This window comes from Pelovirga terrestris, assembly GCF_014773365.1.
Taxonomy (GTDB): Bacteria; Desulfobacterota; Desulfuromonadia; order Desulfuromonadales; family Geopsychrobacteraceae; genus Pelovirga; species Pelovirga terrestris.
Map to the genome: position 1 here is coordinate 1 of NZ_JACWUN010000016.1, position 84342 is coordinate 84342.

At 54.1% G+C, this 84342-nt stretch carries 76 protein-coding genes; 51 read left to right on the top strand and 25 right to left on the bottom strand.

The features are described 5' to 3' along the window. Positions 1–200 precede the first annotated feature (200 nt). The 4 genes from ICT70_RS12465 to ICT70_RS12480 form a co-directional block, all read right to left on the bottom strand. Positions 201–683 (bottom strand): single-stranded DNA-binding protein, encoded by a 483-nt coding sequence (locus tag ICT70_RS12465; RefSeq protein ID WP_191157129.1) that lies wholly within the window; start codon positions 681–683, stop codon positions 201–203. A 129-nt stretch (positions 684–812) separates the two neighbouring features. Further along, a complete protein-coding gene (locus tag ICT70_RS12470) occupies positions 813–2402 on the bottom strand; it encodes a radical SAM protein (RefSeq protein ID WP_191157131.1) in 1590 nt (529 codons plus the stop codon). Between the two features lie 90 nt (positions 2403–2492). Continuing rightward, complete coding sequence (locus ICT70_RS12475) at positions 2493–3497, bottom strand: DUF3187 family protein (RefSeq protein ID WP_191157133.1); 1005 nt, start codon at positions 3495–3497, stop codon at positions 2493–2495. Between the two features lie 90 nt (positions 3498–3587). Then, complete coding sequence (locus tag ICT70_RS12480) at positions 3588–4229, bottom strand: HAD family hydrolase (RefSeq protein WP_191157135.1); 642 nt, start codon at positions 4227–4229, stop codon at positions 3588–3590. A gap of 199 nt (positions 4230–4428) precedes the next feature. On the opposite strand from ICT70_RS12480, the gene ICT70_RS12485 reads away from it, so the two are divergent. Beyond that, positions 4429–5106: a class I SAM-dependent methyltransferase gene (locus tag ICT70_RS12485; protein WP_191157137.1), complete on the top strand. Its 678-nt coding sequence runs from the start codon at positions 4429–4431 to the stop codon at positions 5104–5106. A 132-nt stretch (positions 5107–5238) separates the two neighbouring features. On the opposite strand, the gene ICT70_RS12495 is transcribed toward ICT70_RS12485, so the two are convergent. Genes ICT70_RS12495 through ccsA form a run of 3 tightly spaced genes read right to left on the bottom strand, consistent with a single transcriptional unit; the run spans position 5239 to position 7451 of the window. Then, the gene (locus ICT70_RS12495; protein WP_191157139.1) at positions 5239–5796 is read right to left on the bottom strand and encodes a bifunctional nuclease family protein; all 558 of its coding nucleotides are present in this window, start codon (positions 5794–5796) and stop codon (positions 5239–5241) included. A gap of 57 nt (positions 5797–5853) precedes the next feature. Beyond that, on the bottom strand, positions 5854–6639 hold the full coding sequence (locus ICT70_RS12500; RefSeq protein ID WP_191157141.1) for a hypothetical protein: 786 nt from the start codon (positions 6637–6639) through the stop codon (positions 5854–5856). A gap of 11 nt (positions 6640–6650) precedes the next feature. Further along, a complete protein-coding gene (ccsA, locus tag ICT70_RS12505; RefSeq protein ID WP_191157143.1) occupies positions 6651–7451 on the bottom strand; it encodes a cytochrome c biogenesis protein CcsA in 801 nt (266 codons plus the stop codon). Between the two features lie 201 nt (positions 7452–7652). On the opposite strand from ccsA, the gene ICT70_RS12510 reads away from it, so the two are divergent. From ICT70_RS12510 to phoU (ICT70_RS12520), 3 genes are read left to right on the top strand one after another with little or no spacing between them, the layout of a single operon-like run. After that, entirely contained in the window at positions 7653–8351 is a 699-nt protein-coding gene (locus ICT70_RS12510) for a response regulator (protein WP_191157145.1), read from the top strand. Next, the gene (locus ICT70_RS12515; protein WP_224747031.1) at positions 8351–10195 is read left to right on the top strand and encodes a sensor histidine kinase; all 1845 of its coding nucleotides are present in this window, start codon (positions 8351–8353) and stop codon (positions 10193–10195) included. Before ICT70_RS12510 ends, ICT70_RS12515 begins: the two co-directional genes overlap by 1 nt. Before the next feature lie 5 nt (positions 10196–10200). Further along, positions 10201–10854, top strand: a complete 654-nt coding sequence (phoU, locus tag ICT70_RS12520; RefSeq protein ID WP_191157149.1) for a phosphate signaling complex protein PhoU — start codon at positions 10201–10203, stop codon at positions 10852–10854. Between the two features lie 181 nt (positions 10855–11035). Here the strand turns inward: phoU (ICT70_RS12520) and phoU (ICT70_RS12525) are convergent, their stop codons facing one another. From phoU (ICT70_RS12525) to ICT70_RS12550, 6 genes are all read right to left on the bottom strand, one after another. After that, positions 11036–11698 carry a phosphate signaling complex protein PhoU gene (gene phoU / locus ICT70_RS12525; RefSeq protein ID WP_191157151.1) on the bottom strand — a complete coding sequence of 221 codons (663 nt, stop codon included), beginning with the start codon at positions 11696–11698 and terminating at the stop codon, positions 11036–11038. A 38-nt stretch (positions 11699–11736) separates the two neighbouring features. After that, on the bottom strand, positions 11737–12240 hold the full coding sequence (locus ICT70_RS14950; RefSeq protein ID WP_224747032.1) for a hypothetical protein: 504 nt from the start codon (positions 12238–12240) through the stop codon (positions 11737–11739). Between the two features lie 81 nt (positions 12241–12321). Continuing rightward, on the bottom strand, positions 12322–13227 hold the full coding sequence (gene pstB, locus ICT70_RS12535; protein WP_191157153.1) for a phosphate ABC transporter ATP-binding protein PstB: 906 nt from the start codon (positions 13225–13227) through the stop codon (positions 12322–12324). A 31-nt stretch (positions 13228–13258) separates the two neighbouring features. Then, positions 13259–15055: a phosphate ABC transporter permease PstA gene (gene pstA / locus ICT70_RS12540; protein ID WP_191157155.1), complete on the bottom strand. Its 1797-nt coding sequence runs from the start codon at positions 15053–15055 to the stop codon at positions 13259–13261. A gap of 58 nt (positions 15056–15113) precedes the next feature. Beyond that, positions 15114–17729 carry an ABC transporter permease gene (locus ICT70_RS12545; RefSeq protein WP_191157157.1) on the bottom strand — a complete coding sequence of 872 codons (2616 nt, stop codon included), beginning with the start codon at positions 17727–17729 and terminating at the stop codon, positions 15114–15116. Between the two features lie 194 nt (positions 17730–17923). After that, positions 17924–18898: a PstS family phosphate ABC transporter substrate-binding protein gene (locus ICT70_RS12550; RefSeq protein WP_224747033.1), complete on the bottom strand. Its 975-nt coding sequence runs from the start codon at positions 18896–18898 to the stop codon at positions 17924–17926. Between the two features lie 276 nt (positions 18899–19174). On the opposite strand from ICT70_RS12550, the gene ICT70_RS12555 reads away from it, so the two are divergent. The 6 genes from ICT70_RS12555 (at position 19175) to lhgO (ending at position 26722) form a co-directional block, all read left to right on the top strand. Continuing rightward, positions 19175–19885: a 1-acylglycerol-3-phosphate O-acyltransferase gene (locus ICT70_RS12555; RefSeq protein WP_191157159.1), complete on the top strand. Its 711-nt coding sequence runs from the start codon at positions 19175–19177 to the stop codon at positions 19883–19885. Then, a complete protein-coding gene (locus tag ICT70_RS12560; RefSeq protein ID WP_191157161.1) occupies positions 19869–21557 on the top strand; it encodes a ribonuclease J in 1689 nt (562 codons plus the stop codon). Before ICT70_RS12555 ends, ICT70_RS12560 begins: the two co-directional genes overlap by 17 nt. 1 nt (position 21558) lies before the next feature. After that, positions 21559–23838: a DNA translocase FtsK gene (locus ICT70_RS12565; protein ID WP_191157164.1), complete on the top strand. Its 2280-nt coding sequence runs from the start codon at positions 21559–21561 to the stop codon at positions 23836–23838. 117 nt (positions 23839–23955) lie between these two features. After that, positions 23956–25020 (top strand): type IV toxin-antitoxin system AbiEi family antitoxin, encoded by a 1065-nt coding sequence (locus ICT70_RS12570; protein WP_191157166.1) that lies wholly within the window; start codon positions 23956–23958, stop codon positions 25018–25020. Positions 25021–25034: 14 nt separating this feature from the next. Next, positions 25035–25520, top strand: coding sequence for a RuvC family protein (locus tag ICT70_RS12575; RefSeq protein WP_224747034.1), 486 nt, complete (start codon positions 25035–25037; stop codon positions 25518–25520). Positions 25521–25525: 5 nt separating this feature from the next. Beyond that, positions 25526–26722, top strand: coding sequence for an L-2-hydroxyglutarate oxidase (gene lhgO, locus ICT70_RS12580; protein ID WP_191157170.1), 1197 nt, complete (start codon positions 25526–25528; stop codon positions 26720–26722). 54 nt (positions 26723–26776) lie between these two features. On the opposite strand, the gene ICT70_RS12585 is transcribed toward lhgO, so the two are convergent. Further along, the gene (locus ICT70_RS12585) at positions 26777–29215 is read right to left on the bottom strand and encodes an AAA family ATPase (protein ID WP_191157172.1); all 2439 of its coding nucleotides are present in this window, start codon (positions 29213–29215) and stop codon (positions 26777–26779) included. Beyond that, the gene (locus tag ICT70_RS12590) at positions 29215–30462 is read right to left on the bottom strand and encodes a metallophosphoesterase family protein (protein ID WP_191157174.1); all 1248 of its coding nucleotides are present in this window, start codon (positions 30460–30462) and stop codon (positions 29215–29217) included. Before ICT70_RS12590 ends, ICT70_RS12585 begins: the two co-directional genes overlap by 1 nt. Positions 30463–30722: 260 nt before the next feature. Here ICT70_RS12590 and ICT70_RS12595 point away from each other — a divergent pair, with 260 nt between their 5' ends. Next, positions 30723–31214 (top strand): cytochrome C, encoded by a 492-nt coding sequence (locus ICT70_RS12595; protein ID WP_191157176.1) that lies wholly within the window; start codon positions 30723–30725, stop codon positions 31212–31214. A 134-nt stretch (positions 31215–31348) separates the two neighbouring features. On the opposite strand, the gene yjgA is transcribed toward ICT70_RS12595, so the two are convergent. After that, entirely contained in the window at positions 31349–31846 is a 498-nt protein-coding gene (yjgA, locus tag ICT70_RS12600; RefSeq protein ID WP_191157178.1) for a ribosome biogenesis factor YjgA, read from the bottom strand. A 155-nt stretch (positions 31847–32001) separates the two neighbouring features. Here yjgA and ICT70_RS12605 point away from each other — a divergent pair, with 155 nt between their 5' ends. From ICT70_RS12605 to ICT70_RS12745, 29 genes are all read left to right on the top strand, one after another. Beyond that, a complete protein-coding gene (locus tag ICT70_RS12605; RefSeq protein ID WP_191157180.1) occupies positions 32002–32568 on the top strand; it encodes an HDIG domain-containing metalloprotein in 567 nt (188 codons plus the stop codon). Between the two features lie 21 nt (positions 32569–32589). Further along, complete coding sequence (gene larB / locus ICT70_RS12610; protein ID WP_191157182.1) at positions 32590–33345, top strand: nickel pincer cofactor biosynthesis protein LarB; 756 nt, start codon at positions 32590–32592, stop codon at positions 33343–33345. 192 nt (positions 33346–33537) lie between these two features. After that, entirely contained in the window at positions 33538–35088 is a 1551-nt protein-coding gene (locus ICT70_RS12615; RefSeq protein ID WP_191157185.1) for a type I restriction-modification system subunit M, read from the top strand. Between the two features lie 85 nt (positions 35089–35173). Then, positions 35174–35458 (top strand): KilA-N domain-containing protein, encoded by a 285-nt coding sequence (locus ICT70_RS12620; protein WP_224747035.1) that lies wholly within the window; start codon positions 35174–35176, stop codon positions 35456–35458. A gap of 1 nt (position 35459) precedes the next feature. After that, positions 35460–36500 carry a PDDEXK nuclease domain-containing protein gene (locus ICT70_RS12625; protein WP_191157187.1) on the top strand — a complete coding sequence of 347 codons (1041 nt, stop codon included), beginning with the start codon at positions 35460–35462 and terminating at the stop codon, positions 36498–36500. Beyond that, complete coding sequence (locus ICT70_RS12630) at positions 36497–37699, top strand: restriction endonuclease subunit S (RefSeq protein ID WP_191157188.1); 1203 nt, start codon at positions 36497–36499, stop codon at positions 37697–37699. The genes ICT70_RS12625 and ICT70_RS12630 overlap by 4 nt, the downstream gene beginning before the upstream one ends. Positions 37700–38345: 646 nt before the next feature. Continuing rightward, a complete protein-coding gene (locus ICT70_RS14955; RefSeq protein WP_224747036.1) occupies positions 38346–38657 on the top strand; it encodes a transposase in 312 nt (103 codons plus the stop codon). 2 nt (positions 38658–38659) lie between these two features. Then, the gene (locus ICT70_RS12640) at positions 38660–41758 is read left to right on the top strand and encodes a type I restriction endonuclease subunit R (protein WP_191157190.1); all 3099 of its coding nucleotides are present in this window, start codon (positions 38660–38662) and stop codon (positions 41756–41758) included. A gap of 43 nt (positions 41759–41801) precedes the next feature. Further along, entirely contained in the window at positions 41802–43001 is a 1200-nt protein-coding gene (gene larC, locus ICT70_RS12645) for a nickel pincer cofactor biosynthesis protein LarC (RefSeq protein ID WP_191157192.1), read from the top strand. Next, on the top strand, positions 42994–43473 hold the full coding sequence (locus ICT70_RS12650) for a phosphatidylglycerophosphatase A family protein (RefSeq protein WP_191157194.1): 480 nt from the start codon (positions 42994–42996) through the stop codon (positions 43471–43473). The genes larC and ICT70_RS12650 overlap by 8 nt, the downstream gene beginning before the upstream one ends. Positions 43474–43659: 186 nt before the next feature. Further along, the gene (locus tag ICT70_RS12655; protein WP_191157196.1) at positions 43660–44907 is read left to right on the top strand and encodes a CinA family nicotinamide mononucleotide deamidase-related protein; all 1248 of its coding nucleotides are present in this window, start codon (positions 43660–43662) and stop codon (positions 44905–44907) included. A 296-nt stretch (positions 44908–45203) separates the two neighbouring features. Next, positions 45204–46232, top strand: coding sequence for a recombinase RecA (recA, locus tag ICT70_RS12660; protein WP_191157198.1), 1029 nt, complete (start codon positions 45204–45206; stop codon positions 46230–46232). 27 nt (positions 46233–46259) lie between these two features. Further along, complete coding sequence (locus tag ICT70_RS12665; protein WP_191157200.1) at positions 46260–47447, top strand: type IV pilus twitching motility protein PilT; 1188 nt, start codon at positions 46260–46262, stop codon at positions 47445–47447. Beyond that, positions 47419–47904, top strand: coding sequence for a regulatory protein RecX (locus tag ICT70_RS12670; protein ID WP_191157202.1), 486 nt, complete (start codon positions 47419–47421; stop codon positions 47902–47904). Before ICT70_RS12665 ends, ICT70_RS12670 begins: the two co-directional genes overlap by 29 nt. 152 nt (positions 47905–48056) lie before the next feature. Then, positions 48057–50705: an alanine--tRNA ligase gene (gene alaS, locus ICT70_RS12675; protein WP_191157204.1), complete on the top strand. Its 2649-nt coding sequence runs from the start codon at positions 48057–48059 to the stop codon at positions 50703–50705. Between the two features lies 1 nt (position 50706). After that, complete coding sequence (locus tag ICT70_RS12680; RefSeq protein ID WP_191157206.1) at positions 50707–51822, top strand: hybrid sensor histidine kinase/response regulator; 1116 nt, start codon at positions 50707–50709, stop codon at positions 51820–51822. A gap of 203 nt (positions 51823–52025) precedes the next feature. Beyond that, complete coding sequence (hslV, locus tag ICT70_RS12685; RefSeq protein WP_191157208.1) at positions 52026–52556, top strand: ATP-dependent protease subunit HslV; 531 nt, start codon at positions 52026–52028, stop codon at positions 52554–52556. Continuing rightward, on the top strand, positions 52553–53881 hold the full coding sequence (hslU, locus tag ICT70_RS12690; RefSeq protein ID WP_191157211.1) for an ATP-dependent protease ATPase subunit HslU: 1329 nt from the start codon (positions 52553–52555) through the stop codon (positions 53879–53881). Before hslV ends, hslU begins: the two co-directional genes overlap by 4 nt. A 12-nt stretch (positions 53882–53893) precedes the next feature. After that, complete coding sequence (gene argB / locus ICT70_RS12695; protein WP_191157213.1) at positions 53894–54781, top strand: acetylglutamate kinase; 888 nt, start codon at positions 53894–53896, stop codon at positions 54779–54781. After that, the gene (locus ICT70_RS12700; protein ID WP_191157215.1) at positions 54781–55995 is read left to right on the top strand and encodes an acetylornithine transaminase; all 1215 of its coding nucleotides are present in this window, start codon (positions 54781–54783) and stop codon (positions 55993–55995) included. Before argB ends, ICT70_RS12700 begins: the two co-directional genes overlap by 1 nt. Next, complete coding sequence (argF, locus tag ICT70_RS12705; RefSeq protein WP_191157217.1) at positions 55992–56903, top strand: ornithine carbamoyltransferase; 912 nt, start codon at positions 55992–55994, stop codon at positions 56901–56903. The genes ICT70_RS12700 and argF overlap by 4 nt, the downstream gene beginning before the upstream one ends. A 4-nt stretch (positions 56904–56907) precedes the next feature. Next, a complete protein-coding gene (locus ICT70_RS12710; RefSeq protein ID WP_191157219.1) occupies positions 56908–57645 on the top strand; it encodes an RDD family protein in 738 nt (245 codons plus the stop codon). A gap of 43 nt (positions 57646–57688) precedes the next feature. Further along, positions 57689–58909, top strand: a complete 1221-nt coding sequence (locus ICT70_RS12715) for an argininosuccinate synthase (RefSeq protein WP_191157221.1) — start codon at positions 57689–57691, stop codon at positions 58907–58909. Between the two features lie 115 nt (positions 58910–59024). Next, positions 59025–60401 carry an argininosuccinate lyase gene (gene argH, locus ICT70_RS12720; RefSeq protein WP_191157223.1) on the top strand — a complete coding sequence of 459 codons (1377 nt, stop codon included), beginning with the start codon at positions 59025–59027 and terminating at the stop codon, positions 60399–60401. Further along, positions 60401–60559 carry an LPS translocon maturation chaperone LptM gene (lptM, locus tag ICT70_RS12725; RefSeq protein WP_191157226.1) on the top strand — a complete coding sequence of 53 codons (159 nt, stop codon included), beginning with the start codon at positions 60401–60403 and terminating at the stop codon, positions 60557–60559. Before argH ends, lptM begins: the two co-directional genes overlap by 1 nt. Positions 60560–60665: 106 nt before the next feature. After that, positions 60666–61541 carry a 4-hydroxy-tetrahydrodipicolinate synthase gene (gene dapA / locus ICT70_RS12730; protein WP_191157228.1) on the top strand — a complete coding sequence of 292 codons (876 nt, stop codon included), beginning with the start codon at positions 60666–60668 and terminating at the stop codon, positions 61539–61541. A gap of 25 nt (positions 61542–61566) precedes the next feature. Further along, entirely contained in the window at positions 61567–62370 is an 804-nt protein-coding gene (gene dapB / locus ICT70_RS12735; RefSeq protein ID WP_191157278.1) for a 4-hydroxy-tetrahydrodipicolinate reductase, read from the top strand. Between the two features lie 50 nt (positions 62371–62420). Then, complete coding sequence (locus ICT70_RS12740) at positions 62421–63656, top strand: LL-diaminopimelate aminotransferase (protein ID WP_191157230.1); 1236 nt, start codon at positions 62421–62423, stop codon at positions 63654–63656. Positions 63657–63692: 36 nt separating this feature from the next. Continuing rightward, positions 63693–64193: a ferritin-like domain-containing protein gene (locus tag ICT70_RS12745; RefSeq protein WP_191157232.1), complete on the top strand. Its 501-nt coding sequence runs from the start codon at positions 63693–63695 to the stop codon at positions 64191–64193. Positions 64194–64274: 81 nt separating this feature from the next. On the opposite strand, the gene ICT70_RS12750 is transcribed toward ICT70_RS12745, so the two are convergent. After that, positions 64275–65654 carry an alpha/beta fold hydrolase gene (locus tag ICT70_RS12750; protein WP_191157234.1) on the bottom strand — a complete coding sequence of 460 codons (1380 nt, stop codon included), beginning with the start codon at positions 65652–65654 and terminating at the stop codon, positions 64275–64277. Between the two features lie 233 nt (positions 65655–65887). Between ICT70_RS12750 and ICT70_RS12755 the strand changes: the two genes are divergently transcribed. Beyond that, a complete protein-coding gene (locus ICT70_RS12755) occupies positions 65888–66397 on the top strand; it encodes a GNAT family N-acetyltransferase (protein WP_191157236.1) in 510 nt (169 codons plus the stop codon). Further along, the gene (locus ICT70_RS12760) at positions 66394–67518 is read left to right on the top strand and encodes a M20 family metallopeptidase (protein ID WP_191157238.1); all 1125 of its coding nucleotides are present in this window, start codon (positions 66394–66396) and stop codon (positions 67516–67518) included. Before ICT70_RS12755 ends, ICT70_RS12760 begins: the two co-directional genes overlap by 4 nt. Before the next feature lie 14 nt (positions 67519–67532). On the opposite strand, the gene ICT70_RS12765 is transcribed toward ICT70_RS12760, so the two are convergent. The 4 genes from ICT70_RS12765 to ICT70_RS12780 all read right to left on the bottom strand — a co-directional run bounded on the left by ICT70_RS12765 (position 67533) and on the right by ICT70_RS12780 (position 71644). Next, positions 67533–67943, bottom strand: coding sequence for an NINE protein (locus tag ICT70_RS12765; protein ID WP_191157240.1), 411 nt, complete (start codon positions 67941–67943; stop codon positions 67533–67535). Between the two features lie 159 nt (positions 67944–68102). Next, positions 68103–70412 (bottom strand): Tex family protein, encoded by a 2310-nt coding sequence (locus ICT70_RS12770; RefSeq protein ID WP_191157242.1) that lies wholly within the window; start codon positions 70410–70412, stop codon positions 68103–68105. Between the two features lie 203 nt (positions 70413–70615). Continuing rightward, the gene (locus ICT70_RS12775; RefSeq protein WP_191157244.1) at positions 70616–71110 is read right to left on the bottom strand and encodes a hypothetical protein; all 495 of its coding nucleotides are present in this window, start codon (positions 71108–71110) and stop codon (positions 70616–70618) included. 87 nt (positions 71111–71197) lie between these two features. Beyond that, positions 71198–71644, bottom strand: coding sequence for a hypothetical protein (locus ICT70_RS12780; protein WP_191157246.1), 447 nt, complete (start codon positions 71642–71644; stop codon positions 71198–71200). A gap of 108 nt (positions 71645–71752) precedes the next feature. Between ICT70_RS12780 and ICT70_RS12785 the strand changes: the two genes are divergently transcribed. Both ICT70_RS12785 and ICT70_RS12790 read left to right on the top strand, forming a co-directional pair. After that, complete coding sequence (locus ICT70_RS12785; RefSeq protein ID WP_191157248.1) at positions 71753–72949, top strand: YbfB/YjiJ family MFS transporter; 1197 nt, start codon at positions 71753–71755, stop codon at positions 72947–72949. 2 nt (positions 72950–72951) lie between these two features. Continuing rightward, positions 72952–73152 carry a tautomerase family protein gene (locus tag ICT70_RS12790; protein ID WP_191157250.1) on the top strand — a complete coding sequence of 67 codons (201 nt, stop codon included), beginning with the start codon at positions 72952–72954 and terminating at the stop codon, positions 73150–73152. A 17-nt stretch (positions 73153–73169) separates the two neighbouring features. Here ICT70_RS12790 and queF read toward each other — a convergent pair whose 3' ends face one another. Continuing rightward, positions 73170–74000: an NADPH-dependent 7-cyano-7-deazaguanine reductase QueF gene (queF, locus tag ICT70_RS12795; RefSeq protein ID WP_191157252.1), complete on the bottom strand. Its 831-nt coding sequence runs from the start codon at positions 73998–74000 to the stop codon at positions 73170–73172. Between the two features lie 142 nt (positions 74001–74142). Between queF and asd the strand changes: the two genes are divergently transcribed. Then, the gene (gene asd / locus ICT70_RS12800) at positions 74143–75252 is read left to right on the top strand and encodes an aspartate-semialdehyde dehydrogenase (RefSeq protein WP_191157254.1); all 1110 of its coding nucleotides are present in this window, start codon (positions 74143–74145) and stop codon (positions 75250–75252) included. Positions 75253–75344: 92 nt separating this feature from the next. Then, positions 75345–75485, top strand: coding sequence for a hypothetical protein (locus ICT70_RS12805; protein WP_191157256.1), 141 nt, complete (start codon positions 75345–75347; stop codon positions 75483–75485). A gap of 10 nt (positions 75486–75495) precedes the next feature. On the opposite strand, the gene ICT70_RS12810 is transcribed toward ICT70_RS12805, so the two are convergent. Next, positions 75496–76743: a sensor domain-containing diguanylate cyclase gene (locus ICT70_RS12810; RefSeq protein ID WP_191157258.1), complete on the bottom strand. Its 1248-nt coding sequence runs from the start codon at positions 76741–76743 to the stop codon at positions 75496–75498. A 124-nt stretch (positions 76744–76867) separates the two neighbouring features. Further along, positions 76868–77503: a 1-acyl-sn-glycerol-3-phosphate acyltransferase gene (locus ICT70_RS12815; RefSeq protein WP_191157261.1), complete on the bottom strand. Its 636-nt coding sequence runs from the start codon at positions 77501–77503 to the stop codon at positions 76868–76870. A 173-nt stretch (positions 77504–77676) separates the two neighbouring features. On the opposite strand from ICT70_RS12815, the gene pgi reads away from it, so the two are divergent. After that, positions 77677–79311, top strand: a complete 1635-nt coding sequence (gene pgi / locus ICT70_RS12820; protein WP_191157263.1) for a glucose-6-phosphate isomerase — start codon at positions 77677–77679, stop codon at positions 79309–79311. 67 nt (positions 79312–79378) lie between these two features. Here the strand turns inward: pgi and rnr are convergent, their stop codons facing one another. Next, the gene (gene rnr / locus ICT70_RS12825; protein ID WP_191157265.1) at positions 79379–81550 is read right to left on the bottom strand and encodes a ribonuclease R; all 2172 of its coding nucleotides are present in this window, start codon (positions 81548–81550) and stop codon (positions 79379–79381) included. A gap of 119 nt (positions 81551–81669) precedes the next feature. Between rnr and ICT70_RS12830 the strand changes: the two genes are divergently transcribed. The 4 genes from ICT70_RS12830 to ICT70_RS12845 all read left to right on the top strand — a co-directional run. Continuing rightward, entirely contained in the window at positions 81670–82815 is a 1146-nt protein-coding gene (locus tag ICT70_RS12830; protein ID WP_191157267.1) for a glycosyltransferase family 2 protein, read from the top strand. A gap of 20 nt (positions 82816–82835) precedes the next feature. Continuing rightward, positions 82836–83549 carry a sulfite exporter TauE/SafE family protein gene (locus ICT70_RS12835; RefSeq protein ID WP_191157269.1) on the top strand — a complete coding sequence of 238 codons (714 nt, stop codon included), beginning with the start codon at positions 82836–82838 and terminating at the stop codon, positions 83547–83549. A 245-nt stretch (positions 83550–83794) separates the two neighbouring features. After that, positions 83795–84088, top strand: coding sequence for a GIY-YIG nuclease family protein (locus tag ICT70_RS12840; RefSeq protein WP_191157271.1), 294 nt, complete (start codon positions 83795–83797; stop codon positions 84086–84088). A gap of 138 nt (positions 84089–84226) precedes the next feature. Further along, positions 84227–84342: GIY-YIG nuclease family protein (locus ICT70_RS12845; RefSeq protein ID WP_191157273.1), on the top strand; the 116-nt coding region annotated here is incomplete at its 3' end.

An 84342-nucleotide genomic window follows, 5' to 3' on the forward strand; every position in this document is an offset into this window, starting at 1 on the left:
GTTCGGCTAGCGGTTCCCGTCATCAGGGTCCGCAGAGGACTTTCACCTCCAAGTCACCATTTGGTCACCACAGCCAAATGGATGGTGCTTGAGCACCACGCGCCCTGCCGGGCGCACATAAAAAAAGCTCAATCCCTTATCGGCAAAGGGATTGAGCCTGCTATGTCAACATTTTTTTAAAAGGGTCGTCTAAAATCTGTCTAAAATGGAATTTCATCATCCGGGTTAAACGCCGGCTCTTCAAAATCATCCCTGCTTGTACTGCCTCCTGAAGACTGTTGCCCGCTGCGCTGGGCGGGAGCATTACCCCGGTCCTGCTGCGCAGCGTAACCGCCACCGCCCTGCTGCCCGTCATCCTTGCTGCCGAGCATCTGCATCTGATCAACGACAATCTCGGTGATATAACGCTTGTTGCCGTCACGATCATCGTAGGAGCGCGTCTGGATTTTTCCCTCAATGTAAACCTGCTTCCCCTTATGCAGGAATTTGCCACAGATTTCTGCCAGTTGCCGCCAGGCGACAATATTGTGCCACTCGGTTTTTTCCTGCCGTTGACCGTCACGATCCTTGTAACGTTCTGTGGTTGCCAACGAAAAAGTCGCCACCGCTGTACCGGACGGGGTATAGCGAAGTTCCGGATCTTTACCGAGATTACCTACCAGAATAACCTTATTAACCGACATAAAAACCTCCTTATGTTGTACATGATAATCACCCACCTACAATGTCATGAATCCGGCATACTACACTGTTGGGAAGCAGACTCAAAGTTCTATTCTAAAAACCACCTCCTGAGACGAAAAAGTCTTCTCCTATGCATTCCAAAATTCCCGCAATAAAATGTCCTTGTTAGCCTCGGTAAAGTGACAATTAAATCGCATCGTATTGCTGCTGGCCTGATCAATTTCATCAGTGAACATACCGATATGAACCCCCATTGGCTTTAACCCTTCCAGGAGACGGTAGATCTGGGCATTGACTTCATCGCAGGTCAGGTGGCGGTTATCGACTTGGGATTGCATCTTTCTTTGGTAGAATGACGACTCGGAAGGGTTAATCGAGAGCAGGGTCAGATATTTAATGTCCATATTGTGCAACAGTTTCTGGGTTCCCTCAATATGCTGTTGCGAAAACTTCAGACCACCCACCCCCGGCATCAACATCGCAGACACCTCGATGCCCACTGCGGCCAATTTTTTCGACGCTTCAATCATGTCATCGCGGGTGCAATCCTTGTGGATATAATGCAGAATCTCATCAGAACCGCTTTCCAGCCCCCAGTAAATAAGGGACAACCCGGCTTGCTTGAGTCGGTTCAACTGGTCAGCGGACTTTTCCAGGATTGACGTTGTCCGGCCATACAGGGAAATTTTCTCGGGCTTAAAAACGTCGGTTGCGTAACCCAGGCATCGCACCAGCAACCCGGTATCCACCCCCAGGGAATTGCCGCTGCCGATGAACAGCCGCTGGATCCGAGATTTTTCTGAACCAATAATATCAGCCACCCGGTCGACATGGTCTTTGAATTGATCGAAAGATTTAGTCACTGCGGGCAGGTCAGTATATTCAGAACAAAAGGTGCAGCGATTATAATCACAGCCGGTGGTTAACTCCAAACGCAAGACGTGGGCTTTGCGCTCGGATGGCGGACAGGACAAGGTTGGAGAACTGAACAGGCTCGGATCCTGGTAGGCTCGATCGAAGCCGGGAGCAAGCACGGGGAAAATTCGGTCTGGAACACCGACAAGTTCGTCACCATCAACCTTCAGGAAACCCGCATCAAGCAGGAATTGAACAGCGAGGTTGGAGCTAAAAGAATAGACGGCGGAATCAAGACGGGATTTCATCGACCTTAAAAAGGAATCGTTATAGAAATACAGCGCCACGCCCGGAACATCGCCGTGCCGCGCAATAAGTTTTTCAACCGTCAACAGCTGAAGATCGTGATCAGCAATCTCGGTTGTAAAGGTGTCAGTGCCATAGGGCCCGGCCGTAAAGTAAAAGCGGATTCTCGAGGAGCCATTGCATTTTTCGGTGATAAAACCTTCGCTGCCGGGTCTGACATAACGACTGTCACTATCCGGCCGCACGCTGACCCGCGCCCCTTTTTCCAAGGCAGAAGAATCCTCATCCTCGATAGAACGGATAAGGGTCGGCAGCAATTGATCTTGCAAATCAGCAAAGGCTATTGTGGTTGGAAAAAGGTCAGAATCAATCTCCCGGTTGATCCTGGCGGCTAAAGCACGAACCGCTTTGTTTAGAACGTCCGTCTTGTCATCATGATGATTGTAGAGTGATTCGATTCCAGCAGCATATGGCAATAAACTGGACATGCCACGGTTGCTGAATTTACGGATCAGTTCTTCCTGTCTGAATCTTCGACCGTAGACTTGTCTTAACATCCACAGTAGATCATCATGACTTACAAACATTGATTCACGGCCTGACAGAAGGTGCAGATTTCTCCCATAGCGATCGCCTTATCATAACCCTCAGAATCGCCAATTCAAGGCGCTGTGGAACACTACGTCAGCGGCGCTACCAACGACAACATCCTCGATGACCGCCAGATCCAGGCTGACTTGCTCGGAAAAATGCAATGAACCACCGATCCCCAGCTGCAACGAAGATGTGTTGATCTCGGTTAAATTGCTGTTGTCGTAAAAGGAGGTGTGACCATCAAGCTGCAGCTTGAAATCGACCCAGGATAACGGCATCCAGCCGACACCAATCGAGCCAAAGCCGACCCAGCGGCGCTGCTGATCTTCCAGCACATCCCCCTTGCCCAGCCACAAGACCCCGCCACTGGCGAACAGGGTGGTGTTCCACTCACCCAAGGTCTCGGCATCACTGGCGGTTAACCGCACATGGGCATCCATTGCGCCGCTACTACGTAGACGGCTGCTGTTGCCGGTCGGTAATTTGATGCCGGTGCGCAGGGCGACACCGCGGCGCGCAGCCGGTTCAGCAGCGAGCAACTGGTAGGAAGCAAACAGGGCGAGATCACCAACACCGCCGTTACTGCCCGAATAATCGAGGGCGGCCGAATCGTTGCGCTGGTAATAGTACCGCAATTGATCGCGACTGGCACGGTCTCGTCCCCCTTGCGGCAGACCGAAGAAGTCGTGCCAACCTTCAATGAAACTGTCGAGCATACCACCATCATGGGAGATCATCGGCACATCAACGCCCACCTCCCACCTCTGGGCTAAACCATAACGCATGGAGACAATGGCGCGGCTGGTTTCGCCATCGAAAAGAACCGATTCGGCGCCCTTATCATCTTTCGTGTAATGGCTCGCCACTTCAGCAACAACCCGTAATGACAGTTCCCCCACGGCAGTGAGATCGCCGGCTTCAGCCGCCGGCAGTCCATAAATCTGGATAATCGGTGACATGTTCGTGGTGTACAAGGGTTTAACCTGAATCAACTCCTGCGCTGAAGCCGACACCGTGCCTGCAAGCAACAGGAACAACATGATCAGAAATATCCGCATGGGCTCTCCATTTTAACCGTTAAACGTTGTGTGTCGTGATTCTCACAAACAGGTCCATTGGGCACCGCTTCAGCCTGCTTAGCCGCCCCGTTATATAAGTGCCTTCATCATCACCGGCAACTCACGAATATCGGCAATTTTCAGCGTTGCGGCAGAAAGATCGTGGCTGGCGGTGAACTCATTATGTACAACAATACAGTCAACCCCCGCCGCCACGGCGGACTTGAGCCCACGAGCGGAATCCTCGACCACGATCGCCTGATCTGCGGTTACCTGGAACCGCCGCAAAGCACTCAGATAGGGGTCCGGATAGGGTTTGGCGCGGGGGTAATCTTCAACCGTCAGGATAAAATCCATATAGTCGATTAGCTGTCGGTGGCGGTGAATCAACTCAAAATCTACCCGGCGGGACGTGGTGACAATCGCCATCCGACAGACAGCGGAAAGCTCTTTGAGGGTTTCGGTGACCCCATCGATCTCGATATCTTCGGTGATCAGGTACTGTTGATAATAGTTGTCACGCCGGGCTCGGGCGGTAGCGATTTGCTGATCGTCAATTCCGACCGCCTGGGCCAGGGTCCAGACCTTGGTGCCGTCCGCCATTAACTCCAGATAGACCGGCAGGGGCAGGTCAATATCCAACTCTGCCAGTGCCCTTTTGTTGGCCAGGTAGTACCAGTGTTCGGTATTGACCAACACCCCGTCGTGATCAAAAAGGATGATTTTTTTCATGGTCGTCATTGTAGCAGCTTGCGTTATTGGATAAACATTATTTGTAACTATTCAGCAGCTTATCCATCTAAATTGATGCTTTTGCGAAAGCATCACTCCTTGATGTCCTGCCGATTCTGCCACAGGCTTGTCCCGCCGCAAAAATAGTGTTAGAAAAAGCCGCTGGAACCACCTGATACCTTTAAACCGACAGAGCTCAATGACTCCTAGACTGCACCAGACATCAATAATTCCACAAGTCTGTCCGCTGTGCCAATCTGATGGCAACAAATATCTGATCTTCGAGACCCGCAAAAAACGTCGTTACTGGCACTGCCGCTTTTGTGACCTGGTTTTCGTCGATCGGGATGCCTTACCCACGCTAGAGCAGGAAAGAGAGATCTACGTACATCATCAGAACAGCCCTGATCATCCAGGCTATGTTGCCTTTTTACAGCGGATCATTCAACCGGCGCAGGCCTATCTGACCCCGACCATGCGTGGGCTCGACTACGGCTGTGGCCCCGGTCCAACCTTGAGCGTGCTGCTCGGGCGGGAAGGGATTCACTGCCATAACTACGATCCCATTTTTTTCCCAGAGCGCCCACAAGGGCCGTTTGATTTTATTTTTGCCACCGAGTGTTTCGAGCATTTTCACTCTCCGGCCACCGAATTGTCACGTCTGATAGCGCTATTGCCGCCGGGGGGATACCTTTTTGTCATGACCGAACGGTGGCATGAACAGATCGATTTTCGCACCTGGTATTATAAAGCCGACCCCACCCACGTCAGTTTCTATCACCTGCACTCCTTCGATTATATCTGTCGACAATACGGCTTCTCGATTCTCGCCTGCCATGGTTCGCGCATTCTGCTACTGCAGAAAAATAAGCCGTAGGGTTTATTTCTGCCCCGTCAGCTTGCGCAGACAATAGCCGGAATAGATAGCCCCGAGGGGATTATGGGCAAGGACGCGGTCTTTGACCGCGAAGCTGGTAACCAATACAGCCCAGTTCATAGGCTTTTTCCTTCAAATCCACTCCGTGGGTGGAATCTCTTCTGCCGCCGGCGGGTGGGTTGGCGGCACCAATTCGTTGCCATCATGACGATAGCCAAGGGCTTCAAGCACCTTGCGTTCGACAACAATCGGCACACCCTGCTTCAATGCCACAGCAATGGCATCGCTGGGGCGGGCATCAACCCGAATCACCTTGTCGTCGAGGCGGATGACCAGCAGGGCAAAATAGGTGCTGTCACGAAAGTCGCTGACAACAACCCGTTCAAGCTGGCCGGCAAACACATCCAACAGATTGCTGATCAGGTCATGGGTCATCGGCCGCGGGGTGTACACTCCATCCAGATAGCGGCTTATGGCCCCGGCCTCGGCACTGCCGATAAAAATCGGCAAGACCCTATTCTCTGCTTGTGCATAAAGCAACACCGCCGCTGACCGGGTCACTGGATTGGTCCCTACTCCACCGACCTCAACCGCAATCGGATCGGATTCCTGCGCCGCAAGCAGCCCAGCGTTCATAGAAATACCGAACACAACCAGAATGGACAGGATCAGGCTATTGTGTCTCTGCATCGTGCTTCTCCTACGCTAAAACGACAATAATCGCCGAAAAGAGGTGCCCGACCAAGGTTACTCAATGTCGGGATGATCGCCGCTGGAGCGCTTGCGATAGAAAGAAAACATTGCGAACAGTACTCCGCACCCCATGGCGACAGACCCCGCCAGGGCTAGATTGGCACCGGGATCGTAGTTGACGGTCATCAGACTGTAGGTGCGCAACCGCCCCCCCATCATGACCTGCCCGGCATTCGCCGGAATCACCACCAGCCCACCCCAGGTCAGGGGATGATTGGCGCGGGTCTCCACGCGCTTGAGCAGTTCATCACCGCGATAGAGGGCCAGGGTGTTGGCCATCTCCATGATGCGCCCTCCAGGGCCTTCTAACGGTTGCACTTCCTCGAGCTTAAGCACAAGCCCGTGAGGTGGCACTTCAACACTCTGACCGACAAAGATCGGTTGTCCACCGGCGCGATAGCCAGTCAGATTTCCCCATAAAAAAGCGCAGACAATCAGAAAAAATCCGAAATGGATAAGATATTCGCCACTTTTGCGCCAGCGCACGCGAATGTGCAGCAACCAGTCAATCACGCAGCACAGGGTGTTTAACCCAAGCAGCAACACCAACACTGCGGCCGTCGGCACCCACCAGGTCAGAAACGGGGATTGGGGGGCAATGTCAACCAGCCAGTCCTTGAGGATCATCTCATCCAGGGGAGTAAATACCTGCGGGTTTGCCGGCATCAATAATGATCCACCCACAGCTATCAGGGTAGCACAACTGGCCAGAACAATCGCCAGCTTCAACGAACAGAGCAACGACCACAAGCTCCCAACCCATGAAGGATTTTTTGACATTGTCACCTCCGTCAGGTCAGGGGATGGTTACTGCTGAGCAGCACACCAATCCCGATATAGGTAAACAGAACCAGAGCAAAACCGGCAATCGACAGGATAGCATAACCAGTGCCCTGCCAGCGCCGCACGAACTTGGCGTGACACATACCGCCGTAAAACAACCACACCAGACTTGACCAGACCCCCTTGATATTCCAGGAAAAGTAATACCCCCAGGCGACGTAAGCCCAGATCCCGCCAAAGATCAGGCACAGGGTAAACAGGCAGAAGCCGAGAAAAACCGCCTCCTCGTTAATTTTTCGCAGTAATTTCAGTTCCGGCAGTAACGAACTACCCACCCAGCGTTGCACCAGGTAGAGGACCCCCATGGAAAAGGCCATGGTAAAAAAAGCGTAACCGGCAAAGGAGGTGGTCACATGCAGGGTAAACAGGGGGGTATCCAGCGCTGGAATCAACACGGGAATAGCCGGGTCGCGGGTCAGCACACTGGCAAACAGCAGCAGACAGCAGAACATGACAAACAGGCCGGCACCGTGGATCCGGTAACGCAATTCGACATAGAGATAGGTCGCTGCCAGGCACCAGCTGAAAAAGAGCTGGGTATTGAACAGATTGGTGATCGGCAGGTAGCCGGCGATGATCCAGCGCAAGGCCAGGCATAAGGTCTGTAGCGCAAAACCGAGCAGTACCATGGCAAAAGCGCTGCGCCACAACCAGCTCAGACGCCAGCGAAAGTGACACAGATAAAGAAACACTGCGGCGACATAGGCGAAAAAAGCCCCATAGATCAGCCCGTGTTGTAGTTCAGACATAATAAAACCTCTTTCGTTGCCGTCTTAAAAGAACCGTATCCGGACCATTTTTAGCGTTACCTGCTGACCCTTGGCAAGCCCTATCGGCCCAGGCAGGAAGGAAAAGGTGTCTCACACTTTTTCATTAATTCTCATCAAATCCTAACAGTACGATAGTAATTATTGAAAAATTAAGAGAAAATGACAGGTCATGGAGGTGCTATGGGGAAAGAACATATTCTGGTTATTGAAGATGAAGAGGATATCCTCGCGCTATTGCACTACAACCTGATCAAAGAGGGGTTCAAGGTTAGCTGTGCGCAGACCGGCGAAGAGGGCTTGAATGCCGCCCGCGCCGAGAGCCCCGACCTGATCGTCCTCGACCTGATGTTACCGGGAATTGATGGGCTGGAAGTCTGCCGTGCGTTAAAAAGCGCCAAAGCAACCGCCGCTATTCCCATCGTCATGCTCACCGCCAAGGGGGAAGAACACGACATCGTCACCGGGCTCGAACTGGGTGCTGACGACTACGTGACCAAGCCCTTCAGTCCACGGGTGCTGTCATCTCGGTTAAAGGCGGTGCTGCGGCGCCGCGAGCGCGACCATGACAGCGCCACCGATGAGGGGGAATCGTTGCACATCGGCCCGATCAGCATCCATCCCGGCCGCAATGAGGTGCTGGTTAATAATCAGGCAGTCGATCTTACCTTTACCGAGTTCCGCGTTCTTTATCTGCTCGCCCGCCGCCCCGGCTGGGTCTTCACCCGCTATCAGATTGTCAATGCGGTGCGTGGGGACGATTATTCGGTCACCGATCGTGCTGTCGATGTCCAGATTGTTGGCCTGCGCAAAAAACTTGGCCCTTCCGGCAAAATCATCGAGACCGTTCGCGGTGTCGGCTATCGTTTCAAGGATCAATGATGCGCCTGCGTTTTGTATGGCAGATTCTGCCGGCATTTTTTTCCCTTATCCTGCTCACCCTGTTGCTGCTGACCTGGCTTTTTGCGCGCAACTTAAGCACCTTTTACCTGGAAGAAACGGCAGCCGGACTGGAAGCCCGCGCCAGACTCGCGGCTTTCCAGATTGCCGATTCCTTCGCCCTTGACCACAGCGACCGCCTCGACGAATTAAGCATCCATCTGAGTAGAGAAACAGGAACCCGCTTTACCTTCGTTCTGCCATCCGGAGCCGTCCTCGCCGACTCACTGGAGAGCCCAGAGCTCATGGAGAACCATGCCCTGCGGCCGGAAGTTGCGATCGCCCTGACCGGCACAATCGGACAGGCCACCCGCTACAGCAACACCGTCCATAAAAATATGATGTATGTCGCGATTCCGGTCCATCATCAGGACCAGCTGGTTGGCGTTGTTCGCGCCGCGTTGCCGGTCACCACCATTGATCAGACGCTTGGCATTGTTTATCGGCAGATTATCGTCAGTGGCATTGTTGTTATGCTGATTGCAACCCTGATCGGGACCTATATCAGTCGTCGCATCAGTCGTCCCTTAGAAGAGATGCGCCGGGGCGCGGAGCGCTTTGCCCGCGGCGAACTGACCGAGCGGCTGCGCATAAAAGGTTCTATTGAGATTACCGCCCTGGCGACGGCCATGAACACCACCGCCTACGAGCTTGACCAGCGCATGCGCACCGTCGTGCGTCAGCACAACGAGCAGGAAGCGGTGCTGGCGAGCATGGTCGAAGGAGTCCTGGCCGTCGACACCAGCGAGCGCATCATTCGTATTAACCGCGCTGCCGCCACCCTGCTCGGGGTCTCAGCGGAAGAGGTCAAGGGACGCAGTATTCAGGAATCCATCCGCAAAGCCGATCTGCAGCGTTTTGTCCGGCGGGCGTTGTCAGCTCGTGATCCGGTTGAGGGCGATATCGTCCTGCACGGCAACGAAGACCTCTATCTCCAGGCCCACGGCTCCCTGTTACGCGGGGAATCAGGACAGGAACTTGGCGCCCTGATCGTTCTTAACGATGTCACCCGCCTGCGGCGCCTGGAAAATGTCCGCCGTGACTTTGTCGCCAACGTATCCCATGAGCTGAAAACACCCATCACCGCCATCAAGGGCTTCGTCGAAACCCTGCAGGAAGGTGCCATTGCCGATCCGGACAGCGCCTCGCAATTTCTTGAGATTATGATGCGTCAGGCAGATCGCCTTAATGACATCATTGACGATCTACTGATTCTTGCCCGCATCGAGCAGGATAGCGACCAGCAGGAACTCCCCTTGGTCGAAATGTCCCTCGCCCCGGTCATTACCGCTGCCGTCCAAGCCAGTGCTAACCTGGCGGCAGAGAAACAGCTACAGATCGAGTCCTTCTGCCCCGCCGCCCTTAGGGCCCCGATCAATGCCCCGCTGCTGGAGCAGGCGTTGATCAACCTGCTGACCAACGCCATCAAATACAGCCCGGAGCAAGGCCGGGTACTGATTGAAACTGCCCAGTCTGACAGATTTGTCACCATCAGCGTCCGCGACTGGGGCTGTGGCATCGACAAGGTTCATTTACCACGGTTGTTTGAACGCTTTTATCGTGCCGACAAGGCCCGCAGTCGCAAGCTTGGCGGAACCGGCCTTGGTCTGGCCATTGTTAAACATATTGCCCAGGCTCACGGCGGTGAGGTTAGCGTTACCAGCACCCCGGGAGAAGGAAGCACTTTCTCCCTGCAGATCCCCCTTAAGGCCCAGCACCATAACAGCTTGTCGCCGGCGACCACTGTGCAGGCATCACCAAAAACCCCTCCAGACCAAGAGGATTGATCCGCATGCCTTTGTATCTCGAACGCCAGATTGATGATTTGAAAAAACGTATTCTTACCCTTTCAGCGGTAGTGGAAGAGGGCTTTCATCAGGCGATTCACTCCCTCGAAGAAATGGACACCAGCCTCGCTGAGGCCGTTATTGAACGGGATGTCGAAGTCAACGAGATGGAGGTTGATCTTGAAGAGGAGTGTTTGAAGATCCTGGCGCTGCACCAACCGGTGGCCATTGATCTGCGTTTTATCGTCTCGGTACTGAAAATCAACAACGATCTTGAGCGCATCTCCGACCTGTCGGTCAATATTGCGCAGCGTACCCGCGGCCTGGCAGCCTTAAAACCGGCTCCCATACCATTTGCCCTGTTTGCCATGGCCGACAAGGTTGAAAGTATGCTGAAAAAAAGTCTCGACTCCCTGGTCAATCTGGACATGGAACTGGCCCACGAGGTCTGCCGGCTCGATGATGAAGTCGACGCCATGCACAAAGACAATTACGGCCTGGTCAAAGATCAGATCCGCCGGCAGCCGGAACAGCTCGATGCCCTGATCGAGTACCTCTCCCTCTCCCGCCACCTCGAACGCATCGCCGATTTAACCACCAACATTGCCGAAGATGTCCTCTATATGATCGACGGGGAGATTATTCGTCATACCTACTAAAAGCCGATCTTCTTCGCCTGCCATCGAGCTGCTGACACCCTTAAGAAACCACAAAAAAGGGACAGTCTCTATGATCCTAGAGAAACTGTCCCGGTTGGGTCCTGCTATTCTGGTAGCGACACCCGCTACCTCTGCGCCATCAACGCCTTAACACGCATTGACGCAGATCCTCTGAAAAAATCTAAAGGGGCGACTCACTGTGGCGGACAATTTCGCCACGGGCGACATAGATCACCTCTTCGGCCAGATTGGTCGCCAGATCCCCAATTCTCTCCATGTTTCTGGAGATCACCAATTGATGAACCAATGACTCTGCTCGTTCAGGGTTTTTCTTCAGCGCCTGGCGAATGGTATTGGAGTTGGTTTTGTGCAGACGATTAAGGTTCTTTTCCAGACTGAACACATCAGCGGTTGCTTCGGCGTCAATATCGACCAGGGCCGCCATAGCCTGATGGAGCATCTGCCGGGCAATGGCCGCCATTTCAGCAAAGTCGTACACCAGTTCGGTATCATTCAGCTCTTTCAATTTGACGGTCCGCTTGGCAACATTAGCCGCCAGATCAGCGATGCGCTCCAGATCATTATTAAACTTAAGCACAGCAACCAAAAAACGTAAATCAACAGCAACCGGCTGATGCAGCGCCAGAATCTTGAAACATTCCTCCTGTAGATCAACCTCGCGCTGATCGATGGCATCATCGGCGGCAAGCACCTTTTTGGCCAGGGTTACGTCCATGCTGAGCAGGGCCTGTTTAGCCAACCTGACCTGCTCTTCCACCGCTTCACCCTGCTCTAAGAGCAGGGTTTTTAAGCGTTTTATTTCGCGGAAAAAAATCTGAGTCATAATTCTCTCATCGGCTGATGCAGCTAGGTCTAGCTAAATTACTTGGTCACCAGATAGGCATCGATAGTATCGAATTCGGGGGCACGGATGGTTATACCATTGGGACCGGCACCCGGGCGCACCACATGTTTAGCAGGCTTGCTTTTAGAGGCAATATAGGCATCAGCCTCTTTGGTTCCTTCCTTGAATACCCACAGGCGGCCATCTTCAATGCCGGTGACAAATCCGGGTTTTGCCATTAGATAAGCGTCAATAACGTCAAATTCAGGCGCCCGAATCGTCATGCCGTTGGGTCCGGCGCCGGGGCGGACTACATGTTTAGCCGGTTTGCTCTTGGTGGCGGCATAGGCTTGTCCTTCCTTACTGCCGGCAAGGAAAACCCATAAACGTCCGTCTTCAACACCGGTAATAAAACCGGGACGATCATAATTCGACGTTGCTCCATGGTTGGCAGCACTGAGATCTTTTGCAGCACAACCGATGGTGACAACAGCCACCAGAACGAGCATTACGAGGGGCACGATATTTTTGAACCTGATCATTGTCTGTTTCTCCTTTGTTTTTTTGGTGTTTGAATATCCCGACATCGGGGTCTTATCCGCTTTCACACGTGCAGACAGCCATCAACCAAAGCGGCCGGAAATATAGTCTTCCGTCTCTTTGAGCTGGGGCTTTTTAAACAGGGATGCTGTGGCACCATATTCCACCAACTGTCCCAGATACATAAAGGCGGTGTAATCACTGACTCGCGCCGCCTGTTGCATGTTGTGGGTAACAATCAGAATGGTGTATTCGCCGCGCAACTGATCGATCAAATCTTCGATTTTGCCGGTGGCGATGGGGTCAAGAGCGGAGCAGGGTTCATCCATCAGCAACATTTCCGGCTCGGAAGCAATGGCGCGGGCGACACACAGGCGCTGCTGCTGACCGCCGGACAGACCAAGGGCACTCTGATGCAGACGATCTTTGGCTTCATCCCACAGGGCCGCACCACGCAGGGAGGTTTCACAGACCTCATCAAGAATCCGACGATCACGGACGCCATCGATCCGCAAGGGATAGATGACATTTTCATAGATCGACATAGGGAAGGGGTTGGGCTTCTGAGCCACCATGCCCATGCGCTTGCGCAGTTCGATGACATCGACACCTTTGGCATAGATGGAATCTTCGTAGAGGTTCATCTCACCACTGATGCGCACTGAATCGACCAGGTCGTTCAGACGATTGACACTGCGCAGCAAGGTTGATTTGCCACAGCCGGAAGGGCCGATCAGGGCGGTGACCTTGGATTTTGGCACCTTCATCGACACATCAAACAGGGCCTGCGCCTTGCCGTACCAGAGGCAGAAATTCTTTACCGTCAGAACCGGCTCTTCGCGCTCCAACTGGTGATCGACAACCGGCGGAAACCATTTGCCGGCAGCAATCTCCTGCAGGCGCCCACGATTTTTGCGTTCGGCGTAGCCGGGATCGGCAGCCGTGCCATTACTACCGTTGGTTACTCGCGTTGTATCTGTTGTTACCATTAATCCAGCCTCTTCTTTGGAATAGTTAAACTTAAACCGCACTGACCACAAATTTGCGCCGCAACCGGTTACGCAACCAGATCGCCCCGACATTAAGCAAGGTGATGATCAGAATCAGCAGTAAGGTTGTGGTAAAGACCATGGGGATTGCCGCTTCACTGTTCTGGCTCTGGAACCCCAGATCATAGATATGGAAGCCCAGATGCATAAAGCTGCGTTCCAGGTGGACAAAAGGGGCAATACTGTCGATGGGCAGCTCGGGAGCGAGCTTGACCGCACCGACCAGCATCAGCGGAGCGACCTCACCGGCACCCCGCGCCATGGCCAGAATCATCCCGGTCATAATCCCCGGCATCGCTCTTGGCAGCACAATGCGTTGGATCGTCTGCCACTTGCTCGCACCCGAGGCATAGGAGCCTTCGCGCATGGAACCGGGAACCGCCGCCAGGGCTTCTTCGGTGGCAACAATCACCACCGGCAAGGTCAACAGGGCCAGGGTCAGACTGGCCCACAAAATACCGCCGGTACCAAAGGTCGGATTCGGCAGCTTTTCACTGAAAAACAGCTGATCAATGGACCCGCCCACCAGATAGCAGAAGAATCCCAGACCAAAGACCCCGTAAACGATACTGGGCACACCGGCCAGATTGTTCACCGCGATGCGAATGACACTGACCAACGGTCCGGCTTTGGCATATTCGCGCAGATAGAGGGCCGCCAGCACGCCGAAAGGCACGACAAATACCACCATGATCAGGGTCATTACGACAGTTCCGAAGATGGCCGGGAAAACACCCCCTTCACTGTTAGCCTCACGCGGATCATCCAGCAGAAACTCTTGCCAGCGATCCAGGTAAACACCTATGCGCCCGAGCAGGGAAAGCTGATTGGCAGGATAAGCGCGCACTACTTCCGCCATCCCCATGGATTTTTCCTGACCATTCACCGTCATCAGGCGGATCTGATAGCGCTCATTCTCCTGATTAAGGGCGACGATCTCTTCGCGAATGTCTGCGTAACGGCGTTCAAACTCGGCTTCAACCTGATTAAAACGTTGCTGCTGTCGTTCAAATACAGCCTGCGCCTGGAGGTATTGTTCTGATCGCACCCCATGATTTAGCCGTGCCTGCTGGGCTGCAATCTCAGCGCCCCGCAGTTCCAGTCGGGCACTTTCCTGCTGATGGTTGATGCGGCCGATGGCTTTGCTTTCCAGCGTCCGGCGTTGCTGCCAGCGCTTGCGAATATCGCCATGATGGCGCTCAAACTCACGCCAGACGTCGGCAGGAGTATCGGCAACCAATTCCCCATCGACGTAAAAAGCTGTCGGCACACCGTAGAACCGACCCCAGGTTAAACGCTCCATCACGACAAACCATTCCGGCTTCTCCATGCGTTCAATGGTGTAGTTACTCACCCAGGCAAAATGACTGTTATCAAGTTCATAGTTACCGGTACGCACCAGCACCCGCTCAGCCAGCCCGTCATTGGCAGCAAGCAGTTGGCGCGCTCGCTCCTGGGCCTCCGGCGGTAAAGTGTCGATCAGTTCCGGCCTGGGCTCATAGGTGCTGGAACGCGTCACTTCTCCAGTCACTATCTGACCGTCAACCGTGTGATAACTGGCAATGGCGCCAGGCCAAAAGGTCGCCATGCCGCGTACTACTACCAGCAAAATCAATGCGATAATCATGACGCTGCACAAGGCCAGCATGCCACCAGCCAACCACACCATCGGTTGTCCCAACGACGCCACTGAAGTGCCGGTTCCCTGGCGTCGCCACAGCCGTGTAGTGGCCTTGCTATTGTTATTGTTAGTTGCTTTGTTATCCATCGATAGATGCCGTGCCTTCAATGTATGTTACTTCGACGCCACACTTTTAGCGCTGTGATTACAGCTGAAAAGCCCGTTTGCGGAACCTCTGCCGGATCACTTCGGCAATGGTATTGATAGTAAATGTCAACAAAAACAGGGTCAGAGCCGCCAGAAACAGAATGCGAAAATGGGTGCCATAGATGATGGCCTCAGGCAGTTCAACGGCGATGTTGGCCGACAGGGTTCGAAAACCGTTAAAAATATTCATTTCCATCACCGGCGTGTTGCCCGTCGCCATCAGCACGATCATAGTTTCCCCAACCGCTCGGCCAAGACCGAGCATCACTGCCGAAAACAAGCCACTGGCGGCGGTTGGAATAATGATACGGATGGCCGTCTGCCAAGGGCTGGCACCCGCTGACAGGGAACCGGAACGCAGATGCTCCGGGACACTCGACAAAGCATCTTCGGCAATCGTGTAAACTGCCGGAATAATGGCAAACCCCATAACAAAGCCAACCACCAGGGCATTGCGCTGAACATAGGTGCCCATAATCTGACCGGTGAAGGGGAAGTCACCGCGAATATCGATGCCGGCCGCCGTCAACAAGGAGGCGGCGATCCAGGACATGACAACAACAATGACGATGCCACAAATAAACTTGACAATTTCCGCCATGCCGGTTCCAAAGCGCGTCATACCCGACGTTCTGTTGCGCAACCAGGGATTGACCTTCAGTCCATAGAACAGGATCACGACAAAACTGCTTAACGGAAGCAACAACAAAAACCAGCCACCGATGCCCGTACCAATTTGACCGTCGAGCCAGGCCTTGATATCACCGGCAAAGAGCAGGGCTTCAAGAACCGGTCCGAGTTGGCGCGCTAACAGAATGCCGATGGGCAGGGCCAACAGGGCAATGATGTAAAAACGGAAGCGGGAAAAGCGGACAAATTTATCGATGGGCAGCAGCAGAAACAGATATGCCGCCACAACAAAGGCCAAGGGCACCGTGATAAAGGCCGCCAGGACACTGGCTGTCTGCCCCTCAACGAAAACCGCAAAGACCAGAGCCGCCAAAAACCCGAGAACAACCGTCGGTAGGCTTTCCATCAACTCCACCAGCGGTTTCACCTGGGCTTTGACGCGCTTGTCTTCAAGAAATTCGCTGGTATAAACAGCCGCCAGCAGCGCCAGCGGGACGCCGAAAAACATGGAAAAAAAGGTGGCCTTAAGGGTGCCGTAAATCAAAGGGATGAGACTGTATTTCGGCTCAAAATCGTCGGTTCCCCCGGTTGATTGCCAAACATAGCCCGGCTCATTCATCCCCTCATAATGGACCTTGCCGAACAGGGTGTGCCAGGTTGCGGTTGGGTGTTTGTTGTCCAGATACCAGCCCATCAGTCCGCTCGGCACCAGGGCGGCGAGCAGATTGTCGCGTGGCGCCAGGGCCACAGCAGCAACCGCTCCCTGGCCTGCTCTTTCTTCAACCAGCAGCTGGTCACTGGTGACATGATAGGTGCGCACCGTGCCATCGGCAAAGCCGGCAGCGAGCAGGCGACTGCGCGTTGACGGGGCAAGGGCGGTAACTGCCGCCGGACCTTGACCCAGATCATGCACCAGGGTCAGCCTGCTACCGTCGCTGGTCGCTGTTCCTTCAGGCCGGGTACGGAACCAGGCATTCAGGCGGCCTTGCGAATCACCGGCTACCAGGGTGGTACGACCAATCAGAAACGACAGGGACGTCAGGGTCGCCTTGCCGTCAGGGATCAGACTGAGTTCTTCAGCGACCGCCAGGGCATTGAAATTGCGACTATCGATACGCAACAGATGGCCATCGCTCCAGGCCAGAAACGCCGTATCACCACGACCGGACAGCTCAAGCCACTGCGGCAACCCGCGCCGGTCGAGGTCGAGCTGCAGTGAGCCGCCGGTGACGGTAGTGGTCACTTGCCCCGTGAGCAGGTTGCGACGCGACACCATCCGCTGGATCCGCAGCACGCCATCTTGCGTCAGATAGGTCAAGACCGGACCGCTGTTGGTATTGATCATGGAAATCAGCCGGATACCGTCATGCTCTGTCGCAACATGAGCCTCGCTTTCCAGCTCCAGTTTCAACTGCCGCAATTGGCCAATGGGAGTGCGCTGGACAATGCCTTCATCCCAGGGCAGTGCTGAGCCGACTTCCATCTCCTGTAAAAATCCAGGCAATACCTGCTCATCAAGCAGAAATCGGGTTCTGAAACCGATGTTTTTCAACTCGATGCGGCCATCGGCAAAGGCGGCGATCAAGGTTTCCGACAAGGAGTCATAGGCCCAGGCCTGGGGCGTTTCTTCGGCAAAGACAGGTGTCCGCAGCAGGGTTTCACCATCATTGAGAACAAATGCCCGGGCACTGGCACCGGCGTCTTCCAGGGTCCAGGCGCTGAGCTGAAATTCGTCGACAATCAATAGCGGTGCCTGTTTGGTCTTATCCTCGATGTTGGAGATCTTCTGGGCCGGGGTCATTTCGGCGGGAGCAAACAGGGGGACAACCACGGATGCCAGAAAAATAAACACCCCGGCGACCGCAATAATGGTTCCCAGGCCACCGAGGGAAATCATCACCTTTGCTGCTACATCCATAAACTTGATGCTTTTTTTGGTGGTGTAGCGACGTTGAGTGCCGGTAATTTTTTTCTTCTCTGACATTTATTTGACCATCATTTATAAGTTTGGCGACTATTTCACCCTTATTGTTTTTCTCATCTGCCAGTCTTGATTTCCGCGGTCCCTTCTAGTCCCGACATCAGCATCAAGAGCCAGAAGGGATCGCGGAAATCTGCCCGGAAGCGCGACACTAATGTCTACGGTTCCGGGCAGCAGGTGTTACCCGTCAAATTGTTCTATTTGACTCCCAGTTTCTGCAGTTGCTCCTGAGCAATCACATTGGATACCGGGAAATAGCCATCGCGCACGACATCTTCCTGGCCGTTACGGCTGAAGATGTAGCGGGTAAATTCACGACGCAGCGGATCAATAGTGCTGCCCGGCTTGTAGTTGGTATAGACCATGAGGAAGCGGGCCAGGGGATAATTACCGGTATAGGCGTTCTCTGCTGCTGCCGCATAGCACTGCTCGCCCGGGCCGCCGGCCAGAGGGACGGCGCGCACATCGGCCGTCATATAGCCGATACCGGAGTAGCCGATACCGGCCAGCTCGCTGGCAACACCCTGTACGACAGAGGAACTACCCGGCTGTTCTTTCACTTCATCTTTATAGTCACCACCAAAAAGGGCGTTATCCTTGAAGAAACCATAGGTACCGGAAGCGGAGTTACGTCCGTAAAGACTGATGGGCAGGTTGGCAAACTGACCGGTCAGGCCAACATCACCCCAGGTGCGAATATTGTCAGCGTTACCACCGCGACGGGTTTTTGAGAAAATAGCGTCGACCTGCTGCAGGGTCAGACATTGGATCGGGTTGTCCTTGTGGACATAGACGGCCAGCATGTCGATACTGGTGTTGAGCTCGGTCGGCTTGTAACCATAGCGCTTCTCAAAATCATCGAGCTCTTTACCTTTCATCGGACGGCTCATGGGGCCAAAGTGGGCAGTGCCACTGACCAGGGCGGTCGGCGCCGTACCTGAGCCTTTGCCTTCGATTTCAATCTGGACATTGGGGTAGAAACTCAAGAATCCTTCGGCCCACAGGGTCATTTCGTTGTTCATGGAGTCGGAACCGATACTCTTCAAGGTCCCGGAAATCCCGGACACCGGGGTGTAAGGCTTTAAAGCAGGGTCAAGGGCCAGACCAACTGTCGGCAAGCCGACAACCAGCAGGCAGGTTGCAAGAAGTTTGGCTACTTTTTTTCTCATCATGATTCATCTCTCCTTTTGTTGGTGAAAATGACGTTCTGCAAATGACGTCTTGGTTGCTCATGTAGACGGCGCCATGATCGCGCTTTTTTTGTTAGGGCAGTGTTAGGGTTTGACGATTTTTTGATGAGACTGGTGACTTCACGCTATAACGCGCCGGCGCGTCGGTTGACCGGTTTATCGCTGGTAACCGGCTGCATGAGAAAAGTTTGACGCTGATACAGCTGTGACAGTAGAATGATCTGCTTTTGTTTTTATACAGGAAGGGGTTATTAACAGGTGCTACGCACACTATTTTTTTATCTGGTTTTCTACCCCTGGACAGTGATTGCCCTGAGCATTGGCGTCTGCCTGTCCCTGTTCGGCCAGAATGTTGTTCACCGCTGGGGGATCCTGTGGGGACGCAGCTGTCTGTGGCTGGCGGGATTAAAGCTCAAGGTAACAGGAAGCGAAAACCTCACAGGTGATGGGCCGGCAATTTACGTCAGCAATCACCAGAGCAATTTTGACATCCCCTTGCTCTACGCCGGCCTGCCGATCCAGTTCCGCTGGATGGCCAAACAGGAACTATTCAACATCCCGCTCTTTGGACTGGCAATGAAAAGTAGTGGTTATATCCCGATTGACCGTTCCAATCGTAAAGAGGCGATGCGCAGCCTGACAGCGGCGGCCAGGCGGATTCGCGACGGGGTCTCCGTCATCATCTTTCCGGAAGGAACCCGCAGCGCTGACGGCACCCTGCAACCGTTCAAAAAAGGCGCACTGCTGTTGGCCGCCAAAGCCGGGGTACCGATTGTGCCCATGGCCATCCACGGCAGCCATCAGGTGCAGCCAAAGGGAAGTCTGCGTATCAACCCGACCCCACTGCTGCTGACCATTATGCCCCCGATTACTACTACCGGATTGAAGATGTCACACATCGATGAACTGACCGATCAGGTCCACGAGCGGATCGCCCGCTGTCTGGAAAGCCATGACCAACCCTGTTGAACGTACCAGTGAAGACGTCCGCCTGCTCCCCTTTGGCGGTTTTGGCGAAATCGGCATGAATCTGCTTGGCATCGAAACGCAGGGTAAAATTCTGCTGATCGATTGCGGATTGATGTTTCCTGAAGCGTACATGTTCGGCATCGACCTGGTGTTGCCGGACATCAGCGCCCTGGAGGAACGCAGTGCCGACATCATCGCCCTGATCCTGACCCATGGCCACGAAGACCACATCGGCGCCCTGCCCTTTTTATGGCAACGCCTCGGCTCTCCGGCGGTGTATGGCACCGGTCTGACCCTGGGATTGCTGCAGCGCAAGCTAAAAGAGCATGACCTCGACCAACGGGTTGAGCTGATTGAAATGATCCCACGCCGGCAGATTGATCTTTCACCCTTTGTGGTTGAACCTTACCGGGCCGCTCACTCCATCGTTGATGGCGTTGGGCTGGCGATCAGAACTCCGGCGGGGTTGATTGTCCACAGCGGCGACTTCAAGGTTGATCCAACCCCGGTCGACGGCAAAAACACCGATCTTGCCCGTCTGGCGGAATTTGGCGAGGAGGGCGTTCTGCTGCTGCTGGCTGATTCCACCAATGTCGAGAACGAAGGCTATACCCTGTCGGAAGGCACCGTCGGTAAGGTGCTGGAAGAAATCATCCCCCGTTGTCCGCAACGGGTTATCCTCTCGACCTTTTCCTCTAACATCCACCGGATCCAGCAGGTCGCCGATGCGGCCAGGCTGGCCGGGCGCAAACTGCTGATCAACGGGCGCAGCATGGTTGGCAATATCGCCGTTGCCCGCCAGCTCGGCTACCTCACGATCCCCAATGAGCAATTTGTCGAGCTGCGCGATCTGCCCCATCTGCCGCCGGAAGAGGTGCTGATTATCACCACCGGCAGCCAGGGGGAGCCATTAAGTGCCTTGATGCGCATGGCCCTGGGGGATCACAAACAGATCCACATCGAACCGGGGGATACGGTCATCCTCTCCTCTAAATTTATCCCCGGCAATGAGAAGGCCATCAGCGACCTGATCAATCATCTCTACCGCCGTGGGGCTGAAGTCATTTACGAAAAAACCAGTGAAATCCATGTCTCCGGACACGCCAGTCGGGAAGAATTGAAGCTCTTGCAAAGCCTGGTCAAGCCGCGCTATTTCGTTCCGCTGCACGGCGAATACCGCCACCTGGTCAAGCACCGCCAACTAGCTATGGAGATGGGGGTGGCAGCGGAAAACACCCTGGTCCTCGAAAACGGTCACGAGTTGATCATCAACGCCAGCGAACTCCGCCGTGGCAAACGGTTTGAAAGCGGCCGGGTGTTTGTCGACGGCAAGGGGGTCGGCGACGTCGGGGTCATGGAACTGCGCGATCGCCGCCATCTGGCCAACCATGGCCTGGTGATCCTGATGCTGGCGATTAACCAGTCAACCGGTACAATCATCCAGGGTCCGGACATTTTTTCCAAAGGTTTTATCCCCGAAGAGTCTAACGATGGTGAAGCCTTGCTGGCAGAGGCCCGACAACGCGTCTGCGATCTGCTTAATGAACACAGCCTGGCCATGGTCGGTGACTGGGAGGAACTGCGGGTCGAAGTCCGCAAGGTACTGCGCCGTTTTTTCAACCGCACCATCGCCCGGCGTCCACTGATTCTGCCGGTCATTCTGGAACTCTGATATGAACGATAGAGAAACAACCGCTTTGACCGAGAACCGAATGCGTAAGGAGATCCTCGGCCTGGTGTGGCTGGCCTTAGGGATTTTTCTGTTGATCTGCCTGCTCAGTTACAGCAATGACGATCCTTCGTTCAATAACAACCTGCATCCGGAGCAGGTACAGAATCTGATCGGCGTCTTTGGTGCCCACCTGGCCGACCTGATGTACCAGACCTTTGGCCTGACCGCTTTGTTATGGCCGCTGGGCTGTCTGCATCTGGCGTGGCGCTGGCTCAAATTGAATGATATCCATTTTCGTATCACTCGCCTGATCGCTTTTCTGCTGATGCAGATCACCTTAGGGGCCTTGCTCGCCCTGCGTTTCAACAGTGTCCCGCTGTTTGGCCAGCGAATCGATGAAGCCGGCGGCACCCTGGGGCGGATACTGGTGCAGATATTGACCCACTATCTCAATGTCGGTGGTGCGGCAATTGTGCTGATTGTTTTTTTCCTGGTGGCGCTGATCCTCTCGACCCGTTTTTCCTTTGTGCTGTTTATTGACGGCTTTCTCGATCGCTGGGGACGTCGGCTGGAGATGCGCCGGGAAGCACGGCGCGCACGCAGGGAACTGACAAATAAAAACCGCCAACAACGTGAGGAGAAAGGGCCGGCCATCATCACCAATGAGCCGAAAAACCTGACCCCATTGGCGCCGGGCAAAAAATCCAAAAAAAGAGTAGACGATAAAGAAGACCCTCAGGTCGCTTTTTCTTTTTTGGAAGCCAGTGGCGACTACCGCATGCCATCGGCCTCCCTGCTTGAGCACGATGGTGCTCCGGCCAAACCGATTGATCGCAACAGCCTGACCATGGCCGCGCGGATGCTGGAGAAAAAACTTCTCGATTTCGGGGTCGAAGGGGATGTGGTTGAGGTCAAACCGGGACCGGTGGTCACCATGTACGAATTCTCCCCGGCGCCCGGCGTCAAGGTCAACAAGATCTCCAACCTCCAGGACGACCTGGCGATGGCGCTTCAGGCGGTCTCCATCCGGATCGTCGCCCCGATTCCGGGCCGGGGCGTCGTCGGGATCGAAATCCCCAACAAGGACCGCGAAACCGTTTATCTTAAGGAAATCATCGACTCTGAAGCCTTCAACAAGCACGGTGGCAAGCTCCCCATGGCGCTGGGTAAGGATATCTTCGGCCAGGTGGTGGTATCCGATCTGTCACGCATGCCCCACCTGCTGGTCGCCGGTTCCACCGGTAGCGGCAAGTCGGTTTCCATCAATACCATGATCCTGTCCCTGCTCTACCGTGCCGCCCCTGAGGATGTCCGGCTGATTATGATCGACCCGAAAATGCTGGAATTGTCGATCTATGAAGGCATCCCCCATCTGCTCCTGCCGGTGGTGACCAACCCGAAAAAAGCCGCCTTGGCCCTGAACTGGGCGGTGCGCGAGATGGAACGTCGGTACCAGCTGATGGCGGCCAAAGGGGTCCGCAATATCGATGGCTACAACCGTAAGCTCATCAAGGAGGCCAAGGATGCGGAAAGCCGCGGTCCCGAGCCGGAGCCGCAACTGGACCCCAACGAGCTGATGGACGAGCTGCCCCCCATCACCGCAGAAATCCCGCCGGAGGAGCTGGAACACGGCCACCTCCCCTATATCGTCGTGATTGTTGATGAGCTGGCCGATTTGATGATGGTCGCCGGGCGCGACATCGAAGAATCCATCGCCCGTCTGGCGCAGATGGCGCGCGCAGCCGGGATCCATCTGATTCTCGCCACCCAGCGCCCGAGCGTCGATGTTATCACCGGTCTGATCAAGGCCAACTTTCCAACCCGGATTTCGTTCAAGGTGTTTTCCCGTATCGACTCGCGCACCATCCTCGATTCCATGGGCGCTGAAGCCCTCCTCGGTATGGGCGATATGCTCTTTCTCCCCCCCGGGGTCGGTTACCTGCAACGGGTCCACGGCGCCTTTGTTTCCGAACTGGAGGTGCAGCGCGTGGTAGAATTTCTCTCGCGCCAGGGCAAGCCCGAATATGACAAATCGATCCTCACCACCCCGCCGGCTGCCAGCGAGCAGGCCGGCGAAGAGGACTACGACGACCTCTGGGATGATGCCCTTAAAATCGTCAGCGACACGCGTCAGGCTTCCATCTCCATGATTCAACGGCGTTTACGCGTCGGCTATAACCGCGCCGCCCGCATGATTGAAAAAATGGAGCAGGAAGGCATCGTCGGCCCCTCCGACGGCAGCGGCAAGCCCCGCGAGGTTCTCATCAGCAAGATCGAGTAGGGGCACGGCGCGCCCTGCCCCAGGTGCTCCGCCTTGACAGGGCAACGCATTTCTGCCAACTTCACAGACAATGAACAAAAGACTATAGTGAACGGCATTCATCAGTATGAGGTTTCTATGCCACGCAAACCCCGCCTGGAAGACGATCAAATCATCTATAACAGCATGCAGGCCATCCGCGGTATCCCCCAGGCCAAAATCGAATTCATGATGCAGAAAATCGGTGGGCCCTTCGCTGGAGCGTTCCGTCTGTCCGGCCCCTGGGGTGAGCGCTACTACTATATCAAGGTGGTACCACGCTTGACCGCCGATATCGCTGATCTGGTCATCCATCAACTCAAAACCTCGCCGGCGCCACAGAATGCCGCACCGCTACTGGTCAGCAATTACATTTCCGCCAACCTGGCGGCAAAACTGCGCAAGAGCAAGATCGAGCACGCCGATTGTGCCGGCAATGTCTATCTTGACCAGATGCCATTATACATCGATATCAGTGGCCGCAAGCATACGCCCAAACCGCCGACCGTCGATCGCCTGTTTCGTGCCAGCGGCTTGAAGCTGATCTATCTGTTACTGCGCAACCGCAAAGCAGTCAACGCTACCTACCGGGCCCTGGCCGATGATGCCGGCATCGCTCTGGGAGCCATCGGCAGCCTGTTTGGCGAATTGGAAAAACGCGGCAACTTAATCCTGGACGAACAGGGTAAACGGCAACTGACTGCCGTCGAGGAGTTGTTACAACGCTGGCAGCTGGGTTACATCGAAACCCTGCGCCCGCGCCTGTTCCTGCAACGCTGCCGACTGGCTGCCGGTGACACGCCGGTCAGTCTGGCCCAACGGCTGAAACAGCTGAACGTCAGTTCGCAGATATTCATTGGCGGCGAGTTAGGTGCCGCTCTGATGACCCGGGGGTTTCAACCGCAATCGGCGGTGCTCTATCTGGAACCGGAGCAACAGCTCAAAACCATGCTGCAACTGCATCTGTCCGCCGACCCAGAGGGCGAAGTTACCCTGCTACAGACCTTTGGGCGCCAGTGCCGTTGGACCGGATTGCAACCGGAGGGACTGACCCTGGCCGACCCCTTGTTGACCTTTGCTGAACTCAATGATTGGTGCGATGATCAGCTGGCCATCCGGCTCTATCAGCAATATCTGACCCCGCGCTTTAACGATGACAAATGATCGAGAAGCGACCTGTGTCCTCTACCGATCGGCCGGCCCCGCATCTACTGGCCGTTGATGTCGGCCTGCACACTGGGCTTGCGCTATACCGTCACGACAGCCGGCTGCTGTGGTATCGTTCCCACCATCTGGCGGACCAGCAGAAACTGAAACGCCTGATCGCCACATTATTGCGCAGCACCCCCCTGCCTACCCATATTTATCTGGAAGGCGGCGGCCCTCTGGCCGAACTCTGGCAACGCGAAGCCCTCAAACTGGAGTGCGTTTTTGTCCAATTGGATGCCGGCCAATGGCGCAAACAACTCTTTTATGACCGGCAGCATCCAAGCGGTCGCGTCGCCAAACAGCAGGCACTGAAAATGGCGATTGAGGTTATCAACCGGTTAAGTCACAAAAAACCAACGGCACTGCGGCACGATACCGCTGAGGCGATTCTGATCGGGCTCTATGGATTACTTGATCTGGGCTGGCTTACCCACTGGCCCCCGAAAAAGGAGTAACATTGATGGCACAATATGATTTTATTGTTATTGGTGGTGGCATTATCGGTCTGGCCACCGCCCGCCAGTTGCAGCAGGATCATCCTGGGAGCACAATCGCGGTTCTGGAAAAAGAATCCCGGCTGGCCCTCCATCAGACCGGGCGCAACAGCGGCGTTATCCATGCCGGGGTCTATTACACGCCGGGCAGCCTCAAAGCAAAGTTCTGTCGTGAAGGAAACCTGGCCACCAAGGAATTCTGCCGCGAACATAAGATCCCTTTTCGTGAAACCGGCAAGCTCTTGGTGGCGACGACGCATGCCGAACTGGGGCGGATGCAGGACCTGCTCGAACGCTGCCGCCAGAACGATATTCCCACTGAGGTGCTCAATCAGCAGCAGTTGCAGGAGAAGGAACCCAATGTCGTCGGCCTGGGGGCAACCTGGGTGCCGTCAACCGGGATCGTCGACTATGCCCGGATCACTCACCAGCTGGCAGCACTGTTTACCTCGGCCGGGGGGGAGATTCACACCAACTGCCAGGTGATCGGCATCAGGGAGAATCAAGGTGTGGAGATCACATCCAGCATCGGTCGTTTTTCCGCCCAATTTGTCGTGGGTTGCGCTGGTCTGCACTCCGACCGTCTGATCCGCATGCTGGGCAAGGAGCCGGAGTTTCGGATTTTGCCGTTTCGTGGCGAATACTTCCAACTGCCGGTCGATAAACGCCGGATCGTCAGCCATCCGATCTACCCGATCCCCAATCCGGAATTGCCCTTCTTAGGCATTCACCTAACCCCGATGAGCGACGGCTCCCTCACTGTCGGCCCTAACGCCACCCTGGCGTTGGCCCGCGAAGGCTACAGCCGCTGGTCAATGAACCTGCGCGACCTGATCGACATGTTCAGCTACGCTGGGCTCTACCGCCTGATTGGGACATATCCCGGGCCAACCCTGAGCGAGCTGAAAAATTCCCTCTATCGCCCCGGCTACCTCAAACTGGCTCAGCGCTACTGTCCGCAGATTGAGCTCAAAGATCTCTGCCCCTACCCGTCGGGGGTTCGCGCCCAGGCGGTTCGCGCCGACGGCAAAACCCTCGATGATTTTCTCTTTGTCAAAGGAGAGCACAGTCTGATTGTCGGCAACGCTCCGTCCCCCGCGGCGACCTCGGCCCTGCCCATCGCTCGTCACATCTGCGAGCAGGTTAAAGAACTGCTTGGCTGACAGTGACACGCCCCGGACAACAGCAGGCGGGAGGAGAAGAACGATCTGGAAGGATTAGGTCAGGGGAATAATCTGATCGGTAATTTCGGTAAAAGCGACATCATGGCTGATCAAAAACAACTGATCGTACCAGTGTTCGGTGACCTCTTCCTTACCGACATCAATAGCCCTGAAGGCGTGGGCCAGGTTTTCCCGGCGGGTGACATCGAGGTTGGACGTTGGTTCGTCAAAGAAAGCAATACGGGCGCCGATCGTCTGCAACATGGCCAAACGCAGAGCCACCACGGCACTCATGATCTGACCGCCCGAGAGCTGATCATCGGCTCGTTCACGCAGATCATCATCGACCATATCGCGTAGCACAATCTGATAGTTGTCACCCCAGGCCAGCTCCTCATCGACTTCGGAGATGATTCGATAGATTCGATTGGCGCGCTGGCTGATTTCCTCCCGGAAGCGTTCAGAGAGGTGCCCGGAGACATTCCGAAACACCCGGTTACGCAGGAATTTGACCAGTTCATCCTTCTCCTTATAGGTTGTAATCTGACCCCGTTTGGCGGTGATTTCCCCTTCAATGTTCCTGAGCTTGTCGACCTCAACGGCAAGACGAGCGACATCTACGACCAGTCCCTTTATCTTCTGGCCGAGGGCGCTGACCCCACCCCAGAGGGTCTCTTTCTGCCGGCGCAGCCTTTCATGTTCGGCGGCATCATACTCCCTAACCGCCTCACTGAAGGCCGTTTCTTTTGCCGCCAGATCATCCTGCAACTGCTTGAGATGCTTGGTGAATTTTTCCAGATCAGTCCGGCGATGAGCCAGCTCATGCGCCTGCTGCTGATTGGCCAGATAACGATCACGATCTTCCTGGTAGTGTGCCTTGTTTTTCTCGGCCTCTTCAATATCTGATTGTAACCGGCGGTAGGTATCCAACACCTTTTGTTTTTCATCGAGTTGCTGCTGCGCGGCGGTTTGTTCCTGTTGCCATCCCGCCAGACTTGCAGCCTTGAGCTCGTTTACTGTGCGACGTTCCGCCAGCTTGACCAGCTGCGAATCCAGCCCTTCCAGTCTGACCGCAACCGCCTTGAGCTGATCGTTGGCATCACTGGCCGTCTTCTCTTCCCGTTCGAGCCTGAGAACGTCGTCCTGAAGACTTTGGCGCTCCTGGTCAAGTCGAGAGAACTTGGCTGAGAACAGATCGGCTGGAGGGCTTGTGGCGATATTGAGACAGGGCTCCTGGAAGAAAGGGCATACCCCCTCAGCAAGTTTTTCGCTCCCCTCCTCCAGTGCCACCCGGCGTCCTTCGAGTAGCCCAAGCTGCTTGCGCACCCCTTCGAGGTTCACCTGGATGGCAGGCAGTCGCTGCGCCAGGGCCTTTTGCTGATCATCGAGGGACAGCGCCTTCCGGCTTGCGGTCAGCGCCTGTTCTTCGGCAGCCAGTTCTTCGCGAGTTCGTTGGGTCGTAAGGGTCTCAATCTTTAACCGTTCGGTTAACCTGGCAAGCTGGTTTTTGAGATCAGCGGCTTCGTGTTCCTGTTGCCGCTGAATCTTGACCTTCTCCCGCAGTTCATTCAGCTGCTTCTCGACCTGTTCGTAGGCTTTTTTGCCGGGGGTGGTCTCTGCGATGATCTTGTGAGCTTTTTCCGCCTCGTCGACCAACAGCTTCTGCTTGCCGATCATCTCGTTACCGTTACTGATCCGTTCCTTGAGGTTTTCGACCTCTTTTTCAAGCCCCTTGATATCCTTTTCACGCTGATCCACCGTAAGGAGAACCCCTTCAAGGTCGTTGAGCTGTTGCTGCTGCAACGCCAGTTCCTGCTCGGCCTGCACCAGATCCTGCTGCGCCGCTTGATGTTCCTCCCTTTTTGCCGGCAGCTCAGCCACCTGGCTTTGAAGCGGGGCGATAGCGCTTTCCAGGGCCTCCACCCTGGCGTTGATGGCACTGGTCAAGGCCTTGGTCTCGTTGAAGGTCTTACGCCAGGTATCAATGCCGAGAATCTCGTCAAACTTGTCACGCCGCCGGGAGGGCTGTTTGATGACAAAAGGACCAAGGAAGTCGTGCTGGAATGGGCCGATCACCAGTTCAAACTGTTCTGCCAGCGACCGGACCGATCTCAGCTCCAACAACTCCTTGAGGCGCCCTTCAGTCTCTTTACTGTCTTTGTGTTCCTCCACTTCAAAAACGCCTCCGACCTCTTTGGCCAGGAGCCACTTAGACGGCGCACCGACGGTGCGGCTGACACGATAGCGTTCGGCAGCCGCGCTTTGAAAGACAACGGCAATTTCTCCCCGCCTGGCCCCGATGGTCACAAAGCGCTCGACATTGCCGACAAAGCTTTGCGCATCGACCCCGAAAAGGGTATAACCGATCGCTTCAAAGATGGTGCTTTTGCCCACCCCATTGGGACCGGAAAGGACGTTGATACCGGAGGAGAAGGTCAGCTCGGTGTCGCGGTGCGACTTGATATTTTTAAGATGGATGGAGAGAATCTGCATCAGTTGCCCTCCGGATCAAGCAGGGCCAGCAATTCATCACCGTCGACATCACCTTTCTGCACCGCATTCTTCAGGGCGATGGCGAGCCTAATCAGCTCTTCCTCACGCCCCTGGTATTCGCTGCCGGACGTGATCAGACCATGCAGAACCTCCTGTTCGATCTCTTCCAAGCTTTTATTGACTCCGTTCACCTCGTCGGAGCTGCTGACGAGGGAGAGATGGTTCTTGATCTCGACATGCAATGGGGCGACCAATTCTTCCAGCACCAATTTTAACCGTTCACGCCCCAACTCAAAGGGATGAAACCCGACGCGACCCACCAGCTTTAACTCGAGCAGCGGTTGACGTTCATCACCGGAATGGTTAACCCTGGCGACAATCTGTTCGCAGACCCCGGCGAGGGCCTGATTAACATTCTCCGCTCCGCCCAGATCAATCGTTTCAACCAGCATCGGGCGCGGCGAGGTGTTTCTGAAGGTGGGGATAAACTCGCCGTTCTCGAACGAGACATGGTAGTACCCCTTAGGGTACTTCTCTTCACCAAAATTGACACGTTCAGGAGATCCGGGATTAAAGGCGTATGGCTTGCCCCCTGCAGTTTCGATGACATAGGGCTTGTGACCGTGACCGAGGGCGACATAGCCGAACCTTTCGGCCAGAGGAAGAGCCTCTTCCAGTTTCATGTTACCGATCTCGACCGGGGAATATTTCCAGATGCCGACATGGAAAAGCAGCAGGTTGTTCACGGTAGTAACCGCAGTGCAGATCCGCTCCACATGATGACCGGCCTGGGCACCGATATAGCCAAGACCATAAATATTGACCCCGTCAATCTCGATATGCCCGCCCATACCGGTCGTTTCATCGAAGGGATCGAAACGGTAGGCGCCATCAGCGGTGCGCGCAGGCCGCAGCAGCTTGATGTAGCCCATCTGCGACAAGGCTTCCATCCACGAAATATTATCGCGGCGGTGAATCCAGTCGTGGTTACCTTCGATGGCGATACAGGGGATGCCGGCATCCTTAAGGGGCTGAAGGGTTTCAATGGTGCGGGCAAAGGTTTTCGGCAGAATCTGACCGACATGGAACAGATCGCCACCAATCACCAGCGCATCGACCTGCTCGGTGATGGTGTCGGCACAAATACCCGCCAAACAGGCAAAGAAGTCGTCGTAACGTACACTCTCAGCGGGAGAATTTCGGTAACTTTTCCCCAGGTGAATATCGGATGTGTGGATAAATTTCATGGTACCTGCAGCGTGGTAAGAGGGGATCCTCATCAGAAAGGCAGGGTATCATCTGCCCGCTACTGGTGCAATTCATTGCTGAACGCGCACACTTGAAAGTCCTTTCTAACCAAACAACGATTTAATACAAGGACTGCGGTTAGATCTTGCGATCGTGAAAGGATTTTTCATTAAAACTTGATCTTGCGTAAAAAACCCGTTATTCTACGTACAATTATTTTATTGAAGTTCATTTTTATCAACTGAAAAGGAGAGAATGCATGTTGAAAAGAAAAATTTTGCTGTTGGCTACCGTTGCGAGTTTTATCACCCTGGGCTTTTCCGGTCTTGTTATCGCCGCCGGTCACGGCTCAGCCCCCACCTGGAGAAACGCCATTGCGCCCATGGTAGAGGCAAAATGTGCCATGTGCCATGGGGACCATGCTCCCGAGGTCAACGAATGGAACCTGCTCGGTGAGGAACGCAAAACCACTGCCCCGCGCATGAACACCTACCCCCATTTCATGAGCTTTGTCGTCTGGCCGGAAACCGGCGCCATGATGAGACGCCTTGACGATGGCAGCGCATCCGGCGGCAAACCCGGCAATATGTATCAATACTTAGGCAGCAATGATGAGGAACGCGCCAAAAACCTGCAGACCATCAAAACATGGATGGGTGAAGGTGCCTGGAATCTGAATCGCTTTAATGCCAGGGGCGACACTCCGGGAATCAGCAAGGAACAACTGGCCAAGATTAAAGCTCCCTACTAACCAACAAAGCAATTGCCTGACCTGCGTCAGACCGACCTAGATCAACATTAATACATAAACAACAGCCACCCTGATGTTAACGGTGGCTGTTGTTTATAGGCAAAAAAACCATATAGCCGGCAATTAAATACTGATCAGGCCATCCCTTCCCGCAGCCGCTTGAAAATGTCGCGATAAGCGCGCTTGTCACCATGCTGATGAACGGAGTGTGCCAGGCGCCTGATGGTTTTCACATCAAGATGCGGTGCTCGATCCTGCAGCTCCAAAAAAGCCTGATCAAACTGCTGTGGATCACAAAGACGATCACGCATCTGTTCTAAAGAATGAAACTGCTTTTTGTCGCTGCGATCAACCTGATCCATCCCCTCCAGCTGTACCCTTAGGGATTCAACGGCATCGGGATCTTCCCGCAACAACCCCGCCAGATATTTCAATTGCCGTTTGTGTGATCCGCGGCCGCCGGTCTGGCGCACCGTCTGGGCTTCGGCAACAATCTCAGTGGGCAGGTCAATGCGTCCGAAGCGATTATCCGACAACTCACACAGCTGCCCGGCCAGCTCGGCAATCTGCTGTGCCTGCTGTTTCTTCTTGGTTCTGCTCAAGGGCAGATCGTCGTTAACAGCCATCATCATTTAATTTCCCGTTCACAGTAAAAGGCATTTCCGGCAAACTACTGCGCGTCCCAAGCACAAGTCAACGCTTGTTGCGAGCATGCTGGTTGTTTTGGCAACACTGAAGAGTTTTTGCTATGATGTCCTGCCGATATCACTAATATGGAGCCCAAAAAATGGATTATGGTATTTCCCGCGCACGCGCTCTTGACCTGCTGAAGCAATATGTCAACCAACCCAACCTGCGCAACCACAGCCTGGCCTCTGAGGCGGTGATGGGCAAACTGGCTCGCCATCTGGGCGCTGATGAAACCCTGTGGCGCCTGACCGGTCTGCTGCACGACCTGGACGCCGAACTGACCAAGGACGACATGCACCGTCATACCCATGAAACAGCCCGCATCCTGCGCGAAGAAGGGGTTACCGAAGAGATCATCGAGGCCATCTGCCTGCACAATGAACATGCTCATGAGCAACGGCGCAGCCAGCCGCTCCACCACGCCCTTGCTGCCGCAGAAACCATCACCGGCCTGATCACCGCTACCGCCCTGGTCTATCCTGACAAAAAACTGGCCGGCGTCAAACCCAAATCGGTCCGCAAACGCTTCAAGGAAAAACTCTTTGCTGCGGGAGCTAACCGGGACATCATCAGCGAGTGTGAAAAAATCGGCGTCAGCATCCCGGATTTTTGTGACTTAAGTCTCGAAGCCATGCAGGACATAGCCCCTGAGCTGGGATTGTAACCCCCGGCAGAAACTATTTCTATGAATCAGAACCAATTGACCACCCTGCTGGAGCAACTTGTTTCCGGCAATCTCAGTGTCAGCGATGCGGTCAACCAGCTTAAGCATCTGCCGTACGAAGATCTGGGCGTTGCCCGCATTGATCATCACCGCGAGTTACGCCAGGGCGTGGCCGAAATCATCCTCGGTCAGAGCAAAACCCTCGATCAGTTGAGCACTATCATCACCGCCCTGGATGATAGACAACGCAATGTTCTGGTCACCCGCCTTGATCAGCATAAAGGAGAAACCCTGACCCGGCAGTTTCCTGGCGGAGAATACGATGAACTGGCCCGCACCTTCTGCCTGGTCCATCAGCCTGCCGTCAACCAGGGGCGAGGCAAGATTCTGGTCATCTGTGCCGGCACTTCAGACCTGCCGGTAGCCCGGGAGGCGGTCATCACCGCACGCATGCTTGGTAACGACGTGGAAGAACTGGTTGATGTCGGGGTGGCCGGTATCCACCGGTTGCTGAGCTGTCAGGAACAGCTGCATCAGGCCGCAGTAGTGATTGTCGTTGCCGGAATGGAAGGGGCGCTGCCTTCGGTGGTCGGCGGCCTGGTGGCAGTACCAGTCATTGCGGTGCCGACATCGGTCGGTTACGGTGCCGCCTTTGGCGGCGTTGCCGCCCTGCTCGGCATGCTCAACTCCTGTGCCTCCGGCGTCACCGTGGTCAACATCGACAACGGCTTTGGCGCCGCCTTTGCTGCCAACCGTATTAATCGGACAAAGAGCTGATGCTTATCTCCCAGTAACTGTTGGGTATCTCTGCAGGAGCCGCTTTAACGACGATCATCGTGCCTGAAGACGACTCCTGCAGCGGTCTGATTTTTCGCCGTTAAACGTCGTAGATCCCCGACGAGATCATTCGGGGATGACGTTTTTTGGACGACAGATGAATAGTTACTGTTCAAATCAAGGAACAACACCATGACAAGCACCCAACAACGCGCCGCCCTGCAACGCCAGATCTGGTCAATCGCCAATGATGTCCGTGGCTCAGTCGATGGCTGGGATTTTAAACAATACGTGCTTGGCACCCTCTTTTACCGCTTTATCAGCGAAAATTTTGCTGACTACATCGAAGCCGATGACGACAGTATCAACTACGCCCAGCTCCCCGACAACGTCATCACCCCTGAGATCAAGGACGACGCCATCAAAACCAAGGGTTATTTCATCTACCCGAGCCAGTTGTTTGTCAATATCGTCAAACATGCTAACAACAACGACAGCTTGAACACCGATCTGGCCGCCATTTTTGCCGCCATTCAAGCTTCCGCCAACGGCTACCCGTCGGAAGGGGACATCAAAGGCCTGTTTGCCGATTTCGACACCACCAGCAACCGCCTCGGCAATACCGTAAAGGATAAAAACACCCGCCTGGCCGCCGTGCTTAAAGGCGTAGCCGGGCTGAACTTCGGTGATTTTCATGGCAGCCAGATCGACCTGTTCGGCGATGCCTACGAATTCCTCATTTCCAATTACGCCGCCAATGCCGGCAAATCCGGTGGCGAGTTTTTCACCCCGCAACATGTCTCCAGACTGATCGCCCAGCTGGCCATGCACAAGCAAACCAACGTCAACAAGATTTACGACCCCGCCTGCGGTTCCGGGTCACTGCTGCTGCAAGCGAAAAAACATTTCGACGCCCACATCATCGAAGAGGGCTTCTACGGCCAGGAGATCAACCACACCACCTACAACCTGGCGCGGATGAACATGTTTTTGCACAACATCAACTACGACAAGTTCAACATCCAGCTGGGCAACACCCTGATCGACCCGCATTTTAGTGATGAAAAACCCTTTGACGCCATCGTCTCCAATCCGCCCTACTCGGTGAAATGGATCGGCTCGGATGACCCGACCCTGATCAACGACGACCGTTTTGCCCCGGCTGGTGTCCTGGCGCCCAAATCCAAGGCCGATTTTGCCTTTGTGCTGCATGCGCTCAGCTACCTGTCCAGCAAGGGGCGCGCCGCCATCGTCTGCTTCCCCGGCATTTTCTATCGTGGCGGCGCCGAGCAGAAAATCCGCCAGTACCTGGTGGATAACAACTATGTGGAAACCGTCATCTCGCTGGCCCCCAACCTGTTTTACGGCACCACCATCGCCGTGAATATCCTGGTGCTCGCCAAACACAAAACCGACACCACCACCCAGTTCATCGACGCCAGCGGTCTGTTCAAAAAGGAAACCAACAACAATCTCCTCACCGACACCCACATCGAGCAGATCATACAGGCCTTCGACAGCAAGGCAGATACTGACCACTTTGCTCGCGCTGTGCCCTTTGAAGAGATCGCCGCCAACGACTACAACCTGTCGGTCAGCAGCTATGTCGACGCCAAAGACACCCGCGAACAGGTCAACATCACCCAGCTCAATGCCGAACTGAAAACCACCGTCGCCAGAATCGAGCAACTGCGCTCAGAAATTGACTTGATCGTGGCAGAAATCGAAGGTGAATCTGTGTGAAAACACCTAAGCGCTTATCTTTTTCTTCGGCAATTATGGCGATTTCGCCACAATTAAAATCGTGGCAACACCAAGGAGCGTGCTGATGGCCAAAAACAAAAAAATACAGGTGCAGGGCAGCGAAATATCCTTCTTTCAAATGGATCAGCAGGATTATATTTCGCTGACTGATATCGCCAAGCATAAGACGGATGACAGCAGTGCAACCATTGGCAATTGGATGCGCAACCGCAACACCATCGAGTTTCTTGGTATTTGGGAAACCTTGTACAACCCGAATTTCAAACCCCTCGAATTCGAGGGGTTTAGAAAACAGGCTGGACTGAATGCCTTTACACTGTCGCCCCAGAAAAAACTGAGAAGGACTTGAAATGGCCGATCAACCCATCGCCTTAACCCCGCGACCGGAAGGCTACAGCACCTGGCTGGCGGATCTCAAAACCCGCATTCACCAGGCTCAGCAACGTGCCACGCTGGCGGTGAATCGTGAGTTGCTGCTGCTTTACTGGCAAATTGGCAGGGATATTTTAGAGCGACAAGCTCAACAGGGCTGGGGGGCGAAAGTCATCGAACAGTTGGCACAGGATCTGCGTCAGCATTTCCCTGAGATGAAAGGCTTTTCGGCGCGTAACCTGAAATACATGCGAGCCTTTGCCGAAGCCTGGCCGGATGCTAAATTTGTGCAAGAGGTGCTTGCACAATTGCCCTGGTATCACCAACTGGCTTTGCTCGATAAGTTGAAGAGCAAGGAAATGCGCACTTGGTATGCCCAAAAAACCATAGAAAACCACTGGTCGCGCAATGTGCTGGTGATGCAGATCGAAAGCCGCCTGCATCAACGCCAAGGCAGTGCCGTCACCAACTTTGAACAACGCCTGCCCAAGGTTCAGTCTGATCTGGCGCGTGAATCCCTCAAAGATCCCTATCGCTTCGATTTTTTAAACCTGGGGCAAGAAGCCCAGGAGCGGGATATTGAAGCGGCACTGATGCGCCATGTCACTGATTTTTTACTGGAACTGGGCGCGGGTTTTGCCTTGGTGGGCAGGCAGGTGCCTTTGGAAGTGGGTGGCGATGATTTTTATCTGGATCTGCTGTTTTATCACCTGAAACTGCGCTGTTATGTAGTGATTGAACTGAAAGCAGGCGACTTTAAGCCCGAACACCTGGGGCAACTGGGCTTTTACCTTACCGCAGTGGATCGCCAGATCAAAAGCGAACACGACCATCCGACCCTGGGCCTCTTGTTGTGCAAGAGCAAAAACAAGATCGTCGCTGAATACGCCCTCAGCGACAAAAGCCAACCCATGGGCATCGCCGAATACAAACTACAGCAAGCCCTGCCTGAACAGCTGGAAACCAACTTACCCAGCATTGAACAAATCGAGCGGGAATTGCAGGGGAACGACGAATGAATGAACTGAGTTTTATGGACAAGCTGCTGGATGGCGTTGAGGTGGAGTGGAAGGCGTTAGGGGAAGTGGCAACATTGCGGCGCGGTCGTGTCATGTCAAAAGGCTATTTCATTGATAATGCAGGAGACTATCCTGTTTATAGCTCCCAAACCGCAAATAACGGAATGATTGGCAGAATTGATACGTTTGATTTTGACGGGGAGTTTATTAGCTGGACAACTGATGGTGCCAATGCCGGCACGGTCTTTTATCGAACTGGGAAATTCTCGATTACGAATGTCTGTGGATTGATAAACATCAACAATCAATCAAACTTGAATTATAAATATTTATTTTACTGGTTATCGATCGTAGCAAAAAATCACGTTTATTCTGGCATGGGTAATCCTAAACTGATGAGTCATCAGGTTGAAAAAATCCCTATCCCCATCCCCTGCCCGGATAACCCCGAAAAATCGCTGGCGATTCAGGCCGAAATCGTCCGTATTCTGGACGCATTCACCGCCATGACCACCGAGCTGACCACCGAGCTGACCACCGAGTTTAACCTGCGTAAAAAGCAATACAACCACTACCGTGACCAGTTGTTGCGTTTTGAAGAAGGGGAAGTGGAGTGGAAGACGCTGGGGGAGGTTGCCGAGTATTCAAAGACACGCATTAGTCATACTAAACTATTCGGGAGCAATTATGTTGGTGTTGAAAGTTTGTTACAGAATCGCGCCGGCAAAATAGACTCTACACGTACTCCAGATAGTGGAAATCTTACACAATACAACGTAGGTGATACCTTGATAGGGAATATACGGCCTTATCTAAAGAAAATTTGGCATGCAGATCGAATTGGCGGCACTAATGGCGATGTTCTTGTAGTTCATCCTACTGACAGTGCTCTTAATCCACGATACCTATATCAAGTTTTAGCGGATGACAAGTTCTTCGAATACAATATGCAGCATGCCAAGGGCGCCAAAATGCCGCGCGGCAATAAAGATAAAATTATGGAATATAAAATCCCTGTTCCATTCTCGGATAACCCTGAAAAGTCGCTTTCCGAACAAGCCTGCATCGTCGCCATCCTCGACAAATTCGACGCCCTAACCAACTCCATTAGCGAAGGCTTGCCCCGCGAAATTGCGTTGCGCCGGAAGCAGTACGAATTTTATCGGGATCAATTGTTGAATTTCCCCAGACCATCGTAGGGGCAGACCTATGTGTCTGCCCGAATGGGATCTGCCCGAATGGGATCTGCCCGAATGGGATCTGCCCGAATGGGGTTTGTCCGGATGGTGACGGCAATTCAAACATGGGCGAACACGCAGGTTCGCCCCTACGAAACGAAAAACGGAACATTGGGCGGGGAATCGGACGCGTGCCCACCCGAATGGTTGATTCACGAAAACGGATGAAACGGGACGACCATCGTAGGGGCAGACCTATGTGTCTGCCCGAATGGGGTTTGCCCGAATGATGAGGACAATACAAACCAGGGCGAACACGCAGGTTCGCCCCTACGATACACGATGAATAAAATGTCATTTAATCCTGAAATTCATCATCGTCGATCAATACGATTGCGTGGATATGACTATGCCCAATGTGGGGCGTATTTTGTGACCATCTCCACCCAAAATGGTGAATGTCTGTTTGGCGATATCGTCGATGGGATCATGGGTTTAAATGATGCCGGTCACATGATTGAACGATGGTATTGGGAATTGGAACAGAAATTCCCGGATATACAATGTGGCAATTTTATCTGTATGCCCAACCATGTCCATTTTATCGTAATCAACGTAGGCGCTGTAGGGGCAGACCTATGTGTCTGCCCCTACAATGTCTGCCCGAATGGTGACGGCAATTCAAACATGGGCGAACACACAGGTTCGCCCCTACGAAACGAAAAAACGGGTGAACCAGGGCGAACACGCAGGTTCGCCCCTACCACGGGTTGTGCAATGGTTTAAAACCATGACCACCAATGCGTATATTGATGGTGTCAAACATCATCATTGGCAACCCTTTCATAAACGCTTATGGCAACGCAATTATTACGAGCATATTGTGCGTAATGAGGATGACTTAAACCGCATTCAACACTACATTAACGACAATCCTCTTCGCTGGCAGCAGGTTCAATTGCACCCTGAACAAGGATGAAAATGACTGACTACAAACCCATCGCCGAAACCAACCGTTTTATCGTGCTCGAAAGGTACACGAGGGAATGGCAGGTTGCTGAAAGCTATCAGAGCGAATACGATCTGGAGCGGGAGTTTATCGCTGATCTGGAACATCAGGGTTATGAATACCTGCGCAATTTAAGCACCCCGGAAGCCCTGCTGGCCAATGTGCGCAGCCAACTGCAAACCTTGAACAAGGTGCAGTTTTCTGACGGCGAATGGCTGCGCTTTGGGGAAATCTTTCTGGACAGACCCAGTGAAGGCATCGTCGATAAAGCCCGCAAGATTCACGATGACTATATCCACGATTTCGTCTTTGACGATGGCCGTATTCAGAACATCTACCTGCTGGACAAAAAGAACCTGGCCCGCAACAAGGTACAGGTGATCAAGCAGTTCGAGCAACCCGGCAGCCAAGCCAACCGCTACGACGTCACCATCCTCGTCAACGGCCTGCCGCTGGTCCAGGTGGAACTGAAAAGGCGCGGCGTGGCCATTCGTGAGGCCTTTAATCAGGTGCATCGTTACAGTAAGGAGAGCTTCAACAGCGAGCACTCCCTGTTCAAATACCTGCAGCTGTTTGTTATCTCCAACGGCACTGATACCCGTTATTTTGCTAATACCACCCGGCGCGACAAGAACAGCTTTGACTTCACCATGCACTGGGCGCAGGCCGATAACGGCCTGATCAGGGATTTGAAGGACTTTACCGCCACCTTCTTTCAGAAAAACACCCTGCTGGAAGTGCTGCTCAAGTATTCGGTGTTTGACGTCAGCAACACCCTGCTGGTGATGCGCCCCTATCAGATTGCCGCCACCGAGCGCATTTTGTGGAAGATCAACAGCTCCCATACCGCCAAAAACTGGAGCAATCCGGAAAGCGGTGGCTATGTGTGGCACACCACCGGTTCCGGTAAAACCCTGACCAGTTTCAAGGCGGCGCGCCTGGCCACTGAGTTGGACTTTATCGACAAGGTTTTTTTTGTGGTGGATCGCAAGGATCTGGACTACCAGACCATGAAGGAGTACCAGCGCTTTTCACCTGAGAGTGTCAACGGCTCAGACTCTACCTCCGGCCTCAAACGTAATCTGGATAAGGACGACAACAAGATCCTTGTCACCACGATCCAGAAGCTTAACAACCTGATGAAGAGCGAAGGGGAGCTGCCAATTTATGCCAGACAGGTGGTGTTTATCTTTGACGAATGCCACCGCAGCCAGTTTGGTGAGGCACAGAAGAATCTGAAGAAGAAGTTCAAAAGGTTCTATCAGTTCGGTTTTACCGGCACGCCGATCTTTCCGCAGAACGCCCTGGGCGCGGAAACCACCGCCAGCGTGTTTGGCCGTGAACTGCATTCCTATGTGATCACCGATGCCATTCGCGATGAGAAGGTGCTCAAATTCAAGGTCGACTACAACGCTGTGCGCCCTCAGTTCAAGGCACTTGAAACCGAGCAGGATGTACAGAAACTGACCGCTGCGGAGAATCGCCAGGCCCTGCTGCATCCCGAACGTATCCGCGAAATATCCCAATACATTCTGAATCACTACCGGCAGAAAACCCACCGTTTGCAGCCAGGCGGCAAGGGATTTAACGCCATGTTCGCGGTCAGCAACGTGGATGCGGCAAAATGCTATTACGAAGCGCTGAACAGGCTGCAGGCTGATTGCGACAAACCGCTGAACATTGCCACCATCTTTTCCTTTGCCGCCAACGAGGAGCAGGATGCGGTTGGCGACATTGCCGATGAGAGCTTTGATGTGGCTGCCATGAACAGCAGTGCCAAGGAGTTTTTGAGCGCGGCGATTGCTGATTACAACGCCCTTTTTAAGACCAGTTTCAGCGTTGACAGCAAGGGGTTTCAAAACTACTACCGCGACCTGGCCAAACAGGTTAAAGCCAAGGAGATCGACCTGCTGATCGTGGTGGGAATGTTTTTGACAGGCTTTGACGCACCGACACTCAACACGCTGTTTGTGGACAAGAACCTGCGCTACCACGGACTGATACAAGCCTATTCACGCACCAACCGAATTTATGATGCCACCAAAACTTTTGGCAATATCATCACCTTTCGCGATCTGGAGCAGGCCACCATCGACGCCATCACCTTGTTTGGTGATAAGAACACCAAGAACGTGGTGCTGGAGAAGAGTTATAAGGAGTATCTGGAAGGCTTTACCGACATTGTCACCGGCGAAGCGCGGCGTGGTTTTATGGAGGTAGTAAGCGAGCTGGAGCAGCGTTTTCCCGACCCCTCGGTTATCGAAAAGGAGTCGGGCAAAAAAGACTTTGCAAAGCTTTTTGGCGAATACCTGCGGATTGAGAACATCCTGCAAAACTACGATGAATTTGCCGCGTTAAAAGCCCTGCAATCCGTTGACCGCAATGACCCGGAGGCGATCGAGGTCTTCAAAACGCAACATCACCTAAGCGATGATGATCTTGCCATACTGCAGGCAACCCGGATACCATCTGAGCGCAAGGTTCAGGATTACCGCTCTACCTATAACGATATCCGTGACTGGCTACGGCGTGAAAAATCAGCCAACGAGCAAGACCAGTCCACCCTCGACTGGGATGACGTGGTGTTTGAGGTGGACCTGCTCAAGTCACAGGAGATCAATCTGGATTACATCCTGGAGCTGATTTTTGAGCACAACAAGAAAAACAAGGGCAAGGCCGAATTGATTGATGAAGTACGGCGCCTGATTCGTGGCAGCCTTGGCAATCGCGCCAAGGAAAGCCTGGTAGTGGATTTTATCAACCAGGCGAATCTTGATGAGATCCCTGACAAGGCAAGCGTGATTGATGCCTTTTTCACTTTTGCCCGAGGGGAGCAACAACGTGATGCAGAGGAGCTCATTCATAGCGAACAGCTCAATGCCGATGCGGCCAGACGCTATATCGCCATCTCGTTAAAGCGGGAATTCGCCAGCGACAACGGCACCGAGCTGAACACCATTCTGCCGAAGATGAGTCCGCTCAATCCACAGTATCTGACGATGAAACAAAGCGTCTTCCAGAAAATTGCCGCCTTTGTTGAGAAGTTTAAAGGCGTAGGGGGGCAGATATGATTCCTGATGTTATGGCAGCCCTCAATTTTTAAGGATCAACTGAATGAAAACCCTTTATCTTGATACCTTCTCCGGCATCTCCGGCGACATGTTTTTGGGTCTGCTCTGTGACCTGGGTCTTGATGTGGAGCAACTTAAAGCCGAACTGGCCAAACTGCCGGTCAGCGATTACCAGGTCAACATCAAACGTGAGCGACGGCACGGGATTGAAGGGTGCCGCTTTAGCGTTAACCACCAGGAAGATCACCACCATCGCAGCTGGAGCCACATTGATCAGATGCTGGCCGAGAGCCACCTAAGTGAGCGCAGCAAGGAACTGGCTCGGCGCTTTTTCCGCCGCCTCGGGGAAGCCGAAGCCAAAGTTCATGGTATCAGTATTGATGAGGTTCACTTTCATGAAGTCGGCGCCGTCGACGCCATCGTGGATCTCACCGGAGCGGCCATCGGCATCGATCTGCTTGGCATCAACAAAGTCTTCTGCTCACCACTGCCCCTGTCGCGCGGCATCGGTCAATGTGCCCACGGCGCTCTTCCCTTACCGGCACCGGCAACAGTGGAGATCCTGCAAGGGCGGCCGGTCTACGACAGTGGCTGTGACAAGGAACTGGTCACCCCCACCGGCGCCACCCTTGTCAGGGAGTTGGCAGAGTTCACACCCTTGCCCGACCGGGCCGTGGGGCGGGTCGGCTACGGGGTCGGCGGCTGGGAGCTTGCCGATCGCCCCAACCTGCTGCGTGGCATTCTTTATGCGCAGGAGCACCAGCCGACAACGTCCGACGCGGTGGAGTTGCTTGAATCCCATATCGATGACAGCACCCCGGAACAGCTCGGCGACCTGCTCGAACGACTCTTTGAAGCTGGTGCTCTGGATGCTGCTTACGTTCCCCTGCAGATGAAAAAAAACCGCCCGGGACAACTTCTCAAGGTGGTCTGTCAACCGGCGCACAGCCAGACGCTGGCGACCCTGATCATGCACCACAGCAGCGCCATCGGCGTTCGCTCTCAGCCGTGCCACCGCTATCGATTGCAGCGCCACGAGGTCACCATTGCAACCACCCTCGGTACAGCGGGCGTTAAGCTGCTGTTCGACCATGACCAATTTCTGCGCCTGAGTGCCGAGTACGACGATTGCCGGCGGCTGGCCCGGCAGCACAATCTACCCTTGCAACAGGTCTATCGCCTGGTTGAAAATAGCGCTTACGACCAGCTGCCACAGCTCCTTAAGGAGACGAACCATGACTGATTCAGCACCCCAACGTCGCAAAAACTGCGCAACCATCTTTTTTGCGACCAATGGTGGGCTAGGCTACGCCCCGCTTGCCCCCGGCACCTTCGGCACCCTGGCGGGGATTCCAGCCTTCTATTACCTGTCGTTATTGCCCGGCTTGCTCCAGCTTGTTGTTCTCGTCGTGGTCATCGCTTTTTGTGTCTACATATGCCAACACGCCGGCACGTATTTCGGTGAAGCCGACGACGGGCGCATCGTGATTGACGAACTCACCGGTTATCTGGTTACCGTCGCCTTCCTGCCCTTTACCTGGGGAACGGCGCTACTGGCCTTTTTCTGGTTTCGCCTGTTTGATATTTTAAAGCCACCGCCCATCGGCCACATTGATCGCAATTTTAAAAACGGTTTTGGTGTCACCTTTGATGATGTCCTGGCCGGAGTTTACGCTGCCATTGCGGTGCGCCTGTGCCTCGCCCTGTTCAGCTGATTTTTTCGTAACTATTCACCACTGTCATTGCGCAGGGTCGGGATTCCTGTGGCAAGGGTGTTTGTCGCCATGGACGGCGACAACAAGCGATCATGGATGACCCAACGGGAAACCATCGCGTCCCTTGACATAGGATTCCCGATCCAGTGCTGAACAGATACACTTTTTCTTTGCTGGAAACTATCTATGCCCAGTTTTGATATTGCTATCCTGACCACCGCAGAAGATCTGCTCAGCGGCGACTCCACCAATTCCATCAGTGCTGTCGTCGTTGATCTGCTCACCCGACATGGCTACCGCCCACGTTGCTCTCTGGCAGTTTCGGACAATGAAAAGGAGATCTTTGCGGCGCTCAACTACCTTTCCCGGCAGGCGCGTTTTGTCATTACCAGTGGCGGCCTGGGACCCGGCAGCAACGCCCTGACCGCCCGCGCAGCGGCCCGCGCCCTCGGCTTGCCCCTGGTTATTCATGAGGAAGCTCTGGAAATGGTCCGCACCTGGTGTCACAACCACCACCAGTCGTTTAACCCTGCCAATGAACGCGTGGCGCTGCTACCCCAAACGGCGCAACTGCTGGTAAATCCCCACGGGATGACGCCGGGCTTTTCCCTTCACCACAACCAGTGCCGGATGTTTTTCCTGCCCGCTGAAGCGATGGAACTGCGTACCATGCTGGAACAGTCCGTTCTGCCTCAACTCAAACAGGACTATCCGGAGGAGCAACGCTTGCATCGCCGCACCCTGAAGCTGTTCGGTCTGTCCGAGGTACGTATTCGTACCATGATTCCCGGCGGACGCCTGCCGGAAGGGGTCAGTATCAATTACAGCCACGACTTTCCCCTGGTGCTGGTGCACCTGAAGGCCCACGGAGAAGAGGCCGACGAACGTCTGGATCAAGCCGAAGCACTGCTGCTCCAGGTTCTCGGTGATCACCTGATGGCGCGGGAGGGTCAAACCGCCGAAGGCAACGTCGGGCAACTGTTGACCCAGGCTGGACTGACCTTATCCCTGGCAGAATCCTGTACCGGTGGACTCCTCAGCAGCATGCTGACCCGAGATCCCGGCGCCTCAGCCTTTCTCAATCGTGCCGGGGTCACCTATGCTGATGCTGCCAAGCAGCACTGGCTGAAAGTACCGCAGGCAATCCTGCTGCAGCATGGGGCGGTCAGTGAACCCTGTGCCCGGGCCATGGCCGGCGGTCTGCGCCATGAAAGTGGCACCGATCTGGCCCTGGCGATTACCGGCATTGCCGGCCCGAATGGCGGCACCCCGGACAAACCGGTGGGCACGGTCTACCTCGCCCTGGCCAGTGACGCCGGGGTTCACGCCCAACGTTATCTGTTTGCTGGTGATCGGTCCCGGGTTCAGCGCATGAGTGCTTTTATGGCGCTGGAGTGGCTTCGACGCTTTGCCTTGCAACGGTTAGCTGATTAAGCTCTCGACAGCGGCGGGCCAATCGTTTTACTCTTGCTCGGCAGAGGTCAGAATATAGAAATCAGTAGTCGGAAAAGAATTACCATTTCAGCAGTTTTCATTCTGTATTCATTATTCTGTCTGCTGTTTTTTTTGCAACGAACGCAGCAAACGACAAAGATCAGGGTTTGCTTATGACTAAAAAATCACCTCCGCTACCATAACGACTTATTATGTCACACGGAGAGGGGAAGATTGGATGAACACCAATCTTGATAGCTGACATTAACGTTTTTTTGCATTTAAGGAGTCCTCACATGTCTGATCAAAACCGCAACCGCGCCCTCGAACTGGCCATGGGGCAGATAGAAAAACAATTTGGTAAAGGGAGCATCATGCGCCTTGGCTCTGATTACCAGATGCCCGCCATCGCTACCATTCCCACCGGCTCCTTGAGTCTTGATCTGGCCCTCGGCGTTGGCGGTATCCCCAAGGGTCGCATTATCGAAATTTTCGGGCCGGAATCATCGGGCAAAACCACCCTGGCCCTGCATATTCTGGCTGAAGTCCAGAAGCAGGGGGGCGTGGCAGCTTTTATCGACGCCGAACATGCCCTCGATATCCAGTATGCCCAGAACCTTGGGGTTAAAGCTGATGACCTGCTGGTCAGCCAGCCGGACACCGGTGAACAGGCGTTGGAGATCACCGAAATGCTGGTACGCAGCGGCGCCATCGACCTGCTCGTTGTCGATTCCGTTGCCGCCCTGACGCCACGCGCCGAAATTGAAGGAGAAATGGGGGATTCCCACATGGGGCTGCAGGCCCGTCTCATGTCTCAGGCCCTGCGCAAACTAACCGGTATCGTCAGCAAATCCAACTGCAGCATCATCTTTATCAATCAGATCAGGATGAAGATTGGTGTCATGTTCGGCAACCCGGAAACCACCACCGGTGGTAACGCCCTGAAATTCTATTGCTCGATCCGCCTGGACATCCGTCGAATCGCCGCACTGAAGCAGGGACAGGACGTCATCGGCGGCAGAACCCGGGTCAAGGTGGTCAAAAACAAGGTAGCGCCACCGTTCAAACAGGCTGAATTCGACATCATGTATGGCCTCGGCATCTCACGTGAGGGAGATATCCTTGATCTCGGGGTCGATAACGACATTGTCGAAAAAAGTGGCTCCTGGTTTTCCTACAAAGGGGAGCGGGTAGGTCAGGGACGCGAGAACGCCAAACAATACCTGCAGGAACATCCCGAAATGACCAACGAGATTGAAGCGACCCTGCGCGAACTCTACGGGGTTGGTGGGGCCAAGTTGAAGAGTGCCGCTGACGACGAATAAATGCCAACGGAAAAGTGAGGAAATACGATGGAACTGAACCAGATTCTCGGCCTGGCATTAAAAGCCAATACCTCGGATATTCACCTCAAAGCCGGCCTGCCCCCGGTATTCCGGGTTGACGGCAGCCTGCGTCCCCTGCCCAAAGCGCCACGGCTGACCGCTGATGATCTGCGCATGATGTGCGAAGGGATCATGAATGAAAAGCAACGGGTGCGCTTTGAGGAAAACAACGAAGTTGACCTGGCCTATGGCGTCCCCGGTCTCGGGCGCTTTCGCGTCAATGTCTTTATGCAGCGCAATTCCGTCTCAGCTGTTTTTCGCGCAATTCCCTACAAAGTGGCAACCCTCGATGAACTGTTGATGCCCAAGGTGCTGAAAAAAATTGCTGAAGAACAGCGTGGTCTGGTGCTGGTCACCGGGGCCACCGGGTCGGGAAAATCGACCACTCTGGCAGCGTTGATCGACCATATCAACTGCAACCGTACCGCCCATATTGTTACCGTTGAAGATCCGATTGAATACCTCCACCGCGATCGCAAATGTATCATCAACCAGCGTGAAGTGGGTTTCGATACCATCGGTTTCGCTCCAGCGTTGAAAAGCGCCCTGCGTCAGGATCCTGATGTCATTCTGGTGGGCGAGATGCGCGACCTGGTAACCACAGAAACGGCGCTGGCGGCCGCTGAAACCGGCCACCTGGTCCTCTCGACCCTGCATACCATCGACGCCACTGAAACCATCGCCCGGATTGTTTCCATGTTCCCCCCACACCAGCAGCGTCATGTTCGCCTGCAACTTTCCAATGTCTTGCGGGCAGTCGTTTCCCAGCGCCTGATTCCACGGGCAGAAGGCAAGGGACGGGTTGCTGCGGTTGAAGTCATGCTCACCACCGCACGCGTTCGTGAACTGATCGATGACCGCGAAAAAACCGTTCTGCTTAAGGACACTATTGCTCAAGGGTACACCACCTATGGCATGCAGACCTTTGACCAGGCGCTGATGGATCTGGTCAAACGCAACATCATCACCTACGAAGAGGCCCTGCGCCAAAGCTCCAACCCCGACGACTTCAAGCTCAAGTTCTCCGGCATCGACTCGACATCCGATTCTTCCTGGAGTGATTTTGAACGCGGTAAAGAGCAGGAAGACAGCAAAGCCGCTGAAGCAGCAGCGGAAAACGAGAAGAATGACGATTCCCCCTTCCAGCGCTTCTGATGCCTTCAGCGTCGCCCTACGCCTGCTCGGGCGCTGTGATCGCAGCGAAGCACAGATCCGTGAAAAGCTGAAGCAACGCGGTTTTTCCAGCAGCGCCATCGCCACAGCCATTGAACGCTGTTACGATTACCGTTACCTCGATGACCGCCGTTATGCCCTGGGGCGGGCGCGTTCCCTGATGTGCAACGGCAAAGGTGTGGGGGGACGCATCCTTGCCGATTTGCGCCAACGCGGAATCACTGATGAGCTGGCGCGGGCGGCACTGGACGAAGTCAGCAGCGAGTTCCGTCTGGAAGACCTTTTTCATCAGGAACTGTCCCGCCGCTTTCCCAACTTCTGCTATGGCTCTGCGAGCGCAAACGAACGCCGGCGGTTGATCAACTATTTTCAACGCCGCGGCTTTGCCCTCTGCGATATATTCACCTGGCTGCAACAAACCTCTGTTTCTGATCGATAAGCCCTTTTCAAATCCAGCTACTTCCATTAGAATTTCGAGTCCAGCACAATTCATCGCCAAACAACCGATGAATTATCTGCCGACGATCAGAGGTCGCGGCAGCAACATAACCAAGAACAGTGACCACATCCTGACTGAAAGGTTGATCCATCATGCTCACCGGAAACGCCATCCGCGCCCGTTTTCTCAAATTTTTTGCCGATCGTGATCACACCATTGTCACGTCGTCGTCGCTGGTTCCCCACAACGATCCAACCCTGTTGTTTACCAATGCCGGCATGAACCAGTTCAAAGACTGCTTTTTAGGTGATGAAAAACGTGCATACGTGCGCGCCGCCTCATCGCAAAAATGTGTGCGCGCCGGAGGCAAACACAACGATCTGGAAAATGTCGGCCGCACCGCCCGCCATCACACCTTTTTTGAAATGCTCGGCAACTTTTCCTTTGGTGACTACTTCAAAAAAGAAGCGATTGCTTATGCCTGGGACTTTCTTACCAGGGATATGGGCCTCGATAAGGAGCGTCTCTATGTCTCGGTCTACACCGATGACGATGAGGCCGCGGACATCTGGCATCACCAGGAAGGAGTGCCGCGCGAACGGATTTTTCGTTTTGAGGAAGACAACTTCTGGGCGATGGGAGATACCGGACCCTGTGGTCCCTGTTCGGAAATCTTCTATGACAATGGCCCTGAGGTTGGCTGCGACAGCCCCGACTGTACAGTGGGCTGTGACTGTGACCGCTATATGGAAATCTGGAACAATGTCTTCATGCAGTTTGATCGCAAGGCGGACGGCACCCTGGTGCCGCTACCGAAACCGGCCGTCGATACCGGCATGGGGCTGGAACGGATTACTACTGTCATGCAGGGGGTTCAGTCCAACTATGACACCGATCTGTTGCGTAACATCATTGCTTTTATTGAGCAGTTGTGTGGCAAAAGCTACGGCGAAGATAATGAGAATGATGTTTCCATGCGCGTCATTGCCGATCACAGTCGCGCCGCCGCCTATCTGATTGCCGATGGCGTGCTCCCCTCGAATGAAGGGCGCGGCTATGTGCTGCGCCGGATCATGCGCCGCGCTATGCGCCATGCCAAGATGCTTGGTCTCGATGATCCGGTACTCCATAAAACGGCAGTTTTTGTCCTCACTTCAATGGCCGAAGCCTACCCGGAAGAGGCCGCGCGCAAAGATTTTGTCGCCCGTGTTGTCCTCAATGAAGAAGAACGCTTCATCCAGACCCTGGGCAACGGACTGCGAATACTGCAGGAGGAGGTTGCCCGCCTGGCGGGTAGCCCCGGCAAAACGATTCCAGGTGAAACGGTTTTCAAATTGTACGATACCTACGGATTTCCGCTTGATCTGACCGCCGACATCGTCGAAAAAGACGGGTACAGCATCGACGAGCCCGGCTTCGAGGCATGCATGAAGGAGCAGCGTAACAAGGCCCGCGAACACTGGAAGGGTTCAGGTGAAGAAGCCGTTGCCGCTATCTATAAACGCCTGGTCGATCAGGGGGTAAAAACCACCTTCAGCGGCTATCTCAAGCTCGAAGACCAGGGCAACGTCCTGGCCCTGATTCGCGCCGGCGAACCGGTCACCGAGGCCACGCATGGTGATATTGTCGAGGTGATTACCGCAACCACCCCCTGCTATGGCGAATCGGGTGGACAGACCGGTGATACCGGCGAAATCACTGCAGAGAGCGTCCAGCTGCGGATTCTCGACACCAAAAAACCTCTTGATCACCTGCATGTCCATCTGTGTGAAGTGGTCACGGGTTCGATTCATACCGGCGACCTGGTCACCTTAAAGGTTGATGGCGATCAGCGCCAGCGGACGGTGATCAACCACACGGCGACCCACCTGCTGCAGGCAGCCTTACAGCGCATCCTTGGTGATCATGTCAAACAAGCCGGTTCGCTGGTAACACCAGAGCGCCTGCGTTTCGATTTTACCCATTTTTCTCCCGTTACGACCGCTGAACTGCTGCAGATCGAGGAAGAGGTCAACCGTCAGATCCGAACCAACGCCGCAGTACAGAGTCGCGAAATGGCGGCAGAAGCTGCCCAGGCGTCAGGTGCCACCGCGCTGTTTGGTGAAAAATATGGTGATGTCGTGCGGGTCATCAGTGTCGGTGATTACAGCATGGAGCTCTGCGGCGGCACCCATGCCAAGGCGGCCGGTGATCTTGGTCTGTTCCGGATCTTAAGTGAAACCGGGATCGCTGCCGGAGTGCGGCGCATTGAAGCGGTCACCGGGGAAGCAGCCCTGGCGTTAAGCCAGCAACAGCAACAGACCCTGCAGCGCCTGGCCGATCTGGTTAAAAGTGACCCACAGAAACTCGAGCAGCGGATTCAGAAAATCCTTGAACAACAGAAGAATCTGGAACGTGAGCTTGAACAGATTCAGGCTAAAATCAATGTCCAGCGCAGCGGCGAGTTGATTGATCAGGTGCAGCAGGTTGGCAATGTTTCCCTGCTGGCGGTCAAGGTTGCCGGGGTCGACGGCAAGAGTCTGCGCGAATTTTCCGATTCCCTGCGCGACAAGCTTGGTTCCGGGGTTTTGGTCCTGGCTACCGAAGCTGACGGCAAGGTGGCCCTGCTGGTCGCCGTCACCAAGGACCTGACCACCCAGGTGAAGGCCGGCGAGCTGATCAAACCCCTGGCGGCAATCGTCGGTGGACGCGGCGGCGGACGCCCCGAATTGGCCCAGGCCGGCGGCCCCTTGACGGACAAGCTGGATGAACTGATTGCAGCGGCACCGCAGCAACTGAAATCGTTACTGGAAAGCGCCTGATATGCCTGCAGGCGGCAACGGCCATTCGCCCAAAAAACTGCTGATTGTTGATGACGAACCGCTGATCCGCGATCTTTGCGCCGGCGTTTTTGATACCTACAAGGTGCTGCAGGCGGAAGACGGTTTCGACGCGTTGAGGTTTCTCAGCCACGAAGATGTCGACATCGTGCTGACTGACGTCAATATGCCCAACATTGACGGCCTGGAGTTTCTGCGGATCATCCGCCAGGAACAGCCTGATCTTCCCGTCATTCTGATGACCGGCTATTCCGATAAAGAACTGATCCTTGATGCCCTTAAAGCTGGAGCAGATGATTTCATCACCAAACCGATCAGCGTCCTGCAATTAAGCACAACCGTGGAAAAAGTTCTCGAGCGTCATGCCCTGCGCGGCGAACTTGCTGATTTGCGCCATATTGACCGCTTGAAAAACGATTTTTTGGGATTGATCTCCCACAAACTTAAAACCCCCACCGCCGCCATCTCCCTGTTTATCCAGAATCTTGCCGAAGGGGTAGAGAGTCCGACGGATGAAAACTTTCTTCAGATTTTAACCATGGTCCAGGCGGAAACCACCTATCTGGAAAAACTGATTCAGGATCTGCTCTATTTCAGCGAGGCCACCCTGCACAAAGATGAGATGACTCTGGAACTAACCGATCTCGGCCAGGTTGCCAGACAGGTCATTGAGGAGCTTCAACCCACGGCCCAAGGCAAAGCCCAACAGATAAACGCCCGGATTCCGAGCCCCATGTCAGAGCGCTTGTTATTGTTGCAGCCGCAAAAAATACATTTTGCGGTCCGCGCCCTGCTCGACAACGCGATCAAATTTACCCCACGACAAGGAATTATTGAGGTACGTGGTGTCCAACAGGGGGATCGGGTCAGACTCACCATCCAGGACAGCGGCATGGGGATTCCCGAACCGGAACTGGCTAAAATCTTCAATAAGTTTTATCAGTTTGATCCCCATAGCACCGGGCAGGTGCGCGGTTTCGGCTTAGGCCTCTACTATGCCCGTGACTTTATTCGCGCCATGGGCGGGCAGCTGCAAATCGACAGCCAACCCGAGATCGGGACAACAGCGACCATTGAGTTTCCTCTGCCGGGAAAATGACCAAAAGAAAACCAGTCTAACCTTACTGCAACAGTGGCAATAATCGTATTTCAGCAGCCTGCCAAAATCCCTATTAAAGCCCTGTGTTCAGGCGACATTGCCCTTTTTAATTGGAGCGTTTCTGTGTTATGGTGCATCTTTTGTTTGTCACCGTAATCGCCTGTTTTCTACTGTCATTCTGACTCGTTTTGATGGAGCAATTCATGTTTAAAGGCACAACCATCTGTTCTGTTCGCTACAACCATCAGGTTGCCCTGGGAGGCGACGGGCAGGTCAGCCTCGGTAATACGGTGATGAAACACGGCGCCCGTAAAATCAGACGTCTTTATGAAGACAAGGTGTTGGCAGGCTTTGCCGGCAGCACCGCCGATGCCTTTACCCTGTTTGAAAAATTTGAGGCCAAGCTGCAGGAATTTCGCGGCAACCTGCCCCGCGCCGCCGTTGCCCTGGCCAAGGACTGGCGCACCGACCGTATTCTCCGCCGACTGGAAGCCTTGCTGATTGTCGCTGACAAGGATGTCACCCTGATCATCTCCGGCGCCGGTGATGTCATTGAACCTGATGACGGAGTCGCCGCTATCGGTTCCGGTGGCAGCTTTGCCCTCGCTGCGGCGCGTGGGATGATCGCCCATTCTACTCTTGATGCCGCAAAAATTACCGAAGAAGCACTCAAAATCGCCGCTGATATCTGCATTTATACTAACGACCGGATTGCAATCGAGGTACTTTCTTGAACAACTTTACCCCCCGCGAAATTGTCTCTGAACTGGATCGCTACATCATCGGCCAGAAGGACGCCAAGCGAGCCGTCGCTGTGGCCTTACGCAACCGCTGGCGCCGTCAACAGGTGCCCGCCGAACTGCGCGATGAGATTGCGCCGAAAAATATCATTATGATCGGACCGACCGGCGTCGGCAAAACTGAAATCGCCCGACGCCTGGCCAAACTCGCTCAGGCTCCATTCATCAAGGTGGAAGCCAGTAAATTTACCGAGGTTGGTTATGTCGGTCGTGATGTCGAAAGCATGGTGCGTGATCTGCTCGAACTGGCCATTAATATGGTCAAGGCAGAAGAAACGGCAAAAATGCAGATCAAGGCCGAGGCCAATGCCGAAGAACGGCTGCTGGACCTGCTGCTGCCGGGAGAGGCTGACCGTTCGCCCGACAAGGAAGAGCAACGCCAGGGCACCCGGGACCGACTGCGCAAACTGCTGCGCCTGGGGGAACTGGATGAGCGTTTTGTTGAACTGGATGTTGAAGTCAGCAACATGCCTGCCATGGGAGTCTTCACGCCCCAGGGAAATGAAGAGCTGGGACTCAACATCAAGGAGATGTTCGGCAACCTCTTCCCGAAAAGTGCCAAGCGCAAACGGGTCAAGGTCAGCGAAGCCCGCGAGATCCTCACCACAAGTGAAGCGGAAAAACTGGTCGACATGGAAAACGTTACGGCTCTGGCCAAAGAGCGGGCCGAGCAGAGCGGGATTATCTTTATTGACGAAATCGACAAAATTGCCAGCCGCGAGGGAGTACACGGGCCGGAAGTATCCCGCGAGGGGGTTCAGCGTGACATCCTGCCGATTGTCGAAGGCAGCACGGTCAATACCAAGCACGGTTCCATCAAAACCGATCACATTCTGTTTATTGCTGCTGGTGCCTTCCACATGGCAAAACCCTCGGATCTGATTCCTGAACTTCAGGGACGGTTCCCGATCCGGGTCGAACTCGACAGCCTTGACGAGGACGACTTTTACCGGATCTTAACTGAGCCCAAAAATGCCCTGATCCGCCAGTACCGTGAGTTGATGAAGACCGAATCGATCGACTTGCACTTTGACGATGCCGCTATCCGCGAAATAGCTAAAATCGCCAAAACGGTCAATGACCACACAGAAAATATCGGCGCCCGGCGCCTCCACACGATTATGGAAAAACTGCTGGAAGACCTCTCCTTCAACGCACCCGAGCGTTCCGGCGACAAGGTGATGATCGGCGCGGAGCAGGTACAGGAACGCCTGGCAAAAATCAGCCAGGATGAAGACTTGTCTCGTTATATCTTGTAAAGGAAAACGGTAATGCAAGAATTGATAGCCAAAGCCAACGTTCTGATGGAGGCCCTGCCGTGGATTCGGCGTTTTTACGGCACCTCCATCGTCATCAAATACGGTGGCCATGCCATGGTCGATGAACGTTTAAGAGAAGAATTTGCCCGCGACATTATTCTGATGAAATATATCGGTCTCAACCCCGTGGTGATCCACGGTGGCGGACCGCAGATCGGCAAGGTCCTGGAGGCGATGAATATCCAGAGCCATTTTGTCCAGGGGATGCGGGTCACCGACAGCGCCACCATGGATGTGGTGGAAATGGTGCTCGGCGGCAAGGTCAATAAAGAGATTGTCACCAATATCAACCGTCACGGCGGCAAGGCCGTCGGCATTACCGGTAAGGATGGTGGCCTGATCCGCGCCCGCAAGATGGAAATGACCGCGGTCAATCCCGACTCCCTGACCCCGGAGATCATCGATATCGGCATGGTTGGTGAAGTCGAGGAGGTCAACCCGGCGATTATCGAAGCCCTTGAAAAAAACAACTTCATTCCGGTGATCGCTCCGATTGGCGGCGGACTCGAAGGCGAAACCTATAACATCAACGCTGATCTGGTAGCAGGCAAGATCGCCGGCGCCTTAAAAGCGGAAAAGCTGATTCTGCTCACCGATGTGGAAGGGGTTAAGGACAAGGATGGACGCCTTATTTCTACCATTGATATCCGGCGTGTACCTGATTTGATCAACAACGGCACCATTTCCGGCGGCATGATTCCCAAGGTTAACTGTTGCGTCGAAGCGATCGAAGCAGGGGTAGGCAAAACCCATATTGTCGATGGGCGCATGGAGCATGCCTGTCTGCTGGAAATCTTCACCGACAAGGGGATCGGCACTGCGGTAGCGAGGTATAAATAATGACGTCAACCCAACAATGGATTGATCAGGGGCTGACCACTGTTGCCGGGACGTACGGGCGCTACCCACTGGTGGCAGTGCGGGGCGAAGGCTGCCGGTTGATCGACAACGATGGCAAGCAGTACCTCGACTTTCTCGCCGGTGTTGCCGTTAATAACCTCGGCCATTGTCATCCGGCGGTGGTCGCCGCCATTCGTGAACAGGCCGGCACCCTGATACACTGCTCCAACTTTTATCACATCCCGACCCAGATCGAACTGTCACGTCTGCTGTGCGAGAGTTCCTTCGGCAACCGCGTCTTTTTCTGTAATTCCGGCGCTGAAGCCAACGAGGCCGCACTTAAGCTGGCACGCAAATGGAGCGGTGACAAGTTCGGTCCCCAGCGCCACGAAATTATCTCTGCTACCGCCTCTTTTCATGGGCGGACCCTGGCAACCGTCAGCGCTACCGGTCAGGAAAAAGTCCAGGCAGGTTTTGCCCCGCTGCTCCCCGGCTTCAAACACGTTGCCTTTGGAGACATTGAGGCCCTGCGCCAGGCGGTTGGGCCAAACACCTGCGCTGTCATGCTCGAGCCAATCCAGGGCGAAGGGGGCATTCGTATTCCACCACCCGGCTACCTCAAAGCGGTTCGCGAACTCTGTAACGACCACCAGCTGTTGTTGATACTCGACGAAATCCAGACCGGTCTGGGACGTACCGGCACCCTGTTTGCCTATCAGCAGGAAGACATCGAGCCCGACGTGATGACCCTGGCCAAGGCTCTTGGCGGCGGGGTTCCGATTGGCGCCATGGTTGCTCGTGATCCCTATTCCGACGTCCTCGGATCGGGCACCCACGGCTCAACCTTCGGCGGCAATCCCCTGGCCACCGCTGCGGCTATTGCAGCGTTTAATGAGCTGAACAACCCGGAATTGCTGCATCAGTGTCGCGCAACCGGGACCTTTTTCATGGCTCAACTCGAACAACTCAAAGGACGTCACCCGCTTATCCTGGGCGTTCGCGGTCGCGGGCTGATGATCGGAGTCGAACTGGGCTGCGAAGGGGCTCCGATTGTCAACAAGGCCCTGGAGCGCGGTCTTTTGATCAACTGTACCGCCGGCAATGTGTTACGTTTTGTCCCACCGCTGATTGTCAGCCATGCCGAGATCAGTCAACTGATCGACATTCTGGATTCTATTTTCAGTGAACATAATGCAGGAGTAACAACCGCATGAAAAAAGATTTTCTCTCCCTCTCCGACTGGTCATTAGCCGACCTTGAGGGCATATTTGCCCTGACCCGTGAGCTGAAAACCAAACAGCAGCAGCGTATACCTCATCGCCTGCTGGAGGGGAAAACCCTGGCGATGATCTTCGAAAAAAGTTCCACCCGTACCCGGGTCTCCTTCGAGGCCGGTATGTTTCAACTGGGTGGTCATGCCCTGTTTCTCCATTCCGGCAATACCCAGATGGGGCGCGGCGAACCGATCCGCGACAGTGCCAAGGTGATGGCGCGCTACTGCGACGGCGTGATGATCCGCACTTTTGCCCATTCCATTGTTGAAGAATTTGCTGCCCATAGCAGTGTGCCGATCATTAATGGTCTGACCGACCTGAACCACCCCTGTCAATTGATGGCCGATCTCTTTACCGTCAGCGAACATCGCCCCAATTACCGCCAACTGGTTTATTGCTGGATCGGCGATGGCAATAATATGGCTAACAGCTGGATCAATGCTGCCTCAGTGTTCGGCTTTGAACTGCGGATTGCCACCCCGCCCGGTTATGGACCTGATCCCGGGATTGTCGACCAGGCTCTTAAGGCCGGGGCGCGACTGATCCTGACCAACGATCCTCGCGAAGCGGCAGCCGGCGCTGACATTCTCAACACCGATGTCTGGGCCAGCATGGGGCAGGAGGAGGAACAACAGATCCGCGCCAAAGCGTTTGCCGACTTCCAGATCAACAGCGAGTTGCTGAGCAGCGCAAACCAGGATGCTCTGGTGATGCATTGCCTGCCTGCTCACCGCGACGAAGAAATCACCAACGAAGTGATGGAAGGGCCTCAATCGATCATCTTTGACGAGGCGGAAAACCGTCTCCACGTACAGAAGGCCATCATGGCCACCTTGATGGCGGATTAACATCATGAAATTAACCTGTCCCCACTGTGAATACAGCCGCTCCATCGATCCCGAACAAATCCCACCGGGAACGGTCAGAGTCAAATGTCCCTTGTGTACCAAAGCCTTTGATCTGCCGCAGCCACAGGATCAGCAGGAGAAAAACGCACCTGTCAGCGACAGCGAACCGGTCGGTGCTGCCGAGCAACCGCAAACGCCACGGCAACAGACCACAGATCCCTCGCCGGTGACTCCACCGCAGCCACCGGAAGAGATCCAGACCGAGACCCCACCGCGGCCGCCCATGCCCGGGGTATACTCTAATCCGATGGATGCGGTGCCCAAAGCGACCTTCTGGATGCGTGCCGTGGCCACCCTGGTAGATGCTGCCATTGTTTTCGGCCTACAGATGATCCTTGGCGGACTGCTGGCCCTCGCCGGCACCGTGACCGTGGTTGGCAATGATGGCGGCGCCGGCGAAACCGCTTTTATCGTCCACTTTTTCAGTTACCTGATCAGCTTTACCTATTACATCTTTTTCACCGGCTATTGCGGGCAGACCCCCGGCAAGATGGTCCTGCGTATCAAGGTAGTTCGTCAGGACGGCTCCCCGATCAGCTATGGACGTGCGGCTTTTCGTGAAGTCCCGGCGAAGTTTCTTTCCGGCATTATTTTCGGCGTCGGCTATCTGATGGTAATTTTTGACGACCAGAAACGCGCCCTGCATGATCGCATGTCCGACACCTACGTTATCAAATTATAGCGGTGGAACCTTCCACCCTTTTTCACGCACAGGAGTATCTACAATGAGCAAAAAAGGACAGGTTAAAAAAGCGGTTCTGGCTTATTCGGGGGGCCTTGACACCTCCATCATTCTCAAGTGGCTGGTAGAGGAATACGGCTGCGAAGTCGTTGCCTATTGCGCCGATCTTGGTCAGGGGGAAGAGCTTGATCATGTCCCGGAGAAAGCCAAAAAAACCGGCGCATCTTCCTGCCATATCGTCGATTTGAAAGAAGAGTTTGCCCGCGATTTTGTTTTCCCCATGTTCCGTGCCAACGCCATCTACGAGGGCCGTTACTTCCTCGGGACCTCAATTGCCCGCCCGCTGATTTCCAAGGCGCAGATGGAGATTGCTGCCAAAGAAGGAGCCGACGCTGTTTCCCATGGTGCCACCGGCAAGGGCAATGACCAGGTGCGTTTTGAAATTTCCTATTATCACTTTGATCCGGCGATCAAGGTCATCGCTCCCTGGCGTGAATGGGATATGAAGAGCCGTACCGCACTGGAAGCATACGCCAAAAAACACGGCATCGAAGTGCCGACCAGCAAAAAGTTCCCCTGGAGTTCCGACCGCAACTTGCTTCACATCTCCTTTGAAGGGGATATCCTGGAGAACCCCTGGGCCGAAGCTCCGGAGGAGATGTACGTGCTGACCGTACGCCCGGAAGATGCACCCGATCAGCCGGAATTTGTCGACATCGAGTTTGAAAAAGGGGATGCTGTCGCGGTTAATGGTGAGCGCCTCTCACCGGCCAAGCTGATGGCCAAACTCAATGAACTGGGCGGCAAGCACGGCATCGGCCGCGTCGATCTGATGGAAAATCGCTATGTCGGCATGAAGAGCCGCGGCGTCTATGAAACCCCCGGCGGTACCATCCTCGAAGAGGCCCACCGGGCGGTGGAGTCGATCACCATGGACCGCGAAGTCATGCACCTGCGCGACTCCCTGGTACCGCGCTATGCCGCCATGATCTACAACGGCTACTGGTTCGCTCCTGAGCGTCTGGCCCTGCAGGCCCTGATCGATAATACCCAGCAGACCGTCAACGGCAAGGCGCGGATCAAGCTCTACAAAGGACACTGCCGTGTTGTCGGCCGCGATTCAGCCACTGACAGTCTGTTCAATGTCGACTTTGCTACCTTTGAGGCCGATGAGGTCTACAACCAGGCCGATGCAGAAGGCTTCATCAAACTCAATGCCTTGCGTTTGCGCATTGCCGCCATTCAGCGGTCAGCTAAAAAATAATAAGTCACGTTGCCACCAAGGCACCAAGGACTCCAAGAAAACCAAATGGGATTGCCCCCTTGGTGCGCTTGGTGCCTTGGTGGCTGAGTTTTTGTCCAGCAAGAAAGAGTGAAAAATGAGCAGCAAACTATGGGGTGGTCGTTTCACCCAACCGACGGATAAATTCGTGGAAGAATTTACGGCATCGATTGAATTCGATCAGCGTCTGTATCGCTACGATATTCAGGGTTCAAAGGCCCACGCCGAGATGCTCGGCCGCCAGGAGATTATTGCTGTCGATGAAGCGCAGCAGATCATCGCCGGCCTTGACGCGATCCTTGCCGAGATTGAGGCCGGCAAGATGGAATTTTCCGTTGCCCTCGAAGACATCCACATGAACATCGAGGCGCGGTTGATCGAACGGATTGGTCCGGTCGGTGGCAAACTACACACCGGTCGCAGCCGCAACGACCAGGTGGCGCTCGATATCCGCCTCTATCTGCGGGATGAAATTGACACGATTCTGGTCTATCTGGGCAAACTTGAGCAATCGCTGATCCACCAGGCGCAGAACCATCTGGATGTCATCATGCCCGGCTATACCCATCTGCAAACCGCCCAGCCGGTACTCTACAGCCATCACCTGCTCGCCTATCGTGAGATGATCGCCCGTGATACCAGCCGCCTGCAGGATCTGCGCAAGCGCTTTAATGTTCTACCCCTGGGCGCGGGTGCTTTGGCCGGCACCACCTTCCCTATCGACCGTGAGTGGGTGGCACAGCAGCTGGACTTTGACGGGGTAACGCGCAACAGCCTCGACAGCGTATCTGATCGCGACTTTGCCATCGAGTTCTGTGCTGTTGCCGGAATCCTGATGATGCACCTGTCGCGGCTATCGGAAGAACTGATCCTCTGGTCGAGCGCCGATTTCAACTTTATTGAACTGTCGGATGCTTTTTGTACCGGCAGTTCGATCATGCCACAAAAGAAAAATCCAGATGTACCGGAACTGGTGCGCGGCAAAACCGGCCGGGTTTACGGCAACCTGATCGCCCTCTTGACCCTGATGAAATCCCTGCCGCTGGCCTATAACAAGGATATGCAGGAAGACAAGGAACCCCTGTTCGATACCATCGACACGGTCAAAGGAAGTTTGAAGGTATTTGCTGACATGATCGCCCAGATGCGGGTCAAAGGCGACAATATGCGCATTGCGGCAGCGCGGGGATTTTCTACCGCAACCGATGTTGCTGATTACTGTGTGCGCAAAGGGATGCCCTTCCGTCAAGCCCACGAAGTGGTGGGCAAGACGGTGCGCTATTGCGTGGAGACCGGCAAGGATATCCCTGAGTTGACCCTGGAAGAATTTCGCAGTTTTTCTGATGTGATCGACCAGGATATTTATGATTTTGTCACGTTAGAAGCCTCGGTCAACGCCCGCAAGGCCATCGGCGGCACCGCCCGCACGGCGGTGGAGCGGGAACTGGCACGACTGAACAACGAGGCTGTCTGATGCGCATTCAATCCATCCTGATTCTGATCATCACGGCTCTGCTCCTGTCAGCCTGCGGCAAAAAAGGGCCGGTTCGCCCAATCACCAACATCGCGGTTGAACAGCCGGCTGCGATCCCTGGGGCAGCAACAAACGAGTCGGAAGAAAAGCCTAACTAATTGTTTTTTAGGTTTTTTATTGTTCTGTCAAGGGCTGCCACCCTTTACTTTAAGCGGACAGTATGTTAGCAATAGCGCCTTGCACTTATCTTTTTGGGAGGAGAATATGTTTCACGGATCAATGACCGCCATCATCACCCCCTTCGATCAACAGGGGAACGTTGATGAGGAAAGCTATCGCCAACTGATCGAATTCCAGATCGACAACGGCACCGATGTGATCGTCCCCTGTGGGACGACCGGTGAGTCCGCGACCCTCAACTATCATGAACACAATCGGGTGATCGATATCTGCATAGAGCAGGTCAACAAACGGGTCCCGGTTGTTGCCGGTACCGGCTCCAACTCCACCGCCGAGGCGATTGAGATCTCACGCCATGCCAAAGAAGCCGGCGCTGACGGTTTGCTGCTGGTATCCCCCTACTACAACAAACCATCCCAGGAAGGGATCTTCCAACACTATAAGGCGCTGGCCGAGCAGGTTGCCCTGCCGCAGATCCTTTACAATGTGCCGGGCCGTACCGGCAGCAACATGACTGCTGCGACCACCATCCGCCTGGCTGAATTCAAGCAGATTGTCGCCATTAAAGAAGCCTCAGGTGATGTTACCCAGGCCAGCGAAATTATTGCCAAAGCCGGGGACAAGATCGATGTGTTATCAGGAGATGACTTCCTGGCTCTGCCGCTGATGGCCTGTGGCGCCAAAGGGGTGATTTCCGTATCTGCCAACATTATTCCCAGGCAGGTCAAGCAGATGGTCGTGGCCGCGCAGGAAAACCGCTGGGACGATGCCAGAAAACTACACCTGCAACTGCTTGATGTCCATCAGGCCATGTTCATTGAAGCCAACCCGGTACCAGTCAAAACCGCCGCTTCGTTGATGGGGAAATGTCGTCCCGGGGTGCGACTGCCACTGGTTGATCTGCAACCGGAAAACCTGACCAGGCTAAAAGCGGTGCTGAGCAAGCACCAGCTGATTTGAACCGTTTAGTAACGCAAGGAAAATTATCATGAATGTTGCCATTATCGGCGCTGCCGGACGCATGGGCACCCGCCTGATCCACGCGGTGTGCGAAACCAAGGGACTGACCCTGTCAACGGCGGTAGAGCGGGATGGGCACCCCCAACTGGGGATGGATGCCGGTCTGATTGCCGGCGCAGGTGAACTTGGGGTCCCCTTAACCAGCGACCTTGATGCCGCCGTTGCTGCGGCCGACGTTCTCATCGACTTTACCTTCCCCGAAGTGACCCTGAATAATCTGGCGGTCTGCGCCCGCCACGGCAAGATGCTGGTCAGCGGTTCTACCGGTTTTACCCCCGAGCAGAAACACCAGGTCGAGGAGTTTGCCAAAACAATTCCGGTGGTGCTGGCGCCCAACATGAGCATCGGCGTCAATGCCTGTTTCAAGCTGCTCAAAGAAGCGGCCAGGATTCTTGGGGATGATTTCGATGTCGAAGTTGTCGAACTGCACCACAACAGGAAAAAAGACTCCCCTTCCGGCACGGCAGTACGGATGGGCGAAGTGGTGGCCGAAGTCCTCGGGCGCGACTACAATCAGGTTGCCAATTACCACCGTGAAGGAATGTGCGGTGAACGCACCCACGCCGAAATCGGCATGCAGACCGTACGTGGCGGTGATATCGTCGGTGAACACACGGTCTATTTTATCGGCATGGGAGAACGCATCGAGATCAGCCACCGCGCCATGAGCCGCGACATGTTCGCCCGCGGCGCTGCCCGCGCCTGTGTCTGGCTGCAAGGCCAACCGCCGGGTCTGTATGATATGCAGGATGTGCTGGGGCTGAGCTAAGACAATCATTTCATTCTATTTGAATAGTTACCAAGGAGATGTAGAGAAAAATGGCACGTATCAACGATCACTATCTGAAACTTAAAGCCGGCTATCTGTTCCCTGAAATTGGTCGCCGTGTCACTGAATTCACCAAAGCCAACCCGCAAGCCAAGGTTATTCGCTTAGGGATAGGCGATGTCACCCGTCCCCTCGCGCCGGCGGTTATTCAAGCTTTTCATCAGGCCATTGATGATCTTGGCACAACAGAAAACTTTGCCGGTTACGGTCCGGAGCAAGGCTATGAATGGCTGTCACAGGTGATTATCGATAAAAGCTACAAACCCTTAGGTGTTGAGCTGACCACTAACGAAATCTTCATTTCTGACGGTTCCAAGTGTGACTGTGCCAATATCCTTGACATCTTTGCCCTGGACAATGTTGTTGCCATTGGCGATCCGGTCTATCCGGTCTACAACGACACCAACGTCATGGTGGGACGCACCGGTGAGGCTGATGAAAAAGGCTACTATAAAGGGATTGTCTACATGCCCTTTACCGCCGACAATAACTTTATCCCTGATCTCCCCAAAGAAGAGGTCGATATTATCTACCTGTGTTATCCTAACAACCCAACCGGCACTGTAGCCTCCAAGGAAGAGCTGAAAAAATGGGTCGATTACGCCCGTGCGAATGATGCCGTGATCTTCTTTGATGCCGCCTACGAAGCCTTTATCACCACCCCCGGCATTCCTCACTCCATCTATGAGATTGAGGGCGCTAAGGAATGCGCCATTGAATTCCGCTCCTTTTCTAAAACCGCCGGGTTTACCGGGGTGCGCTGTGGCCTGGTCGTAGTCCCGGAGCAGTTAACCGGAACAACCGCAAGCGGTGAGAAGTACAACCTCAACAGGCTCTGGAAGCGGCGCGTTACAACCAAGTTCAACGGAGCCTCCTATCCGGTCCAACGCGCTGCCGCAGCGGTGTATTCGGATGAAGGATGGCAGCAGACCCGTGACATCATCGCTTATTACATGAAAAATGCCCGGATCATCCGGGAAGGGCTGCAGGCCGCCGGGGTTGAATGCTACGGCGGCGTCGATGCTCCCTATATCTGGTTAAAAACACCGAAAGGGATGAACAGTTGGGAGTTTTTTGATAAACTCTTGAACGAATGCCATGTTGTCGGCACCCCGGGTAGCGGTTTTGGCCCCAGCGGTGAAGGTTATTTCCGCCTTTCTGCTTTTGGTGAACGCAGTAATGTTGAAACCGCCGTACAACGGATTCGTAACACCTGGGGCAAGTAAGTAAGTCCCTTGACAACCAACTAAGGAGATTCTGTTATGCATGAAAAAAGCATCGTTTTACTGAACCAGGCCGTGGCCGAAGAAGTGACTGCACTGCACCAGTATATGTATTTTCACTTTCACTGCGACGATCAGGGCTATGACCTGCTCGCCGGGCTGTTCAAAAAAATCGCCATTGAAGAAATGATGCATGTTGAAAACCTGGCCGAGCGCATCCTCTTTTTGGGCGGCGACGTCGAGATGAAGGCATCTCAAGATGTGAAAAAGATCACGAAGGTTGAGGAAATGCTGCAACTGGCCAAGGCGATGGAAGAGCAGAGTGCCCTTGACTACAACCGCTGGGCCAACGAATGTGGCAACCATGCTGATTCGGTATCAAAAAGATTGTTTGAGCAGTTAGTAGTCGATGAAGAGCGCCATTACGACAATTATGATGACGAAATCGAAAACCTCAACCGCTTCGGCAAGGAATATCTGGCCCTGCAATCCATCGAACGCAGTAAAGCCCGCGGTAACGCAGCTGGTACCGCACAATAACCAATACAACAAGGCACCCACTTTGGTGGGTGCCTTGTCCATTTCAGATCTCAAATCTGAGATTACAGATCTGCCTCCCTATTAGAAACTTTCCCCCTGACCCAGCCCCCGACTCAATTGCAAGGATATCAGCTGACCATTGAGTCGCTTAATCGAGCTGGAAAACAGGATAGACGATGGATTACCCACCGCCATCACCGCCAGCGGGGTCTCTAAAAAACGCCCCCCGGCAAGGTCAATACGGCTCTGGTCCATCTGCATGCCGATCCGCCCCTTGATATCGACCCCGGTCAGGGTCAGGGTAGAACGAAGGGTCTGGACAGCTATACCCTGAGCGTCATTACCCAGCAGCGACCGTTCTATCGTCACCTGTGAATCGCTCGTTATCAATTGAGCAACCTGGGCATCATGGATCAGCACGTCACTGCAGTTATCAATCTGTAATGTAGCAAAGTTACCGCTAAAAACCCGCCCCCGTTGCTGATCACAAACAGCATCAACCGGTTCAACCGGCGTAGCAAGAGGAGCACTATCGGGCTTATTGTCAAGCAACGCTTGTTGTAAGGCGCCCATGAACCGCTGTGGGTCCTCATTCATCGGGATATGATCAAGGCCATAAAGCAACCTGAGGCGACTGTCCGTTAAGTTCCAGTCAAGAATCGTGGCAATGCGTAGCGGTGCAATCTGATCCTGATCCCCCCAGATTAACCAGGTCGGAGTCGTTATCCGTGGCAACAACAGGGAAAAATCGCTCTGCACCAGGGCCAGCGCAGCAATCCGAGCGGGATCACCGGCGAGGAACTTTTCCCGCGCTGCGGCGTTTACCAGGAGCAGATCAGGATCCAGAGGAACGCGTGCGGTTTTTTCCAACACCAGTCCGGCAATCCGCCCCAGTGTTGATTCCACCGTTGTTGAAAAAAAAGGCAGATCCAGGTTGATCAGATCGCGGACCAGGTTCTGGCTGACGGCAAGACGGTGAAGCGTTCCTACAGCATCGACAAGAATCAAACGCTCAAGCCGTCCGCTATGGCGCGCAGCAACATGCAGCGAAATAGCTCCCCCCAGGGAATGGCCGACCAGGTAGACCGGCTTGCCGGGATGGCGGTCCAGCAGCCAGTGGGCAAACTCGGCGTAGTTGGCGGGAGAATAGAGCTGATTTGCTTTGCTGGAACGACCAAAGCCGGGGAGATCAGGGGCAATGACGTGGAAACTCTCAGCCAACTCGGCAACAAACGGCTCCCAGATATCGGAAGCTCCATCCCCCAAACCATGCACCAGTAGCAGAATATCCTGATGTTCACTACCTGCTTCACGCAGGAAAAAGTGACCGTTAAATATCGGCTCCTGCAGCAGTTGCTCCTGCTGCCAGGGAGACTGCGCCGGTGCACTGATTGTCAGACCAGGCCAGCCCAGCAACATCAGGACAACGACAGCGGATATCCGCATTGTGCTACAAATCATGAACACCTTACCTAAACTCACCGGGAGAACTGCATTGATACCCTACTGGAATTCTTTTAAAAAATACAGTTACGTAGGGCCGATAAGCTGATTTTGATAACAAGTACATTTTCATCTACTGGAAAAAACTATCTTCAATATTATACAAACAAATCTTATCGTGACTGTGTTTTTCTGCTATCTATAAGGCTGGGTATTAATTTTTCCTTTTAATAATTACTGATGGTGTCTCGATGAACAAAGACGTATTTACTGACGATCTGGATATCCGCCAGATGACCATTGACGATATGGCGGCGGTCTTCCATCTGGGTGAACTGCTGTTCACCTCTGACTTTTCACCCAGTATGTACCGCACCTGGGATGAATACGAAATTACCACCCTGTTTAATTCCGACAGCGAACTCTGCCTGGTCGCCGAATTGGATGGAGAGATTGTTGGTTTTGCCTTGGGAACAACTGTCGATAAGCAACATTCGGCGTGGAAATACGGCTACCTGGTGTGGATCGGCGTGCGCCCCGGGCTGCAAAAAGGCGGTACCGGTCAAAAACTGTTCAACGAACTCAGAGTGCGCATGAAGGAACAAGGAGTACGGATGATTATCATCGATACCGACGCTGACAACGAGGCCGGTATCCATTTTTTCAAGAAACTCGGCTTCGGCCACATCCAGGAACACGTTTATATGACCCTGAACCTGTCCCGTTCACATAAAAAGAAAAAGAAAAAGGAGAGCAAATGACAACGCGACTGGAACAGGTCTGGCATGAGATAGATCCTGATCGCCTGAAAAAAAACCTCATCGACATGATCGATATCTATTCCCCCTCCGGCAAAGAAGAGGATATTCAGCTGTTCCTTGAAGAGCAGTTGCGTGCCACCGGAACAGATGTGCGGCGTCAGGTGGTTGATGAAGAAGAACGCTTCAACCTGATCACCACCATGGGCAGTGACAGCCCCGACCTGTATCTGGTCGGTCATGTTGATACGGTTCCCGCCTGGGACATCGATGAATATGCCGCAGTTGAAGAATGGGGCGTTATTCGGGGCTTAGGCAGTGCTGACATGAAAGGTGGCTGCGCTGCCATGGTTGAAGCCTGGACCGCCCTGGCCACCCTGCCGGAAGATCAGCGTCCGTCCCTCGGGCTGCTCTTGGTTGTCGGTGAGGAGGAGAATGGTGACGGCAGCGCCCGGTTTCTTGAAGAATGCTGCCCACGTTCGGTGATTATCGGCGAGCCGACCGCCCTGCTCCCGGCCTTCGACCACTACGGCTATATGGAGGTCACCCTCATCACCCAGGGGCGGCGCATCCACTCCTCCCTGCCGGAACTTGGGCACAATGCCATCGAGTCGATGCTGCGGGTACTGTTGCAGATCGAACGATCAACCGCATTTCGTCAGCAGGCGACCAAACTGGTTTATTCGATTCGTGAAATGAGCTCATCGCGGGCAGGCTTTGTCGTACCTGACCGTTGTGAAGCGATGATCGACCTGCATCTGTCGCCCGATTTAAGCCCGGTGACGGTGCGTACCATCATCGAAAAAACCCTGGAGCAGGCCCGCAGTTCAATCAAAGGGCTGGATCTTGAGGTGGTTTTTAACTTTGAGGCCGGTGGCTATCAACTTGCGCCGGAGGACAACACCATCAACATCCTTGAAGAAATTTATCCGCGCCTCAACCTGCCATTAAATCTGGTACCCTTTCGCTCCCATTCAGACGGCAACCTGTTTTTTCAGGCCGGCAGCAAACCCCTGATCCTCGGTCCCGGCTCCCTCGAAACTGCCCATACCGCCGATGAACAGACCAGTTTTGCCGAGGTTGAAGATGCCGCGCGGATCTATGCGGCACTGGCATTGGGGTAAGAAATAGCAGAGGCTCAGACGATCTGGATAAATTTATGACGATTGACCTCATCCACCTGTTCGTTGAGGGTCCAGAAATCGTAGAGATAGCCGATAAGAAACAGGCCACCGGTAAAAAACCAGATCAGCCCGGTGATCCATTTACCCAGATAAAAACGATGCACCCCGAAGATACCGAGGAAGGTCATGAGGATCCAGGTGACATTATAGTCTTTGATGCCATGACTGTAGCGCAGATCGGCGTCCTGATCCATTCCGGGAATCAGAAACAGATCAACAATCCAGCCGATAAAGAACAGACCCAGGGTAAAAAAATAGATGGTGCCGCTGATGGAGCGTCCGTAGTAAAAACGGTGTGACCCCATAAACCCGAAAATCCACAGGACATAGCCGATCAGCAGTGAGTGGGTTTTTTCGCCGTACATAACTTCTCCTATTGTAACTATTAAACCCATCCTTGTTGCCGGGTTGGGGATCCTGTGACAAGGGTGTCTGTCGCCATGGACGGCGACAGTCAAGCGGTCATGGATGACGAAAAGCGTCCCTTGGCACAGGATCCCCGACCCGGCTCCAACCAACAACCCCTATTTCTTCTTGCTCACCCGAAAGCCCGACTTTTCCAGCGCCGCGGCCAGATTCGTCGGTCCCGCCGGAGCAGAAGCCTGCTGCTTGTTTTGCGCTTTAGGGCTCATCGTATCCTTGCTTGAACGCATAGCGACCGGCTTCTCCCTGTTAACCTCGCCACTGCGCATCGTCAGTGAAATCCGCTTGCGCTGGGTATCCACCTCCAGCACCCGTACCTGTACCTGCTGGCCAACCCTGACCACCTCAGCCGGATTTTTGACAAAGCGATCGGCGAGCTGGCTGACATGAACAAGACCGTCCTGATGCACTCCGATGTCGACAAAAGCGCCAAAAGCAGCAACGTTGGTGACGATACCACCCAGGGTCATCCCCTCCTTGAGATCATCCATGCCGGTGACATCCTCACGAAAACTACTGGCAACAAAGGATTCACGCGGATCACGACCGGGTTTTTTCAGCTCGGCGACAATATCGCGCAAGGTCGGCAGACCGACATCTTCACGCACATAGGCCTTCAGATCAATCTGATCGAGCAGCTCCGGGCGACGGATCAGGGTCGCCACATCAATCCCCGCGTCCCTGGCCATGGTCGCCACTAACTGGTAGCGCTCGGGGTGAACCGCGGTATTATCGAGGGGCTCACTGCCCTGACGAATGCGCAGGAAACCGGCGGCCTGTTCAAAGGCCTTCTGACCAAAACGTGGCACCTTGAGCAACTGTTTGCGGGTAGCAAAAGCCCCCTGCTCATCACGATAGCGGACAATCCCTTTCGCCAGATGTTCACCAATCCCCGAAACGAACCCGAGCAGGGCCCAACTGGCGGTATTGAGATCAACGCCGACATAGTTGACGCACGATTCGACCACCTGATCGAGGGATTTTTTCAAAGCGCTCTGGCTGACATCGTGCTGATATTGACCAACACCGATATTTTTAGGATCGACCTTGACCAACTCGGCCAGGGGATCCTGCAGGCGTCGGGCGATGGAGATGGCACCGCGCACGGTCAGATCAAGATCAGGGAACTCCTCGCGGGCGATATCGGAAGCCGAATAAACGCTGGCACCAGCTTCACTGATCATGACTACCGGCAGTTTTTTACCAGCCTCCTTGAGCGCCGCGCGGACAAACTGCTCCATTTCACGCCCGGCGGTGCCGTTGCCAATCGCCACCATCTCAATGTCATGCTTATTGATCAGCTGCAACAGATCCTTCCCGGCACTACCTGCCCGACCACCCCCGGTATGGGGGTAAATGGTAGCATGGTCGAGAAAGCGTCCGGTGTCATCCACCGCTGCCAATTTGGACCCGGTTCGCAAACCAGGATCAACCCCGAGCACCCGGTGGCTCCCGGCCGGAGCAGCGAGAAGCAGATTGCGCAGGTTCTCGGCAAACACCTGGATCGCCGCTTCATCAGCCTGTTGTTTGGCCAGCAGGCGTAATTCAACCTCGATGGACGGAGCAATGAGCCGCGCATAGGCATCGCCAATTACCGTAACCAGCCACTCGCGACACGAAGAATTCCCGGGCACCAACAGTTGCGCCAGACGTCCGAGAATGTCCTCCTCCGGCGCCTCGATCTGCAAGCGCAAAAACTCTTCTTTTTCGCCCCGGCGCATGGCGAGCATGCGATGGGATGGAATCTGTTTGAACGGTTCGCTGAAATCGTAATACATCTCGTATTTGCTTACCGCCCCTTCCTTGCCACGAGCCGGCCCAGAACGGAAGATCCCCTGTTCCCGGGTCAGCTCCCGAACCAGTGCTCTGGCCGCGGCGGTGTCGGCAAACTGTTCGGCAATAATGTGACCGGCCCCCTGCAAGGCCGCAGCCTCATCCGCAACCCCCAGTTCGGCGCTGACAAAAGGCGCAGCCAACTGGTGCAGATCAATCGCCGCGCCCTTAGCAGCAAGAAGCTGTTGCGCCAGAGGTTCGAGCCCTTGTTCTTTGGCGATGGTCGCCTTGGTACGGCGCTTCGGCTTGTAGGGCAGATAGAGATCTTCCAGCTCGGTCTTCTGCCGGCAGGCAAGAATACGTGCCTGCAGTTCCGGCGTCAGTTTGCCCTGCTCGTCGATGGTTTTAAGAATCGTCCGGCGTCGTTCGTCCAGTTCCTTATGGTAGGCCAGGCGCTCTTCAATCAGACGAATCTGCACTTCATCCAGTTCGCCGGTTGCCTCTTTGCGGTAGCGGGCAATAAAGGGAACCGTCGCCCCTTCTTCCAGCAAGGCAACAGTCTGCTTGATTGATCCCGGCGCCAGGCCGGTATCCTCACGCAGCAGGGGGATCACATCCAACGGGGGTAATTGAGTCATTGGTGTCCTATAAAACAAGAAGGTATCTGTTCCGTACCGAGTCGGGAATCCTGTGGCAAGGATAGAGCTGAACAGAGACAAAGAAGAAACATTGAGGTGATCAATCAGACATAGCGGGACATTGTACGCAGAAAATCACTGTCCGACCAGACAAACTAGAGACCGGATCAAAAAAACCCCTTCTTGGCGTTCAAGGCCCTCAGTTAGTGGCGAGTACGGGGATAAAACCAGTTGGTCGTAGAGGCTCCCTCATCATCAATAAGGGTAATCTGATAACCGAAGGTATAGGCGACAGCCTGATCAACCAGAGGCAGGGTCACGGTAAAGGGAATTCGATCTTCGGGACGTAAACCTCTAAAATGAGTCGCCTTGCGATAATCAACCACCAGATCATCAGTATCCAGCAGAAACAATGTCAATTCGACATCGGCAACCCGAGCATACATCATCCGTGAATGCTGAGAAAAAGACAGCCATCCTGTCATCCGGTATTGGTCTTCTTCGCGCATCAGGCGACTATCAACCGTCACATAGAATTCTTCCCAGTGCTGCTGGGCATCCAGAACCGGGGTAATTGCTGTGACTGCCTCCTCATCTGCGAGGGCGCCCAGGTAATGCCCGGTCGTTGCCTGACAACCACTTAAGAACAGGAAAAAAAGGAGAAATGGACAAAGATGCAGGGTGCGCAGATAGCTCATAACCAGTCCTTTTCAGTTGACCTTCCTTAATATACCACTACTGATTTAGAATGATTCTAGCGCTGGTAGGGTTTCCAGGCAAGATGGTCAGGGTGCTAAAGCCTGCGACTGAAAATTAAAATGCAGCAGGGTATAGGCGCCGCTACGATCCACCAGACTCAGGGTGATTTCCGCCGGACCTGAGCTATAGTTAGCCATGACCCGATAGGTTACGACATCACGCTCAATGGCACCGGTGGTCATGGTTTTACTGGTTGACCGGAAGCTCGGCTTGTCAAATGACTGCAGTTCACCGATACGGGTGAGATAATCCATCATCTTAGCCAGATCATCATCACTGACCCGCTTTAAGGCTTCCTCGTCAAGCAGTGCCCTGGTAGCAGCAACATCCCAGCGACTTAATTGGGGTATGGCCTGTTCGACATAAGGAATAACCGTCGGGTCAAAACGTTTCCCCTGCATATAGCCATAGCCGAAATAGATGCCAATAGCCGTTGAAATGACAAATAATGCGTAAATAATTAATTTTTTCACGACTGATTCCTTTGAAAAATCGTTGTCAGACGAGTCAAAGTAACCGATATTCATCAGTGGAAACAAGAAAATATCTCCGCTGTCACCCTTTACCAGAGAAGAAGAACTATGCCTGACCAAAAGGTTCATACACCTTCAGCACAGCTGGTTCTGGTCGGTGGCATCCTTGGTCTGATGGTGGCCATGGGGATCGGACGCTTCGCTTACACGCCGATCCTGCCCTTGATGCAGCGCGATCTGGGAATGAGCAACACCCTCGCCGGCTGGCTGGCCGGGCTCAATTACCTGGGGTACCTGATGGGTGCCATCCTCTGCTCCCTCACCCCGCGCCTGCTGGGAATACGTCTATTTACCGGATCGTCCCTGCTTTTGTGCATCCTCACCACGGCCCTCATGGGGCTGACCGTGTCTGCCTTCTGGTGGGGTGGATTACGACTGGTCAGCGGCATCACCAGCGCCGTCCTCTTTGTGCTGATCTCCGCCGAGGTCGGTGACGTTCTCAGGCGTCAGGGCCTTGCTCATCACATCGGCACCCTCTACAGTGGGGTTGGCCTCGGGATTGCCTTGACCGGGGTGTTGATTCCGGTACTGGATCACTACTGGAGTTGGAGTGGTGCCTGGATCGGCGCGGGCATCGCTGCGGCGCTGCTGGCCACCGCCGGTATTCTTCTAGGCCACCGGCAGGGCGTGCTGGTTCCGCCGCCGGCAGGCAGCAGCCCAATCAACAACCAACGTAGCAGCATTTATGCCCTGGCAACGGCCTATTTCTTTGAAGGCCTCGGCTATGTGGTCTCGGCGACCTTTATCGTCGCGCTGATTACGTCAACCCCCGGTCTTTCACGACTGGCCCCCTGGAGCTGGGTGGCGGTTGGTCTGGCAGCCGTCCCGTCGACCCTGATCTGGCCGTGGCTGGCCCGCCGCTACGGTGCGCGTTCGGCGTTAATAGCGGCCTATGCCCTGCAAGCCGCCGGCATTATGGTGAGTGTTTTTTCAACCTCCGTCATCGGTCTGCTGTTTGCCGCTGCAAGCTTTGGTGGCACCTTCATGGGGATTGTCGCCTTGACCCTTGCCGAAGGCCAACGCCGTATGCCCGCCGACAGCCGCTGGATTGCGGCTTTTTTAACCGCCGCCTTCGGTATCGGTCAGGTTCTCGGACCGATTGTCGCCGGTCGCCTGGCTGACCTGCGCGACGACTTTGCCCTGCCCTTGCTGCTGGCAACGGCTTGCGTTGGTGTCAGCCTGATCGTTACTGTGTTAGATTCACATTTCTGCGGAACACCCACCCATCGACAGAAAGGAAAATAACCATGCCCTACGTCAACATTAAGATTACCCGTGAAGGCGCTACCCCCGAACAGAAAAAACGCCTGATCAAGGGCGCTACCGACCTTTTGGTCGAGGTTCTGGGCAAAAATCCAAAAACAACGGTGGTAGTGATTGATGAAGTGGATACCGACAACTGGGGGATCGGTGGCGAGACGGTCACTATTCTGCGTCAGCAGGCTTGATCTGCTTCGGCCAGCTGCTATTGGCGCACCAGACGAATACTGTCGATATCCTCTTCAAAGTTAGATCGGAAGGGGTTGATGTCCAGCCCGCCGCGACGGGTATAACGCGCATAAACAGTTAGTTTTTGCGGACGGCAGAAACGCAGCAGATCGGTAAAAATCCGCTCTACGCACTGTTCGTGAAATTCATTGTGCCGGCGGAATGAGATTAAATAACGCAGTAGCGCCTCACGATCAATTCTACCGCCCTGATAACGGATCAGTACGCTCCCCCAGTCGGGCTGGCTGGTCACCAGACAATTGCTCTTGAGCAGATGGCTGTGCAACTGCTCCTTAACCGGGCATTTCGTATCCGACGCTCCGAGTAACACACCTGGATTAAGTTGGTAATCATCAATCTCTATATCGAGATCATCGATACAATCTCCCGGCAACATCCCTATCTGTAACCGCGAAAAATCTTCCACCCCCCACAGTTGGACCTTCACCTCGCCACCACTGGCGCGGCTGAGGTCTTCACGCATCTGCTCTGTCACCGCCGCTACATCCGGGTAGGGTGTCTGGTTAAAGGAGTTGAGGTAGAGCTTAAATGACTTGGATTCGATCAGATAAGGGGTATCACAGGCAAATCGAAACTCCCCCACCGCCACCACCGGTTTGCCTTTACGATTCAGCCAGGATAGCTCATAGCCGGTCCATAGATCAAAACCACCAAAAGGCAGCTCTTTGCCCAGGCCAATCTCATCACGTTTGATGTGACGCGCAAAAGGGCAAAGCAACGTTGGGTCATAGCTGTCCTGATAGCGGGTTGGCTTGCCCAACGGTAGACGCTGCTCTAAATCTGACATTTTTATTCCCAAGGGCTCGATGCAAAGAAAATCGATTTCCACTAACACTGCAGAAATGCTATGATTGACGGCTAACACGCAAACAGAAGATTCTGTTTGAGAATAGTTTTATTTCTTTTACCCGTCAACATGGAGAAACATTATGAAAGTCGGATTGGTCGGTTGGCGTGGCATGGTCGGTTCCGTTCTGATGCAACGGATGCTGGAAGAGAACGACCTTGCCGGAGTTGAAGCGGTTTTCTTTTCAACTTCCCAGGCCGGAGAAAAAGCACCCCAGTTTGGACAACTAGGCAACAACACCCTGGAGAGCGCTTCTGATCTTGGCAAGCTGGCAGAGCTTGATATCATCATCACCTGTCAGGGAGGTGATTACACCAACGAAATTCACCCCAAGCTGCGTGCTACCGGATGGGACGGTTACTGGATCGATGCAGCATCTTCCTTACGCATGAAGGACAACGCCGTCATCATCCTTGATCCGATCAACCGCAAGGTGATCGACGAAGCCTTGGCAAACGGCTGCAAGGATTTCATCGGTGGCAACTGCACCGTCAGCCTGATGCTGATGGCGATTGGCGGGTTACTCAACGCCGGTCTGGTTGAGTGGGTCAGCTCCATGACCTATCAGGCTGCTTCAGGCGCCGGGGCCCCCAACATGCGCGAGTTGTTGCTGCAGATGGGCAATCTCCATCATTCGGTGGCCGAACAACTGCAAAACCCGGCGTCAGCGATCCTTGAAATCGACCACAAGGTTACCTCGGCATTGCGCAGTAGCACCATGCCGACCACCGAGTTTGGTTTTCCCCTGGCAGGCAGCCTGCTGCCCTGGATCGACCGTGAAGTCGAAGACGGCCAGAGCCGTGAAGAGTGGAAAGGCCTCGCCGAAACCAACAAGATTCTCGGCAACTCAACACCCATTCCGGTTGACGGTATCTGCGTCCGCATCGGTGCCATGCGCTGCCACAGTCAGGCCCTGACCATCAAACTCACCAAAGATGTCGCCATCAGTGAGATTGAACAGCTCATCGCTTCGAGCAACGAATGGGCCACAGTGGTTCCCAATACCAAAGCGGACTCCCTCACCCAACTGACGCCGACGGCGGTCTCCGGGACCCTGACCATCCCCGTTGGACGCTTGCGTAAGATGAAGATGGGCCCGCATTATCTGTCGGCCTTTACCTGTGGCGATCAACTGCTGTGGGGCGCCGCAGAACCATTGCGGCGGATGCTGCGAATCCTCGCTGAGCGCTGAACAACAATCGCCCCGAGTGACCGGAAGGTGGCTCGGGGCGATTAAACTTTTATCGCGAGAAAGTCGATAGATAAGCAACTCAAGAGGTATCTATGTTCAAGGATCTCATCAAGTTGCTGGCGCTGCTGATTCTCCTGGCATTTGTCATTGCCGGCATCTACTTTGCCGGTCAATCGGTTGATAACACAGCCAAATACCGCCACCCCATTACCCAGCCGGGAGCACGCTGGTAAAAACGACCCCTTATGCTGTGCTTTTTTGTCTCTTGCGTTGAGCCTTATCTTCGTACATCCGGGCATCGGCAAGGCTAAACACATCCCCCACCTCTCCAGCCGATCGGGCTGTTGCACTACCCAGGGAAAAACGTACCCGTTCTGATCCGTCCCCGGCCTGCATCGACCGCTCCACGGCACGAATGCGTTCCATCAGCATCTGTGCGGCCTCCTCATCGGTTTCGGTCAATACAATAATAAACTCGTCGCCACCTAAACGCGCCACCAGATCATCCCCGCGGACGACGTGTGACAGCAGGCTGGCTGCCGACTTGATCAGTTCATCACCGGCAACATGTCCAAGGCTGTCATTAACCTGCTTAAGTCCATCAAGATCGGCAACGATAATACTGAAGGGATAGGCCTTCTCATCGACGATCCGTTTAAATTCGGCCTCAAAATACATCCGATTGTACAGGCCGGTGAGGGAGTCGTGGGCACTTAAATATTGCAGATGGCGCTCCATCTCTTTGCGGTCTCCAATATCGCGTACCACGGCAAGAACCCGTCCCTCACCACCGATCCGTGAAGCAATCATGGTAATTTCTGTCCAGAATAATTCGCCGTCTTTTTTCTTGCTGAGCCACTCACAGGTCTGCGGCCCGCCTTCTACCGCTTTACGAATCTGGGCGATCCCCTCATTCAGAGAATAGGGCGCTACGCCGGCACTGAGATCCTGCAGATTTTTGACAAACACCTCTTCACGGCTGTAGCCATAAAGGGTTTCCACCGTTTTATTGGCTTCGAGTATCGCTCCTGTGTAAGCGTCATGGACAAACAGTGCATCATTGGTACTGTTGAAGATCTCCCAGTAGTTTTTTTCCATCCGCTTAAGCTGCTCTTCAGCTGCAAGCCGTTCGGTCACATCCTTGATGCTGACCATCATGCCCTGACAGTCACCTGCCGCGTCGGTAAGAGAGCGGATAACCATGTCACCTCGAAAATCGACCTTGTCCTTACGATAAAAATGTTGCGTTGCCTGCTTGGTCGGACTGCGACCTGCCGCCAGTTCTTCCAGCAACATCTTCAAACCGGCCACCTGATGAGCAGAAACCAGCTCATAAAAAGGCTTGCCCTTGAGTTCACGATCAGTGCAGCAAAACAATTTCTCTGCCCGATGATTGGCAACGTAAACGGTAAAATCACGAGAATCAAGAATCAGAATCGCTTCACGCGATATATCCATAATAGCTGCCAGTTGCTGTCTGGCATCGTGCATGACGCTGCAGTCTGTCCTCTGAATTTCCCGGTTGGCACCCATCATCATTCACCTGGAAGCTGTTAGCTGGATCGATCCGGCATCCACCTTTATCCACATTAAAAATACGCTGATTATCAGCTATTCAAACCTCAAGTAAAATACCCGCAGCGATGGCTGACATGGCACGCTCAACAATTAACACATGGGTCGTTTTTTCATCCGCCAGCTGGAACAAATCGGTACAATCAACCGGCTCCCCGAACCGCACCACTGCCCGCTGACCCCAGCCACCAACCCGCCAGCGATTCAAGCCTACCAGTGAAACCGGGATGACCACCGGCCGATGCTCGTAAATTAACTTTCCCACGCCACGATTGCCGACTCCGAGCCGACCATCCTTGTGTCTGGTTCCTTCGGGAAACAGCATGACAGCATCGTCTTTCATCAAGCGACCCAATTCCTTGCCGGCACGCAGATCACGTCCGCGTTTGACCGGGAAGGCCCCCCACGAACGAAAGACAGCTCCCAGCAGGCGGTTACGAAAGAGCTCCTCCTTGGCGGGGGCCCAAACCATCTGCCAGGGGCGCTGTTTTAAAATCGCCACCGGCAGCAATACGGTATCAAAAGCCGATATATGGTTGGCAACAAACAAAACCCCTCCCTGTGGTGGAACCTGTTCCCCACCGACAATCTGACAGCGATTAATCACCGTCGCATAAAAAGCGATCACTGCGGCGCTGATACCAACCCACAATCGCCGTAAAATAGACGTTTTCACGATGTGACAACTCCTCTTTCACACCAACAAATGGCAAACAAATGCATTATGACGTATTTTCAATTGCCTGTCATGTGATTTCTTTAACCTGGCAAATTACCAAGAAGGTCTGCTATGATGGTAAAAATAACATGTGTGTCCCCTGCCGCCCATACTCTAACGACGAGGTATTTATGTCCGCACTAACCGGTTTACCTGCCTGGAAATCCCTGCAGCAGCATGCTGAAGCCATGGAAGTCATCCATTTAGGCAACCTGTTCGCGAATGATCCTGATCGTTGTCGGCGCTTTTCTTTTCGTTTGGGCGGCACCCTGTTCGATTTTTCCAAGCACCGTATGACGAACAGAACCCTTGAATTGCTTATTGATCTCGCCCAAGAGTGTTCGCTGAAAGATAAAATCAGGGGAATGTTCCGCGGTGACATCATCAACACCACTGAACATCGCGCCGTACTCCACACCGCCCTGCGCAATCGAAGAAACCGGCCGATTCTGGTCGATGGCCATGATGTCATGCCGGAAGTCAACCGGGTGCTAGGTCAGATGCGGACCTTCAGCGATCAGGTGCGTAATGGTCAATGGCGCGGCGCCACCGGCAAAGCGATCTGCGATATCGTCAATATCGGCATTGGCGGTTCCGATCTGGGTCCCTTGATGGTGACGGAAGCACTCAAACCTTACCGGCATGAGCGCCTCAAGGTTCATTTTGTTTCCAATGTCGATGCCACTCACCTGTGCGACACCTTACGCGAGCTGAACCCGGAAACGACCCTGTTTCTTATTGCTTCCAAAACCTTTACCACCCAGGAAACCATGACCAATGCCCATTCGGCTCGCCGCTGGCTGGTCGAGAAGCTTGCTGACGAACGTGCAGTTGCCAGGCATTTTGTCGCCATCTCGACCAACCGCGACAAGGTGTGTGAGTTTGGCATTGACCCGACCAATATGTTTGTTTTCTGGGACTGGGTTGGTGGTCGCTATTCCCTCTGGTCTGCTATTGGCCTGTCCATCGCCCTGTCCATCGGCATGGATCAATTTGAGGATTTGCTCGAGGGGGCACATCTGGCCGATGAGCACTTCAGGACCCAGCCCTTTGAGAAGAATATTCCGGTTTTGATGGGGCTGATCGGCATCTGGTATAATAATTTTTTTGGTGCTGACTCGCTGGCGATTCTCCCTTATGACCAGTCCCTCCATCGCTTTGCGGCGTACCTGCAGCAGGCCGACATGGAAAGCAACGGAAAATCTGTGACCTTAAGCGGTGAACCCGTCGATTACTCCACCGGTCCGATTATCTGGGGTGAGCCTGGAACCAATGGCCAACATGCTTTTTATCAACTGATCCATCAGGGCACCAAATTGATTCCCAGCGATTTTATTGCCGCGGTGAAAAGCCATAATCCCCTGGGTGACCATCACCAATTATTGCTATCCAACTTTATTGCTCAACCTGAAGCCCTGATGCGCGGCAAATCGCAAGCAGAAGCACTGCAGGAACTTGAAGCTGAAGGACACAGCAAAGAAGACATCAAGCTGCTGCTCCCCCACAAGGTTTTCCCCGGCAACCGCCCCAGTACAGCAATCTTGATGGATCAACTGACGCCCCATGCCCTGGGCAGCCTGATTGCCATTTATGAGCATAAAATATTTACCCAGGGGGCAATCTGGAATCTTAATTCTTTTGATCAATGGGGGGTTGAATTGGGCAAGCAACTGGCCAAATCAATCTTACAGGATCTAACCACAGAAGGACCGGTAACCAGTCATGACAGCTCAACCAATGCGTTAATTAACGCATGCAAGGCCTAAGGTTAAAGTAATCTCTGTTCAAGTTAGCTGTTTTTTCAATAAAGAAAATTCACATTTTTTGTCAAAGTTACTTGTTTCGGCGGCCTGAAGACGGCTTTTTATGCTTTTTGGTTGGTCCGGTTTTCTTCTTGCGCACTTCATCTTTATTGCTCTCCGGAATGACCAACGGGCTGAAATCAATCCGTCGTCGAACCGTGTCGACCCGTTCCAATTTGACCTCCAGAGACATTCCGACGCGAAACTGTTGGCGGCTGCGTTCCCCCGTCAAGGTCAGGGTGGTTGGATCATAATGATAAAAGTCGCCGGTCAGGGCACGCACATGCACCAGCCCTTCGATCAGGTTATCATCCAGCTCAACAAAAAATCCGAATTCCGTTACGGTGGAAATAACCCCGGTGAAGGTTTCGCCAACCCGATCTTCCATCAACTGACAACGCCGCAAATCGGCCAGATCACGTTCGGCCTCCATGGCACGTCGTTCGCGATAAGAACATTCGGTGCCCAGGGTTTCGAGTAACGCTATCGCCGGCGCACTGTTTCTAGCTGCACCAGCCAGCGCCTGCTTGAGAACCCGATGCACCAGTAGATCGGGATAACGTCTGATGGGTGAAGTAAAATGACAGTATTCTTCCGCCGCCAACCCGAAATGCCCCTCATTGTGAGGAGTGTAAACCGCCTGCTGCAAACTGCGCAGCAACTGCTCGCTGATTAAACGTCCTTCCGGTTTAGCGGAAACCTCGGTCAGCAATTGCTGTAGAGACTGATGAAGATTTTTTCCCAGGACCAAGCCATGTCCGCAATTGGCGGCCAGCTGCTGCACAGCTTCCAGCTTGGCCTCGTCCGGCTCCCCATGGACACGATAGAGCAATGGCCACTCCTGCTCCGTAAGATAGTGGGCGACGGCTTCGTTAGCCGCGAGCATGAGCTCCTCAATCAGGTAATGGGCTATGTTGCGCTCAATTTTGACCAGCTCCAGTGGTCGACCGCTGTCATCAACACGGATTTCCACTTCGGGCAGATCCAGATTGAGACTGCCTCGGGCAAAGCGCATCTGCATCAGAATCTTGGCCAGCTCCGCCATCTGTTGCAAGGACTCCTGAATGCCGACCGGCACTGCCTCGCTATCGCCGTCTTCGAGGTAAGCGGCAACCTGGGTATAGGTCAGGCGCGCATGACTGTTCATGGCGGCCGGGTAACATGTTGTCTTCAGGGTCTTGCCCTCCGGACTGATAATCAGCTCGGCCGTCATGACCAGACGATCAACATCCGGGTTGAGGGAACAGATGCCATTGCTTAACGCTTCCGGCAACATGGGGACAACAAAACCGGGAAAGTACACACTGGTGCCGCGCTCCCGGGCATCCAGGTCGATGGCGCCACGAACCGGCACATAATGAGCAACATCAGCAATACAGACCCACAGGCAATAGTTGCCATTCTGTTGCTTTTCTACGAGCACCGCATCGTCAAAATCGCGCGCAGTTTCACCATCGATAGTCACCAGGGGCAATGGACGAAGATCGGTTCTGCCGACCAGATCTTCATTTTCGACCTGCGCTGGTATGGTGGCAATTGTCGCCAGGGTCTCAGCCGAAAAAGCCTCGGGAATTTTCTTACTGCGCAAGACACTGATCACATCGGTATGGGGGTCACCGAAACGCCCCAGACGCTCGACTATTTTCCCCTGTGCGGCATGACCCCGCTCTGCGTACTGCTCAATCAGCACCTCGACCAGATCGCCCTCCTGACAATTCTGCGTCCTACCAACCCGCACTGGCGGACCGGCAAAACGATCCTGGGGAACAACCAACCCACCCTCACTGCTGGTCCGTAACACCCCAACCAGATGTGACCGAGCCCGATCCAGTATCGCCGTAATCACCCCAAAAGGCCGTCGGTCATGGGACGATTGCCGCACTTCAAGCTGGACCCTATCCCCATCCATAGCGGAACCGACATGCTGAGCCGGAATAAATAGATCTTCACGACCAGCTATGCTGACAAAACCATAATCCTGATCGGTACGCTTAAAAATGCCTTCAACAGCCTGCCGGTCAGCATTCAACCTGTAGCTCCCCCGTCGCCGCTCCAAGGTTCCAGCCGTGGTCAACTGGTTGAGAGTGCGTGTGAGTTTTTTGCGCTCGGCGCCGCGCAACGCCAGATGCTCCGCCAGACTGCGACGATCCAGTGGTGTGCCGGCAGCCAATAGGTTAACGATGCGCTCAGTCAGCTCTTTCAAGGGCGGTCTCCTGGGACGAGGGTGTTTGTATTGTCTTAATCAAAAGAGTACCATAGCCTTTGGTATCCGCTAGACATATCTTCCTCATACTGGAGCAACAGCATCAAAAAAAGGGCATTATGCTATTCTGGGTCAACCTCGGCATTCTTATTATTCATCTGTTGATTACATTTGAGTTGATCTACGCCGCCCGTCATCTGATCAATCTGCGCCAGGTCACTCCCCTTGCGCCCTCACAACTCCCTTCCCTGTCAATTATTGTTGCTGCCCGCAATGAGGAAGAACAGATGGAAGCGGCTCTGAGGTCTTTACTGCTTATTGACTATCCCGAATTCGAGGTCATTGTCGTCAATGATCGCTCCAGCGATGGCACCGGCAACATTCTGGCGCAGATGACGATAAACCACCCGCAACTAAAGACGCTTACCATTGATGATTTGCCCGGCGGCTGGCTCGGAAAAAATCATGCCTTGTGGCAGGGCAGCCGGATTGCCGGCGGCAAACTGCTGCTTTTCACCGACGCTGACATCATCATGGTCCCTGAGACCTTGCAAAAGGCCGTCAGCCTGCTGGAACAACAACAAATCGATCATCTTGCTGTCAGCCCGGGATTGAAAATGCCTGGAATGCTGCTGACTCTGCTTGCGGCCTGTTTTGGTTTTTTTTTCGGACTCTATACCCGCCCGTGGAAAGTTGCCGACCCGCGCAACCGTTGTCACATCGGCGTTGGCGCATTTAACCTGGTTCGTACCTGCGTTTACCGGCAGATTGATGGCCACCGCCGCATCCGGCTGCGCCCGGACGATGATCTGAAGCTTGGTAAAATCGTCAAGGACGCCGGCTATCGGCAGCAATTTGCCTATGGTCACGAACTGATTAGCGTGCAGTGGTATGGCAGTATCAAAGAGATGATTGTTGGTCTTGAGAAAAACCTCTTTGCCGGATCCGACTACCGCATTGGAGCCACTGTTGGCGGGATTGCAGTGGGTTTGACCCTGTTCGTCTGGCCTTATGTGGCTCTGCTTTTAACCAGCGGCCTCCCCTGGTTACTGTCGCTGCTGAGTGTGCTGAGCTTGAGCCTGCTGCTAGGGGTCAGCGCCAGGCGCTTTAACACGACCCGCCGGCAATTGATCGGCTTCCCTTTTGCGGTCCTTGTGCTCTGTGCCATCTCATTGCGGACAATGACCCTCAACCTGCTGCAGGGTGGGATCTTTTGGCGCGGCACCTTTTACCGTCTGGCTGAGTTACGTAAAAATCGCGTGTAGCTGGTAACCGAAAGCTGTCTATGAACGGCGAATTACTGCTGATTATTGTAGCTTTTTTCACCTCGACCCTGACGGCGGTTGTTGGTCTCGGTGGCGGCTTGTTGCTGCTCGCGCTGATGACCATGATTCTTCCACCCATCGCGGTCATTCCGGTTCATGGCATGGTGCAGCTATGCAGTAACCTGAGCCGCGCCTGGTTCGGTCGCAGCGAATTGGTGATCGGCCTCCTTGTTCCTTTCGTCGTGGGGGTCATTCTCGGAGGAAGCTGTGGATTGCCGGTACTACAATCGTTTCCGGCTACAGCTCTGCCGCTGCCGCTAGGATTGTTTATCCTGCTATTGACCTGGCTCCCGCAGGGACCTGCAACCCTCAAGTTGCCGGGCAAGTTTTTCACCCTGGGACTGGTCAACGGCTTTATTACCCTGTTTGTCGGTGCCACCGGTCCATTAAATATGCCGGTACTGCTGCGCCACGGCCTTAGCAGCAGTCAGGCGGTCGCCACCATGGCCGCCCTGATGACAGCTGTACATCTGGTGAAGATTGCCATCTTCGGTCTGATCGGCTTCGCCTTTGCTTCCTACCTCCCCCTCATTGCCGGGATGGTTATCTCTGTAACGGCCGGTTCCTGGTTCGGCACCAGAATACGGCGTCGCGCCCCCGGAGATGTTCTGCGTTGGGTGATTAAATTTCTGCTGACGGTGCTGGCACTGCGCATGATCTGGATGGCAATCTAGTTCTTTGGGGGCTGGAAGAGCTTTAGGTATTGTGCTTTTTACTTTCGCGCTAATATGTAATTTGGTTATTCACTTCGCTCCAGCTATAACGGTTAGAAGTTCGCGAGCGATGCGACCTGCTAATAGTCTGGATCCTGCGACTTCGCGCAGGATGACAAAGAAGGACGTTGATGGAAAAGAGCGGGAGTCATTCTGCGCGGAGCGAAGCGTAGTCGCAGAATCCATTTTTTTTTGGGGGGGGGATAATGACCCAAACAGCATACGTTTACATTCTGGCCAACAAGAAAAACGGCACGTTGTACACCGGCGTTACCAGCGACCTGAAGTGTCGCATGTATCAACATAAGCATCATCTTATTGAGGGATTTACCAGGAAGTATGACGTGACCCGTTTGGTCTGGTTTGAGCAGGGAGAAGATATCTCGGCAGCTATCAGCCTCGAAAAGAAAATCAAAAACCGCAACAGGCAGTGGAAGACGACACTGATTGAAAGAGACAACCCCGACTGGGCGGATCTTGCTGCGGACTGGGTGGACTGAGCAATTATAGCATCATCCCAAAATGGATCCTGCGACTTCGCCCAGGATGACAAAGAAGGACGTTGATGGAAAAGAGCGGGAGTCATTCTGCGCGGAGCGAAGCGTAGTCGCAGAATCCATTTTTTTTGGGGGGGGATAATGACCCAAACAGCATACGTTTACATTCTGGCCAACAAGAAAAACGGCACGTTGTACACCGGCGTTACCAGCGACCTGAAGTGTCGCATGTATCAACATAAGCATCATCTTATTGA

What these genes read in the sequence shown, in the direction of transcription:
- ICT70_RS12465 (WP_191157129.1), bottom strand. Translation starts at nt 683, where the DNA reads ATGTCGGTTAATAAGGTTATTCTGGTAGGTAATCTCGGTAAAGATCCG.
- ICT70_RS12470 (WP_191157131.1), bottom strand. Translation starts at nt 2,402, where the DNA reads ATGTTAAGACAAGTCTACGGTCGAAGATTCAGACAGGAAGAACTGATC.
- ICT70_RS12475 (WP_191157133.1), bottom strand. Translation starts at nt 3,497, where the DNA reads ATGCGGATATTTCTGATCATGTTGTTCCTGTTGCTTGCAGGCACGGTG.
- ICT70_RS12480 (WP_191157135.1), bottom strand. Translation starts at nt 4,229, where the DNA reads ATGAAAAAAATCATCCTTTTTGATCACGACGGGGTGTTGGTCAATACC.
- ICT70_RS12485 (WP_191157137.1), top strand. Translation starts at nt 4,429, where the DNA reads ATGACTCCTAGACTGCACCAGACATCAATAATTCCACAAGTCTGTCCG.
- ICT70_RS12495 (WP_191157139.1), bottom strand. Translation starts at nt 5,796, where the DNA reads ATGCAGAGACACAATAGCCTGATCCTGTCCATTCTGGTTGTGTTCGGT.
- ICT70_RS12500 (WP_191157141.1), bottom strand. Translation starts at nt 6,639, where the DNA reads ATGTCAAAAAATCCTTCATGGGTTGGGAGCTTGTGGTCGTTGCTCTGT.
- ccsA (WP_191157143.1), bottom strand. Translation starts at nt 7,451, where the DNA reads ATGTCTGAACTACAACACGGGCTGATCTATGGGGCTTTTTTCGCCTAT.
- ICT70_RS12510 (WP_191157145.1), top strand. Translation starts at nt 7,653, where the DNA reads ATGGGGAAAGAACATATTCTGGTTATTGAAGATGAAGAGGATATCCTC.
- ICT70_RS12515 (WP_224747031.1), top strand. Translation starts at nt 8,351, where the DNA reads ATGCGCCTGCGTTTTGTATGGCAGATTCTGCCGGCATTTTTTTCCCTT.
- phoU (WP_191157149.1), top strand. Translation starts at nt 10,201, where the DNA reads ATGCCTTTGTATCTCGAACGCCAGATTGATGATTTGAAAAAACGTATT.
- phoU (WP_191157151.1), bottom strand. Translation starts at nt 11,698, where the DNA reads ATGACTCAGATTTTTTTCCGCGAAATAAAACGCTTAAAAACCCTGCTC.
- ICT70_RS14950 (WP_224747032.1), bottom strand. Translation starts at nt 12,240, where the DNA reads ATGATCAGGTTCAAAAATATCGTGCCCCTCGTAATGCTCGTTCTGGTG.
- pstB (WP_191157153.1), bottom strand. Translation starts at nt 13,227, where the DNA reads ATGGTAACAACAGATACAACGCGAGTAACCAACGGTAGTAATGGCACG.
- pstA (WP_191157155.1), bottom strand. Translation starts at nt 15,055, where the DNA reads ATGGATAACAAAGCAACTAACAATAACAATAGCAAGGCCACTACACGG.
- ICT70_RS12545 (WP_191157157.1), bottom strand. Translation starts at nt 17,729, where the DNA reads ATGTCAGAGAAGAAAAAAATTACCGGCACTCAACGTCGCTACACCACC.
- ICT70_RS12550 (WP_224747033.1), bottom strand. Translation starts at nt 18,898, where the DNA reads ATGATGAGAAAAAAAGTAGCCAAACTTCTTGCAACCTGCCTGCTGGTT.
- ICT70_RS12560 (WP_191157161.1), top strand. Translation starts at nt 19,869, where the DNA reads ATGACCAACCCTGTTGAACGTACCAGTGAAGACGTCCGCCTGCTCCCC.
- ICT70_RS12565 (WP_191157164.1), top strand. Translation starts at nt 21,559, where the DNA reads ATGAACGATAGAGAAACAACCGCTTTGACCGAGAACCGAATGCGTAAG.
- ICT70_RS12570 (WP_191157166.1), top strand. Translation starts at nt 23,956, where the DNA reads ATGCCACGCAAACCCCGCCTGGAAGACGATCAAATCATCTATAACAGC.
- lhgO (WP_191157170.1), top strand. Translation starts at nt 25,526, where the DNA reads ATGGCACAATATGATTTTATTGTTATTGGTGGTGGCATTATCGGTCTG.
- ICT70_RS12585 (WP_191157172.1), bottom strand. Translation starts at nt 29,215, where the DNA reads ATGCAGATTCTCTCCATCCATCTTAAAAATATCAAGTCGCACCGCGAC.
- ICT70_RS12590 (WP_191157174.1), bottom strand. Translation starts at nt 30,462, where the DNA reads ATGAAATTTATCCACACATCCGATATTCACCTGGGGAAAAGTTACCGA.
- ICT70_RS12595 (WP_191157176.1), top strand. Translation starts at nt 30,723, where the DNA reads ATGTTGAAAAGAAAAATTTTGCTGTTGGCTACCGTTGCGAGTTTTATC.
- yjgA (WP_191157178.1), bottom strand. Translation starts at nt 31,846, where the DNA reads ATGATGATGGCTGTTAACGACGATCTGCCCTTGAGCAGAACCAAGAAG.
- ICT70_RS12605 (WP_191157180.1), top strand. Translation starts at nt 32,002, where the DNA reads ATGGATTATGGTATTTCCCGCGCACGCGCTCTTGACCTGCTGAAGCAA.
- larB (WP_191157182.1), top strand. Translation starts at nt 32,590, where the DNA reads ATGAATCAGAACCAATTGACCACCCTGCTGGAGCAACTTGTTTCCGGC.
- ICT70_RS12615 (WP_191157185.1), top strand. Translation starts at nt 33,538, where the DNA reads ATGACAAGCACCCAACAACGCGCCGCCCTGCAACGCCAGATCTGGTCA.
- ICT70_RS12620 (WP_224747035.1), top strand. Translation starts at nt 35,174, where the DNA reads ATGGCCAAAAACAAAAAAATACAGGTGCAGGGCAGCGAAATATCCTTC.
- ICT70_RS12625 (WP_191157187.1), top strand. Translation starts at nt 35,460, where the DNA reads ATGGCCGATCAACCCATCGCCTTAACCCCGCGACCGGAAGGCTACAGC.
- ICT70_RS12630 (WP_191157188.1), top strand. Translation starts at nt 36,497, where the DNA reads ATGAATGAACTGAGTTTTATGGACAAGCTGCTGGATGGCGTTGAGGTG.
- ICT70_RS14955 (WP_224747036.1), top strand. Translation starts at nt 38,346, where the DNA reads ATGGTGACGGCAATTCAAACATGGGCGAACACACAGGTTCGCCCCTAC.
- ICT70_RS12640 (WP_191157190.1), top strand. Translation starts at nt 38,660, where the DNA reads ATGACTGACTACAAACCCATCGCCGAAACCAACCGTTTTATCGTGCTC.
- larC (WP_191157192.1), top strand. Translation starts at nt 41,802, where the DNA reads ATGAAAACCCTTTATCTTGATACCTTCTCCGGCATCTCCGGCGACATG.
- ICT70_RS12650 (WP_191157194.1), top strand. Translation starts at nt 42,994, where the DNA reads ATGACTGATTCAGCACCCCAACGTCGCAAAAACTGCGCAACCATCTTT.
- ICT70_RS12655 (WP_191157196.1), top strand. Translation starts at nt 43,660, where the DNA reads ATGCCCAGTTTTGATATTGCTATCCTGACCACCGCAGAAGATCTGCTC.
- recA (WP_191157198.1), top strand. Translation starts at nt 45,204, where the DNA reads ATGTCTGATCAAAACCGCAACCGCGCCCTCGAACTGGCCATGGGGCAG.
- ICT70_RS12665 (WP_191157200.1), top strand. Translation starts at nt 46,260, where the DNA reads ATGGAACTGAACCAGATTCTCGGCCTGGCATTAAAAGCCAATACCTCG.
- ICT70_RS12670 (WP_191157202.1), top strand. Translation starts at nt 47,419, where the DNA reads ATGACGATTCCCCCTTCCAGCGCTTCTGATGCCTTCAGCGTCGCCCTA.
- alaS (WP_191157204.1), top strand. Translation starts at nt 48,057, where the DNA reads ATGCTCACCGGAAACGCCATCCGCGCCCGTTTTCTCAAATTTTTTGCC.
- ICT70_RS12680 (WP_191157206.1), top strand. Translation starts at nt 50,707, where the DNA reads ATGCCTGCAGGCGGCAACGGCCATTCGCCCAAAAAACTGCTGATTGTT.
- hslV (WP_191157208.1), top strand. Translation starts at nt 52,026, where the DNA reads ATGTTTAAAGGCACAACCATCTGTTCTGTTCGCTACAACCATCAGGTT.
- argB (WP_191157213.1), top strand. Translation starts at nt 53,894, where the DNA reads ATGCAAGAATTGATAGCCAAAGCCAACGTTCTGATGGAGGCCCTGCCG.
- ICT70_RS12700 (WP_191157215.1), top strand. Translation starts at nt 54,781, where the DNA reads ATGACGTCAACCCAACAATGGATTGATCAGGGGCTGACCACTGTTGCC.
- argF (WP_191157217.1), top strand. Translation starts at nt 55,992, where the DNA reads ATGAAAAAAGATTTTCTCTCCCTCTCCGACTGGTCATTAGCCGACCTT.
- ICT70_RS12710 (WP_191157219.1), top strand. Translation starts at nt 56,908, where the DNA reads ATGAAATTAACCTGTCCCCACTGTGAATACAGCCGCTCCATCGATCCC.
- ICT70_RS12715 (WP_191157221.1), top strand. Translation starts at nt 57,689, where the DNA reads ATGAGCAAAAAAGGACAGGTTAAAAAAGCGGTTCTGGCTTATTCGGGG.
- argH (WP_191157223.1), top strand. Translation starts at nt 59,025, where the DNA reads ATGAGCAGCAAACTATGGGGTGGTCGTTTCACCCAACCGACGGATAAA.
- lptM (WP_191157226.1), top strand. Translation starts at nt 60,401, where the DNA reads ATGCGCATTCAATCCATCCTGATTCTGATCATCACGGCTCTGCTCCTG.
- dapA (WP_191157228.1), top strand. Translation starts at nt 60,666, where the DNA reads ATGTTTCACGGATCAATGACCGCCATCATCACCCCCTTCGATCAACAG.
- ICT70_RS12740 (WP_191157230.1), top strand. Translation starts at nt 62,421, where the DNA reads ATGGCACGTATCAACGATCACTATCTGAAACTTAAAGCCGGCTATCTG.
- ICT70_RS12745 (WP_191157232.1), top strand. Translation starts at nt 63,693, where the DNA reads ATGCATGAAAAAAGCATCGTTTTACTGAACCAGGCCGTGGCCGAAGAA.
- ICT70_RS12750 (WP_191157234.1), bottom strand. Translation starts at nt 65,654, where the DNA reads ATGATTTGTAGCACAATGCGGATATCCGCTGTCGTTGTCCTGATGTTG.
- ICT70_RS12755 (WP_191157236.1), top strand. Translation starts at nt 65,888, where the DNA reads ATGAACAAAGACGTATTTACTGACGATCTGGATATCCGCCAGATGACC.
- ICT70_RS12760 (WP_191157238.1), top strand. Translation starts at nt 66,394, where the DNA reads ATGACAACGCGACTGGAACAGGTCTGGCATGAGATAGATCCTGATCGC.
- ICT70_RS12765 (WP_191157240.1), bottom strand. Translation starts at nt 67,943, where the DNA reads ATGTACGGCGAAAAAACCCACTCACTGCTGATCGGCTATGTCCTGTGG.
- ICT70_RS12770 (WP_191157242.1), bottom strand. Translation starts at nt 70,412, where the DNA reads ATGACTCAATTACCCCCGTTGGATGTGATCCCCCTGCTGCGTGAGGAT.
- ICT70_RS12775 (WP_191157244.1), bottom strand. Translation starts at nt 71,110, where the DNA reads ATGAGCTATCTGCGCACCCTGCATCTTTGTCCATTTCTCCTTTTTTTC.
- ICT70_RS12785 (WP_191157248.1), top strand. Translation starts at nt 71,753, where the DNA reads ATGCCTGACCAAAAGGTTCATACACCTTCAGCACAGCTGGTTCTGGTC.
- ICT70_RS12790 (WP_191157250.1), top strand. Translation starts at nt 72,952, where the DNA reads ATGCCCTACGTCAACATTAAGATTACCCGTGAAGGCGCTACCCCCGAA.
- queF (WP_191157252.1), bottom strand. Translation starts at nt 74,000, where the DNA reads ATGTCAGATTTAGAGCAGCGTCTACCGTTGGGCAAGCCAACCCGCTAT.
- asd (WP_191157254.1), top strand. Translation starts at nt 74,143, where the DNA reads ATGAAAGTCGGATTGGTCGGTTGGCGTGGCATGGTCGGTTCCGTTCTG.
- ICT70_RS12805 (WP_191157256.1), top strand. Translation starts at nt 75,345, where the DNA reads ATGTTCAAGGATCTCATCAAGTTGCTGGCGCTGCTGATTCTCCTGGCA.
- ICT70_RS12810 (WP_191157258.1), bottom strand. Translation starts at nt 76,743, where the DNA reads ATGCACGATGCCAGACAGCAACTGGCAGCTATTATGGATATATCGCGT.
- pgi (WP_191157263.1), top strand. Translation starts at nt 77,677, where the DNA reads ATGTCCGCACTAACCGGTTTACCTGCCTGGAAATCCCTGCAGCAGCAT.
- ICT70_RS12830 (WP_191157267.1), top strand. Translation starts at nt 81,670, where the DNA reads ATGCTATTCTGGGTCAACCTCGGCATTCTTATTATTCATCTGTTGATT.
- ICT70_RS12835 (WP_191157269.1), top strand. Translation starts at nt 82,836, where the DNA reads ATGAACGGCGAATTACTGCTGATTATTGTAGCTTTTTTCACCTCGACC.
- ICT70_RS12840 (WP_191157271.1), top strand. Translation starts at nt 83,795, where the DNA reads ATGACCCAAACAGCATACGTTTACATTCTGGCCAACAAGAAAAACGGC.